This window comes from Anaerostipes rhamnosivorans (genome assembly GCF_005280655.1).
Taxonomy (GTDB): Bacteria; Bacillota; Clostridia; order Lachnospirales; family Lachnospiraceae; genus Anaerostipes; species Anaerostipes rhamnosivorans.
Genome location: NZ_CP040058.1, coordinates 2,776,821 through 2,892,163, shown reverse-complemented (window position 1 = coordinate 2,892,163; position 115,343 = coordinate 2,776,821). Strand labels below are relative to the sequence as shown.

Annotated in this window: 103 protein-coding genes and 1 other annotated feature (2 of these 104 cut by a window edge); of the genes, 91 read left to right on the top strand and 12 right to left on the bottom strand. The window is 44.1% G+C overall.

All coding sequences use genetic code 11. From position 1 onward, the window contains the following. The 34 genes from AR1Y2_RS14310 to AR1Y2_RS14150 all read left to right on the top strand — a co-directional run. On the top strand, positions 1-517 hold the 3' portion of the coding sequence (locus AR1Y2_RS14310) for an acetyltransferase (RefSeq protein WP_137329585.1). Its footprint begins 161 nt before the window's first position; only the last 517 of its 678 coding nucleotides appear in the window; its start codon lies off the left edge, out of view; the stop codon is at positions 515-517. Positions 518-961: 444 nt separating this feature from the next. Further along, on the top strand, positions 962-1,567 hold the full coding sequence (locus tag AR1Y2_RS14305; protein ID WP_175403671.1) for a YveK family protein: 606 nt from the start codon (positions 962-964) through the stop codon (positions 1,565-1,567). 369 nt (positions 1,568-1,936) lie between these two features. Further along, positions 1,937-2,113 carry a hypothetical protein gene (locus AR1Y2_RS17885; RefSeq protein ID WP_175403670.1) on the top strand — a complete coding sequence of 59 codons (177 nt, stop codon included), beginning with the start codon at positions 1,937-1,939 and terminating at the stop codon, positions 2,111-2,113. Then, positions 2,085-3,254 (top strand): O-antigen ligase family protein, encoded by a 1,170-nt coding sequence (locus AR1Y2_RS14300; RefSeq protein ID WP_137329583.1) that lies wholly within the window; start codon positions 2,085-2,087, stop codon positions 3,252-3,254. Before AR1Y2_RS17885 ends, AR1Y2_RS14300 begins: the two co-directional genes overlap by 29 nt. Positions 3,255-3,492: 238 nt before the next feature. After that, positions 3,493-4,692 (top strand): hypothetical protein, encoded by a 1,200-nt coding sequence (locus tag AR1Y2_RS14295; RefSeq protein WP_137329582.1) that lies wholly within the window; start codon positions 3,493-3,495, stop codon positions 4,690-4,692. Positions 4,693-4,822: 130 nt separating this feature from the next. Beyond that, positions 4,823-5,767 carry a glycosyltransferase family 2 protein gene (locus tag AR1Y2_RS14290; RefSeq protein WP_137329581.1) on the top strand — a complete coding sequence of 315 codons (945 nt, stop codon included), beginning with the start codon at positions 4,823-4,825 and terminating at the stop codon, positions 5,765-5,767. Positions 5,768-5,785: 18 nt separating this feature from the next. Then, positions 5,786-7,831 (top strand): glycosyltransferase family protein, encoded by a 2,046-nt coding sequence (locus AR1Y2_RS14285; RefSeq protein WP_137329580.1) that lies wholly within the window; start codon positions 5,786-5,788, stop codon positions 7,829-7,831. A gap of 178 nt (positions 7,832-8,009) precedes the next feature. Continuing rightward, on the top strand, positions 8,010-10,490 hold the full coding sequence (locus AR1Y2_RS14280) for a glycosyltransferase (protein ID WP_175403669.1): 2,481 nt from the start codon (positions 8,010-8,012) through the stop codon (positions 10,488-10,490). Positions 10,491-10,505: 15 nt separating this feature from the next. After that, positions 10,506-12,467 carry a glycosyltransferase gene (locus AR1Y2_RS14275; RefSeq protein WP_137329578.1) on the top strand — a complete coding sequence of 654 codons (1,962 nt, stop codon included), beginning with the start codon at positions 10,506-10,508 and terminating at the stop codon, positions 12,465-12,467. 217 nt (positions 12,468-12,684) lie between these two features. Continuing rightward, a complete protein-coding gene (locus tag AR1Y2_RS14270; protein ID WP_137329577.1) occupies positions 12,685-13,461 on the top strand; it encodes an ABC transporter permease in 777 nt (258 codons plus the stop codon). A 9-nt stretch (positions 13,462-13,470) separates the two neighbouring features. Beyond that, positions 13,471-14,214 (top strand): ABC transporter ATP-binding protein, encoded by a 744-nt coding sequence (locus AR1Y2_RS14265; protein ID WP_137329576.1) that lies wholly within the window; start codon positions 13,471-13,473, stop codon positions 14,212-14,214. An 18-nt stretch (positions 14,215-14,232) separates the two neighbouring features. Continuing rightward, positions 14,233-14,652, top strand: a complete 420-nt coding sequence (tagD, locus tag AR1Y2_RS14260) for a glycerol-3-phosphate cytidylyltransferase (RefSeq protein ID WP_137329575.1) — start codon at positions 14,233-14,235, stop codon at positions 14,650-14,652. A 26-nt stretch (positions 14,653-14,678) separates the two neighbouring features. Then, on the top strand, positions 14,679-15,572 hold the full coding sequence (galU, locus tag AR1Y2_RS14255) for a UTP--glucose-1-phosphate uridylyltransferase GalU (protein WP_137329574.1): 894 nt from the start codon (positions 14,679-14,681) through the stop codon (positions 15,570-15,572). Between the two features lie 13 nt (positions 15,573-15,585). Further along, complete coding sequence (locus AR1Y2_RS14250) at positions 15,586-16,752, top strand: CDP-glycerol glycerophosphotransferase family protein (protein ID WP_137329573.1); 1,167 nt, start codon at positions 15,586-15,588, stop codon at positions 16,750-16,752. A gap of 49 nt (positions 16,753-16,801) precedes the next feature. Then, positions 16,802-18,424, top strand: a complete 1,623-nt coding sequence (locus tag AR1Y2_RS14245) for an LTA synthase family protein (RefSeq protein ID WP_137329572.1) — start codon at positions 16,802-16,804, stop codon at positions 18,422-18,424. Beyond that, positions 18,409-19,152, top strand: coding sequence for an LTA synthase family protein (locus AR1Y2_RS14240; RefSeq protein WP_175403668.1), 744 nt, complete (start codon positions 18,409-18,411; stop codon positions 19,150-19,152). The genes AR1Y2_RS14245 and AR1Y2_RS14240 overlap by 16 nt, the downstream gene beginning before the upstream one ends. A 12-nt stretch (positions 19,153-19,164) precedes the next feature. Continuing rightward, on the top strand, positions 19,165-20,100 hold the full coding sequence (locus AR1Y2_RS14235; RefSeq protein WP_137329570.1) for a glycosyltransferase family 2 protein: 936 nt from the start codon (positions 19,165-19,167) through the stop codon (positions 20,098-20,100). Positions 20,101-20,106: 6 nt separating this feature from the next. Then, positions 20,107-21,273: a CDP-glycerol glycerophosphotransferase family protein gene (locus AR1Y2_RS14230; protein ID WP_137329569.1), complete on the top strand. Its 1,167-nt coding sequence runs from the start codon at positions 20,107-20,109 to the stop codon at positions 21,271-21,273. Positions 21,274-21,302: 29 nt separating this feature from the next. Next, positions 21,303-23,672 carry a bifunctional diguanylate cyclase/phosphodiesterase gene (locus tag AR1Y2_RS14225; protein ID WP_175403667.1) on the top strand — a complete coding sequence of 790 codons (2,370 nt, stop codon included), beginning with the start codon at positions 21,303-21,305 and terminating at the stop codon, positions 23,670-23,672. Positions 23,673-23,949: 277 nt separating this feature from the next. Continuing rightward, positions 23,950-24,984 carry a zinc-dependent alcohol dehydrogenase gene (locus AR1Y2_RS14220; RefSeq protein ID WP_207670568.1) on the top strand — a complete coding sequence of 345 codons (1,035 nt, stop codon included), beginning with the start codon at positions 23,950-23,952 and terminating at the stop codon, positions 24,982-24,984. A gap of 22 nt (positions 24,985-25,006) precedes the next feature. Beyond that, on the top strand, positions 25,007-25,654 hold the full coding sequence (locus tag AR1Y2_RS14215) for a class II aldolase/adducin family protein (protein WP_137329566.1): 648 nt from the start codon (positions 25,007-25,009) through the stop codon (positions 25,652-25,654). Between the two features lie 96 nt (positions 25,655-25,750). Then, positions 25,751-27,709, top strand: coding sequence for a BglG family transcription antiterminator (locus tag AR1Y2_RS14210; protein ID WP_243118764.1), 1,959 nt, complete (start codon positions 25,751-25,753; stop codon positions 27,707-27,709). Between the two features lie 18 nt (positions 27,710-27,727). Beyond that, on the top strand, positions 27,728-28,204 hold the full coding sequence (locus AR1Y2_RS14205) for a PTS sugar transporter subunit IIA (RefSeq protein WP_137329564.1): 477 nt from the start codon (positions 27,728-27,730) through the stop codon (positions 28,202-28,204). A gap of 26 nt (positions 28,205-28,230) precedes the next feature. After that, positions 28,231-28,539: a PTS sugar transporter subunit IIB gene (locus AR1Y2_RS14200; protein WP_137329563.1), complete on the top strand. Its 309-nt coding sequence runs from the start codon at positions 28,231-28,233 to the stop codon at positions 28,537-28,539. A gap of 22 nt (positions 28,540-28,561) precedes the next feature. After that, positions 28,562-29,827, top strand: a complete 1,266-nt coding sequence (locus tag AR1Y2_RS14195; RefSeq protein ID WP_137329562.1) for a PTS transporter subunit IIC — start codon at positions 28,562-28,564, stop codon at positions 29,825-29,827. Positions 29,828-30,003: 176 nt separating this feature from the next. Further along, on the top strand, positions 30,004-30,888 hold the full coding sequence (locus AR1Y2_RS14190) for a class II fructose-bisphosphate aldolase (RefSeq protein WP_175403666.1): 885 nt from the start codon (positions 30,004-30,006) through the stop codon (positions 30,886-30,888). A 16-nt stretch (positions 30,889-30,904) separates the two neighbouring features. Then, positions 30,905-31,954, top strand: a complete 1,050-nt coding sequence (locus AR1Y2_RS14185) for a 2-hydroxyacid dehydrogenase (RefSeq protein ID WP_137329561.1) — start codon at positions 30,905-30,907, stop codon at positions 31,952-31,954. 16 nt (positions 31,955-31,970) lie between these two features. After that, a complete protein-coding gene (locus AR1Y2_RS14180; RefSeq protein ID WP_137329560.1) occupies positions 31,971-32,885 on the top strand; it encodes a phosphotriesterase family protein in 915 nt (304 codons plus the stop codon). Positions 32,886-32,903: 18 nt separating this feature from the next. Next, complete coding sequence (locus AR1Y2_RS14175; protein WP_137329559.1) at positions 32,904-33,977, top strand: NADH:flavin oxidoreductase; 1,074 nt, start codon at positions 32,904-32,906, stop codon at positions 33,975-33,977. Continuing rightward, positions 33,970-35,058 carry a zinc-dependent alcohol dehydrogenase gene (locus AR1Y2_RS14170; protein WP_137329558.1) on the top strand — a complete coding sequence of 363 codons (1,089 nt, stop codon included), beginning with the start codon at positions 33,970-33,972 and terminating at the stop codon, positions 35,056-35,058. Before AR1Y2_RS14175 ends, AR1Y2_RS14170 begins: the two co-directional genes overlap by 8 nt. Next, positions 35,046-35,450, top strand: coding sequence for a MaoC family dehydratase (locus AR1Y2_RS14165; RefSeq protein WP_137329557.1), 405 nt, complete (start codon positions 35,046-35,048; stop codon positions 35,448-35,450). Before AR1Y2_RS14170 ends, AR1Y2_RS14165 begins: the two co-directional genes overlap by 13 nt. Positions 35,451-35,462: 12 nt before the next feature. Beyond that, entirely contained in the window at positions 35,463-36,587 is a 1,125-nt protein-coding gene (locus AR1Y2_RS14160) for a 4-hydroxybutyrate dehydrogenase (protein WP_137329556.1), read from the top strand. 15 nt (positions 36,588-36,602) lie between these two features. Further along, positions 36,603-38,057, top strand: coding sequence for a 4-hydroxyphenylacetate 3-hydroxylase family protein (locus AR1Y2_RS14155; protein WP_137329555.1), 1,455 nt, complete (start codon positions 36,603-36,605; stop codon positions 38,055-38,057). Between the two features lie 14 nt (positions 38,058-38,071). Then, positions 38,072-39,670 (top strand): acetyl-CoA hydrolase/transferase C-terminal domain-containing protein, encoded by a 1,599-nt coding sequence (locus AR1Y2_RS14150; RefSeq protein ID WP_137329554.1) that lies wholly within the window; start codon positions 38,072-38,074, stop codon positions 39,668-39,670. A 188-nt stretch (positions 39,671-39,858) separates the two neighbouring features. On the opposite strand, the gene AR1Y2_RS14145 is transcribed toward AR1Y2_RS14150, so the two are convergent. Then, positions 39,859-40,347, bottom strand: a complete 489-nt coding sequence (locus AR1Y2_RS14145) for a sporulation initiation factor Spo0A C-terminal domain-containing protein (protein ID WP_137329553.1) — start codon at positions 40,345-40,347, stop codon at positions 39,859-39,861. Positions 40,348-40,475: 128 nt separating this feature from the next. On the opposite strand from AR1Y2_RS14145, the gene AR1Y2_RS14140 reads away from it, so the two are divergent. Together AR1Y2_RS14140 and AR1Y2_RS14135 are read left to right on the top strand one after the other, a co-directional pair. Further along, entirely contained in the window at positions 40,476-41,204 is a 729-nt protein-coding gene (locus AR1Y2_RS14140) for a helix-turn-helix domain-containing protein (RefSeq protein ID WP_137329552.1), read from the top strand. Positions 41,205-41,267: 63 nt separating this feature from the next. Continuing rightward, a complete protein-coding gene (locus tag AR1Y2_RS14135; RefSeq protein ID WP_137330284.1) occupies positions 41,268-42,434 on the top strand; it encodes an SAM-dependent methyltransferase in 1,167 nt (388 codons plus the stop codon). A gap of 58 nt (positions 42,435-42,492) precedes the next feature. On the opposite strand, the gene AR1Y2_RS14130 is transcribed toward AR1Y2_RS14135, so the two are convergent. Both AR1Y2_RS14130 and AR1Y2_RS14125 read right to left on the bottom strand, forming a co-directional pair. Then, a complete protein-coding gene (locus tag AR1Y2_RS14130; RefSeq protein ID WP_137329551.1) occupies positions 42,493-43,515 on the bottom strand; it encodes an LCP family protein in 1,023 nt (340 codons plus the stop codon). 9 nt (positions 43,516-43,524) lie between these two features. After that, positions 43,525-44,952: an undecaprenyl-phosphate glucose phosphotransferase gene (locus AR1Y2_RS14125; RefSeq protein WP_137329550.1), complete on the bottom strand. Its 1,428-nt coding sequence runs from the start codon at positions 44,950-44,952 to the stop codon at positions 43,525-43,527. Positions 44,953-45,134: 182 nt separating this feature from the next. Here AR1Y2_RS14125 and AR1Y2_RS14120 point away from each other — a divergent pair, with 182 nt between their 5' ends. The 4 genes from AR1Y2_RS14120 (at position 45,135) to AR1Y2_RS14105 (ending at position 48,750) form a co-directional block, all read left to right on the top strand. Beyond that, complete coding sequence (locus AR1Y2_RS14120; protein ID WP_137329549.1) at positions 45,135-46,400, top strand: S1C family serine protease; 1,266 nt, start codon at positions 45,135-45,137, stop codon at positions 46,398-46,400. 92 nt (positions 46,401-46,492) lie between these two features. Then, positions 46,493-46,969, top strand: a complete 477-nt coding sequence (locus tag AR1Y2_RS14115; protein ID WP_137329548.1) for a DUF5721 family protein — start codon at positions 46,493-46,495, stop codon at positions 46,967-46,969. A 13-nt stretch (positions 46,970-46,982) separates the two neighbouring features. Beyond that, positions 46,983-47,837 carry a DUF368 domain-containing protein gene (locus AR1Y2_RS14110; protein ID WP_137329547.1) on the top strand — a complete coding sequence of 285 codons (855 nt, stop codon included), beginning with the start codon at positions 46,983-46,985 and terminating at the stop codon, positions 47,835-47,837. 76 nt (positions 47,838-47,913) lie between these two features. Then, positions 47,914-48,750: a DegV family protein gene (locus AR1Y2_RS14105; protein WP_137329546.1), complete on the top strand. Its 837-nt coding sequence runs from the start codon at positions 47,914-47,916 to the stop codon at positions 48,748-48,750. 51 nt (positions 48,751-48,801) lie between these two features. On the opposite strand, the gene AR1Y2_RS14100 is transcribed toward AR1Y2_RS14105, so the two are convergent. After that, on the bottom strand, positions 48,802-49,446 hold the full coding sequence (locus AR1Y2_RS14100; protein WP_137329545.1) for a chloramphenicol acetyltransferase: 645 nt from the start codon (positions 49,444-49,446) through the stop codon (positions 48,802-48,804). A gap of 296 nt (positions 49,447-49,742) precedes the next feature. On the opposite strand from AR1Y2_RS14100, the gene AR1Y2_RS14095 reads away from it, so the two are divergent. From AR1Y2_RS14095 to AR1Y2_RS14030, 13 genes are all read left to right on the top strand, one after another. After that, positions 49,743-51,575 carry an NAD(P)-binding protein gene (locus tag AR1Y2_RS14095; protein WP_137329544.1) on the top strand — a complete coding sequence of 611 codons (1,833 nt, stop codon included), beginning with the start codon at positions 49,743-49,745 and terminating at the stop codon, positions 51,573-51,575. Then, positions 51,569-53,287, top strand: coding sequence for a [FeFe] hydrogenase, group A (locus AR1Y2_RS14090; RefSeq protein ID WP_137329543.1), 1,719 nt, complete (start codon positions 51,569-51,571; stop codon positions 53,285-53,287). The genes AR1Y2_RS14095 and AR1Y2_RS14090 overlap by 7 nt, the downstream gene beginning before the upstream one ends. Positions 53,288-53,507: 220 nt before the next feature. Beyond that, on the top strand, positions 53,508-54,707 hold the full coding sequence (locus AR1Y2_RS14085; protein ID WP_137329542.1) for an NADP-dependent isocitrate dehydrogenase: 1,200 nt from the start codon (positions 53,508-53,510) through the stop codon (positions 54,705-54,707). Positions 54,708-55,219: 512 nt separating this feature from the next. Then, positions 55,220-55,476, top strand: a binding site (T-box leader). Positions 55,477-55,603: 127 nt separating this feature from the next. Beyond that, a complete protein-coding gene (trpE, locus tag AR1Y2_RS14075; RefSeq protein WP_137329541.1) occupies positions 55,604-57,061 on the top strand; it encodes an anthranilate synthase component I in 1,458 nt (485 codons plus the stop codon). Continuing rightward, positions 57,058-58,695 carry a bifunctional anthranilate synthase component II/anthranilate phosphoribosyltransferase gene (locus AR1Y2_RS14070; protein WP_137329540.1) on the top strand — a complete coding sequence of 546 codons (1,638 nt, stop codon included), beginning with the start codon at positions 57,058-57,060 and terminating at the stop codon, positions 58,693-58,695. The genes trpE and AR1Y2_RS14070 overlap by 4 nt, the downstream gene beginning before the upstream one ends. Positions 58,696-58,707: 12 nt before the next feature. Further along, positions 58,708-59,487, top strand: a complete 780-nt coding sequence (gene trpC / locus AR1Y2_RS14065) for an indole-3-glycerol phosphate synthase TrpC (protein ID WP_137329539.1) — start codon at positions 58,708-58,710, stop codon at positions 59,485-59,487. After that, the gene (locus AR1Y2_RS14060) at positions 59,484-60,107 is read left to right on the top strand and encodes a phosphoribosylanthranilate isomerase (protein ID WP_137329538.1); all 624 of its coding nucleotides are present in this window, start codon (positions 59,484-59,486) and stop codon (positions 60,105-60,107) included. Before trpC ends, AR1Y2_RS14060 begins: the two co-directional genes overlap by 4 nt. Continuing rightward, positions 60,100-61,290, top strand: a complete 1,191-nt coding sequence (gene trpB / locus AR1Y2_RS14055) for a tryptophan synthase subunit beta (protein WP_137329537.1) — start codon at positions 60,100-60,102, stop codon at positions 61,288-61,290. The genes AR1Y2_RS14060 and trpB overlap by 8 nt, the downstream gene beginning before the upstream one ends. Then, positions 61,280-62,065, top strand: coding sequence for a tryptophan synthase subunit alpha (gene trpA, locus AR1Y2_RS14050; protein WP_137329536.1), 786 nt, complete (start codon positions 61,280-61,282; stop codon positions 62,063-62,065). Before trpB ends, trpA begins: the two co-directional genes overlap by 11 nt. Before the next feature lie 218 nt (positions 62,066-62,283). Beyond that, positions 62,284-63,342: a sigma-70 family RNA polymerase sigma factor gene (locus tag AR1Y2_RS14045; RefSeq protein ID WP_137329535.1), complete on the top strand. Its 1,059-nt coding sequence runs from the start codon at positions 62,284-62,286 to the stop codon at positions 63,340-63,342. A gap of 117 nt (positions 63,343-63,459) precedes the next feature. Continuing rightward, positions 63,460-64,569, top strand: a complete 1,110-nt coding sequence (locus AR1Y2_RS14040; protein ID WP_137329534.1) for an RNA polymerase sigma factor — start codon at positions 63,460-63,462, stop codon at positions 64,567-64,569. 233 nt (positions 64,570-64,802) lie between these two features. Next, positions 64,803-65,054 (top strand): hypothetical protein, encoded by a 252-nt coding sequence (locus AR1Y2_RS14035; RefSeq protein WP_137329533.1) that lies wholly within the window; start codon positions 64,803-64,805, stop codon positions 65,052-65,054. 25 nt (positions 65,055-65,079) lie between these two features. Further along, complete coding sequence (locus AR1Y2_RS14030; protein WP_137329532.1) at positions 65,080-67,722, top strand: InlB B-repeat-containing protein; 2,643 nt, start codon at positions 65,080-65,082, stop codon at positions 67,720-67,722. 78 nt (positions 67,723-67,800) lie between these two features. On the opposite strand, the gene AR1Y2_RS14025 is transcribed toward AR1Y2_RS14030, so the two are convergent. Continuing rightward, on the bottom strand, positions 67,801-69,111 hold the full coding sequence (locus tag AR1Y2_RS14025; protein WP_137329531.1) for an N-acetylglucosaminidase: 1,311 nt from the start codon (positions 69,109-69,111) through the stop codon (positions 67,801-67,803). Positions 69,112-69,267: 156 nt separating this feature from the next. Then, positions 69,268-70,674: an N-acetylglucosaminidase gene (locus tag AR1Y2_RS14020; RefSeq protein ID WP_243118763.1), complete on the bottom strand. Its 1,407-nt coding sequence runs from the start codon at positions 70,672-70,674 to the stop codon at positions 69,268-69,270. A 201-nt stretch (positions 70,675-70,875) separates the two neighbouring features. Between AR1Y2_RS14020 and AR1Y2_RS14015 the strand changes: the two genes are divergently transcribed. From AR1Y2_RS14015 to AR1Y2_RS14000, 4 genes are all read left to right on the top strand, one after another. After that, positions 70,876-71,685 carry an amino acid ABC transporter substrate-binding protein gene (locus tag AR1Y2_RS14015; RefSeq protein ID WP_137329530.1) on the top strand — a complete coding sequence of 270 codons (810 nt, stop codon included), beginning with the start codon at positions 70,876-70,878 and terminating at the stop codon, positions 71,683-71,685. 111 nt (positions 71,686-71,796) lie between these two features. Continuing rightward, positions 71,797-72,468: an amino acid ABC transporter permease gene (locus AR1Y2_RS14010; RefSeq protein WP_137329529.1), complete on the top strand. Its 672-nt coding sequence runs from the start codon at positions 71,797-71,799 to the stop codon at positions 72,466-72,468. A gap of 13 nt (positions 72,469-72,481) precedes the next feature. Further along, positions 72,482-73,243, top strand: coding sequence for an amino acid ABC transporter ATP-binding protein (locus AR1Y2_RS14005; RefSeq protein WP_137329528.1), 762 nt, complete (start codon positions 72,482-72,484; stop codon positions 73,241-73,243). A gap of 58 nt (positions 73,244-73,301) precedes the next feature. Then, complete coding sequence (locus AR1Y2_RS14000; RefSeq protein WP_137330282.1) at positions 73,302-74,669, top strand: citrate/2-methylcitrate synthase; 1,368 nt, start codon at positions 73,302-73,304, stop codon at positions 74,667-74,669. A gap of 61 nt (positions 74,670-74,730) precedes the next feature. On the opposite strand, the gene AR1Y2_RS13995 is transcribed toward AR1Y2_RS14000, so the two are convergent. Further along, positions 74,731-75,543 (bottom strand): DUF6612 family protein, encoded by an 813-nt coding sequence (locus tag AR1Y2_RS13995; RefSeq protein ID WP_137329527.1) that lies wholly within the window; start codon positions 75,541-75,543, stop codon positions 74,731-74,733. Between the two features lie 133 nt (positions 75,544-75,676). Between AR1Y2_RS13995 and AR1Y2_RS13990 the strand changes: the two genes are divergently transcribed. From AR1Y2_RS13990 to AR1Y2_RS13980, 3 genes are read left to right on the top strand one after another with little or no spacing between them, the layout of a single operon-like run. Continuing rightward, positions 75,677-76,585, top strand: coding sequence for an alpha/beta hydrolase (locus AR1Y2_RS13990; protein ID WP_137329526.1), 909 nt, complete (start codon positions 75,677-75,679; stop codon positions 76,583-76,585). Between the two features lie 22 nt (positions 76,586-76,607). After that, positions 76,608-77,699, top strand: coding sequence for a fibronectin type III domain-containing protein (locus AR1Y2_RS13985; protein WP_137329525.1), 1,092 nt, complete (start codon positions 76,608-76,610; stop codon positions 77,697-77,699). An 18-nt stretch (positions 77,700-77,717) separates the two neighbouring features. Further along, positions 77,718-78,644, top strand: coding sequence for a TDT family transporter (locus tag AR1Y2_RS13980; protein ID WP_137329524.1), 927 nt, complete (start codon positions 77,718-77,720; stop codon positions 78,642-78,644). A gap of 124 nt (positions 78,645-78,768) precedes the next feature. Here AR1Y2_RS13980 and AR1Y2_RS13975 read toward each other — a convergent pair whose 3' ends face one another. Continuing rightward, complete coding sequence (locus tag AR1Y2_RS13975; RefSeq protein WP_137329523.1) at positions 78,769-79,857, bottom strand: pyridoxal phosphate-dependent aminotransferase; 1,089 nt, start codon at positions 79,855-79,857, stop codon at positions 78,769-78,771. Between the two features lie 165 nt (positions 79,858-80,022). Between AR1Y2_RS13975 and AR1Y2_RS13970 the strand changes: the two genes are divergently transcribed. The 30 genes from AR1Y2_RS13970 to AR1Y2_RS13830 all read left to right on the top strand — a co-directional run bounded on the left by AR1Y2_RS13970 (position 80,023) and on the right by AR1Y2_RS13830 (position 112,455). Then, positions 80,023-83,160: a DUF5717 family protein gene (locus AR1Y2_RS13970; RefSeq protein WP_137329522.1), complete on the top strand. Its 3,138-nt coding sequence runs from the start codon at positions 80,023-80,025 to the stop codon at positions 83,158-83,160. Beyond that, positions 83,157-84,209: a DUF5716 family protein gene (locus tag AR1Y2_RS13965; RefSeq protein ID WP_137329521.1), complete on the top strand. Its 1,053-nt coding sequence runs from the start codon at positions 83,157-83,159 to the stop codon at positions 84,207-84,209. The genes AR1Y2_RS13970 and AR1Y2_RS13965 overlap by 4 nt, the downstream gene beginning before the upstream one ends. Before the next feature lie 2 nt (positions 84,210-84,211). Further along, positions 84,212-85,006 carry a tetratricopeptide repeat protein gene (locus AR1Y2_RS13960; RefSeq protein WP_243118913.1) on the top strand — a complete coding sequence of 265 codons (795 nt, stop codon included), beginning with the start codon at positions 84,212-84,214 and terminating at the stop codon, positions 85,004-85,006. Then, complete coding sequence (locus AR1Y2_RS13955; protein ID WP_137329519.1) at positions 84,981-85,976, top strand: phage holin family protein; 996 nt, start codon at positions 84,981-84,983, stop codon at positions 85,974-85,976. Before AR1Y2_RS13960 ends, AR1Y2_RS13955 begins: the two co-directional genes overlap by 26 nt. Positions 85,977-86,012: 36 nt before the next feature. Beyond that, positions 86,013-88,652 carry a valine--tRNA ligase gene (locus tag AR1Y2_RS13950; RefSeq protein ID WP_137329518.1) on the top strand — a complete coding sequence of 880 codons (2,640 nt, stop codon included), beginning with the start codon at positions 86,013-86,015 and terminating at the stop codon, positions 88,650-88,652. Beyond that, positions 88,642-89,886, top strand: coding sequence for a bifunctional folylpolyglutamate synthase/dihydrofolate synthase (locus AR1Y2_RS13945; protein ID WP_243118762.1), 1,245 nt, complete (start codon positions 88,642-88,644; stop codon positions 89,884-89,886). Before AR1Y2_RS13950 ends, AR1Y2_RS13945 begins: the two co-directional genes overlap by 11 nt. Then, positions 89,883-90,026: a hypothetical protein gene (locus tag AR1Y2_RS17875; RefSeq protein WP_175403665.1), complete on the top strand. Its 144-nt coding sequence runs from the start codon at positions 89,883-89,885 to the stop codon at positions 90,024-90,026. The genes AR1Y2_RS13945 and AR1Y2_RS17875 overlap by 4 nt, the downstream gene beginning before the upstream one ends. A gap of 13 nt (positions 90,027-90,039) precedes the next feature. After that, positions 90,040-91,371, top strand: coding sequence for a tetratricopeptide repeat protein (locus AR1Y2_RS13940; protein ID WP_137329517.1), 1,332 nt, complete (start codon positions 90,040-90,042; stop codon positions 91,369-91,371). A 180-nt stretch (positions 91,372-91,551) separates the two neighbouring features. After that, positions 91,552-91,857 (top strand): anti-sigma F factor antagonist, encoded by a 306-nt coding sequence (spoIIAA, locus tag AR1Y2_RS13935; protein ID WP_137329516.1) that lies wholly within the window; start codon positions 91,552-91,554, stop codon positions 91,855-91,857. A 19-nt stretch (positions 91,858-91,876) separates the two neighbouring features. Continuing rightward, the gene (spoIIAB, locus tag AR1Y2_RS13930) at positions 91,877-92,290 is read left to right on the top strand and encodes an anti-sigma F factor (RefSeq protein WP_137329515.1); all 414 of its coding nucleotides are present in this window, start codon (positions 91,877-91,879) and stop codon (positions 92,288-92,290) included. A gap of 9 nt (positions 92,291-92,299) precedes the next feature. After that, positions 92,300-93,025 (top strand): SigB/SigF/SigG family RNA polymerase sigma factor, encoded by a 726-nt coding sequence (locus AR1Y2_RS13925; RefSeq protein WP_137329514.1) that lies wholly within the window; start codon positions 92,300-92,302, stop codon positions 93,023-93,025. A gap of 172 nt (positions 93,026-93,197) precedes the next feature. Beyond that, entirely contained in the window at positions 93,198-94,541 is a 1,344-nt protein-coding gene (gene rho, locus AR1Y2_RS13920) for a transcription termination factor Rho (RefSeq protein ID WP_137329513.1), read from the top strand. Positions 94,542-94,650: 109 nt separating this feature from the next. Then, the gene (rpmE, locus tag AR1Y2_RS13915; RefSeq protein ID WP_009290709.1) at positions 94,651-94,851 is read left to right on the top strand and encodes a 50S ribosomal protein L31; all 201 of its coding nucleotides are present in this window, start codon (positions 94,651-94,653) and stop codon (positions 94,849-94,851) included. A 94-nt stretch (positions 94,852-94,945) separates the two neighbouring features. After that, the gene (locus AR1Y2_RS13910; RefSeq protein WP_137329512.1) at positions 94,946-95,878 is read left to right on the top strand and encodes a DUF1385 domain-containing protein; all 933 of its coding nucleotides are present in this window, start codon (positions 94,946-94,948) and stop codon (positions 95,876-95,878) included. Further along, positions 95,871-96,725 carry a peptide chain release factor N(5)-glutamine methyltransferase gene (prmC, locus tag AR1Y2_RS13905; RefSeq protein WP_137329511.1) on the top strand — a complete coding sequence of 285 codons (855 nt, stop codon included), beginning with the start codon at positions 95,871-95,873 and terminating at the stop codon, positions 96,723-96,725. The genes AR1Y2_RS13910 and prmC overlap by 8 nt, the downstream gene beginning before the upstream one ends. Next, positions 96,718-97,791: a peptide chain release factor 1 gene (gene prfA, locus AR1Y2_RS13900; protein ID WP_137329510.1), complete on the top strand. Its 1,074-nt coding sequence runs from the start codon at positions 96,718-96,720 to the stop codon at positions 97,789-97,791. Before prmC ends, prfA begins: the two co-directional genes overlap by 8 nt. Positions 97,792-97,794: 3 nt before the next feature. Beyond that, on the top strand, positions 97,795-99,693 hold the full coding sequence (locus AR1Y2_RS13895; protein ID WP_137329509.1) for an NAD(+) synthase: 1,899 nt from the start codon (positions 97,795-97,797) through the stop codon (positions 99,691-99,693). 191 nt (positions 99,694-99,884) lie between these two features. After that, positions 99,885-100,334: a PTS sugar transporter subunit IIA gene (locus AR1Y2_RS13890; RefSeq protein ID WP_137329508.1), complete on the top strand. Its 450-nt coding sequence runs from the start codon at positions 99,885-99,887 to the stop codon at positions 100,332-100,334. Between the two features lie 14 nt (positions 100,335-100,348). After that, positions 100,349-101,785: a PTS ascorbate transporter subunit IIC gene (locus tag AR1Y2_RS13885; RefSeq protein WP_137329507.1), complete on the top strand. Its 1,437-nt coding sequence runs from the start codon at positions 100,349-100,351 to the stop codon at positions 101,783-101,785. A gap of 52 nt (positions 101,786-101,837) precedes the next feature. Then, the gene (locus tag AR1Y2_RS13880) at positions 101,838-102,134 is read left to right on the top strand and encodes a PTS sugar transporter subunit IIB (protein WP_137329506.1); all 297 of its coding nucleotides are present in this window, start codon (positions 101,838-101,840) and stop codon (positions 102,132-102,134) included. A gap of 15 nt (positions 102,135-102,149) precedes the next feature. After that, positions 102,150-103,022, top strand: coding sequence for an L-ribulose-5-phosphate 3-epimerase (locus AR1Y2_RS13875; protein ID WP_137329505.1), 873 nt, complete (start codon positions 102,150-102,152; stop codon positions 103,020-103,022). 11 nt (positions 103,023-103,033) lie between these two features. Beyond that, a complete protein-coding gene (locus AR1Y2_RS13870; protein ID WP_137329504.1) occupies positions 103,034-103,852 on the top strand; it encodes a Cof-type HAD-IIB family hydrolase in 819 nt (272 codons plus the stop codon). A gap of 16 nt (positions 103,853-103,868) precedes the next feature. Next, positions 103,869-104,555: an L-ribulose-5-phosphate 4-epimerase gene (locus tag AR1Y2_RS13865; RefSeq protein ID WP_137329503.1), complete on the top strand. Its 687-nt coding sequence runs from the start codon at positions 103,869-103,871 to the stop codon at positions 104,553-104,555. Positions 104,556-104,567: 12 nt separating this feature from the next. After that, positions 104,568-105,671 (top strand): L-ascorbate 6-phosphate lactonase, encoded by a 1,104-nt coding sequence (ulaG, locus tag AR1Y2_RS13860; RefSeq protein WP_137329502.1) that lies wholly within the window; start codon positions 104,568-104,570, stop codon positions 105,669-105,671. A 17-nt stretch (positions 105,672-105,688) separates the two neighbouring features. Then, positions 105,689-106,747 (top strand): hypothetical protein, encoded by a 1,059-nt coding sequence (locus AR1Y2_RS13855; RefSeq protein WP_137329501.1) that lies wholly within the window; start codon positions 105,689-105,691, stop codon positions 106,745-106,747. Positions 106,748-106,768: 21 nt separating this feature from the next. Continuing rightward, on the top strand, positions 106,769-107,731 hold the full coding sequence (locus tag AR1Y2_RS13850) for a sugar-binding transcriptional regulator (protein WP_137329500.1): 963 nt from the start codon (positions 106,769-106,771) through the stop codon (positions 107,729-107,731). 275 nt (positions 107,732-108,006) lie between these two features. Next, positions 108,007-108,684 carry a deoxyribose-phosphate aldolase gene (gene deoC / locus AR1Y2_RS13845; RefSeq protein ID WP_175403664.1) on the top strand — a complete coding sequence of 226 codons (678 nt, stop codon included), beginning with the start codon at positions 108,007-108,009 and terminating at the stop codon, positions 108,682-108,684. Between the two features lie 13 nt (positions 108,685-108,697). Continuing rightward, positions 108,698-109,711, top strand: coding sequence for a Gfo/Idh/MocA family oxidoreductase (locus AR1Y2_RS13840; RefSeq protein ID WP_137329498.1), 1,014 nt, complete (start codon positions 108,698-108,700; stop codon positions 109,709-109,711). Positions 109,712-109,726: 15 nt separating this feature from the next. Further along, complete coding sequence (locus AR1Y2_RS13835; RefSeq protein WP_137329497.1) at positions 109,727-111,571, top strand: PTS mannitol transporter subunit IICBA; 1,845 nt, start codon at positions 109,727-109,729, stop codon at positions 111,569-111,571. A 113-nt stretch (positions 111,572-111,684) separates the two neighbouring features. Continuing rightward, positions 111,685-112,455, top strand: a complete 771-nt coding sequence (locus AR1Y2_RS13830; RefSeq protein ID WP_137329496.1) for a DeoR/GlpR family DNA-binding transcription regulator — start codon at positions 111,685-111,687, stop codon at positions 112,453-112,455. An 80-nt stretch (positions 112,456-112,535) separates the two neighbouring features. Here the strand turns inward: AR1Y2_RS13830 and AR1Y2_RS13825 are convergent, their stop codons facing one another. Together AR1Y2_RS13825 and AR1Y2_RS13820 are read right to left on the bottom strand one after the other, a co-directional pair. Then, positions 112,536-112,739, bottom strand: coding sequence for a cold-shock protein (locus AR1Y2_RS13825; RefSeq protein ID WP_006565614.1), 204 nt, complete (start codon positions 112,737-112,739; stop codon positions 112,536-112,538). 164 nt (positions 112,740-112,903) lie between these two features. After that, the gene (locus AR1Y2_RS13820) at positions 112,904-113,329 is read right to left on the bottom strand and encodes an RNA helicase (RefSeq protein ID WP_243118761.1); all 426 of its coding nucleotides are present in this window, start codon (positions 113,327-113,329) and stop codon (positions 112,904-112,906) included. A 127-nt stretch (positions 113,330-113,456) separates the two neighbouring features. On the opposite strand from AR1Y2_RS13820, the gene AR1Y2_RS13815 reads away from it, so the two are divergent. Then, the gene (locus tag AR1Y2_RS13815; protein ID WP_137329494.1) at positions 113,457-113,909 is read left to right on the top strand and encodes a PaaI family thioesterase; all 453 of its coding nucleotides are present in this window, start codon (positions 113,457-113,459) and stop codon (positions 113,907-113,909) included. 86 nt (positions 113,910-113,995) lie between these two features. Here AR1Y2_RS13815 and xdhC read toward each other — a convergent pair whose 3' ends face one another. After that, a complete protein-coding gene (gene xdhC, locus AR1Y2_RS13810) occupies positions 113,996-114,481 on the bottom strand; it encodes a xanthine dehydrogenase subunit XdhC (protein ID WP_137329493.1) in 486 nt (161 codons plus the stop codon). Position 114,482: 1 nt separating this feature from the next. Beyond that, on the bottom strand, positions 114,483-115,343 hold the 3' portion of the coding sequence (gene xdhB / locus AR1Y2_RS13805) for a xanthine dehydrogenase subunit XdhB (RefSeq protein ID WP_137329492.1). The gene runs 15 nt beyond the window's last position; 861 of the gene's 876 nt are visible here — the last part of the coding sequence; its start codon lies beyond the right edge, outside the window; the stop codon is at positions 114,483-114,485.

The following is a 115,343-nucleotide window of genomic DNA, read 5'->3' as shown; positions in this document are numbered from 1 at the left end:
ATTACCACTTTTGTATCAAGAAGGTTTCCATCATGCATTTATTACTGTAGGAAGCATTGGCGATTGCTCGGTAAGAAAAAAGTTATTTCAGAAGATTGAAGATATAGGATTTTTTATTCCTAATATTATTGATAAAAGTGCCACAGTAAGCAAGTGGTCTAATCTAGGAAGAGGCATATATGTAGGAAAAATGGCTGTGATTAATTCGAAAGTAGAAATCGATAATTGTGCTATCATTAATACTGGTGCGATTCTAGAACATGATTGTAAAATAGGGGAGTTCGTCCATGTTTCTACAGGAGCTAAACTCTGTGGAGGCGTAGAAGTAGGGTGTGAAACACATGTTGGAGCGGGAACAGTAATTAAAGAATATACAAAGGTAGGGGCTCACTGTCTTATCGGAGCAGGAAGTGTTGTAATCAAAAGTGTAGATAATCATTTCATGCAATATGGTTGTCCAGCCCATAAATCAAGCTATAAAATACAGACAAAAATAGAGGATAGAAATGAAATTTGAAGTAATTATAAGAAAAATCCGGGGATTTTTCAAGTATGTTGTAGAAATGTTACTTCTGTGATAAAATAGAGAATCCAAAGTAGAACGTTCATAAAGTATATGACAAAGAAGAATGGAAATGCTTATATTGCCATCAGGGTTAAGTAAAAGAAATCTAATAAGGTTGCGTGCAAGATAATGGTAGAAACGAAAAAGGATTATAATGTATTATTTTGTTCAATGATAGCTGTTTTGCAACAGGGAAATCATATACAAGAAAGTGGAAAAGTTATAGATGGCAGGATGCAGGAGTTCTAGAAGATAAGCTAAAGAAATAATTGTCATAGTAGAAGTCAAATTGTTGATAATGAACAAAAGATCTATGGGTTTATGAGAAACTCTATATTATAAAAAGATAAATAACAAGTTTTGTAATAATTGAAAAGCATGAAGGAAGGAAAAAAGATGAGTCACAAGGAAATGGAGATTGATGTGAAGGAATTGGTGAAATATGTATTGTCAAAATGGGTAGTTATCTTACTTGCTGTTCTTATAGGAACAGGAGCCACAGCGGTTGTTTCAAAAACAAAAAATAATGTAGTATATACTGCCAAGACGAAATTATATATTACAATTCCTAAAACGTCTGATAAAGTTTTGATTAGAGATAATGCAACGGAACTTGTGCAGGATTATATAGAATTGATTCAATCTGATTTGATTCTGGAAAAGGCATCACAAAAGGCTCAAATACCACTTTCAGAAATTAAACAGTATATCTCAGTGGAGCGGGTGGAGTCGACGCATTTCATCATAATTAAAACACAGAGTGCTGACATTAATAAAACAAAAGAAATATCAGATGCAATTTTAACTTCTACTGATGAGGTAATAACAAAGATACTTGACAAAAACAGGCCTATTGTTGTGGAGAAAACAAAAAAGCCGGTGAGAGGAAATACAATTAACGTAAAGAAAAATATTCTTTTGGGGGCGGCAGGAGGATTAATTTTTGCAATTGGAATTCTTTTTACTATGTTTGCTATTGATGATAAAAAGAGAGTCAAGTAATTTAAGTTCTATAGAAGCTAGGGAAATAAATATTAAGAGGCCACAGATGCAAAAACTTACGATTTATTTTGACGGATATAGTAAAGAATAGTCTCTATTCTTTGGGGACTGGATTTAAAGCTAGAATCATTGGGGTTCATATTTTTCTCTCAGTAACGCGTGAGAAAGGAAAGAGTGCTTTTGTGTTATTTTGGATGAAGAAGATGCTCTGAGTATAATAAGAGGTAAGAAAATCTATCCTTGTTGTTTCCTAATTAATGAATATATTAAAATTTTCATATAATATTGATTTTTGTTTTTGGGAGAGTAGTTTTTGTTATACACGTAAATAATTTTTAAAATTAATTTGTAAAGGAAATTGAATCTACAATGTTAAGTAATTTACCTATCTATAATAAACAGGATTTAAAGAATGTAATAATAGAAAATAGAGTATTTATTAAAGACATTAAGTCACATACAGAGATAAAGAATGGAAAAGATTTTGAACATTTTCCGGAAATAAATGGGGGAATAAATGAAGGATTGTCAATATTATATATTTAAATATTTATGGGTTCTGATTTTAATACCAAAAGCTGTTCAACTGGGAGCATTGTTGATTCTTATATTCTTTATTCTTTTAAAATCAAAAGGGAAGGTTACTATTAATCTTGCTTTTGGGTTTATTTTTATATATTTTATGATCCATTTATTTTCTATTCTAATAAATACTCCAGGAGAAGAGACATCAAGGATATTTGCAGCTTTAAATACATGCATAATATGGTTTATAGCTATATTATTATATTGTATGTATAAATCTATGCAATTAGATTTTAATCGAATTATTAAATATCTTGCAGTAAATATGTATATTATGATTGCCTTAGCATTTTTAATGTTACTATTAAAATATACTGGAAGTGACTCACTTAAATTTATGGGGCGTATTATCTTTGGTTTAGATTGGATTAATGAAACACAAACGATAAGATTTTATGGTTTTATGGAGTATTCTAATTTGGTGGTAATGTTTTACTTCCTATTATTTCCTTTTGCGTATGTTAATTTCAAGGAAAAACATACAAAAAGGTTTACCATTGTTTTTGTGATACTTTCAGCGCTGCCAGTGATTTTAACAAATTCTAGAATGGGACTAGTGCTAGTAGCGTTTAATACAATCGTAAGTATTCTTTATACCATTAATTCTAAATATTTGGCAATTTTCTTTGTTTTGTTTTTATTATGTCTAGTTATAGTCCTCGAAATAAAATATGCTATAATATATCAACTGATAAATAAAATTTTAAATGCTAGAGTTGGAAGTAATACTATGAGAAGTCTAATTTATCGGGAGAGTATTCAAAAAGCATTGAATGATTCAATATTTTATGGAAGTGGTATTAAATCATCTTTTTATGGCTATCCATTAGGCTCACATTCAACATACATTGGATTATTTTATAAAGCAGGTATTTTAGGTTTTATTTTTGGATTATCGGGATTAATACAGGTAGTAATTTCTGTATTAAATAAATGGAGAAGAAAAAAGTATTTTATTATTGTTTTGTGTAGTATTATAGGAGTGTTTGGGTTACTAATTTTTGAGGACTTGGATGGTGCAAATTGGTGTATCGCTTTGTTTTTTATACTTGTTGGAGTATTGGAGAATGATATGTGTAATACACAGTTTTTAAAGGAATAGTATATGGAAGAAAATGGTTGAAGGATCTATTCTTCGACTGTTGAATAAAGAAAGAATCACTATATCTCTTGAATCATAGGGGGAACAGAGTTTTTTCTCGTTACGGACATTAGTAATCTATTCTTTGCCTTTACTTTGTTGGACTGTTCTCATCTGCCTCTTTGTTATGAACTATTAATAGGTATGGGAACCTCTGATAGCTTACAAAAACAACACCAATTATAGAAAGGAAAGGTATGTGTTTAAACTTTTAAAAAACATCATACAAAATAGAAAAGATATGCAACAAGATAGAATAAGCACATTTAATAAGAGTAAGATCCTTCAACTGATATATTTCGTTGGCGTTTCTTTATATTTTATATATTATTGGATGCATGTTTCGCAGTTGGATCAGAAATATGTTCCAAAATACTTATTAGGTATAGCAATAATTTGTTTTATTGTAAAGATAGTTTTTACCAGGTATGAATTATTTGAAGCAGTTTTTGGGGGCGGGTTGCTCTTATTAATGTTTTGCTGTTGGAAGATGTCCGGAAGTATTGATTATCCGTTGAATGCTATCTTATTGCTTGGATTAAAAAATGTGGACATAAAAGAGTTATTTAAATTATTATTTTATGTAGTTATAGTAAGTGTTAGCATTATTATGACATGGACACTTTTACATAATTTGCCTGGTATTATTCGAGTGCAGGATTATGGAAGAGGTGGGGTAGAAACACGATTTCAATTTGGTTGGTGGCATCCTAATAGAGGACATTCTGTATTTTTTACAATCATTGTACTTTTTTTGTCCTCATATTTTAAAAAGTGTAAATGGTGGATTTTTGTTTGTTTAATTATATTTAATTATGAATGTTTTTTATTGACTAAATCTAAAACAGGATTCATAGTTACTTTGATTTCCATTGTGTTTTTCTTCTTACTTAAGCTAATAAACAATGGATTTCATAGAAAAGTGTTATTTTTTTTGGCTCAGATGATTAATATTTTGTGTATTGTTTTTTCTATGATTGGTATTGGAATTGTACCTATCGCCTCAGGATTACTTGATAAATTAAACAAAATTACTACCGGAAGGGTTATGATTGCAAAAGCATTTTATGCTGAGTTTGGAATACACACTTTTGGAACAAGTTTGGGAGGGAAAATACCTGATCTAGGGATTGCAAGAACTCTCTTAGAGTATGGAATTGTAGTATTTATATTATTGTATAGCAGTGTGTTAGTAGCAACATGGATTCTATATAAAAAGAATAAGCTAGAGATAATGCTTTTACTGACTATTTATATGATATATTTTACGTTTGAAGCATATTTTCAAGCGGCATTTGATATTAAGCCGATCATTATTGGTTATGCTTTTTATCAGTTCAGTGATGTTTCTTTTTATAGAAAAACAAGGCGATCAGTGAGAAAAAGAGGATTTGACTAAAAATCCTCTTTTATTATATATTCTATGAAGGGAGAAATCGTGAAAGAATATATGTTTTATGCTGTTCCAATAATTATGGGCAGCGGATTCAAAATATAGTTTGAGATCGGTGCTAAAGGAGGTTTGTATTATGAAATTATATATTGTAATCCCATGTTATAATGAACAAGAAGTTCTACCGGAAACATCATTAAGATTAAAACAAAAGATGACAGATTTAATCTCTAAACAGATGATTTCTGATAATAGTAAAGTAGTATTTGTGGATGATGGATCGAAAGATCAGACTTGGGAGATGATAGCGCAGTTACATGATCAGGATCCTATGTTTTCAGGGGTTAAATTGTCTTGTAATAAGGGACACCAGAATGCTCTTTTGGCAGGTCTAACGTCAGTTGCTGATTTAGCCGATGCAGTGATCTCAATGGATGCGGACCTGCAGGATGATATAAATGCTATTGATGGATTTATAAGCAAGTATAAACAAGGCTGTGATGTAGTATATGGGGTAAGAAGCAGCAGAGAGAAAGACACCTTCTTTAAACGGTTTACTGCGGAGGGCTTTTATAAGTTGATGTCATTCCTTGGGGTCGATATAGTATTTAATCACGCGGACTATCGCCTGTTAAGTTCAAGAGCATTACAGGGACTGCTGGAATTCAAAGAGGTAAACTTATTTTTACGCGGTATCGTGCCGATGGTTGGATATAAAAGTGATATTGTCACATATGAGAGGGCTGAAAGGTTTGCAGGTGAAAGTAAGTATCCTTTAAAGAAAATGATGTCATTTGCCTTTGAAGGTATTACATCCCTTAGCATAAAGCCAATTAGATTAATCTTTTCACTAGGAGTAGGAATCTTTTTAATCAGTATTGCAGCATTAATTTATAGTTTTGTAAGATACGTATCCAACAACACGGTAAGCGGCTGGACAAGTTTGATCATGTCAATTTGGCTTTTAAGCGGCATACAGTTAATGGCAATTGGAATCATTGGGGAGTATATTGGTAAAGTGTATCTGGAAACAAAGGAACGGCCTAAATTTATTGTAGAAGAATTTTTGAATACAAAATAGAAATCAGCGGGGCAGAAAATGAATCAAATACGAAAAGGATTATATTATTTTATCACAGGAGCAATGTTTGTTTTTGCAGCATATTTATTAATTACTTTTATTGGAGGATTGATCACAGACAGAAATATTAAAGTTGATCATACAATAGCTGTGTTTACATTTATATTTCTGTTATGTCTTCTCGGATGTGTAATTTATTGTATATGGAGCAGCAAAACCATACTTGAATCAAGAAAGACAATATATATCATTCTATGTTTGGTCATATTACTACAGGCAGCGGTTGTTCTTGTGTTGAAGACACAGCCAGTGAAGGATCTGCTCTTTTTGCATGATCAGGCAGTGCATCTACTGACTAATAAAAAAGTATCATTGACATATCACTGGGATTATTTCGCGAGATATCCCAACAACAATGCCTATTTATTGATCCTATCATATTTCTATAAGATCTGTGTTTGGTTGGGGGTTCCTGTAAGCAAGCTTATAATTGCCGGGAATCTGTTGAATATGTTTTTTATTGATGGGGCCATATATTTCGGATATTTGATATTAAAAAGTATTGAATCAAATAAAATAGGTAGATTTTTTTTGATGATATGTTTTCTGAATCCGGAAATATATTTATGGGTGCCGTTTTATTACACTCATACTTGTTCATTATTTATAACAGTAGTATCAGTCTATTTATGTTTACAAATATATAAGTACAGAGATAAAAAGTCTTATCTTTGGTATTCAGGTATTATCGCACTGGGGATACTGATATATTTTGGATATAAGATAAGGGCAACAAACTTTATAACCTTTATAGCCTTTATGATTTTTTGTTTTGTTTTTAATACGCAAAAGCAAAAGATAAATAAAAAGGTGATTACAAATGCGGTGAAAATCATTTTTTTATTTTGTGTTGGAATTGGTTTCACAGTATTGATCTACGGAAATGTTCAGTCAAAGCATATTGGCAGAAATCAAGATAAAGAATTGCCAGTTACCCATTGGGTTATGATGGGATCCCATGGCAAGGGAATGTTTGATATGGATGACCTGGAATTTACGAATTCCTTTTCTACTAAAAAAGAAAAAGAGCAAGCAAATATAACCAGAACAATAGAGAATTATAAGGAACTTGGGGTTTGGGGAACTTTAGATCTGTATGGAAGAAAGCTGAGAACAACCTGGGCAGTTGGTCATGATGATTATCCGAACCGGCTGTCAGTGTCATCTGATTATGTAAAGGCACATGATTGGATTATCGGCAGGCAGAGCACATTGTTAATACTTTATTGTTATGCATATCGTTTTTTGATGCTGCTATTAATATGTATACTGTGTCTGCGAATGATGAAGTCATTAGCTAAAGAATATTTCTTTTTTATCCTTATTTTACTTGGGGCAATGATTTTTCATTGTATATGGGAGGCTAATTCAAAGTATTCGTTATGTTTTATGGTAATCAATATGATGTTAATGACAAAAGGGTTTACTGTTTTGAGTACAGCACCAAAACTTAAAAATGATAATAGAAGATTAAAAATTCGATGTTTTTTTGTATTCAGTTTGCTTACTTTAATCAGTTCTGTCATTGTTATAAATAGCTCCAAAAGCTTCTACAGCATTGCTGCGGATCAGCAGGAAAGTACCGGGCCTATTCAGGTAGGTAAAGTGTATGGTGATCGGATAACGCAATCATTTGTAACAAAGACCAACTTTAATATGCTGAGGTTTGCTACTTATGATGTATATCCATCTAGCATTTTAGGGATAAGACTGTTGAATGAGAATAGAGAAGTCTTGGATTATCAAGTTTTGAAAAAGGAAGAATTACCAGAACATGAAAATATAATTATTGAATTCAAACACACAATAAAAAATAGTTCCAGAACTAAATATTATATTGAATTTATAAAGTTGGACCATTTAAAGAAAAGCGTGGGTATTTCCAATTATTATTCAGGCAACATTGATATTTTTCAGAATGGAAAGTGTTATCGAAACGGCAGAGAACTCCATAAAAGGGATTTGCGCTTTAAAGTATTTGAGGCAAAGAGCGGAACATTGTAATTTCTCTAAGATATGATATAATTTGAATTGTCTATATTGAAAAAGAACATGATATTGAAGCTGGAACAAATAATAAAAGCATCTAGATGTGATATTATTTAAAATTATAGGAAAGGAAGAGAATGATATTTAGCTTGGCTAAATATCATAAAAGAAAAATATGTTTTGGAAAAAAATCTTGAAAAAAGAGCAGACATACCCAGAATTTGAAAGCTTTATGCGGACAAACAATGAAACCCAGACCAGAAGCTGGTTTGTAAAATATTATGAGAATGAAAGAGTAGTTGAAAATAGGATTTTTTATGAATCATTTCAGGGGGCTGGCATGACTGACAGCCCTTACGCGTTTTTTTTGTATGTGCTTAAAGATAAAAGATATTCAGAATTTCAGCATATTTGGGCAGTGAAAGACCTTGAACATCCGTTAGTAAAGAAATATGAAAAAGAACAAAATATAAAGTTTGTAGAATATAATTCTGAGGAATACATTAAAGCTTTATGCGGATCCAAGTATTTGATATCCAACAATACCTTTCTTGAGTATTTTATAAAAAAAGATGATCAGGTTTATGTGAACACATGGCATGGAACTCCGATCAAGACTTTGGGAAAGGATATAAAAGGATCACTGGGACAGCATAGAAATTTACAGAGAAACCTTCTACACTGTGATTACTTTATAAATCCGAATAAGTATACAGCAGATATCCTGCTGAAATCGTGTGATGTCGATGGAGCATTTCCAGGTAAGGTCGCAGACATAGGATATCCGAGGGAAGACTGGATATTTAATACAGAAAAAGAACAATTAAAAGACAGGCTGGGAATTGAAAAAGATAAGAGGGCTGTTTTATATGCTCCAACATGGAGAGGTGAATTGGGAAATGTATCAAATATGTCCATGGATGTCCTTAAAAGGGTAGGAGAGTTAAAGGCAGGACTTCCAGATGACTGTGTATTGTTGCTTAAGCTGCATCATATGATGAATCGCTATTTAACTGAGGATTTAAAAAAGTTATCTATACCGGAGGATGTTGAGATAAATCAGGCTCTATCTATTACAGACGTCCTGATTACTGACTACTCCAGCGTCTTTTTTGATTATATGGTTACTGGAAAACCAATTCTTTTTTATGCTTATGATCTAGAGACATATGAAAACGATAGAGGCTTATATGTAGATATGAATAAATTGCCGGGACCGGTCTGCAGATCCACAAAGGAACTGATCGACGCTCTAGCAGATTGTGAAAGTATCAAAGAAAAATATAACGATACATACAATGCCTATTTAAAAGAATATTCTTATAATGATGATGGGAGAGCGTGTGAAAGATTAGCGGATCTCTTATTTCATGACAAGTATGATAAGGAAAAAGTGTACTCTGAAATGGATCAATCCAAGGCTAGGATCTTATCCTATGCAGGTGCTTTCATTAACAATGGGATCACAAATTCGATCATAAATTTATCAAGAAATATTGATTATTCTAAGTATGATATTTATCTGATCTTAGATAAGTATGATGATGCAAAACGCCATAATATCGAAAGATTAGATCCCAGGGTGAAAGTTTTCTATAAAATTGGGAATTATGGATTCTTACCCGAAGAGTACATGCCTTATCTGAGATTAATTTCAGATGGAATAGGAAAACAAGGCTGCAAACCAGAGGAGATTCCGGTAAAAGTATTTGAGAGAGAGAAGAAAAGATTATTTGGAAACTTGAATTTTCAACATGGAATTGATTATAGTGGCTATACGATGTCATGGGTATGCTTTTTTGCTTACGCAGGATTCCCTGATAAAATCATTTACCAGCATAATGATATGAAGCAGGAAATGAACAGAGTAGTAAATGGAAGAAAGCCGTTGGAACAGAGGCTCAAAACTATATTTACTGCCTATGACTGCTTTGACAAATTGGTTTCGGTTTCTGAAAGTGTGGAAGCCGCTAATAAAATAAGTCTCGCAGAGACAACAAAGACAGGACAGGACAAAACATTTATTGTGGAAAATACATTAGATCCTGCCAATATTAAAAATATGGCTGAAACAGGTTTTGAATACACGTATTCTGGAAAGAACTATTTTAGTGAGAACTATAATATTACAAAGAACAGATTTGAATTTGAAGGTGTGGAGATGCCGAAACCTGAGGATATTAATTTTGTCTGTATTGCACGGCTGTCATGGGAAAAAGGACAGAAGAAACTGATTCAGGCTTTTGAGAAGGTGAACAGCAGATTTTCTAATGTCAAATTATATTTAATCGGGGATGGGCCTCTGAGAATTGACATACAGAATGAAATCAGAAGACTAAATTTAGAAGACAACGTTGTTATGACAGGTCATGTAGCAAATCCATTTTATTTGCTGAATCACATGGATTGTTTTGTATTATCTTCTAATCATGAGGGGCAGGGTTTGGCAGTTTTGGAAGCAATGGTAGTCGGAAAGTACTGCATTTCTACTGATATCGACGGACCAAGAAGCTTTTTAAAGCCTCAATATGGTGAGTTGGTTGAAAATAGTGTGGACGGTTTGGCAAACGCTATGATATCTTTTGCAGAACACAAGAAAGTGCCAGAAGTATTTGATTATGATAATTACAACTACCAGGCCTTAACAGCTTTTTACAAAATGATCGAGGCCTAGTGAGGAGGAAGTTTGATGGATGAAAATCTGATTTTGGAAAAAGATCTCAGAAATAAATATCAAGAGAATGTCAAAAGAAAAGAGCAGTTTTCATATGGTGCAATGTATTCAAAGTCTGTAAATGATTTTGATATTGATGAGAATATGATTTTTTATGAGTCTGGATTTGGAAAGAATACAACTGCAGGCCCATATTCCATGTTCAGAACATTGTATCAAGATAAGAAATACAAAAAATTTACACATGTATGGTCATTGGAAGCGTTATCGGGAGATGTGTATAATGCATTTAAGCGAAAGAAAAATGTCAAATTCGTGATTCGGAAATCAAAAGAATATTTTGAGTACTTAGCTAAGGCTAAGTATGTTATTAATAACAGGCAAATGCCCTTTTATTATAGCAGAAGAGATGGTCAGTATTACATCAGATTAGTGCAGAAGTTTGATGATTTTATGTTTAAGAGCAGGTATTTCAGCATAAAAGAAATGAACTTTATCCGTAATTTATATCAGGCTTCTCATCTGGTATTTGACAATGAAACTATAAAAGAAAAGGTGATGTCAATTGAACAGTTTAAGGATACTTATACAGGAAATATTTTAGTACATGAGATAAAAAAGTGGGATGCCGTTCATGAGAAGCCTTCAGAATTTGCCCAAATTATAGGGGAGTCTGTTATTTTATCAAAGTGTCCTTCTGTATTTATAAAAAATGATGTGAGAAATAAAAGTAACATTTTATTGTATCCTGGGAAAATGAAACCAGGAGGTCTGACGAATTCTTTGATCAGCTTCTTGAATATGATCGACTACGATAAGAACAGAGTTTATTTAGTTGCCGATAAGACAGGGGAGCAGGAAGAGCAGGAACAATTTGAAAGAATCAATCCAAATGTTGTTGTTTTCGTTCGGTATGGTTCTTCAGGTTATCAGGAAGAAGAGTTTGTCCAGGTACAGAAAATAGACAAAACCGGATTTGAAAAGGGTTCAGGCAAAGAGGAACTTTTTAGTTTTTACCGCAGAGAATTAAAGCGCATTTGTGGCAGAGATACTTTTGAATGTGCAATAGATTTCAGTGGTTTTGAATTATTCTGGAGTTCACTGGTTGCTTTTTCAGATGCAAAAATGAAGTCCATCTTTCTGCATACAGATATGAAAAAAGAGGCTGAACGAATCTTGGAGACGGATGAGATCAAGGGAACACGATTGTTAAATCTTTTTTCACTTTATCCGTTATTTGAGAGAATTCTTGCTGTTTCATCAGGATGTATGGAAGTAAACAGGAATATCATAGATGAGGACACACAACAAAGATTAAATTTTATTCCTGACGGAGCTGATGCGTCAGAAATATTAAGTATGGCGGAAAGCAGGACACATGAGATTACGCTGGATGGGAATAAATATTCTGTAGTAGAAGAAAAAAATTCTGACCATAAAATCCACTTAAACGGATATAAAACAGTAGATAAAGATAAATATAATTTTATCTGTTTAGGAAAGTTATCAGAAGAAAAAAATTATGGTGCGATCCTCGAAGCATTCGCAGAGGCGAAGAAAGAAAACAAGAATATTGCATTATATATTGTAGGTGAAGGTGACGAACAAAAAAGTATTGAATCACAGATATCCAATTTAGGCCTAGAAAATGATGTGACTATGACAGGATATTTAAATAATCCTTATGTTCTGCTGAAACAATGTGACTGCCTAGTGATATTTTCAAGATATGAAGGATTTGGACTGCCTGTCCTAGAGGCAGCCATTCTCAATAAGAAAATTATTGCTTCTGATATCCCTGGAGTGAGAGACATTGTGGAGACATGTAATGGGACTCTGATCGACAGTAAACAAGAAGCCTTGGCAGCCGAATTAGTTCGAGCGGCAGAGCATGAAAATTCAGATGATCGAAATTTTGATTATGAAAAATATCATCAGGCTGTTGAAGATAAAATTTCAGAATTAATATTAATGTAAGGTAAATTGCCCATAAAATAGTATTTAAGACCTCTTTTCATTTTATTTATTATATATATTGAGTATAATTTATTATAAAAGGAAAAGAGGTTTTTTATGTCAGTGAAAATAGGACAAGCCAGCCAGTTATATCTGGAAAGTTTCCTTGAACATTGTAAACAGGAATAGTATAATATAAACAATATGATTAGAAATATTATACTTATGGAGAAACAAAATGAAAACCTATATTGAAAATTTTAAGAAATACCGATTTTTGCTTTACGAACTAGTTAAAAAAGGAGTGAAGCTAAAGTATCGCCGATCATATCTCGGTATTCTGTGGACGTTGCTTGAGCCCCTGCTCACTATGATCGTATTGAGCATTGTTTTTGGAACTTTATTTGGAAATAAAGATCCCCAATTCCCAGTATATATACTGACAGGCCGTTTAATGTATAGTTTTTTTTCTTCGGCTACCAGCGGCGCTATGAAAGCCATACGGACGAACGCAGGGATGATCAAAAAAGTTTATGTACCGAAATATATCTATCCTCTATCCAGTGTGTTATTTAATTACATTATTTTTGCAATTTCACTGATTGTACTGGTGGCAGTTGCCGTTGTATTAAAAGTGTATCCCACTGTATATATGCTGCAGGCAGTTGTTCCGTTGTTTTTATTGTTAGTAACGGCGTTCGGTGTCGGAATGATTCTATCAACTATGGCTGTTTTTTTCAGGGATCTTGAATATTTATGGTCTGTTGGTCTAATGATCGTTATGTATGCATCAGCAATCTTTTATTATCCTGAAAAAATATTAACCTCAGGTTTTGGATGGATACTAAAGTTTAATCCATTGTATTTGCTGATCCATAATTTCAGACAGGCTGTTTTTGGTATGCCTATGAATATGAGATATCTGGCAGCATCGATAGGATTTGCCATTGTCAGCGTCATTGTAGGGTTGGTATTCTTCTACAAAAAACAAGATGAATTCATTCTGCATATATAGGAGGTTGTCATGGCAAAGAAAAAAGAAGTATTAAAAGTAGAAAACGTCGGCATGAAATTTAATCTGAGTCAGGAAAAAGTTGACGATCTGAAGGATTATGTGATCAAGTTGTTAAAAAGGCAGATTTCATATAATGAATTCTGGGCTTTGAAAGATATTAATTTCTCTTTAAATAAGGGAGACCGGCTGGGGATCCTAGGTTTGAACGGTGCGGGCAAAAGTACTCTGCTGAAGGTAATAGCGGGAGTACTGAAAGCCACAGAAGGAACTGTTATGACAAAAGGAAAGATAGCACCTCTTTTGGAATTGGGAGCTGGTTTTGACCTGCAGTATACCGGGCGGGAGAACATATATCTCTATGGGGCAGTTCTAGGCTTTTCAAAGAAGTTCCTTGATGATAAATTAGATGAGATCATTGAATTTTCTGAGCTTGGAAAGTTTATCGATGTACCGGTCAAAAACTATTCATCAGGCATGAAGTCAAGACTAGGATTCTCGGTTGCGACTTTAGTTGAACCAGATATCTTAATCTTAGATGAGGTCTTGTCAGTTGGGGATGCAAAATTCCGTAAAAAGAGTGAGGCCAAAATCATGAGTATGTTTGACAAAGGAGTAACAGTACTATTTGTCTCACATTCATTGGAACAGGTACAGCGGCTGTGCAACAAAGCAATTCTTTTGGAACAGGGAAGGATCATTGCGGAAGGCGGCATAGATGAAGTAAGTGCAATATATGATGAGAAAACAAAGTAAAACACATGGAGGTACACAATGAAAAAGGTTATAACTTATGGGACTTATGATTTGCTGCATGCGGGGCATATTAACTTATTAAGAAGAGCAAAAGAATTAGGAGACTATTTAATAGTAGTTCTTTCTACCGATGAGTTCAACTGGGATGAAAAACAGAAAAAATGCTATTTTAGCTATGAAGAAAGGAAGAAACTTCTGGAAGCGATCCGTTATGTGGATCTTGTGATTCCGGAAAACAATTGGGAGCAGAAAGTATCTGATGTCCAGGAATATCATGTGGATACTTTTGTCATGGGAAACGACTGGGAAGGTAAATTTGATTTCTTAAAGGAGTACTGTGATGTTGTATATCTTCCGAGAACTGAGGGAATCTCTACCACGAAAATTAAACAAGATTTAGGTTTAGGGGGAAAAAGCAAAGCAGAAGATACTGAGTAAATGAAAAGGTGCACAGGAGGTTTTGTATGAACACACAAAAGGTGAGAAAGGCTGTAATACCTGCAGCAGGACTGGGAACAAGGTTTTTGCCGGCAACCAAAGCGATTCCGAAAGAAATGTTGCCGATTGTCGATGTGCCTACGGTTCAATATATTGTTGAAGAGGCCGTAGCCAGCGGAATAGAGGAAATTTTGATCATTACAAACTCAAATAAACATTGCATGGAAAATCATTTTGATAAGGCATATGAGCTTGAGGAACGCCTGGCAGAATCAGGGAAAATGGAACAGGTGAAGATGATCAATGATATTTCAAATCTGGCTAACATTTATTATGTGCGTCAGAAGGAGCCAAAAGGCCTGGGACATGCCGTACTGTGTGCAAAATCATTTATTGGAAATGAACCATTCGCGGTTCTTCTCGGGGATGATGTGGTGATCAATAAAGGCGGACAGCCAGCTCTTGGGCAGCTTGTAGGAGCGTACAACAAACATCACGCATCAGTTGTAGGTGTGCAGACAGTGGCAGAGGATCAAGTGAGCAAGTATGGAATTGTGGCTCCAAATAAAAATGTTCCTGCAGACGGACGAGCTGTAAAGCTTGATAATATGGTGGAGAAACCAAAGCAGAAAGATGCCCCGAGCCGTATGGCTGTGCTTGGACGGTATGTCTTGACTCCAGAGATTTTTGAACTGCTGGAAAGCCAGGGAGCCGGTGCAGGCGGGGAGATCCAGTTGACAGATGCTATCTGCCGGCTGATCGATACACAGGCAGTTTATGCATATGACTTTGAGGGTATCCGTTATGATGTGGGTGATAAGTTTGGTTTTATTAAAGCAACAATAGACTTCGCCTTAGAACGCCCGGAATTACATGATCAGGTTGCCGCTTATCTCAAAGAGATCAGCGCAAATTTATAAGGATATAAGAACCATGAAACAAAAAATAAAGAAAATAATAACAAAGCTGTATAAAAAATTTACCTATGCAATACCTACGAGCAAAAAAATTATACTATTTCAAAGCAGCAACGGAAGAAATTATTCTGGAAATCCAAGATATATATATGAAGAGATGGTGCGTCAGGGGCTGGATAAAGAGTATACTCTAGTCTGGTTCTTGTTTGATACCACGATCGAGATCCCGGGCCGCTGCAAAAAAATAAGAAATAATTATGTTCCATATTTCTGGTATCTGATGAGGGCCGGAGTCTGGGTATTTGACAGCCGGCAGCCTATGTATATGAGGAAAAAAGATTCCTGTATGTATATTCAGACATGGCATGGAACACCCCTTAAAAAACTTGCTCTGGACATGGATAAGATGGATATGGGCGGAAGCCAGAATATCGAAGGCTACCATAATAAATTTCGCAGGGCCACGGCTCTTTGGGATTATCTCATCTCACAGAATCCGTTTTCCACGGAGATATTTAAAAGTTGTTTTGCTTTTGAAGATAAACCTATCCTGGAAATCGGATATCCAAGAAATGATATTTTGATCAACGATGACAATACGGAAGCCATTCAGAAAATGAGGCAGAAGCTGGGTCTTCCTCTGGATAAGAAGATTATCTTATATGCTCCTACATGGAGAGACAATGAGTTCCACTCTAAAGGTAAATATAAGTTTGCATCAAAGCTGGATTTTGATAAGGCCAGAGAAGCACTGGGAGATGAGTATGTATTTATCGTAAAATACCATTATCTCGTCTCAGAGTCCATTGACTGGAGCCCATACAAGGGATTTGTCTACACGTTTGATGAGACAAAGGATATTGCATGGCTTTATCTGGTGTCTGACCTTCTTATCACGGACTATTCTTCTGTAATGTTTGATTACAGTATTTTAAGACGTCCGATGTTTTTCTTTGCCTATGATCTGGAGGATTATAAAGATAATTTAAGAGGATTCTATTTTGATTTTGTCAATGAAGTACCGGGGCCTATTTCAAGGGATACGGACCAGCTGATCGAAGACATCCTCACTTATGATCCAGTACAGTGGAAAGACAAATACGATGCTTATCACGAGAAATTTAACTGCAGGGATGATGGAAAAGCGGCAGATAAGATCGTGAAAAAGATTACAGGACAATAAAAAAGAAGAGGAAACTCTTCTTTTTTATCTATATGAAAGGTTTAACAGCATGTTAACGAGAAAAAACGAGAAGAAGAAGCATATCTTCCAATGGATCGGATTGGCTGTCATTATACTATACTTTATTTTTGCGGCATTCCAGTACAAGATTTTTCAGGGAGATATATTTAAGGCGTACAAGATTGACTCGCCGGAGACGGAAGTAGTTTGTGACGGCTGGGAGAAGAAGCTAGAGTTTACGGCAGCACAGAGAGAACTGAAGTATTTTGAGATGACCTATCTGAACCCGAAAGGGGACACGGCTCAGGGACATGTCCAGGCTGAGATCAAAGATTCATCCGGGAAAAGTGTGTGGAAGAAAGATTTTCCAGCCTCTGAGATGAGAAAAGGGATCTATGCCAGAGGGATTCAGGGAACGGTCTACGATGTGAATAAAAAGCTTAAAAAGGGTGAGAGCTATAATCTCAGCTTAAAAGCCGTCGATATGCCAAAAGAACAGAACATCACAGCCAGGAGACCGGATCTCACTATGCATTATTATGGGTTTAATATCATCAAGTTTTGTATGCTCCTGGGAGCAATCTTGATGTTGGCGGTTCTTCTGTGGATCCCAAATAAGTTCAATGAAAAATGGAATCTTTACCTGAGCAGGGCTATGTTTGCTGTTACGCCGGTGCTGGCGTTTGTTCTGCTGGAACGGTTTAATCAGACCAGTATACGGAATCTTGGTGTTTTTAAGAGCAGCGTCAATCTGCTGGTCTATATTCTTTTGCTGGCATTTTTCTTTTTGATCACGAACCGGACAAAGATTGCTTCTTTTCTGACGATCATTACAGTGTCTTTGCTGGGGCTGGCTAATTACTTTGTAGTTTCTTTCCGGGGAATTGATCTCATGCCAATTGATTTTACTTCGATCCGGACAGCTGCCAATGTGGCAGCAGGTTATGAGTACAGCATCAACACGGCGATTCTGTGGAATGGAGTCCTGATCCTTGGATTTCTGATCGTTTTATTCCGGCTGAAGGCAGGAAAAGGGCTGAAAAAGAAACAGAGATTGATACCGGCAGCGGTATTTGCGGGAATGCTGCTGGTGAATATCAGTGTGTTCAGCAATACCCAGCGTCTGAGGGAATGGGGGATCAAGATCAAGCTGTTTAACCCATCTGTGAGCTGTAAGAGAAACGGCTATGCGGCGATTTTTACAGCCAGCCTTAAGTTCTTAGTGGCAGAAAAGCCGGAAGGCTACTCGGAGGAAAAAGTGGAGCAGATCATGAAGCCTTATGTGAAAAAGGCTGAGGAGGAGAACCGGAATATCAATGTATCCGGGAAAAAGACGACAAAACAGACTCCGAATGTCATTGCAGTCATGAATGAGTCCTTCTCTGATCTGTCGGTTCTCGGAGATTTTAAGACCAATCAGGATTATATGCCGTTCTATCACAGCCTGAAGAAAAATACAATCAAAGGAAACATGTACATGTCAAGCTTTGGAGGTCAGACAGCCAACTCTGAGTTTGAGTTTCTGACGGGCAGTTCCATGGCGTTTCTTCCGGGGGGATCTGTAGCATACCAGTATCAGGTAAAGGATGAGCTGGGAAGCCTTACCACCACTTTGAAGGAACAGCATATCTGGCCAGCGGCTATAACAGGGAGGTTGTGTATCCGCTGCTAGGATTCAGCGATTTCCTTTCCGATGTGGACTTTAAAGAACCGGAGATGCTGAGAAGATTTATCTCTGATAAAGAAAACTACAAAAAAGTGATTGAAGAGTATGAGAAGGCAAAAGAAAAGGACAGTACTCCTTATTATATGTTTAATGTGACTGTGCAGAATCATGGGGGATATGACAAAGGATATACGAATTTTAACCAAAAGATTCATATCACCGACGGAAAAGGCGATGAGATTGCAGACCGTTATCTCAGTCTTGTGAAAGAATCAGACTCTGCCTTTGAATACTTGGTCCGTTATTTTGAAAAGGTAAAAGAACCCACAGTGATCGTCATGTTCGGAGACCACCAGCCAAGCCTGGATGTTGAATTCTATAATAAAGTAAACAATGGCAGTGCACAGAGAAAACAAAAGGTACCGTTTGTCATTTGGGCTAACTACGACATTAAAGAACAGACAGTCAATGATATCAGCCCTAATTATCTGGGAGCCTTCCTTGTGAATACTTTGAACCTGGATGAGACACCATATGAAAAGTACTTGCTAAAACTGCACAAAAAGTATCCGGTCGTCACATCCCATGTGTATATGGATGCCAATAGGCAGCTGCACACAATTGACACTTTGGACGATCTGCCGGAGGATTTAAAACAGTACTGGATGGTTCAGTACTATCATTTATTTGCAAAGGATAAAAGAGATGATTCTTTATTTTTCCTGAAGGAGTAGGAGGGCAGGGCTATGGTTACAATTCTATTAGCAACTTATAATGGAGAGGATTATTTGAAGGCTCAATTAGAATCCATTGCTTCCCAGACATATGGAAACTGGAGACTTGTCACAGGCGATGACGGATCCTGTGACGGGACTCTGGGCATCTTGGAGGACTTTAAGACACGTTATCCGGACCAGGTGAAGATCTTAAAAAATGAACCGGCTGCCGGAGGCGCCAAAAACAACTTTATCAATCTTCTGAGAAATGCCCACGGTCCATATTTTATGTTCTGTGATCAGGATGATGTTTGGAAAAGAGATAAGATCTATGAGACATTAAAAAAAATGGAGGCTCTGGAGGAACGGTACGGAAAGGAAACACCGATCCTCGTGCATACGGACCTGTCTGTAGTGGACGAAAATCTGGAGATGATCGCTGAGTCCTTTTTCCAATATGCCAACATTCCCAAAAGAATTGCGTTAAATCAGCTGATCGTACAAAATTCTGTTACCGGCTGCACCGCTATGATCAACCGGGCTCTTCAGAAGTATTTTTTGCAGCCGCTGCCTATGGGAAAGATCCTGATGCATGACTACTGGGCGGCGCTGATCGCAAAAATTTTCGGAAGGATTGGTTTTGTCAATGAACCAACTATGTATTACAGGCAGCATGGTAATAATTCTGTAGGGGCAAAGAATTCCAAGAATCCGGTATTTTTGATGCAGAGGCTGAAAGAAGGTAAGGAGTCCTACCGGAAACAGATGATCAAGTCCATGGAACAGATCCAGGGATTTGTTGAAACCTATGGGGAAGAGATAAAAGGCCTGGATGACTATAATCTGTTGAATACTTACGGGAACCTGTATTATAAAGGGAAGATGCGCAGATTGTTTTTCTACAAGAATCACCAGGTACTCAAGGAAGGGAATATACGGAAACTGATGCAGTGGCTGTGGGGTTAAGATAAAATGAAAAGTGGCATAAAACTTATATTAAAATATATGGTCATGTACTTGTCATGCCTGGCACCCAGAAGCAGGAAGATCTGGGTGTTCGGGGCATGGCTGGGGCAGCAGTTTGCCGATAATCCAAAATATCTTTTTATTGAGGCAAACCAGATGAAAGGAATCCGTCCGGTCTGGATCACAAAAAATCCTGAGGTTGTCAGGGAAGTGAGAGGGCTTGGATATGAGGCATATCTGTTTTCCAGTGGAAAGGGTATCCTCTGCCAGCTGAGAGCAAAATATGCGGTGATGTGCAACGGGATCAGTGATCTGAATCACACGTTTTTGGGGAGAGCGATTTTCTTAAATGTATGGCATGGAGTTCCACTAAAAAAGATTGGCTATGATGATACAAAGGGGAAGAACTGGGACAGCAGGGGACAGAAGATTCGCAGGAGCATACAGCAGTTTCCCCTGGGAAGAGAATATGTGGTGGCTACCAGTGATACATTTGCCAAAATCTATAGAAGTGCTTTCCGCCGTCCGCCAGAGCAGATTTTGACCTATGGGCAGCCGAGGAATGATATATTTTATGACAGGGATCAGATTTTTCCGGTAAATAAAAAGCTGAAGGAACGTCTAGAGGGGCACAAAGTGGTTCTGTACGCTCCCACCCATCGTCTGGAGGGAAGGATACCTTTTCCTCTAAAGGAGAATTTTGATTTAAAAAGATTGGATGAATTCTGCCGTGACAATCATATACTGTTTATTATACGTAGGCATTTCTATCATTTCCAGGAAGAACTTGATCTGTCCGGCTATTCCAACATTTTGGATATGACGAGGGAATCCTTGGATATCCAAGAACTTTTGATGGGAACAGACTTGCTGGTCACGGATTATTCGAGCACTTACATTGATTATTTACTGTTGGACCGGCCTGTTATTTTCTATGATTTTGACTACGACAGTTATATTGAAAAAGACAGAGAGATGTATTTTCCATATGAGAAGGTGACGCCTGGAATCAAAGCCGAAACGTTTGATGAACTGATGGAAGGGATGAGGCAGGTTTTCTCCGGAACTGATATGTTTGCAGAAGACAGACAAAGGGTCAGGAACCTTTTTTATTGTGAAAAAGGACAAAAATCGGTAGGAGAAGAGCTTCTTGAAAAAATGAAGCTTCTGTAGATACAGCGAATTATATGGTGGGAGTACGAATGACGGAAATGAGAAAGAAAGTAAAAAATAAGGACCGCACGAGGGTTCAGAAGTACAACCGTTCAGCTATGGCTGTATGTGTTGTTGTTTTTGCTGTGATTCTTTTTGTGTCAGTGTATACCAGCTATACGGCCAATAAAAAAGCATACATAAACGGTTTGGAGCAGCAGATTGAGATGGTCAGCGGGGAGATTGAAAAGAGTATCAGGACCCGGGGAAAAAATGCTTTATTTATCAGTAAAGAGGAAAACATCTTAAGGCTGCTCAGCACAGGAGAGCAGGAGTACGGACAGAAGGCGGAGACTGACATATGGAAGTCCGTAGGCCAGGATCAGGACTTTTACGGGATCAGCCTGCAGGATACAAAAGGGAACTTTTATCTCTCAGGACAGAACATGAAATTATGCAACCAGCTGGTCAAAAAAGAAGTAGATACCAAGCAATTGAAAGAGAGCCGCAAGGCCTACCGGATCACCATCTGTGACGATGGAAATATGCCTTTGATCATCATATCGTCACAGGTGAAAGGAAAAGACGAAAAGCCAAGTGGATATCTGCATTTAATCTATACCTATAAAATGCTGGCGCTGCCTAATGATATGAAAGACAGGGAAGGGTATCTCGTGCGCCTGCCCTCCTGGGAGATGGTCTATTATAATGACAAAGAAGGAAAGATCAAAGTGGGTTCCCAGATTGATTCCAGGAAGAAATTTATCAAGACTGCGGAAGAAGTTTTGAAACGCAATAACCATATCTTCACTTACAAGAGCAGCGACGGGGAAAATATGCTGGCCAGTGTATATATAAATGAGGAGTTTCCGTTCGCATTTATCCTGTCCATCAGCGCAAATGACATGGTGGAGACGATCACTCCGTATACAGTGGCTCAAGGGATGATCTCTATCGGGCTGTTGCTCATATTGATTGCCATGCTGCTTTTATTTTCTCGAAGGCTTACAAAACCAGTCAGTGAAATGATCGATATATGCGGACGGATGGCGGAGGGGGATGAGACGGCTGCCTTCGAGCCTCAGGGAGACAAAGAGCTTGACCGCCTGGCCTCTGCATTTAACAATTACAGGGCTAAGATTGAGCAGGCAGCGTACATAGATCCGGTTCTTAAGGTTGGCAACCGGGCAAAAGCACTTGTGGACATGAATTTACGAATCTCAGATTTCCCTGATGAAAGGTTTTATGTATTTATGATCGACCTGAAAAATTTCAGCCGGTATAATGAAATCTTTTCTGTGGAGATCGGGGACAGGATTTTGATGTCTGTTGCCCAGAAACTATCAAAGATCTTTGGAAGGCATTTGTACCGCATTAGTGGAGATATATTTCTTGGCCTGATCCCTTGCCAGTATACCCTGGGTGTCACTGCTGAGAATATTTATAACAGAATCTGCGGAAGCTTTGTCCTTCATGGGATTGAGTTGGATGTGAATTATTATATGGGGGCCTGCAGCTATCCGGAGCACGGAAAAGAAGCAGCTGAACTGCTGGAAAAGGTACAGAGCGCAGCCAGGTACGCCAAGACATCGGTTCCGCAGAAGAATGTTGTCATATACAGCAAAAGGCTCACAGAGGAAGTGAGAGAAGAAGAGAAGATTGCAGCCATGCTCAGGAAGAGCCTAAGAGACGGAACATTGGAAATGTGGTATCAGCCGATCATTGATCCGTTTAAGGAGGAGATTCATTCAGCTGAAATGCTGCTGAGGCTTAAGAATGAACAGGGGAACTACTTTCCGCCACAGAGAGTTGTGGAGGTGGCAGAGCGTTTCAGTATGATGGATGAGATCGGAGATTATATTTTAAAAGAAGCGTGTGTCACATTAAAGATGTTGGAAGCAGTGCCGAACCATATTGGAAACCTGCATATCAATGCCTCCGTTCAGCAGCTGGCCGGAAAGGATTATGACAAAAAAATCCTCAGGTATCTGGAGGAGCAGCAGGTAGATCCCGGAAAGATCTCCATGGAGGTGACAGAGAGTATCCTGATACAAAATATTGATGAGACCGCGGCAGTGCTATCCAATCTGAAGAATGCAGGGATCAAGGTTGCACTGGATGACTTCGGTACTGGGTATAGCAGCATCCTTTATCTCTCCTCGCTGGCTCTCGATACACTGAAATTGGATATGAAGCTGGTCAACCAGGTAAATCAGGGCAGACAACAGATGGAATTTCTAAAGACCGTCATACAGCTGGCAAAGATTAAGCATCTGGTGGTGGTGGCCGAAGGGGTGGAAGATGAGAAGACCCTGGAGAAAATCAAGTGGTGTGGGGCAGATTATATACAGGGATACTATTATTCCAGACCTATTCCAAGAACAAAATTTATCGAATTTATAAAATTGTATGAAAATTAAAATGAGACAGTAAAGAACTGGTTCTCCCTTAGAAGATAAGGGGGGATTAGTTCTTTTTTTGTTCCATAGGAAAGTTCTCCGAACCTCCCTATGGAACAAAAAAGCCCTACGGGCACTATGCACACAAATGCGTGAAGAAACTATTTGACTACGTCAAATCGAACTTTATTCGTTTTCCTAACTGATGGGAAATAGTCCGGTTGAGGACATTTAAAGCCCCATGGTATTCTTGAGACAAGATAAGAGTAACAGTGAAGCCAAAAAGGAGGAGAAGCAGATGAGAGCGGCAGTTTATTATGCACCAAATGATCTGAGAATGGAAGACGTGGAGACCCCCAAGCCAGGGCCCGGGGAAATACTGATGAAGAATATTTCGGCGCTGACCTGCGGTACAGACTTAAAACAATATAAGCGGGGATATCCGAAGTTTAAGGAAGGGCAGAAGCTGATCTTTGGCCACGAGAGCGCTGGAATCGTTGCAAAAGTAGGAGAGGGAGTGACAGATTTTAAAGCAGGGGACCGAATCGCTCCTCATAATTCTGCTCCGTGCAACCATTGCTATTACTGTAAGATTGGAGAGCACAGCATGTGTGAAAACCTGACCATGGTAAAAAGTGCCTGGGCCGAGTACCGTCTCCTACCTGCACCTATTGTAAAAGAAAATGTGTTCCACATCCCAGATCAAATATCTTTTAGATCCGCTGCTTTACTGGAACCTCTTGGAAGTGCAGTTCACGGGATTACTGAGGCCGATATTCAGTTGACGGACACTGTGGTCATCAATGGGGCCGGCCCCCTGGGTCTTATGATGACAAAGCTTGCCAAGCTTCGGGGGGCCTATGTGATCAGCACGGATAAAAATCAAAAACGCCTTGCTGTGGCCAGAGAACTTGGAGCTGACGCAGTCATTGACATTTCTGAGACAGAGGATGTGGTGGACGCAGTCAAAGGGCTGACTCCTTATGGAAGAGGGGCAGACATTGCCATCGATGCCACGGGTGTTCCGGAAGTATGGGAGAAAAATCTTTATATGGTGAGAAAAGCGGGCACCGTGCTGGAGTTTGGCGGTTGCAAAGGAGGCAGCAGCATCAACATAGATACAACGCTGCTCCACTATTCTCAGCTGACGGTGAAAGGGGTCTACCACACGACACCAAAGCTGGAAGAACAGGCGTTTAGGCTTATTGAGAGAGGCGTAATTAATGAGGAGCTCTTTGTAAATCATACGTATCCTCTGGAACAGTGTCTGGAGGCACTTGAATCCCACGCAGGGGGAGATGTGATCAAAAATGAGATCCGCTGTGATTTATAACACTGATCAATAGGAGGAAGCTATGGAGAAAGAGAAAGCGAAGGTAGAGGTTATCAAAGCTGCCATTCAGTGCAGCGAAAAGAAATTGATTCACGGAACGTCGGGCAATGTTTCCATCGCCTGCAGGGAAGAGGGCGTTATGGTTATCACGCCCAGCGGGATACCGTATGAGGAGATCAGCCCGGACATGGTACCGGTGATCAATCTTTCTACTGGGGAATGGACAGAAGGGGAGTGCAAACCTTCCACGGAGGCTCCGATGCACCGGATGATCTATCAGCATAAAGAGAAAATGGAAGCGGTTGTCCATACTCATTCACCTTTTGCAACCGCCATGTCCATCCTGGTGGAGGAACTTCCGGCAGTTGCGGCGGCCTCCGCACCGTATTCGCCGGTGAAGGTAGCACCGTTTGAGATCCCGGGATCTGAAGAGATTGCCAAAGCGGCGGTAAAAGCCATGGGAGAACACAATGTGGTCTGCCTGTTAAAGAATCATGGACTGATCGCAGCAGGCAGAAATGTGTCTCAGGCTATGAGCATCGCGGAATACGTGGAGGAGAACTCACAGATCGCGTATTACACTTATACGGCAGGAAATATGGAGCCTATCCCAGAGGAAGGTTATAAAATCATGCATGACCGGGCTGTAAAAAAACTGGGCTTAGAATAAGCAGGACAATAGATAAGGCAATGGAAAAACATACCTGAAGGATGATCGGAACTGAGGTGATAAGATTAGAGAAATCATAATGAGAGGATGATAGGAATGATGGGATTGCCAATGAGACAAAAGAAGATCTTAAAAAAGCTTATGGCCTTGGACGGATGGGTAAAAGGCAGGAAGCTTGCAGAAGAGATGGAGGTAACTCCTAGGACAATCCGGACAGATATTGCAGCCATCAATGTGTGGCTGAAATCGGTCAGCTGTTATATTGAATCTTCCAGACAAGAGGGGTACCGGCTCCGGGGAGAGAGACTGGGAGAACTGGAGTCTTTGCTATGGGACGGCACGGACATTCCGTTAACACCGCAGGAACGTATGCGGATCCTTGGCATCAGACTCCTTCAGGCAGATGAAGAAAATCCAGAGGATGTGGACGAGCTGGAAGAGGAGATGTTTGTCAGCCGGACAACGCTGGAAAGCGGGATTTTTAAGATCAAAGCTATGCTTGAGAGCCGGACGACACCAATGTACATAAAAAGAACCGGAAGAAAGATATGGACGTCAGGTGAGGAAGAGACAAGGAGATTTCTCTTAAAAGAACTTGTAGTAGACCGCACAGATCCAGATTATCTAATGATCGAGAATTATAATGATTATTTTGGGACCAATGTGCCGGAAAAAATGATGAACTGTGTTTTGAAATCATTGACAGACAAGGAGATTTCTATGACAGCGGAGGATATTCTGCACTTGGTCATTTATCTGTCGATCAAGCTTTCCAGGATCCATATGGGTTATGAATTCCAAAATAAGACCAAGGATCTTATGGCTCCTGAGGACATTAACTGGGCATTGTCTGAAACGATTGCCGAGAAAGTACGAATCGAATTTTCAACTGTATTCAATGAGGAAGAACTAGTAGATCTGGCTGTCCAGCTTTCTCTTTTCCGCCTGATCGGAAATGAATCAGAAGCCAGGCCTATTCCCAAACCGGAGCAGTCTCATTATGAATATGTGGTAAATGAACTGTTAAAAGATATCAAAAATAAATTTCATCTGGACTTAACTGACGACCAGGAGTTGAAAGATGGACTGGTGACCCATATCAGATATACCCTGAAACGGATCAATATGGAGCCAGAGAGCACCAATCCAGTGCTCATGCTGCTGAAGACAGAGTATCCTTTTGTTTTTGATATGTCCTTGTTCTTATATGAACGTTTTTACGACGTATTCGGTGTGAGGCTGAATGAGAATGAGCTGGGATATGTGGCCACGTATCTGGGAAGTGCTGTGGAGCGTTTGGAACGGAAAAAATCTCCTAAGGATTTCACGATCGCGGTGGTGACCGGGATGAATTATGGGACAAGCAGGCTTATGACAACAAGGATGAAAGCAATCTATGGGGATAACTGCAACATTGAAGGCCCGTTTTCCATCTATGCAGTCCATGAGATAGAGAAACTCAAGCCGACCTTTGTGATAACAACAGAGTCAAAGCAGGTACTCAAAAATATTCATGTGCCGAAAATACAAATTTCACCGCTGCTGAATGAAAAGGACCAGAGGGAGATCAACAAATGGCTGCAGCATATGAGAAAAGAAATGATGTACGACCAGCTGCCAAAAAGTATCAAGGATTATTTTCACGAGGAGTTATTTTTTTATCATATGAGGACGGAAACACCGGGAGAAGTCATCAAAGCTATGTCTGAAAGTCTTATAAAGCTGGGATTTGCCGAGAGAGATTTTGCTGTAAAAACAATGGAACGGGAGCAGGTGGCTTCTACGATCTTTGGAAATAAGATCGCAATGCCTCATCCGATCGAAGCATGCGCAAAAAAAACGGTCATCAGCGTGGGGATTCTGGACCGCCCCATTCCATGGGGCAGCGGTGAGGCACAGTTGATCTTCATGCTGGCGGTTAAAAAGGAAGATATGAAATATCTGAACAGCTTTTTTGATTTGACTGTGCGTCTGGTGGATGATGAAGGACTGGTAAAGCGGCTGCTGGATTCCAAAAATTTGGCCCAATTTAAAGACAGGCTGCCGATTTTGTAGAGAAAGGAAAGAAAGCATATGGATTTAAAAGAGTTGATTTGCCCAAAGCTGATTCTATGTAATGTGGACGCGGAGGACTCCCAGGATGCCTTGAGACAGCTGGCAGGACATTTAGAAAAAGAAGGATATGTGGAAGAAGGATATCTGGATATGCTTTTGGAAAGGGAACGGAAATTTCCCACCGGACTTTGTACGAAACCGTTTGCGGTGGCGCTGCCTCATACGGAGCCGGATCATGTGATAAAACCGTGTATCGCGGTGGCTAAGCTTCAGAAACCGGTAGAATTTCATGAGATGGTCAATGATCGGAACACTGTGCCTGTGCGCTTCATTTTTAATCTGGTACTACAGAAGACAGAGCAGCAGCTGGAACTGCTGCAGAAGATCATATCAATATTTTCTGATAAGGAGGCGATGGAGAGGCTGGAAAAAGAAGAGAAGCCCGAAAAAATAGCAGAGATCTTAGAGTATACGGAAATAAGCAAAAGCTGTTAACCGTTGAAAGAAAGGAGAAATAAATTATGGCAAGAGCATTTAAGATTTTGTCTGCCTGCGGCAGCGGTATTGCAACTTCTTCTCACGTGGCAACATCCATCCGGCAGGGAATGGCAGACCGGGGGGTAAATGTTGAGGTCAGGACCTGCGGAGTAAATGAGATGTCCGGGCTGATCGACAACGTCAAACCGACGATCATTGTTTCCACTACTTCTTTGGAATCCGTGAGAAACGTAGGGGATATTAAAGTCATGTCCGGAGTGCCTTTGTTGACAGGCATAGGGAAAAATCAATTTTTTGATGAGATGGAAGGATATTTAAAAAGTATTTCATAACAAATGAAAAGGAGGATGGAATATGGGTGTCATAAATACAATTTTAGGGCTTGGCGCTTCAGTCATTATGCCGATCGTGATCTTTCTTCTGGGAGTAGTCTTTAGGATGAAGGTAAAAAATGCTCTCAGGGCGGGACTTACGGTTGGAATCGGGTTTAGCGGCATCAGTCTGGCGATCAGTCTGGTAAGTGATAATCTGGGAGGTCTGGTAAAAGCCATGCAGGCTAACTGGGGGCTGACGCTGGATATCACAGATGTAGGATGGCCGGCAGCTTCGGGCATAGCCTTCGGAAGCGGAACTTTTGTGCTAGCTTCCATTGTCACATTTCTTGTTGTCAATGTGATTTGTCTGGTCATTAAAATCACGCACACGTTAAACGTAGATATTTTCAACTACTGGCATTTCATCTTGATCGGGACTGTTTCTTACTTTGTCACAGGGAACTTTATACTGGGAGTGATCGTGGGAACTCTTTTTATGATGATCAATACAATCTTAGGGGAGCGGCAGGAACAGGTTGTAACAGATTTTGCCGGTGAGCAGATGGCCGGACTGACTTTCTCTACCCAAGGATTCCCTTTACAGCTTTTGTTTGCCAGAGGCGTGGACTGGGTGATTGGAAAGATCCCGGGGCTGAATAAGATTTCTTTCAACCTTGGAAATCTTCCGTCCAGCATCTCCTTTTTCGGAGAGCCGATGATCTTAGGTTTTCTGCTCGGAGGTATTATGAGCTTTCTGGCCGGATATAAGTGGGATGCGGCACTTGTGGTCGCAGTGGGACTGTCCGCTGCTATGTTCCTGCTCCCAAGAATGGTTTCGATCATGATGGAAGGCCTGGCACCGCTCACCGATGCAGCCAGGGACTTTATGAACACCAGATTCCCCGGGCGGAAGTTCAACATTGCTATGGATTATTGTATGCTCCTGGGAGACCGGGATGTCATTACCATGGGAATCATCACTGTACCAATAGTACTTGGACTTGCAGTCATCCTTCCGGGAAACAGATTCCTTCCATTTACAGACCTTACCGCGTTTCCTTACTGGATGATCGGTGTGGTTATCGGTACAAAACGAAATTCTTTCCGGGCGCTGATCGCTGCAGTGCTGACACTCTGTATCGGACTTTGGATCGCAACGGATCTTGCACCGTTGATCACGCAGATGGCTACAGGCGTCGGATTTAAATTCGAGGCAGGAACGACCATCTCTGGATTCTGTGTAGGGCAGGAATGGCCGGGCTATATCATCCATAAGATCATTTCCTTCTTCTATGGAATGTTCTAGCATGATTATTTTTAGATACCAAAATATTTATATATAGGGGGATGTTAGAAGGGGATTGTCCGGCAGGCCGGACGGTCCCATTCCTTTCATTCCATAGGAAAGTTCTCCGAACCTCCCTATGGAACAAAAAAGCTCTACGGGCACTATGCACACAAATGAGAAAGGGAGGATGTTTTATGTTAGTGACAATGAAGGAACTGCTCTGCCGGGCAAAAGAAGGAGGATATGCGGTGGCGGCAGCCAATGTTTTTACGGGAAGGACTGTGGAAGCATGCTTTAAGGCTGCGGCGGAGAGAAAGGCTCCGGTGATCATTGCCTGTACACCTTATGTGCAGATGGAAGAACTGGCTCTTGCCGCCCGGATGTACGAACGGAAATATCCGCAGGTCCCGGCGGCGTTGCATCTGGACCATGGAAAAGAATATGAGGATGTCCAGCGTGCTTTAAGATGTGGATTCACCTCTGTGATGCTTGACAAGTCTACACTTCCCTACAAAGAGAATGTAAAAGCTGTCAGGGAGGCCGTCCGTGCCGCTCATGCAGTGGGAGTCACTGTGGAGGCGGAACTTGGGCATGTGGGAAAAGGAGCAGAGTATGAAGAAACCAGGGACAGCGGCCTTACAAGGAAAGAGGAAGCAAAAGGCTTTGTAGAAGAAACCGGGGTGGACGCTCTGGCAGTGGCTGTGGGTACGTCCCATGGGGTTTACAAGGGCAGGCCCCATTTGAATTTTGAGCTTCTTAACGAACTGAGCCGGGAAGTGCCTGTACCGCTTGTCCTGCACGGCGGTTCCAATACCGGTGAGGATAAACTGAAAAAAGCGGTTGATCTCGGAATACAGAAGATCAATCTTTCCACAGACCTTTCTACTGAGTACCTGAAAGGTGTGAAAAAATTTGAGGAAACAAATGATCCACTGTTTGATGAGAGCGGTGCACTGGTTTACACCGGGAATCGGACAGTATATGCCAACCAGGCGTTGTCTAAAGGAGCAGAAGCTTATCAGGAAATTTTAGAAAAATATATCAGGGTATTTGGAAGTGAAGGCAAAGCACTGGGTTGAGAAAGGATGAAGAAAGATGGAAAAAATCAAGGTAGCCGCAAGTATGGAGCTCTGGCCTGATCATTTAAAGAAACTGGAGCCTTACTGTGAAATCAAAAGGCTTCCGTGGACAGCGACGGATATCCTGCCCACAGAGGAAGAGATTATAGAGGAGTGTGGGGGCTGTGAGGCTGTGTTGTTTTATACAGATCCTGTGACAGAAAGAGTGATCAGGGAGCTGAGAGAAAAGGGCCTTAGGCTGATCGGCTGCGGAAGGGCCACACCAAATAATATTGACACCAGGGCTGCCGGGGAAATGGGGATTCCGGTGATCCATGCTCCAGGAAGGAATGCGCATTCTGTGGCGGAATATACTGTGGGTATGATGCTGGACATCTGCAAAAGAATTTCCTTTACTTATCATGGGCTCTGGTCCGGAAGATTTTTGGCAGATGAAAAGGATATTTATGATGTGCCGGACAAAAAGGATGTGATCTGGAGGTTTAAAGACCGGGAAAATCCAAGATCCTCCTACCCATGGGGCATCGACCTGTACGGCAGGACGATTGGGATCGTGGGACTTGGACATATTGGGCAGAATGTGGCAAAGATATGCGCAGGGATGGGGATGGAAGTGCTTGCGTATGATCCGTTTCAGCCGGAGGAAACCTTTGAAAGCGTTTGTGCAAAGAGATACGAAGATCCGGTTCAAATGCTGCCGGAATGTGATATTGTGAGCGTCCATCTGAGTGTGACGCCAGAGACAAAAGCTATGATCGATGAGGAGTGGTTTGATGCCATGAGGCAGGATGCCTATTTTATCAATACCTCCAGAGCGGCAGTGGTGGACCAGAAGTCATTGATTGAGGCACTTTCCAAGAAAAAGATCGCTTTTGGGGCGGTAGATGTTATGTGGGATGAACCGGCGCCAAAGAACCACCCGTTTTTTTCCATGGACAATGTTTTGCTGACACCCCACATGGCCGGTATCAGTACAGACTCCAAGAAGTGGGCTTCGGAGATGATTGCGGAGGACTTGCTCAATTACATATTGGAACAGCCCCTTTTACGAGTATGGGACAGGTAGAAAGGGGGAAGGGCATATGAATTGCATCAGGACTGTTTTGGGAGATGTGGATGTGCAGGAGATGGGAATGTCCTATACTCACGAACATATTTACTGTGATCCGTATACTGCCCAAAGGGACCCGACACTGGCGATCACAGATATCGAAGGTTCCATAAGAGAGCTCCGGCTGTTTTTTAAGGCTGGGGGATCCACACTGGTGGAGGGAACGGCGGCTGATTACGGCAGGAATCCAAAGAAACTTGTATATGCCAGCAGGCAGAGCAGGGTTCACCTGATCGCCACCACAGGGTTTTATCTGTATGACCACAATCCAGAGTTTATGGATTATATCAGCACAGAAGAACTTTCGGAGCTGTTTGTCAGAGAAATTGAGGAGGGGATGGACGGAACCCACATACGTGCAGGGCAGATAAAATGTGCGGTCTCTCCGAGATTTATCCATCCAAGGGAGAAAAAATGCCTGAAGGCTGCAGCCAGGGCGCAGAAGAAGACCAATGCCCCGATCTGGATCCACCACGGAGGGATGATGGGAGAAGAGATCCTTCAGTGTCTGGACAGTCAGGGAGCGGACCTTTCTAAGGTAGTGCTGGGGCATATGGACAGGAACCCGGATCCTTACGAATATAAAAGAATTGCAGCCATGGGCAGTTTTCTGTCTGTGGACAATATTGCCAGAGTTTACCGCTATCCGGTACAGACGAATATAGATATGATCTTGGATCTAATAGAGGAAGGGTATCTTGACCGGCTTCTCATCAGTGCGGATTTTGGACGAAGTAATTATTTTAAGGCCAACAATGGAGGTCCGGGGCTTGAGTACATCATCAGGAAGTTTATCCCCAGACTGAAAGAAACAGCGGGTATTACGGAAAAAGAAATCAGTACGATATTTGTTGAAAACCCGAAAAAAGTATATGGCTGCTTTTAACCGGGACGGAGGGATTTGATGTATGAGAAAGAGACAGTGATAAAAGAAAAATGCATAAGATCTCCATTTCTTATGGCCCCAATGGTGACGTTTGGATATGGAGTGGAGGACGGAATGATCACAGAGGAGCTCATTTCCCACTATGAGGAGCGGGCCAGAGGCGGAGTAGGGATGATCATTGTGGAGGCTGCATGCGTGGCAGAGGACGGACGGCTTTCCAAACATCAGATAGGAATCTGGAAAAAAGAGCAGTTGGAAGGACATAAAAAACTCGTTCAGGCAGTTCATGACTGCAAAGTACCGATACTTTCTCAACTCCATCACGCAGGCATCCGGACAGTATCGGGAAGGCCTGCGGCTCCGTCCAAGTTCCATGGGGTGCTCAGAGGGAAAGGGTATACGGCAGAGGAAATGACCACAGAGGAGATCCTTGAGAGAGAGCAGCAGTTTATACAGGCAGCTGTCAGGGCGCAGGATGCCGGGTATGACGGGGTAGAGATCCACTGTGCCCATTCTTATCTGCTGAGTTCATTTTTATCCCCCACAGTCAACCACAGGACCGACAGGTTTGGAGGAGATTTAAGGGGCAGGATGCAGATGGCACTGGATATATTATCGGGGATCAGAAGAAGCTGTGGAGATCATTTTATCCTGTCTGTCCGGCTTGGATTTGACGAACCAGATCTTGAAGCCTCAGCCCATATGGCAAAGGCATTTGTAAAGGCGGGCATGGATCTTCTGCATGTGTCTACAGGCTTTGGGTCCACCGGTTCTATGGATGAGAGAGCGATGGAGCCGTCTCCTGACGGTTTTCCGTTTAATATCCGAATTTGGGCAGCCATGCAGATGAAGCAGAGAGTGAAGTGTCCGGTGATTGCTGTGGGCGGGATCCGCCAGGTACAGCAGGGGATGTTTCTTTTGGAACAGGAATGTGCAGATTTTGTGGCGTTGGGAAGAGCGTTGCTCTGCGATCCCCAGTGGGTTAAGAAAATAAAGCAGGGGCGTGAGATCGTTTCCTGCAGAAACTGCCGGAAATGTCTTTGGAGTACGGACTACCATAAATGTCCGGGATGGAGGGAATATCATGGATGAGAAACAGATCGAAAAATTCAGATTCGGTGTACTGACATCAAAGGGGCACGCTGAAGTACATGAGATGAGGCTGCCAAAGCTTTCAGAACACCAGGTGCTGGTAAAGCAGCTGGCCTGCAACATCTGCACTGCGGATTACGGGCAGTGGCTGGGCCTGAGGGAACACCAGGGTTATCCTATGGCGGGAGGCCATGAAGGTGCTGGTATCATCATCGAGACCGGGGATAAAGTGGTAGAACTTCTGCCAGGCGATTTTGTGGCCATTTCCAATAACTACTGCGGGGAATGTGAATACTGCAGGCGGGGAGAGGAAAGCCAGTGTGTGATCCGAAGCTCCTATGACCTGCATGAGGGAGGTTACAAGGGCAGAATGGGATTTGCGGAATATCAGGTGAGAAATGCAACAGCAGTGGTGAAGATGAATCCAAAGCTCAGCCCAAGTGAGGCTGCATTCTTAGAGCCACTGGCAACCGTGGCAAAGGGGATCGGGAAGCTGAATGTCCGGCCGCAGGATACTGTAGCCGTCATCGGAGCCGGCACTATGGGGCTTTTAAACGCCCAGGCCGCCAGGGCATGCGGCGCCAGGGTCATTGTAACCGAGATGATGGAAAAGAAGATAACAACTGCCAGAGATATGGGCTTTGAAGTGGTCGATGTGAGGAAGAATGACCCTGTGAAAATAGCAAAGCAGTTCACAGACGGGAGGGGTGTTGACGCGGTCATTGTGGCTGCCGGAGCGACGAAGGCCAATGAACAGGCAGCCGCCATGCTGAAACATTTTGACGGCAGGATTTTAATGTTTGCGGCTGCTTATCCGCCGCCCAAACTGGGCATCACCTCCAATGACATTCATTACCGCAGGATGGAGATCCTGGGGACTTATCTGGGGGATACCAAGGATTTCTTAGAAGCGGCAAGAATGCTCAATCAGGCAGTGGTGGACGTAAAACCGTTGATTGAGAAAAGCCACCCCCTGGATGAGATACAAAAAGCTTTTGAGGAAGCGGCGAAACCGGGAAATTACCGGGTCAGTGTTTTGCTTCACGATCAAGGCGGAGGGGAGGGAACATGCTCAGAATAGGGCAGGAAGGGTTTTTTTATAAATATATATCGGAACAGGATGTGGAACTATTTGCGGAAGTATCCGGAGATAAAAATCCTCTGCATCTGGACGAAGAATATGCCCAAACCACCAGGTTCCGCGGGCGCATCGTCCATGGCATGATCGGGGCGGGGATCATCTCGGCAGCTATCGCAGGAGTTCTTCCCGGACCGGGAACCATTTATCTGAACCAGACATTAAACTTTGAACGGCCCGTTAGGATTGGCGACCGGGTGACTGCCAGGGTAAAGGTGCTGAAAATTGAGATGAAAAAAACATTCAATCTTGCCACATTGGAGACAACCTGTGTCAATCAGGACAATGAAGTTGTCATCAGCGGGAGAGCATTGGTGATTCCGCCAGAGGAATAGGAAGGAGGAGAAATGCAGTTATTGAGAGTAGTACCGTCCGTATATTATTTTGACACTATGAAGCAGTTCCAGGAAGAATTCCAGATCGGACCAGAAGATCTGGTGGTCACAAACCGGTATTTATATGAACCGCTGCTGAAACCACTTGATGTGCAGGCAAATTATATTTTTCAGGAGGCGTTTGGAGACGGGGAGCCTTCTGATGAGATGATCGACCATATTAAAAAAGCAGCGTCGGACTGTCATTATGACAGAATCTTCGCCCTTGGAGGAGGAACCATCCTGGATATCTGCAAGGTGCTGGCACTAGATATGCCGGATGGATGTACCCCGCTGCTTGAGGGAGAGAGGGAGCCAGTGAAGAAAAAACATCTGATCGCTGTTCCTACCACCTGCGGCACTGGAAGCGAGGTTACAAACGTGGCAATAGCGGAGATCAAATCCAGACATACAAAAAAGGGACTGGCATCAGACGCATGTTATGCAGACTGTGCTGTGCTTGTGCCGGAAGCGTTAGAGGGGCTGCCCTATCAGGTGTTTCTCACAAGCTCCATAGATGCTTTGATCCATGCAGTGGAATCCTTTTTGTCTCCGAAAGCCACTCCTGCTACAGAAATGTTTTCAAGGAAAGCAATAGAGATGATTCTGACCGGATACCACCATATGGCGGAGCATGGAAAGGATGCAAGAAGGAAGGAACTAAACAAGTTTATGCTGGCATCCAACTATGCAGGTATTGCATTTGGAAATGCGGGGTGTGCGGCTGTCCATGCGCTGTCCTATTCCATCGGGGGTGCCTTCCATGTTCCCCATGGGGAGGCAAATTATCAGTTTTTCATGGATGTAATGCAGCTTTATGAGACAAAGAGGCCGGAGGGCAGGATCCAGAACCTGAAACAGACGATCGCAGACATTTTCGGCTGGGACAGGGACTCTGTTTTTCTGCGGCTTCGGGAACTTTTATCCAATTTTATGGAAACCAGACCATTAAAGGATTATGGGATGGTACATTCTCAGATTGAGGAGTTTACCAGGAGTACAGTGGAGAATCAGCAGAGACTTTTACAGAATAATTATGTGGAACTGACGAAAGAGGAGATCAGGGAAATATTTAAGAGGAGATATGAGAGCCAGTAGCCGGGAGGGATGGATATGGCATTAATGACAGGGAAAGAATATATCGAGAGTATCAGGAAACTGGACCAGAAGGTCTATATGTTTGGAGAAAGGGTGGAAGATCCCACAAGGAACCCGATCCTGCGTCCATCGCTGAATTCAGTGAGGATGACGTATGATCTTGCGTTTCAGGAGGAATACCGGGATTTGATGACGGTCATCTCGCCGGAGACAGGACAGCGGATCAACAGGTTCACACACATTCACAGGAGCAGTGAGGATCTGGTAAATAAAGTGAAGATGCAGAGGCTTCTGGGACAGAAAACAGCCTCATGTTTTCAGCGGTGTGTGGGAATGGACGCATTTAATGCCGTTTACAGCACAACATATGAAACAGATCAAGTACACGGGACCGGATATTTTAAGAATTTTCAAAATTTTATGCTTTACGTGCAGGAAAATGACCTGACGGTGGACGGAGCCATGACGGACCCGAAAGGTGACCGGTCCCTTCCTCCTCATGCCCAGGAAGACCCGGATTTATTTTTACGTGTAGTGGTGAGACGGCCGGACGGAATTGTAGTAAGAGGCGCCAAGGTCCATCAGACCGGAGCAGTCAACTCCCATGAGATTCTCGTAATGCCCACGATTGCGTTAGGGCCGGAGGATCAGGATTATGCTGTCTCCTTTGCAGTGCCAAGCGATGAGAAAGGCATCTTCATGGTGGTGGGCCGCCAGAGCTGTGATACAAGAAAAACAGAGAATGCGCCAATGGATGTGGGCAACCAGAAGTTCGGCGGAATGGAGGCATTGATCGTATTTGACAATGTATTTATTCCGAATGAGCGTATTTTCTTAAACGGAGAGACGGATTTCTCAGGAATGATGGTGGAAAGATTTGCTGGATATCACAGGCAGAGTTACGGCGGATGCAAAGTAGGGGTGGGCGACGTGCTGATCGGAGCGGCAGCTCTGGCCGCAGACTATAACAGCATTCCCAAGGCTTCCCATATCAAGGATAAGCTGATCGAGATGACTCATTTAAATGAAACTCTGTACTGCTGCGGCATTGCCTGTTCCAGTGAGGGAGTTCCCACGAAATCTGGGAATTATATGATCGACCTTCTTTTGGCAAATGTATGCAAACAGAATGTGACCAGATTCCCTTATGAGATCACCCGGCTGGCAGAGGACATTGCAGGAGGACTTATGGTGACGGCTCCTTCCCAGGCAGATATAAGAAATCCTGAGCTTAAGCCTTATATTGAAAAATATCTGAAAGGAAATAAAAATGTGCCCACAGAGAACCGGTTAAAGATCTTACGGCTGCTTGAAAATCTAACCCTTGGGACTGCCGCGGTGGGATACCGCACAGAATCCCTGCACGGAGCCGGATCGCCGCAGGCTCAGAGGATCATGATCGCAAGACAGGGAAATCTTTTAGAGAAAAAGGAACTGGCAAAACAGATTGCAGGCATATCAGAAGAATAAAGGCGGGATAAGTTATGGAGCTGTCAGAAAAAATAGAGAAAATACTGGAGCAAAACGTAAGACCAAGGCTAAGGGAACATGGAGGGGATATCCGCGTATCAGAGCTGAAAGATGGTATCCTCACAGTGGAGTTTTCAGGGGCCTGCAGCGGATGCCCGTCTGGGCGTATTACCCTGGAGGAACTGGTAAAAACAGCGATACAGGGAGAATGTCCGGAGATAAAGGATGTCAGAACTGAACAGACTGTCAGCGGCGAACTGATCCGGCAGGCTAAAGATCTGATGGGCAGAAACAAAAAAAGGTCATGGAAAGAATTATACAGAGAAAAGGTGGTCAGTGCGGATGAGGCCGTATCCCATATCAAGCCAGGCCATAGGGTGGTACTTTCCCATGCAGCCGGAGAATCCCTGGTACTTTCCGATGCTCTGGTAAGAAACAAAGATCTCTATGAGAATGTAGAGATCGTCCATATGGTGGCTATGGGGGAGGCCAGATATTGTGAACCGGGGATGGAACAGCATTTCAGGCACAACAGTTTCTTTCTCGGAGCTTCCACAAGAAAGGCAGCCCGTGAGGGAAGAGCAGATGTGACCCCTGTCTATTTTTCAGAAATACCGGAGCTTTTCAGAACATCTCTTCCTGTGAATGTGGCGCTGTTAAATCTGTCGCCTCCAGATGAACACGGCTATTTAAGTTTTGGAATTTCGGTCGACTACTCTAAGCCTGCGGCCATGGCGGCGGATCTGGTGATCGCACAGATCAACCCTTCCATGCCAAGGACTCTGGGTGATAGTTTTATCCATGTGAAAGATATTGATTATATTGTGGAGGCGGATACGCCCCTGATCGAGCTTCCGCCCGCAAAGGTAACGGAGACCGAAAGGGCAATAGGGAAAAATTGCGCATCTTTGATCGAGGATGGTGACACCCTGCAGCTGGGCATCGGAGCGATCCCAGATGCAGTACTCGGCTTTTTGATGGACAAAAAGGATCTGGGAATACACTCAGAAATGATCTCGGATGGTGTTGTGGACTTGGCAGAAGCAGGGGTCATAACCAATAGGAGAAAAAATCTGCATCCTGGAAAGAGTATCGTGACGTTTCTCATGGGAACAAAGAAACTGTATGACTATGTGGACGATAATCCGGAGGTAGAACTTCATCCGGTGGACTATGTCAACGATCCTTATGTGATCGCAAAAAATGATCATCTGGTATCAATTAATTCCTGTGTGCAGGTGGATTTGATGGGACAGGTTGTGTCCGCATCCGTTGGCAGGAATCAGATCAGCGGAGTAGGCGGACAGGTAGATTTTGTTCGGGGCGCCAATATGAGCCGAGGGGGAAAAAGTATCATGGCTATGCCCTCTACGGCGGCAAATGGGAAAATCTCCAAGATCGTACCGGTAATCGATGAGGGGGCATCAGTTACAACTTCCAGATATGATGTGGACTATGTGGTAACAGAATATGGGGCAGTAAGATTAAAGGGTGAGACCCTGAGAAACCGGGCGAAAAAACTGATCGGGATCGCACATCCAGACTTTCGTCAGATGCTGGAAGAAGAATATAAAAAGAGATTTCATAGATGCCGGAATATGAATGAATCATAGTGATAAAAGAGATGACGGCCTTTATCCAGACATACCCGGGTAAAGGTCGTTTTTAAATGTTTATTTATGCCCATGGGGCATCCCGTAATTCGTACGCTTCGGGCAGGCGTGCTGCGAACAGCAAAGGATAGCACACTGCTTATGATTAATGAATGGACATTCCGGCAGGAATGAAAAAAGAAAATAGTTTAATTCTCAGAAAAGTATTCTGCCAGCTGAATGATGAACTGGCTGTTTGTCGGACGTTCTAACATGCAGGTCTGTGTAATACTCCAGAATAATTCTTTGTTGCCTTTGCTCCATACGGAGTCAATCGCATGACGGATGGTCCGTTCAACACTGGTCGGCGTTGCATGATTCTTTTCTGCGATATAAGGATATAGACGTTTTGTGATCCCGTCAAAAACAGATGGGTCCTTTACACCCAATTCGATTGCCTGTCTCAGATAGAGATAGCCTTTTAAATTCGGAGTGATGCCCAATTGTTTTAAAAGTTTGCTGATTCGGCTTGAGAGATCTAAATGCGCAGTAGAAGATGCCGCCTGATTTAAGAGCTGGTTGATGTGAATAACATGTGAGGTGCTGTCAGGTACGGATGTATGGTTTTTTGAGTGTATTACAGAAATTTGTAAAATAGTATCGTCTGACAGTACCAATTGAAGATTTTCGTTTTGCATGATATACTCCCCTCATAAAGATAAATTTACTCCTTAGATTATGTAATCATGTTCATTATAGAAAATAAAGAGGAATATTGTCAACTTGTCGAGGGGTGAATTTATTCCATATTTGGAAGGTGGAACGAATGAATTATAAAAAACTTAAGGAAATTATGCAAACAAAAAAGTTTACAGTGGAAGATTTGTCAAAAAGCAGCAGGATCCCCATCGGCACTTTATCAAAAATTGTATGCGGGATCACTCCGAATCCAAGATTTAACACGATGGAAGAAGTGGCAGCTTCCCTAAATTGTTCTCTGGATGAGTTCTCAAATCGGGAGCCCATGATCCCATATGATTATGAAAACTACATCCGTAAGTTTAAACGTCTGCCGGCGCACCAGAAAGAATATATCAAATATGTGATTAATTTAGAGTATGACAGAATGGTATCCTTAAAATCTTCTGGAAAAAAATCAATGAAGTGTTTTGAGTTTACCAGTGTGGAGGACGGCTTGGCTGACTATGGAAGCCAGAAGGTGCATGATGTATGGGTGGAACAGAATCCTATTACAAAGGAATGTACCTTTTTCGTCTGGGTGCGCACCAATATGCTGGAACCGAAGTTTTGCAGAAACTCTATTCTAGGATTCCAGTACATGGACGGGCGCTTTCCAAAACATGGAGAGATATGGATGTTCCTAAGGTCAGGATATTTGTATATAGGCCGTTATTTTAAGAGACACGGTGTTCCGCTGCTCAGGTCACTGAACGGAACGATAGACGATGAGGAGATCACAAGCGTGATGGATTATAAAAGAGTCGGAAGGTTCGTGGGGACCGTAGATATCCCCGAGTTGACATCGATAGTTTAAAAGATGGAATTCTGTCAATACTCCAAGTATATAACTTACGTTGGAAAGGGTGTGGCAGAACAAATGAAGCTGGAAGAAAAAGCAATCCTTCATTTTTTGGACAGGTTTGACCAGACTCCGTTTCTTGTCAAAATAAAAGAAGAGGAGTATTCGATTGGGGACGGGGAGCCAAGATTCTCGATTATCTTCAAAAAGGAACCGGATTTAAAGGAAATGATGACAAGTACATCCCTGGCATTGGGTGAGGCCTATATGCGGGGTGATCTGGAGATTGATGGGGATTTGTACCAGGCATTGTATTATTTTCTCGGACAGATGGGCAACTTCTCGGTGGATACAAGAGTGCTGAGAAAACTGATGTTTCCTTCACTGGGAAGAAGAAAACAGAAAGAGGATGTCTCCTCCCACTATGATCTGGGAAATGATTTTTACAGTCTTTGGCTGGATGAGACTTTAAACTATTCCTGTGGGTTCTTTGAGTCTGAGAGTGATACACTTTACGAAGCACAGAAGCATAAGACAGAGAGAATCCTTGCCAAGCTTAATTTGAAAGAAGGGATGGAGCTTCTGGACATTGGATGTGGTTGGGGTTACCTTTTGATCGAGGCTGCCAAAAAATATAAGATCCGCGGAACCGGCATCACTCTGAGCAGGGAGCAGCAGCAGGGGTTTCAAAAGCGGATTGAGCAGGAAGGTCTGACAGATTATCTGCAGGTTGAGTTGATGGACTACAGGGATCTGCCGGGATATAAAAAGAAGTTTGACAGGGTGGTCAGTGTGGGAATGCTGGAGCATGTGGGAAGGGATCATTATGAGCTTTTTTTCCAATGCATCAAGAGGGCGATGAAGCCAGGAGGAGTTTTTCTTCTGCACTTTATCAGCGCCCTGGAGGAACATCCGGGAGATCCATGGATGAAGAAATATATTTTCCCAGGAGGTGTCATTCCAAGTCTCCGTGAGATTGTGGACCTTGGCTCTAAATACCGTTTTTATCTACTGGACGCAGAAAGCCTGAGAAGGCATTACAACAGAACTCTGCTGTGCTGGGATAAGAATTTTAATGAACACAGGGCGGAGATTGAAGAGAAATTTGGTGAAACATTTGCAAGGATGTGGGATTTGTATCTGTGTGCATGTGCATCTACATTTCAGAATGGAATCATTGATCTGCATCAGCTCCTGTTTACGAACGGAATTAATAATGATCTGCCTATGACGAGATGGTATTGATCGGGGGACCTTGTCTTCCATAGAAAAAAGTCCAGGACAATGATTGCCCTGGACTTTGTTAATATCCAATCACATTGATGATTTTCTGGTTAATCCGTCCCAACTCATCGCTGACCTGATAGTTTTCTGTATCAAACAGGTATTTATGTACCTGAACAGCATTTTCCTTCAGTGTGGTAGGAAATCCATACCAGACACCAAGATATTTGTATTCCTTCTGGTCAAACGGAAATCCCTTCTGGCTTTTAATATCATAGCGAAAGATTGAAAGCAGCATGGAAAATAGTTCTTTCTGATCCATATTGGTCTTGATCTGCGGCAGAATCTTATCCATGGCACCCATCAAGCCAAAAGGATTCTTTTTCCCTTTGGCAAAGATTTTCTGAAGAACCTCTCTCTGGCGTCCGGCGCGGGCCAGATCACCGCCTGCTGTGTAGCGAATCCTTGAATAAGCCACCGCCTGGTTTCCATCTAATGTCTGAAGACCGGCAGTCTTGATCTTGGGTGAATCTCCACCGTTTAATCGATTCATATCGCCGATGTAGCTGTTTAGATTTTTAAGGATTGAAGAGTCCACCTTTACTTCTATACCGCCGATGGCATCCACGATATCTGCCAGGATCTTAAAGTTTACGGTCGCATATTGTTTGATATTTAAGTCCAGGTTTCTGTTGATGGTGCTGACAGCCAATTCTGGGCCGCCCAGGGAATATGCTGCGTTGATTTTTGTGTAGTGGCCGTTTACGCTGACATAGGTATCCCGGTAGATGGACAGCATTTTAATGTCCTTTGTGCTGTTGTTGATGCTGACTACAATAATAGAGTCCGAACGGTTCCCACGGTCTGACATACTTCCGGTCTGGGAGTCTATGCCAAACAGGGCGATGTTGGTGTAATCCTTCATATTGGCGTCTTCGTGGACTGTGACCAGCTTGCTTTGATTCATGGGTGTTGACTTGATTTTGCCAAGCTTTGAGTAAGATAACCCTAAAATGACTCCAATCAAGATAACGATCAGCAGCAACAGTATGAAAATCCACCGGATATGGGAATGCCGGCGTTTGGTAGCTTTTACGCTCATATAAACCTCCTAGTAAGCGTTCTTATTAATAAATCCTTTGAAAACTGTCAGAAACAGTATTTTAAAATCCAGAGATAATTTCCAGTTTTCAATATAATACAGATCGTGTTCGATTCTGCCGCGGATGGATGTATCACCGCGGAAGCCGTTGACCTGTGCCCATCCGGTAATGCCTGGGCGCACCTGATGTTTGATCATATAGCGGGGAATCTCTTCTTTAAACTTTTCTACGAACAGAGGACGTTCCGGACGCGGCCCCACAAGACTCATATCTCCCCGGAGTACATTATAAAACTGTGGAAGTTCGTCCAGACTTGTGTGGCGTATAAATTTTCCGAAGGGAGTGACTCTTGGATCGTTGGGTTTTGTCCACTGGGTTGCTTCCTTTTTTGGATCCTGGACCCCCATGGAACGGAACTTGTACATCTTAAATGGTTTGTTTCCGAGACCAACTCTTTCCTGGGCAAATAATACAGGGCCTGGAGAGCTGCGTTTCACCAAAAGCGCGATGACCAGCATGACAGGGGATAATATAACCAGCGCGCAGGCAGATCCGATGATGTCAATGGTGCGCTTGACAACCCGGTTTACAATGTTGGTCAGAGGGACATTCCGGATATTGATGACCGGAAGCCCGTCCAGATCCTCGGTGTATGGGTTTGTGGAAATAAAGTTATAATAGTCCGGCACGAACTTCGTATGGACACCTGATTTCTCACAGATGGCAACCAACTTTTCCAGCTTCTCGTATTCGTCCAGATTCAGTGTGATAGCGACTTCGTCCAACGGGGTCTGTCCCAGATAATTTTCCAATTCATTTAAAAGTCCGATCTTTTTTATACCTCTGTATTCAAAGTTATCGCTGATGGTATCGTCAAAAATGCCGTGGATATAAAGGCCCCAGTGGGGATTGGCTTTGATACGGTCAATATAGGCGGCAGCAGATGTGCTGAAGCCGACCAGGACCACATGTTTTAAATTCCGGCCGTTTTCCCTTGTGCTGTTTAATACTTTCCTTATAGTATAACGGGAGATGACGCCGACTACAAAGTTCATGGAAAAGAACAAAAGCAGAAGGCTCCGGGGGAAGTTTTGAAGTCTGGTCAGGACAATGGCAACGGATCCGATACCGAGACCAATCAGGTTTGCTTTAAACAGATTGATGATCTCACGGCTTCCGCGCTGATACCTCTTGGGAGTATAAAGGCCGAAGAAGGCATATAATAAAAGAAGGATAATGATTGAAATAAAAACCGTCTTCTGGTAATAAGAAAATCTTAACTCATATTTTCCAACAAAGAAAAATAGTTTAGAAATCCACGATTCTTTTCCCCATTCAAATCGGATCTTATGTGATAAAAAAGCCGATAGATAAATACAGACTGCATCAATGACGATATGCAGGCGGTTTAAATAGGCTTGATTTTGCTTAATCATTTGTTTTCTCCTCTATACAATATATTGCACCATACTTATGAACTTATTATAAGTGAAAAAGGACAAAGGCACAATGGGATTATTTCTTATGTTTTTCTTAGTTTTATAACATTTAAAACACAGTTTTTACACATTTATTTTGTACTATTTAAGCAAGATAAATACGAAAGGAGATATAGGTTATGTACGAAGATATGAATTTTAATAATACGGGATATACAGAACCAGATCAAAATCAAAATAAAGGAACTGCAAAAAAGACAGGAAAGAGGATCGCAAAGATCGCAGCGGCAGCGGTGGCCTTCGGACTGATTGCCGGGGTAACCATGCAAGGAGTACAGTATGGATTTTCAGCAGCAGGCATAGGAAACGGAGGAACCCAGCTTGCAACGACCAATACGACAAAAACATCTTCAAAAGGAACCACATCCGGAAACGAAGATTTGTCAACCGTAGCATCCAACGTTATGCCTTCCATCGTCTCTATCACAAGCAAATATACCACAAGCTCCGGAAATTTCTTCGGACAGCAGCAGAATAACGAAAGTGAGGGAGCCGGTTCCGGCATCATCGTCGGAAAGAAGGACGGATACCTTTTAGTTGTCACCAATAACCATGTCATCGCTGACGCACAGTCTATTTCTGTAGGATTTACAGACGGTACCAGTGCTTCCGGAACAATCAAGGGAACTGACAGCGACGCAGACTTGGCAGTGGTTGCGGTCAAACTAAAGGATATCAAGTCTGCTACAATGAAAAAGATCAAGGTCATCACATTGGGAGATTCTGATAATTTGAAAGTAGGAGAGCAGGCCATCGCCATCGGAAATGCACTCGGATACGGACAGTCTGTGACCGGAGGATATATCAGTGCCCTGAACAGGGAAGTACAGCTCACAGATAAAACCATGACTCTTCTTCAGACAGATGCCGCCATCAATCCGGGAAACAGCGGAGGTGCTCTGTTAAACAGTAAGGGAGAACTTGTAGGAATCAACACCGTCAAATATTCCTCAGAGGATGTAGAGGGAATGGGATATGCGATTCCGATCAATACGGCAAAACCAATCATTGACAGGTTGATCAAACAGAAAACCGTATCCAAATCCGAGCAGGCCTATTTAGGAATCTCAGGGCAGACCATCTCAAGCGATATGGCTGCACAGATGGATATGCCTCAGGGTGCACTGGTACGCCAGGTTGTTCAAAATTCACCGGCGCAGAAGGCAGGTATCAGCGCAGGGGATGTGATCGTAAGCTTCGATGGATCCACAGTGTCTACAATGGAAGGATTAAAGAGCAAGATCGAGGGCAAAAAAGCCGGCGATACAGTAAAAGTTGTCGTGAAACGCCAGAACCAGATGGGCACCTATGAAAAGAAAACCATAAGCGTCAAGCTGGAGAAAAAAACAGATGACAGTTCTTCTAGCAGCACGCAGAATAACTAATTGGAAACAGTTGAATTCTTAAATGATACAAGTTACAATAAAACGGGCGGCAAAGGCCGCTCGTTTTTAACGTATGGAATTAAGGAGCCGATATGATTTCAATTGAGATAGAACAAGTAAAGACCTTTATGGCAGGACTTTTGACCGGGGCGATGTGTGATGATTTTATGCTGTATGAAGGGAAACTTTCCATGGAGATCACTTACGAATTTGATGGAAAAATGCAGAAAGATTTTTACGATACGGATGAATGGGAAATACTGAAAGAGTATCCTTATATCCCGTGGAAGATGGAAAAGCAAAAGATATTTGCACTGATCAAAGGAAAAAAGACACCTCTGTCTTTTCAATTTGTGCTGATGCTCGATCCGAAACGAATGGCAGGCTTCCTTTCTAAATATAATATACCTGAGAGATCAGAAAACATTGGAGGATTATTTTTAAACATATATTTTGACCGGGAAAGCCTAAAATGTACGACCGGAGTTTCAAGAAAAACATTTGTGCTGGATAAAACCCTGGAATTAGCGTGGGACGAAGAAATGAAAATGTTTTTAAAAGGGAAGTAGGAGGAGTGAACCTATGAAATTATTGAAAGAGATATGCCGGGGGATTTTGATCGGGGTAGCCAATATCATACCGGGAGTCAGCGGAGGAACGCTGGCAGTTTCTATGGGGATTTATGACAAAATCATATACGCACTGACACATATACGCAAGGAATTTAAGCAGAGTCTTAAGATACTTGTGCCAGTAGGAATTGGGGCTGTCATCGGACTTGTGGGCCTTTCCTTTGTGATCAAATGGCTGTTTGAATATTATCCGATCCAGACTAATTTTTTGTTTATAGGACTGATCATCGGGGGACTGCCGGCGATTTTTAAGAGAATGGAAGGTGAAAAAAAGGGACTCTCACATGGGATTGCTTTTCTCCTTATGTTTGCACTGGTGGTCCTGCTCCCGCTTTTGGGCAGCCAGACAGCGTCAGATGTGATATTGACTGCAGATCCGGTCATGATGGGAAAGATGTTCCTGATCGGTATTATTGCCGCGGCCACCATGGTCGTACCTGGAGTCAGCGGATCTATGGTGCTGTTAGTTTTGGGATTTTACCAGCCGATTCTTCAAGAGATCACACAGTTTATGGTAAATGTGGCTACGCTGAATCTATCCGGCTTGACACACGGCATTCTCTTGCTGACACCGATGGCATTGGGTATTGCAGCGGGAGTCGTGATCATCGCAAAGATCATTGAATATCTTTTTGAACATTTTGAAGCAGTCACATTTGCCGGTATCGGCGGTCTGATCCTTGGATCCCCCATCGCCATACTCTATGAGGCCAATTTTGACCATTTTAATCTGTTCTCGGGAGTGACGGGACTGATCGCATTGGCGGCAGGATGTATCTGTGCTTATTACCTGGGCGAGGATTAAAGGGTTTTCATTTATAGAAATATATGATATGTAGTAATGAATACTATATCGGAAAGTTTTAAAAAGGAGACGCCATATGAGTTTTAATATTGTCTGTGACAGCTGCACGGATTTAACAAAAGAAGATTTTGAGAAAGGATGTTATACCTGGATCCCGTTGACATTGCTGATCGGCGATGAGGAGATCGTTGACGATGATACTTTTGACCAGCGTTCTTTTTTAGACAAAGTGGCGAACAGCAAAGGCGCCTGTAAATCTGCATGTCCGGCGCCTGAAGCTTATATGGAAGCATATAAAAAGGCAGATGATATATATGTTGTGACATTGTCAGCAGAACTGAGCGGATCTTACAACAGCGCGGAGCTTGGCAAGAAGTTATACAAGGAAGAACTGGGAGACAAGAACATCTATGTGTTTAATTCCAGGGGAGCTTCAAGCACACAGCTTTTGATTGCCAGAAAGATCTATGAGTATGCGTCCACAGGTATGCCGTTTGAGCAGGTCGTGGAACATGTGGAGGATTATATTAAGGGGCAGAGAACCTTTTTTGTATTAGAAACCTTGGATGTCCTGCAGAGAAACGGGCGGCTGTCCAAAGTCAACGCAGTGCTTGCCACAGCCCTGAACATCAAACCAGTGATGGAAGGGACAAAGGAAGGTGTCATCCAGAAACTGGCACAGGCCAGAGGGACCAAAAAGGCGTTGGCAAAGATGACAGAATGCATCGTAAAAGAAGGACAGGATCTTACGGAGAGGGTCCTTGCCATCGCTCACTGCAATTGCTACGAAAGAGCTGTTTATCTCAAGAATATGTTGGAAGAGAAGGTAAACGTGAAGGATATCGTCATAGTAGATACCAAGGGAGTCAGCAGCCTGTACGCATGTGACGGCGGCGTAGTGGTAGCTTATTAGACAACATAAGAAGAAAGAAACAGGGAGACGGTAAGAAACCGTTTCCCTGTTTTAGATTGTAAAATCTTTTGTTATGAATTCCTGGATTTGATTTATAAGGAGACTGGTATGGTAGCCGTCCGCCGCCGCATGGGAGATCGTGATGGTCAGCGGCATTTTGTAACGGCCGGCAGTTCCCTGGTATTTACCGTATGTGATGATAGGAAATAGATTGGGACTGGCATCTGCGGACATGGTGCTGAGTCCGGTATAAGAAAGCCAGGGGACACACGAGATACAGAAAAAGTTCTGAGGCTGTCCGGGTTTGCCTTTTATGCCTTTATGATCCCTATACGTTTTCATATCATCCGTCATAGCATGGTAGAAGGATAGAAAATCATCCGAGTAATACGTCCACAGATCAGAAAAAGTATGGTCATCATTATGGAAGACAGTGTAGGAAGGGTGCACAGTGTCCCAGATACCGGGCAGCCCTTCTTTTGAAAGTCCCATCTTAAATTCGTTTAAGCTGTTGACGGCCGATGAAACACAGTAGACAAAGCTTGGATAAAATTTAAGACTTTTTTGCCGGATCAGTTTCAGAAAATCAGTCACATCCAACTCAGCTGTCAGGCTGTAGCCGCACTTGATCATCTCAGTGTAATATTGAAAATGTTCCCTGCGTTCCCACGTATCTAAATCAATCAGATGAAACATAAATTACCTCCATTTTTTCTTTCTTATCTCTATTATAGAGCAAATGAAAAAAAGTGCAAAAAAAAGATTGTTAAAAATATATACAACTTATTTTGTAAAGCCTAAATTTATTTTGCGCGTAAACACCGCATTTAGCAGCGGAAACAGGGTAAAAAGTAGAACAATAAAGGCATAAGAACCGCGGTTTTATGCGGTTTTTCGTTATTATATTAACGGTGTTTTTAGACAAAATCTATTGTTTGTACAGGAGTTATTGTATATAATTAGATACAATATCAAAAAGAAAGGGTGATGGAATGAGTCGCTTAGAAATTGTGACGCCGGACCGGGCGCAGATTGTGATGGAAGGGCTTTATAAGGATCTGGAGAGAAGGATGGAATCCAGTCCTCCGGGTATCTGTCCGGTCGATATGTCCAGGGCATTTTTGGAACTGTGCCATGCACAGACATGCGGAAAATGTGTGCCGTGCAGGATTGGGCTCGGACAGTTAAAGAATCTGATCAACGATGTATTGGACGGGAGGGCCACCATAGAGACCCTGGGACTGATCCGGGATACAGCGCAGTCAATCATGGATTCTGCGGACTGTGCCATCGGTTACGAGGCAGCCAATATGGTCTATAAGGGAGTGATCGGTTTCAGGGATGATTATCTGGAACACATCATGTACAATCGATGTCTCATGTCCCTGAAGCTACCAGTGCCTTGCGTATCCCTATGTCCAGCACGGGTTGATATACCGGGATACATAGCTTTGGTCAGGGAGGAGAGGTATGCAGACGCTGTGCGCCTGATACGCAAAGACAATCCTCTGCCTACTACATGCGGATTTATATGTGAGCATCCGTGTGAAGCCAAATGCCGTAGGAATATGATCGATGATTCTGTAAATATCCGCGGACTGAAACGGGTTGCCGCTGACTTTGCGGGCAAGGTCCCGCCTCCTCCGTGTGGTGAGCCAACGGGCAAAAAGGTTGCCATCGTAGGAGGCGGACCGGGAGGCTTAAGTGCCGCTTATTATTTACGGCTGATGGGCCATGATGTCACAATTTTTGAAATGCTGCCGAAACTGGGCGGTATGCTCCGATATGGTATTCCAAACTACCGCCTTCCAAAGGAACGTCTGGATGAAGACATCGAGGCGATCCTTGCAACGGGAGTCAAGGTGCAGTACGGGACAGTGATCGGAAAAAACTGTTCTGTCAGCCAGTTGAGGGAGCAGCATGATGCAGTGCTGATCTCCATCGGTGCCAGTACAGACAAAAAGCTGGGGCTTGAGGGAGAAGATGCTGAGGGTGTGATCTCAGCGGTACAGTTCCTACGGGATGTAGGACACGGCAGGTGTGAGTGCCTTAACGGACAGGAGGTTGCGGTAATCGGCGGAGGCAATGTCTCAATGGATGCCGTCCGCACAGCTGTCCGTCTGGGAGCAAAGAAGGTAAGCATTGTTTACCGGAGGAGAGTTGCCGATATGACCGCTCTGGCTGAAGAGATCGAGGGTGCCATAGCTGAGGGCGTGGAAGTGAAGACTTTAATGGCACCGTCCAGGATTGAGACCGGGGAAGACGGAAAGATCAAAGGCATCTGGGTCACTCCGCAGATGATCAGCAAGATACAGAACGGAAGAGCCAGTGTGCGTCCAACCGGGGAGGAGGATGTATTTATTCCGTGTGAAACTCTGGTGGTAGCCATCGGCCAGGATATCCTGTATGAACATTTTGAAGAAAATGGAGTTCCGGTGCAGAGAGGAAAGATCAAGACAGAAAAGTACGGCGGATTTGACGAGATACCAGGCGTATTTGCCGGAGGGGATTGTGCAACAGGACCGTCCACTGTTATTTCTGCCATCGCCGCAGGTAAGGTGATCGCCGCGAACATTGACGAGTATCTTGGCTTCCGCCACGAGATCACCTGTGATGTGGAGATTCCGGAGCCGCGTCTGGATGACCGCCCTCCTTGCGGAAGGGTCAACATGACAGAGAGAGAGGCAGGAGAACGTGTCAATGACTTTGAAGGCGTAGAAAATTGTATGTCCAAGGCAGAGGCCCATCAGGAATCCGGCCGGTGCCTGCGCTGTGACCACTTTGGATTCGGCGTATTTAAAGGGGGGAGGGATATTAAATGGTAACACTGACAATTGACCGTATGGAAGTAACGGTGCCGGAAGGCACGACGATCATGGAGGCGGCGGCTTCTGTTCATATCGATATCCCAAGACTCTGTTATTTAAAGGGGATCAACGAGATCAGCGCCTGCCGTGTCTGTGTGGTAGAGATGGAGGGCAAGGACAAATTGATCACCTCCTGCAACAATGTAGTGGAAGAGGGCATGGTCATCTATACGAACAGCCCCAAGGTAAGGTTAAACCGCAGAAAGACGGTGTCTATGCTGCTGTCACAGCATGACGGACAGTGCGTTAACTGCAGCAGAAGTATGAACTGCAGTCTGCAGACCATAGCAAATGATCTTAATATTTTGGAAAATCCGTTTAAACAGGAACTGGTGCATAAAGAATGGGATAAAACATTTCCTCTGATCAGGGATGCCAACAAGTGCATTAAATGTATGCGCTGCGTACAGATCTGTGATAAGGTTCAGGGACTAAATGTCTGGGATGTATCCGGGACCGGAGCGAGGACCAATGTGGATGTATCCAGAAACCGGGATATCCGCGTGGCGGATTGTTCTTTATGCGGGCAATGTATCACCCACTGTCCGGTGGGGGCATTGAGAGAGCGGGATGACACATCCATGCTGTTCCAAGCGCTGGAAGATGAAGACAAGATCGTGGTTGCCCAGATCGCGCCGGCTGTCCGGGCTGCTTGGGCGGAACAGCTGGGTCTGTCCAGAGAAGAAGCCCCGGTAGAAAAGATCGTGACAGCCTTCAGGCGGATGGGAATCGACTATGTATTTGATACAACATTTTCTGCTGACCTGACGATCATGGAAGAAGGAAGTGAGTTTGTAAAACGTCTGCAGGACGGGGATTTAAATGAGTATCCAATGTTTACTTCCTGCTGCCCTGGATGGGTGAGATTCATAAAGACCCAGTACCCGGACATGGTCGGCAGGCTTTCCACCGCAAAATCTCCACAGCAGATGTTCGGTGCCGTGATGAAGTCTTATTTTGCGAAGAAACTCCAAGTGGATCCGGAGCGGATCTTCACACTTTCTATCATGCCTTGTCTGGCTAAAAAAGCAGAGAGGGAAATGGAACTGTTCTATGAAGAATACGCGGGCCACGATATTGACTGTGTGCTTACGACCAGAGAGCTGGACAGGATGCTTAGGGCGGAACATCTGAACCCAAGATATCTGGAGCCGGGTGAATTTGATTCTCCGTTTGAAGTGGGAACAGGAGCCGGTGTAATCTTTGGAGCTACCGGCGGTGTTATGGAAGCTGCACTGAGATCTGCCTATTACCTTGTGACCGGAGAAAATCCGGATGCGGATGCTTTCCGCGAAATACGCGGCGTAAAACGGGAGGGATGGACGGAAGCAGAGTTTGATGTTGCGGGAACTGTGATACATATCGCAGTTGTCAGCGGCCTGGGAAATACTAGAAAGCTCATGGAAGCAATCCGAAATAAAGAAGTGAAATATGAATTTGTGGAGGTCATGGCCTGTCCGGGAGGCTGCGCCGGAGGCGGGGGACAGCCGATCCATGACGGTTTTGAACTGGCAGAGGAGAGAGGGTCCAGTCTCTATTTCCTGGACCAGAATACCGAGGTCCGGTTCTCCCATGACAATCCGGATATACAGAGTCTTTATAAGGAGTTCTTTGAGCAGCCGTTGTCCCATAGGGCACATCAGCTGCTGCACACAGAACACGAAGTTTGAGTTTTTCTTCATTGTCTCCAGTCGGCTCTGGAAAGGCCTCCTTCCAACAATGAAGAAAAACTCTCCAAAGTATGAATTATGAAAGTGCTGCGCCAATGTCGGAGGATCGTGTTTTAAGCAGGCCGGAGACATTGGCGTGGCACTTTACTCTTTGACAGGGTTTTCTTTTTTCGCTATAATAGTAACAATTTACGGAGAATGCAAGAAAAGGAGAACCAGTATGAGCAAAATTGAGATGACGACACCGTTGGTTGAGATGGATGGGGATGAAATGACCAGGATCCTCTGGAAGATGATCAAGGATGAGCTTTTGATCCCGTATATCGACTTGAAGACGGAATATTATGATCTTGGACTGGAACACAGGAACGCCACCAATGACCAGGTGACCTTTGATGCGGCGGAAGCTACCAAAAAGTACGGAGTAGCTGTTAAATGTGCTACGATTACACCAAATGCTGCAAGAATGGATGAGTATGACCTCAAAGAAATGTGGAAAAGCCCAAACGGGACCATCCGTGCCATCTTAGACGGAACTGTGTTCAGAACTCCGATCACAGTAAAAGGGATTGAACCGACTGTCCGCACATGGAAAAAACCGATCACCATCGCAAGACATGCTTACGGGGATGTGTACAAAGGTGTGGAGATCAAAGTACCGGGTGCTGGAAAAGCAGAATTGGTCTATACAGCAGAAGACGGAACACAGATCAAAGAGCTGATTCATGAGTTTGACGGTGCCGGAATCCTTCAGGGAATGCACAACACAGAAAAGTCCATCCGCAGTTTTGCAAAGAGCTGTTTTACATATGCATTGGATACAAAACAGGATTTATGGTTTGCCACGAAGGACACAATTTCCAAGAAATATGATCATACATTTAAGGATATTTTCCAGGAAATCTACGACGCAGAGTACAAAGACCAGTTTGAGGCAGCCGGGATCGAGTATTTCTATACATTGATCGATGATGCAGTCGCACGTGTCATGAAATCAGAGGGAGGCTATATCTGGGCCTGCAAAAACTATGATGGAGACGTAATGAGTGACATGGTGTCATCCGCATTTGGATCACTGGCTATGATGACCTCTGTCTTAGTATCCCCGGACGGATACTATGAGTATGAGGCAGCACACGGGACCGTACAGCGCCATTACTATAAGCACCTGAAAGGGGAAGAGACCTCTACCAACTCCGTGGCGACTATTTTCGCCTGGACGGGAGCGCTGAGAAAACGCGGTGAGATGGATTCCAATGAAGCTTTGGCCAGGTTTGCTGACAAGCTTGAAAAAGCCACCATCGATACCATCGAGGAAGGTACAATGACAAAGGATCTTGCACTGATCACTACATTGGAAAATGTCAATGTGGTCAACAGCCAGAACTTTATCAAAGCCATCGCTGAAAAGCTTTCATAACTTATAGACTGATCAAAGCCCTGAAAGAGATTTCGGGGCTTTTTTCTTTTGAGACAGCAAAAAATATCAAGCCTGCTTCACTGTTCCAGATTATAATCATTTTATCAACGAAAGGAACGGTAGATACTCTCATACAAACGTATCAGTATATCTGGGGTGCCTGGTTTCAAAAAAGTGGATAGGGGCTTGCAAACTGAAATTTATTTCCCGATCACTGATAAGAATGTAAAAAAAGTAAAATAATGGTTGAAACTAAAAGAAAATTGTATTATAATGTAAATCAAGGATGAGGAATCATTCTCACACAATCTTGTACGAATATATCATTCATCTCTTTTCAAATATAAACTACTAAGACCTACGCAGAATCAGGCGTACGAATCTCATTCCAACCGAATCTATATCTATTTCAAATACTTCCAATCATTGAAGTGAGAGTGGTTTCCATCCTTAAATTTAATAAAAAATACTTGACAGAATTTGGTTTCCTGGAATATAATGATAAAAAATTACGAAATCCTTTGAGCAAAAGTAAGTAGCTTGACAAACGGTATTACAGAGAGCGGCCGGTCGGTGTAAGGCAGCATACACGTGTCATGTGAATGGGTTTGTGAGGAGCGCAGAGAACACATTTTGTCAGTATCTGCCGCCGTGATCCCGCGTTATGGGAACGGAGTATAAAAGCATAAGCGGAGTACTCTAAGAGGAGAGTCTATGATTTCGGAAGGACTCTTGAATTTGGGTGGCACCACGGTCTATCGTCCCTTGTAGAGGGATGATAGGCCTTTTTTTGTTTTCATAGGAGAGTTCTCTTAACTTCTCTATGTAAACAAAATGCGTAAGGAAATTATTTGCCCCTGGAGCGAAGTGAACAGCGAAGAAGATAGGAGGATTATATGTTAAGTCCAACATTAGAACAGGTAAAGAATTTATTGACAATTTATCCGACAGTGCCGGTATTTTATGAGGTTTTGGGTGACCATGTGACGCCGATCCAGGTGTTTATGGCGCTGAGAAAATCAGGGACTCCATCTTTTATGCTGGAGAGTGTGGAGAACAGAGACCAGTGGGGGAGATATTCTTTTATCGGAGTAAATCCCAAGAAAGAGATTAAGATCAATGGCACAGAGATAGAGCTTGACGGAAAGAAGCAGACGGTGGAAAACCACATTGCCTATTTAATAGACATGGTTAATGCATACCAGTCACCGGTGCTGGTAGATAAACCAAAGCTTACAGGCGGGTTTATCGGATATTTTGGCTATGACACCATCCGGTTTGTGGAAAAGAAGCTGACCAATGTACCGGAGGATGATTTGCATATGCCGGAATGCCATTTGTGCATGTACGATGAGATCGTTGCTTTTGACCATCTTACAAACCGGGTGATCGTCATTCAAAATGTCCATGAAGACGATGATCTGGAAACAAAATATGCAAGTCTGGAGCCGAAGGCAAAACAGATGATCGAACAGATCGACAACTTCCGCATGGTCAGAAAAGAACATACAGCAAAAAGTGAGACCAGGGTCCTATCAAATCTAACCAAGGAAGAGTATATGTCAAATGTGGAGAAGGCTAAGGAATACATTAAAGACGGAGACATCTTCCAGGTAGTCCTGTCACAGAGGTTTGAGGTTGAGAGTGAGGCTGATCCATTTGACGTATACCGGTGTTTAAGGACAACAAATCCTTCCCCGTATTTATACTTCTTTGATTTTGTAGACTACCAGATCGCAGGGGCCTCTCCGGAGATGCTGGTGAGCGTCACAAACGGAATCGTGACAACAAAACCTATCGCGGGCACAGTGCCGAGAGGAACTACAAAGAAGGAAGATGACATATTCGTCAGACAGCTTATGCACGATCCGAAGGAACAGGCAGAACATACCATGCTTGTGGATCTTGGAAGAAACGATGTGGGAAAAGTGTGCCGGTTTGGCACGGTCCGTGTGGATAACTTTATGTCGGTAGAGAAATATTCAAAAGTAACCCATCTGGTAAGCGATGTGCAGGGGGAGCTTAGAGAAGATAAGACAGCTCTGGATGCCCTCATGAGCATACTGCCTGCGGGAACATTATCCGGGGCACCGAAGGTCAGAGCCATGGAGATCATTGATGAGCTGGAAAATAAAAAGCGGGGGCTTTACGGAGGAACCGTCGGGTATCTGGCATTTGACGGCAACATCGATACCTGTATCGCCATCCGCACGGTTTTATTCAAAGACGGAAAAGGATACGTGCAGGCCGGGGCCGGTATCGTCGCGGATTCTGAACCGGAAAAGGAATATAAAGAGACTGAAAACAAGGCTCTTGCAGTCATCAATGCGATTAAGGAGGCGGCCAAATTATGATTTTATTAATAGATAACTACGATTCTTTTACTTATAACGTCTATCAGGGAATCGGTGAATTATACGAAAATATTGAAGTCGTAAGAAACGACGAGATCACAGTGGAAGAGATGAAAAAGAAAGATATAGAGGCATTGGTTATCTCTCCGGGGCCGGGATATCCGGATACGGCGGGAATTTCCAAGGAGGCTGTCCGTTACTTTGCAGGCAGGATTCCAATCCTCGGCATCTGCCTTGGGCATCAGGCCATAGGGGAAGTGTTTGGGGCAAAGACGGTTCATGCACAGCAGCTGATGCACGGAAAACAGAGTAAAATAACAGTTGACAGTAGTGTGTCTCTCTTTCATGGACTTCCAGAAACGCTTCCAGTGGCCAGATACCATTCCCTGATCGTAGACAGGGAGGGAATGCCGGATGAACTCTTAATTGTGGGCACCGACGATGAAGGGCAGGTCATGGCAGTAAAGCATAAAGACTATGATGTTTACGGCATACAGTTCCATCCAGAATCCATTTTGACCGAGTCCGGGAAGACCATTTTTGAAAACTTTTTAAAGCTTGCTGGAATCGAAATCAAGACAGAAAAGAAGGAGGAAGAGATGGAGGCAGCTAAGAAGATCGTCATGAAACCATACCTGGAAAAGATCGTAGAGGGGAAACATCTGACAGCGGACGAAGCGTATGAGGCCATGGACTGTATCATGTCCGGAGGAGCGACCCAGGCACAGATCGCAAGCTTTGTCACAGGGCTTAGGATGAACCACGAGACGGTGGACGAAATCACTGGATTTGCAAAAGTCATGCGGGCAAAAGCGGCAGTTGTAAAAGGCGAGACGGAGGCCATTGATATCGTGGGAACCGGCGGGGATCTGGCAAGCAGTTTCAACATCTCCACAACGTCTGCATTTGTGATCGCAGGGGCAGGGCAGAAAGTGGCAAAGCACGGCAACCGCAGTGTGTCTTCTAAAAGCGGGGCAGCGGATGTGCTGGAGGCATTGGGGGCTAAGATTGGACTTTCACCGGAGCAAAACCAGAAATGCCTGGAGGAGATCGGAGTAGCGTTCCTGTTTGCGCAGACACATCACGGATCTATGAAATATGCCGGTCCAGTGAGAGCCCAGCTGGGGGTCCGGTCGGTATTTAATATTTTAGGGCCGCTGGCAAACCCGGCCATGACAAATTATATCGTACTTGGGGTTTACGAGGAGGATCTTTTAAGACCGATGGCGGAAGTTATGCAGAATCTGGGCGTTAAGCAGGCGATGATTGTATATGGGGATGACTGTCTGGATGAGATCTCCATCTCTGATACTACCAGCATCTGCGAGATCCGGGATGGAAAGTTGATCTCATATAAGATCAGTCCGGAAGAATTCGGCATGGCTATGGCACCAAAGGATTCCATCAAGGGCGGAACATCAGATGAAAACGCAGTGATCACCCGGGAGATCCTTACTGGGAAAGAACAGGGGCCAAAGCGGGATATTGTCCTTATGAATGCAGGCAGCGCACTCTATACTATAGGGGCTGCAAAGGATATGCAGGAAGGAATTGAAATAGCAAGGAAGTCCATCGATTCCGGAAAAGCCCTGGAAAAACTCAACCAGTTTATTGAATTTACCAACCGCTATTAGGAGAGAGAACCAATGATATTAGATGAGATCGTAGAAAAAAGAAAAGAACAGCTTCAGAGAGAAAAAGAAAAATTCCCTTTGGAGGAGATCAGGGAGATGGCTCTGAATTCCAAAAGAATTCCACTGGATTTTAAGTCGGCGCTTCAGGCTGACGGGATCTCCATCATTTCGGAGGTAAAAAAGGCATCACCGTCCAAGGGAATCATCTCAGAGGATTTTCATCCCACAGATCAGGCGAAAGCCTACGAAAAAGCCGGGGCCAATGCCATTTCCTGTCTCACGGAGGAACATTATTTTAAAGGGGCGGCCAAATATCTGGCAGATATCAGGGCCAGTGTAAGCCTGCCAATCCTGAGGAAGGATTTTATCATTGATGAGTATCAGATCTACGAGGCAAAGGTTTTGGGAGCCGACGCGGTCCTTCTGATTGCGGCCATCCTGGAGGAAGGGGAGATTCTTAAATTCTATCAGCTGGCAAAATCCCTTGGACTTTATTGTCTTACCGAAGTACACAATGAGGAAGAGCTACAGAAGGTCACACGCTGCAAATGCGATATCATCGGGATCAACAACCGGGATCTGAAGACCTTTGAGGTAGACTTGAACACAACAAAGAATCTGGCCACAAAGGTTCCCTATGAGGCGGTTCTTGTATCTGAGAGCGGTATGAAGGACGGATCAGATATAAAAACCGTGAAGGAATATGGGGCCGATGCGGTGCTCATCGGGGAAACCCTGATGCGTTCAGGAAATATAAAAAAGACGATTGAGGAATTAAGGGGAAGCCTATGAAAATCAAAATGTGCGGGCTTCGAAGACCGGAGGATATCATCTATGCAAATGAGTGTATTCCGGACTATATCGGCTTTGTTTTTGCCGAGAGCAAAAGAAAAGTCAGTGCCCAAAAAGCACAGGAGCTGGGGAAGCAGTTAGACCCCTCCATTAAGAAGGTGGGCGTCTTTGTAAATGAAGCAGCAGAGAATTTGATCTCTGAAGCCTGGCAGTCGGGCATTGATATCATTCAGCTGCACGGGGACGAAGACAGAGAGTACATCGAAAAAGTGAAATGGCAGACAGGAAAAGAGATCTGGAAAGCCGTCCGTGTGAGGACGGCAGAGGACATCCAAAAAGCCATGGAGCTTCCGGCAGATAAGCTTCTGCTGGACAGCTTTTCAGAAGATTCCTATGGGGGCACCGGAAAGGTCATGGACTTTGACGTTCTCCGGCAGGCAGACATCCATAAGCCTTACTTTATAGCAGGTGGTCTGACTATAGATATTCTTCCTGGGATTTTAGAGGATACAGAGCCATACGGAATTGACATTTCCAGCGGGATTGAAACCGGGGGAGTCAAAGACAGAGATAAAATGATACGGGTAATCCAGTTTGTAAGAGGAGGAAACAATGAGTAAAATCGGAAGATTCGGCGATTTCGGAGGGCAGTATGTGCCGGAGATCGTGATGAATGCAGTGAATGAGTTAAATGAAGCTTATGAAACCTATAAAAATGATCCTGACTTTTTAGAGGAACTCCACAAGTATTACAGAGATTATGCAAACAGGCCGTCCATGCTGTATGAGGCTAAGCATATGACGAAGGATTTAGGAGGCGCCAAAGTCTTTTTAAAACGGGAGGATTTAAACCACACCGGAGCCCATAAGATCAACAATGTCCTGGGTCAGATCCTGCTGGCAAAACGTATGGGAAAGAAACGGATCATCGCAGAGACAGGGGCAGGACAGCACGGAGTGGCAACAGCAACAGTTGCGGCGCTGTTTGACATGGAATGTGTGGTTTACATGGGGGCGGAGGACGTGGAACGCCAGAGCCTGAACGCGTACCGCATGGAGCTTTTGGGAGCAAAGGTGGTTGCCGTTAAGAGCGGGACACAGACATTAAAGGACGCCATCAACGAAGCCATGAGAGACTGGGCTACGAATATTGAGACAACTTTTTATTGTATCGGATCGGTTATGGGGCCTCATCCTTACCCGACCATGGTCAGGGATTTCCAGAAGATCATCAGCGAGGAGACAAAAAAACAGATGCGGGAAAAGGAAGGAAAGCTTCCGGACTGTGTCATCGCCTGTGTTGGCGGAGGAAGCAATGCCATGGGGGCATTCTATGACTTTGTAAAGGATGAGGATGTCCGCCTGGTCGGCGCCGAGGCAGCGGGAAGAGGAGTCCATACGATAGAGCACGCCGCTACCATCGCCAGAGGAAGCAAAGGAATTTTCCACGGAATGAAAAGTCTGTTTCTGCAAAATGAGGAAGGTCAAATTGACGAGGTTTACTCCATTTCCGCAGGGCTTGACTATCCCGGAATCGGGCCGGAGCATGCCCACCTGCATGACATTGGCCGGGCTGAGTATGTGAGCATTACAGATGAACAGGCGGTATGCGCATTTGAGTATTTGACAAAGATGGAAGGGATCATCCCTGCGATTGAATCTGCCCATGCAGTGGCAGCGGCCATGGAGATTGTTCCTAAAATGGAAAAGGATCAAAGTGTTGTCATCTGTCTGTCAGGACGGGGAGATAAGGATGTATTCCAGGTAGCCAGATATAGAGGAGTGAAATTAGATGAGAATTAGAAAAGCGTTTGAAAAGAGGGGAAAAAATGGCCAGAAGGCATTGATCACCTATATTGTATCCGGAGATTATGGATATGAGACCACTAAGAAAAACATTATGAGCATGGTAAATGCAGGCGCGGACATCATTGAGATCGGAATCCCGTTTTCCGATCCTATCGCAGAGGGCATTGTCATCCAGGAAGCCAGCCAGCATTCCCTTAATGGGGGAACCACCCTGGCAGGAATTTTTGAGATGGTAAAGGAGCTTCGGAAGGAGACAGACACCCCGTTTGTGATGATGATGTATCTGAATACCATCTACCGGTTTGGTACGGAACGGTTTTTTGATCTATGCAATGAATGCGGCATTGACGGTGTCATTGTGCCGGATATGCCGTATGAAGAAAAAGAAGAAATCCAGGGAACGGCAGCAGCGCACGGGGTAGACAATATCAGCCTGGTGACCCCGGCATCCCACGACCGGATCGAAGCCATCGCCAAAGATGCGGAAGGGTTCTTATACTGTGTCTCATCTATCGGGGTCACTGGTACAAGGAACGAATTTACCACAGACTTTGACGCATTCTTTGATGTGATTAAACAAAATGCTAAGATTCCATGTGCGGTGGGATTCGGGATCTCAGGACCAAAACAGGCGAAAAAGATGAGCCAGTACTGCGACGGCGTCATTGTGGGCAGCGCCATCGTAAAGATCATCAGCCAATATGGGGAAGACAGCCCCGAAAAGGTATATGAATTCACCAAAAGCCTCCGGGATGCATTGGATGAGTAAACAATCTGTTGTACAATTTGTACAATAAGGGATGGAAGATTATTGATGAATTGTAATAAAATAAAGCTTTTTCGCCAAAAGCCTTATGAAAACTAAGAGAATGTGGTAAAATAAAAGAAAATATGCGGAAAAACAGTGAGAGAGGCCGGAATTTATTCCGGCCTTGTTCTTTCGGATTATCTTGTTGCCGATCATGAATAGAAAGGAGGCAGACAGCTGTGGAGATTGAAGAGCAGATTACAGAACTGATAAGGACAGCCAGACAGAATCATAATGTCATTGATTTGAATGAGGTTGATAAGGTATTTGACAAAAACCTGAGTGAACAGGAGTTTGATTATATTATTAGCCGGCTGAAGGACCAAAGCATAGAGTTCTCGGATTTCACAGCAAAAGATGATGACAGGCAGCATACGGAAGAATCTGTAGAGACAGATCAAGATATTCTGGAGGATTCTGTAAAGACTTATCTGCGCAGGATAGGTTCCATTCCTCTACTGTCCAGGGAGCAGGAGGAGAAGCTGGCAAAGGAGATCGAGGCGGGCAGCCAGACTGCGAAAGACAAAATGATCAACTCGAATCTGCGGCTGGTGGTCAGCGTGGCCAAACGGTATGTGGCTGGCAGCAATATGGCTCTACTGGATCTAATCCAGGAGGGAAATATCGGTCTTATGAAAGCAGTGGACAAGTTTGATTACCGGAGAGGATTCAAATTCAGCACTTATGCTATGTGGTGGATCCGCCAGTCCATTACGCGCGCCATCGCAGACCAGGCAAGAACGATCCGCATCCCGGTCCATATGAAAGAAAAGATGGGAAAGGTAAACAGTGCTGCCCGGAAGTTCCTGGCGGAAAATGGGCGGGAACCCAATACTGACGAGCTTTCTAAGGCTATGGGACTGACCAGAGACCAGATGGAAGAGATCATGAGACTGTACAGTGATACGGTATCGCTGGATACCCCTGTGGGCGAGGAAGAGGATACGATGCTGATCAATTTTGTGGCAGATGAGAGTATGCCGGAACAGTTTGAGTCAGCAAAACATGAGATACTGTCAGAGCAGATTGACCAGATCTTATCAGAACTCACAGAACGGGAGCAGACCATTTTAAGGCTCAGATTTGGTTTTGTGGGAGACCGTATCTGGACCCTGGAGGAAGTGGGAAAAGAATATCATGTGACAAGAGAGCGCATCCGCCAGATCGAGGGAAAGGCTTTAAGAAAGCTGAAAATGAAGAAAGAAACAAAACGTCTGAAAGCTTATATCGAAGATTGAATTTTATAGGTCCCAGGAAGGATGAACCGGTGGAAAGAAATTTCCTCCGGTTGATTTTTTTGATTTTCTCCTATATACTTTGTTTCAAAACATGGTGCAGCAAATAAAGGGAGAAGGATGAGAGAGAAAAGATATGAGGAACTGGTTCCCTATGTGGAACAGGCAAAACAGGGAGACGGGCAGGCTTTTGCCTATTTGTACGAGGCGACGATCGAACCGACTCGGTTTTTTGTATACAATTTTTGTAAGAACCGGAACAAGGTCGATGACCTTCTTCAGGAAATCTATCTGGAGGTCTACCGGTCTCTGCCGTCTTTAAAGGACAGCATGGCTTTCTGTGCATGGCAGAGGCAGATTACATATCACTGCTGCGTGAAATCCATTAAAGAACATGAAGAGGCCTTTATCGGTGACGAAAATGTAGAGTTTATCAAGAGCCTTACTGATGACAGCGAAACTCCCCAGGATGTGGTATTGGAGAACGAAAAGACGGAACTGCTGCATAAGTGTATCCAGAGACTTCCAGAAAAGCAGAGGGCGGCTCTTTTGCTGTACTCTTTCCAGCAGATGAAAATGAAGGAGATCGGGGAGGCACTGGGCTGTAAAGAAAATGCGGTCAAAAATCTACTGTTTAACGCCAGGAAGAATTTAAAAAAACAGATTGAAATGCTTCCCGCGGAAGATCGTGAAGTGCTGAACATCAGAAGTTTTGGATTGTTTACGCTGTATCCGATTCTCCGTGAATCGTTGGCTTATTCTTCAAAAAAAGGTGCAAAGCAGGGAATCCTTGCCCTGAAAAAGCTTGCCATCGGAGCAACGGTTGCCATCGGGGCCGGTACGGCAGGAGTCCTTCTTTTTGGCGGGGAAGAACTGCCGGAACAGTCTTTCCGTAAAATGTCCTTGGAAGCTCCGCAGTGGGAAACGAAAGAATTATCAGGGATCAGGATTCCGAAAAAGGAAGAAAAGAAAAAGCAGGTGTATGTGCCTGTGAATGTTCGGGATATGAAAGTCAGCAAAAGCAAAGAGCAGATCGCAATATATGTGTCAGGGGATGTGGACTATCAAAGTACCTTTGCGGAAACGGCAGGGGGAAAAAAGCTAAAGCCAAGTAAATATGACCCGAAAAAGCAAGTCTTTTATTTTTCTATTTATGTAAAGGACTTTGCTTTTCACCTGAAATCCAAAGACGGAACAGAAGAAATATTTGATTTCCGGAAGAAAGCCTGAGAAGCATTAAAAGCTTTTTAGGTTTTTTTATTTCATAGGAAAGCGTCCTATGAAATAAAAAACGCTCCGCGAGGATCGCACTACAGCGGTAAGGAATTATGTCGCCAAAGTGACCCGCCGCAGACATAAAATCCCGCTTGCGGGATTCTTTTTTGTTTTTCTGTCTAACTTTTTCAAAGCGGTGCAGTACCTGGAAAGAAATTGACGAAAGAAACAGAAAGGGAGACAGGATTATGAAAAGAAAATGGTTCGTTTTTTTGCTGGCATTTGTGATGTGTACCGGGCAGACAATGATTTTTGCAGAGTCCGATACCGGTCAGGAAGAAAAAGTGACTGGAAAAGTAGAATCGATAGAGCAAACAGACTTGGAGAATGAGGCACAGATAGAGCCGCAGAAACTGAAAAAGGAAGAAATTGGGGGGGGGGGTAGAAAAAACAGAAATATCTGCTCCGCAAGAAAAGAAAAGGAAAAAGAAGACAGCTAAAGTATTAAAAAGAGAAGGACAGACTATGTTGGATGTCAGTTTGGGAAATATCAGGATCAATCAGACTGGAGCTTCCGGAGGGGGCCTTTTGGAGGCTGAGACAGAGCTGAACCCAAATGGATATTATATCACGGGCAAGACGAACAAATATAATGTGATGGTGGCAAAAGGGGTCAAGACGGACCTGACATTTGACAGTGTCGAGATTCAAAGTAACAGTACGACACGGAGCTGTGTGATTGTCTCCCACGCTGAGGTGACGATTACGTTGAAGGGTATCAATAAATGGGAGTGCAATTATGGACAAAGTACAGGATATAATGGAGGAGCTGCTCTGGCAAAAGACGGAATGGATGGATTTCTTACGCTGCAGTGTGAGTATGCAGACCAGGAAGGACATCAATGCGATGACAGCTGTGGAACGCTGATTGCCAACGGAAATACGGATCATGCAGGAGCTATCGGAAGCACGATGAGTAATGTCCAGAATGCAGGGGAGTCAGGATTTTGTAATTTTAAGATAAGAGGAGGAAACATTCAAGTCAGAGGAGGTACCCACGTGGCAGGAATTGGATCGGCGTGTGGTGCTCAACATCAGGTTTCCTCAGCATGTACAAAAAACATTTATATTTCAGGAGGAAATATAAAAGCAACTGGAACCGCCTATGGACCGGGAATCGGAGGAGGATATGGCAGTGATTTAGATGGACTGTATATCACCGGAGGCAGGGTTGAGGCGCGAGGAGGTCAATATGCACCAGGGATTGGGGCAAGCAATGGATATAATTCTAACTATAAGCTGAAAAATGTACAGATCAGCGGTGGAGATACGGTTGTCATTGCCATAGGGGACGCAGCTACTAACATGCCGGGGATTGGAGCGTATGGAGGTGCAACATGTGTTACTAATGTAACGGCAGAGCCAGACCCAGGATATCAGGGTTATATCCAGGATGGAACAAGCCTGGACAATTTCACCTTTATGGCAGGGACTCCGTTCCACGACAAAGTTAATATCCAGGTAGGAAAGTTTTGCACTAAGGTCTATTTTGGCCCATTCCGGGATGTGAATGGAATCGAGGATGATACAAAAGAACAGATCGGAGCCAACCATGTGATCAGTAAAAGCGGTGGAGATCCGTTTACAGAAGATTTACTGCACCATCTTACAAAAGTAACAGGAAAGCAGCAGGACGGGACAAACTTTCCGCCAGAACAGTTAACGCTGGCAGACCCGGAAGAATTGAAAGCCATCAATGCTGCGAAGATAAAAGGAGAGATTGGAGATTTTCCACTGACCTATACGACTCCTAACGGTACCACTGCCACAGTAACAGTATTCCTAAGAAATGATGGGGAGGATGCGGCTGAATTTGAAAAAGAAAATGGGAAGGAACAGATCGGAGCCAACGATTTTACAAAGGAAACAGGAGGCAGCCCGTTTACAGAGGAGGATCTTAAGAATCTGGGAGAGGTAAAAGGCAAAGATAAAGACGGCAATAATATTTCACTGGATAACTTTACGGTGGATCAGGAGCAGTTTAAGAAGATCAATGAACATAAAACGCAGGGAAAAGCAGGAGAGTTTGAACTGACGTACTCAGACGAGAAGGGAAATCAGGTGACAGTGACGGTCACACTGGTTGGAGAATTTGACGCTATCACAGAAGATCCGGACACAAAGGAACTGATAAAGGGAAAAAATATCATCAGCAAAACAGGCGGGGATGGCTTTACGAAGGATCAGCTGAAACAATTATCCATGGTAAAGGCGGTGGACAAAGACGGAGCGGACATTCCGTCAGAGGACATCGGTTTTACGGACGAGGAACAGATCGCTGCGATCAATGCGGCAAAGACGGCGGGGCAGATTGGAGATTTCCCTTTGACTTTTCGTACACCGGAAAATACTGTAGTCACGATCACGGTATTTTTGAGGGATGAGGGTACAGATGCAGAGAAAGCAGGAGGAGACGGAGGATTTTCAGTGATCGGAGCGAACCATATAACACAGCCCACCAAAGGGGACCCATTTACAGAAGAACAGATCATCGAACTCTGTCAGGCCAAAGGAAAAGATAAAAATGCAGATAATACAAGGATTTTAGTTGATGCAAACCAGTTTGGCGTCATCAATCAGGCAAAGACACAAGGAAAAACAGGAGTCTTTGATCTGACATTTTCACTGCCTGACGGGAATCAAGCATCAGTCAAGGTAACACTCACAGGAAACCATAGTGTTTCTTTTGATTCAGATGGAGGAGATGCTACCCCTGAGACGCAGACAGTGAAGGGCGGGGAATGTGCAGTGCCGCCACAGGATCCTAAAAAAGAGGGGTATGTATTTGAGGGCTGGTATTATACTGATGAGAACGGAAAAGAGGTAAAATGGGATTTTAACACCCCGGTTCACGAAGATGTAGCTTTAAAGGCCCGGTGGAAAAAAGAAACCACGGTCACAGCCACAGCTACAAGTTCCGTCCCAACGCCAACGGAAATTAAGAAGGAAAGCAACAAGAAGTCTGTGCCTGAATGGGAATACAGTAAACGGGTGCGGAGAGTCCGTGCAGCTAAAACAGGAGATGAAAAACAACTTTTATATCTGATCCTGATATTTGGTACGGCTTTGACCGGAGTAACAGCGGGGATAAAGAAAAAGAAAAGTTAAAAGAAACAGCCGGGAGCATCGCAATGCTTCCGGCTGTCTTTATAGTATAAATAAATTTTTCTAATCACCGTACCAAATTTATTTGAACTTCGGACGGTCAAAGGTCAGTGTATTTCCTGTTGCATAGGCACTTCTGAACTGGCTGTACATCAGTTTTCCGATCTTCTGAGCATACCCTGGATCAGTGGCATACTGATGCCAGATGTAGGAGGTGTTTGGATTATAGCGGAATTTATACAGAGTGTTCTGTTTGTATGTACTATTATTTATATACTCCTGGCTGACGTATTTTGCAGCGCCTTTTATCGCTTTATCAACGCTTGTCCATCCCTGATAATAAGCATAACTAAAGCCGCAGAGCTGTGGATCTGAGTCATATGCTTTAATACCGTATAGGTTGTAAACTTTTTTTGAAGATATTTTTTTTGTTTTATATTTTCCTTTTACCTTTTGAAAACCTGTCACGTTTCCTTTCTTATCCCGCACTACAGAATCTCCAGTAATGACTTTTGTAATAGCTTTTCCCTGGGAGAGAGTACTTTTTCCATAGCCTGTCTCTAAAATTGTCTGACATAAAAAGTATACGGGATCGATCTTATAGGATTTTGCGGCACTGTTTAAAGCGGATCCTTTATTTTTTAACACACTTTTTGAACTGACCTTGCTGTTGAGAAGGCTGTTATATTTTGAACTGTTGACTGTGCGGTATGTATTTAGGCGGAGATACTGATATCCATGTGTCGGGTCGGTGCTTGTTGGAACGTAACTGTTATAGTTAATTTTTTTTCCGCCGTAAGATTTCACAGTCTGGGCTTTGATATAATCGGAAGTCTTCTTATTATAATTGGTCGTAGTATTTGATGTGTATAAATAGCTGTAACCAGGCTGGTTGATGTGGATCCTTTTTGCTGAAGAAATATAGGAGTAATCTAAGCCTAGATTCTTGATCGTAAAATTAGCCGGCAGCAGAATGTTATATTTCTTTGTCGTATAATATTTGACGGAAACAGGTGCCACAGATAAAGTTTTTTTCTTGCCGTTTACATAACAGGTCTTTTTATTTTTATAGAAGGTAAGGGTTTTGCTCTTATATTTTAATACCAGTTTTCCTGTCTTTTTGTTATAACTGCGTTTTACCTTCGGTCCGTGCTTCACAAGAATGTCATAGTAAGGGATCATGTTAATACTGTTCATTTGTATACCCGGAGTTTTTGTTGAGATTCCCTTTTTTGCATAAGTAAAATTCAGTTGCTTTCCGGTATAATATCTGGTTTTGCCCTTGTATCTTATCTTTAGGGAAGCCGCTGAGATGTTCGACTGAGGCAGGCCTGAAAATATGGATGTGAAAGCGAAAAGCATTGAAAATGCCGCAATCGTTCGTTTCTTCATAACTTATTTATCCTCCTTATGTAATTAAAATGTAATATGATTATAGCATTATTTTAAGAAATATACAATATTATTGTAATATTAATGTAATATTCGCGGGAAGAGATAAAAAATGGCACAGAACGAAATTCTGTGCCATTTGGCTTTGCTTTTTCTTTAATTAAATACTGGTGTGTCATAGACAAAACCGTTTGTACTGGAGTAAACGTCTTTATAAGTGTTCATTAATTTGCCAATAGATTGGGCGTAGGCTGGATCAGAGGCATATTGATGGCCTAGGTCCGCCAGGTAAGGACTGTAGCGGATTTTATACAGGGTGTTTTGTTTATAGGAAGCATGATGGATATAATTATTACTGACATATTTTGCAGCTCCCTGAATGGCTTTGTCTACGCTTGTCCAGCCTTGATAATAAGCGTAACTGAATCCTCCCAACTGTGGTGCATTGTCATAGGCTTTGATGCCGTATAAATTGTAAACTTTTTTGGATGGGATATCTTTTACTTCATAATAAGCATTATCATTTATTTTATAGTATTTTTTCCCATTTTTTTCTCCAGCTTTTTTTTCAGCTTTCGTTACAGGCTTAAAAGCAGTTACTTTGGTGCTGTCCTCACCTTTTTTTAGTTTTGGATAAAGCGAATCGCCGGTGATAACCTGTGTCACTGCTTTTCCTTTGGCAAGGGTACTTGTACCATAACCGCTCTCGTGGATCGTCTGGCAGAGGAAATACAGCGGGTCAATCTTATATGTACTGGCAGAACTTGTAATCACAGAGGCTTTGCCTGATAAAACACTGCCGGATTTTTTGGAGAGCATTGTCTGGAGTGTTGATGAAAACTTGGAAGCATTCACCGGGTGATAAGTATCAAGCCGGAGAAACTGGAAGCTGTTTGTATTATCCGTAGTTACTGGAATATATTTTTTGTAGTCGATGGTCTTTCCACCGTATGTTTTCCATTCTGCCTGCTGTTTTTTTATATAATTCGTAAGAGTCGTATTATATTTTGTTGTTGTGTTGGACTTGACCGTAGATGAAGAGTTATTGGAAGCTGCCGGTTTTGCATAATCGATCCGCTTTGCAGAGCTTGAATATGTATAACTGATCCCCAGGTACTTGGCCGTAAACTTGGCAGGAACTAAAATATAGTTTTTGTTAATACTGCGGTATTTGACTGTCAACGGTGCAGTGGTAAAGGTCCGTTTTACACCGTTGGTGTAAGCATACTTTTTATTCTTGTAGAATGTAATGGTCTTGCTTCCGTTGGTGAGCACAAGTTTTCCGGTCTTGCTGTTGTAGCTTCTCTTGACTTTCGGTCCATTTTTTACGATTGCATTATAATATGGCAGCATATTGACCTTGTTGATCTGGATGCCGGGAGCTTTTCCGAGGTCTATTTTTTTCCCTTTATAGTAAAAGGATAGTTGTTTTCCTGTGTATGTACGATTTTTGCCGGAATAGCGGAGAGCCAGGCTTCCCGCAAAGACAGAAGCTGTCATGGAGAGACTCAGAACCGTAGAGACGGCGAGTATTTTTAGTCCTTTTATTTTCATGGTATTCATTTCCCTTCCTTTCTTTACCAAAGATAAATCTAATATAACATGGATAGGCGGCTGAAAACAAGGATTTTCCAGGAAAAGAGACAGGAAATACTATCCATAGAGATTGACAAAAAGGGTGTAGTTTGATAGTATATTAACGTATGAATTTAGTACGCTAATGTGCTATCATAATAAGGAATGGAAAAACGGAGGAGTTTTAGGATGAGAGTGAAAAAATTATTAGTGCTTTGCGTAAGCGCCGTGCTGGCAGGTTCTATGCTTTTGGCAGGATGTTCTAAGAAAGAGGAGAGCAAGACAGACGACTCCCTTCAGTATGTAAAAGACAACAAGGAATTGATCCTTGGATTGGATGCGTCCTTCCCGCCGATGGGATTTACGGATAAGGACCAGAACATTGTAGGCTTCGACATCGACGCCGCAAAAGAAGTCACAAAGAGAATGGGTGTGAAGCTGAAATTACAGCCGATTAACTGGGATTCCAAGGACCAGGAGTTAGAGGGCAAGACCATTGACTGTATCTGGAACGGACTTACTTACAGTGAGGACAGGGCAAAAGAGATGTTGTGTTCCAAGTCTTATATGGACAATCATCAGGTACTGCTTGTTCCGGTAAAGAGCAAGATTAAGAGCCTAAAAGATGTGAAGAAACAGCAGGTGGGTGTCCAGAAGGGATCTACCGCGGCAGACGCAGTTGACAAGACGGATGAATTAAAGAATGCAAAGATTGTATACTTCGGCAATAACGTTGAGATCTTAAATGACCTTGGAAACGGCTGTGACGCGGCTGTTATGGATGAGGTAGTTGCAAAATATTACGCGAAAAAAGATCCAGGAAAGTTCAAGATCTTAAACGATAACTTAAGTACCGAGAAATATGTCATTGGTTTCCGCTCTGGCGATAAGAAATTATGCGCAGAAGTAGAGAAACAGCTGAAAGAAATGAAAAAAGACGGAACCTTGGCTAAGATCAGTAAAAAATGGTTCGGAGATGATTTGACAACAATCAAATAAAAGACAAGAAGCAAGAGGCTTTTTTGAAAGCCTCTTGATTTTTTCACTGGCACAGAAATTAATTTCTGACTTTTAAAATTCCGGAAAAATATATACTATAGGAGCAAAAAAATGTTTGATGGTATCATACAATGGTTTGAAAAATTGCCTGGCATTGCAAATATGCTGTTACATAACGGATTGGATCAGACACTGATCATCTTTTTCCTGACGCTGGTTTTCGGCCTAACACTTGGTCTGGTCCTGGCACTGGGAAGGATGACAAAGTTTAAGATCATTCAGCTGCCGATTCGTTTTTATCTGCTGATCATGAGGGGAACTCCTCTGATTCTTCAGTTATATGGATTCTACTTCGGGCTGAATCTTTTGCTGGGGATTCGGATCGAGCGCACTATGGCCGCAGTCGTGGCATTTTCACTAAACTATGCGGCATATTTTGCAGAGATCTACCGAAGCGGTATCCAGGCCATACCGAATGGGCAGTATGAGGCGGCCAAGGTATTGGGATTCGGAAAGGCTCAGACCTTTTTTAAGATCATTCTTCCACAGGTGGTGAAGATCATCCTGCCGCCGATGGGAAGCGAATGTATGACACTTGTGAAAGATACTTCCCTTGCGCATGTCATCGGTGTTATGGAGATTTATGTAGTGGCAGCAAACAACATGTCGCGCAGCCGGGGAATGGAATATTTGATCGTAGCAGGTATTTTTTACTTGATTATGAATATGATTGTATCTAAAGTCTTTGGCATCCTGGAAAAACGGATGAGCTATTATCGTTAGAGGAGGAAAGAAAATGAGTGTTTTATCTGTGGCTAATCTCCAGAAGAATTTTGGAAAGCTGAATGTTCTTAAAGATATTTCTTTCCAGATCAATGACGGAGAGATCGTGACGATCATCGGATCCTCCGGTTCCGGGAAATCAACACTGCTGCGGTGTATGAACCAGCTGGAGAAAGTGACCAAGGGGACCATTGAGATCAATGGGCATACTCTGGTTTCTATGAATGGGGATTCACCTGAATATGCATCCAAAGAAATACAAAAGAAAATATTGATGGAGACAGGGTTTGTATTTCAGAACTTTAATCTGTTTCCACATTACAGTGTCCTAAGAAATGTAATGGAGGCTCCTGTGCAGGTAGCGGGAGTTCCGAAGGATCAGGCAAAGGAGAAAGCCATGCAGCTTCTGAAAAAGCTCGGTCTGGAGGAGAAAGCGGATTCCTATCCGTGTGAACTGTCGGGAGGGCAGTCTCAGAGGGTTTCGATTGCGAGGGCTCTGGCTCTGGAGCCGAAGATCCTGTTTTTTGACGAGCCAACCTCAGCACTGGACCCGGAACTGACAGGAGAGGTTCTGAAAGTTATAAAATCTCTGGCGGATCTGAATATGACCATGGTGATCGTCACCCATGAGATGGCATTTGCCAAGGAGATTTCAGACAGGGTCATCTTCATGGATCAAGGGGTCATCGTAGAAGATGCGTCGCCGGAGGATGTATTTAACTCAGCCAATGAACGTACGAGGGAGTTCCTCGGAAAGTACCACGATATTGCATAGAGGGGCGGTACGGCGGAGGTTAAAAATGTAGAATCATAGTAGGAAAGGAGCAATGAAGATGATAAAAAATGTGCCGAATAAATTTTCTGAAATCACACCGGAAATAGAAGAACTGGCAAAGAAGTGCGAAACTAAATTTGACCCGTCTCTTTTTGAAAAGTACGATGTAAAACGAGGTCTGCGGAAACAGAGCGGCGAAGGTGTCCTGGCAGGATTGACGGATATTTCAACAATCGTATCTTACAAGGTAGAGGACAGAGAGATTGTTCCATGCGACGGAAAGCTGTATTATCATGGGATTGATATTGAAGAGATTGTTCAGGGATTCATAAAAGAGGAACGGTATGGATTTGAAGAAACAGTCTACCTTCTTTTATTCGGAGAACTTCCCAACGGAGAACAACTTTTGGACTTAAAGCAGCTGCTGGCAACGTACCGTCAGCTTCCTACTAACTTTGTGCGGGATATTATCATGAAGGCTCCGAGCCGTGACATGATGAATACCCTGGCCAGGAGTGTGCTCACATTGTTTTCTTACGATGACAATGCCAGTGATACCTCTATCCCAAACGTGCTCCGGCAGTCTCTGCAGCTGATCGCGCTGTTTCCTGTGCTGGCGGTCTACGGTTATCAGGCGTACAGCCACTATGAAAAAGGAGAGAGTCTGGTCATTCACCCGCCGCAAGAGGATCTGTCTACAGCGGAAAACATTCTGTACCTTCTAAGGTCTGACAGCAAATACACAAAGCTGGAAGCAAAGATCCTGGATCTGGCCCTGGTGCTTCACGCAGAGCACGGCGGAGGTAACAACTCTACGTTTACGACCCATGTGGTTTCTTCATCTGGGACAGATACATATTCTTCTGTGGCTGCGGCGCTGTGTTCATTAAAAGGGCCGAAGCACGGAGGCGCAAATATCAAAGTTGTACAGATGTTTGCTGATATTAAGGCGAACGTAAAGAACTGGAATGATGAAGATGAACTGAGAGAATATCTGACGAAGATGGTCCGCAAAGAAGCGTTTGACAAATCGGGCCTGATTTATGGGATGGGTCATGCGGTTTATTCCATCTCTGACCCAAGATCAAAGGTGTTAAGTTACTTCGTGGAAGGGCTTTCCAAGGAAAAAGGAAAAGAAGAAGAATATGCTCTATACACCAATGTAGAGAAACTGGCCAAAGAAGTCATTGCAAAAGAGCGCAAGATTTATAAAGGTGTCAGTGCTAATATTGATTTTTACAGCGGCTTTATCTACAGTATGCTGGATCTTCCATATGAATTGTACACTCCGCTGTTTGCTATCGCAAGGATCGCAGGATGGAGCGCGCATAGAATGGAAGAGCTGGTGAACGGAGGAAGGATCATCCGCCCGGCATATAAAGGAGTCGCAGGACACAAAGAATATACGCCGATCAAAGACCGGTAATAGTCAAGAAAAAGGCCGCAGGAGAAATCCGGCGGCCCTTTTGTTGACTAGAAAAATTAAGTTATTCTGCGGTTGTGCCTGTGGTGGCAGCAGGCGCTTCCTTATAGGTATTCAGGTCAGAAGGAAGTGTTACCTTAACCTCTTTGCCCGGGTTGTTGTACTTAAAGTTTGCTGACATCTTGATGGAAAGCTTAGGTTCCTGCTTGCTTGAGACAACCATATTGATCTTTTGTGCAACGATCTCTGAGTCTTTATTGACCGTCATGGTACCGGACATAGAGTCGAATTTCACCTGATCTGCATAGTTGGTTGTGGAGCCTGCAGCCCCTGATGAATTCAGCTGACCCATCATTTTGTTTACATAGTCATTTAAAGCTTTTTCATTAAACTTGAAGGATATAACGTAATTTCCGTCTTTCTTTGACATTTTCAGATCTTTGTAATTCTCAACGGAAGTGTTGAACTGTCCAGTGGAGTTTTCTAACTGTTTCTGCATGGCATCCACGTCCATTTTTTGTTTTGTTTTCTGACCGTTGGCATTCATATAGTAGTAACCGTCGGTGTAATAAGCCTTTACGCTTACATCCTGACCAGCAATGGCGGTGGTGATGTCCATATCCATCTTCATATCTTTTGCTGTCATACCGGTGGCTTTCACCTTCATTCCCATCTGTAGTTCAAAGCTGGAACTGTTGTTTGAGGCACTGCTCATTTTCATTTTGATGGTGCCGTCCATGTCAGCGGAATCCATCTTATTCATCTTGGCTGCGGCAGCTTTCAGTACTTCTTCCGGTGATTTCTTTTTACACCCTCCCAAGGTAAAAAGCATTGCACAAGCCAGAGTGAGTGCCAGAACCTTTTTAAACATTTTCATAGTTTGCCCTCCTGTGTTCTTTAAATTAGAATACATTACAATATAATTATATCTGTTATTCTTTCCAAGGTAAAGCAAAACGAGTATAATACATTATAATAGGCAGAATACAAATTGATCGGAGGGCGGAGGTATGAAAAAAGAATTGTTTTTGAAGTCTGACGTTGACGGAAACCGTCTCCACGTCCTGTTGCTGGCACCTGAAAAAAAGCCGAAAGCAGTCATTCAGATCTGCCACGGCATGAGTGAACATAAGGAACGCTATCTCAGTTTTATGGAATATTTGGTGGACTGCGGTTACGCTGCGGTGATCCATGACCACAGGGGGCACGGGAAAAGTATAGAAAGGGAAGATGATCTGGGATATTTTTATGACACTACGGGAGAAGCCATTGTAGAAGATGCCCATCAGATTACAAAGTGGGCCAAAGAGCAATTTCCGGATCAGGAACTTCATTTGTTCGGACACAGCATGGGTTCTTTGATCGTGCGCTGCTATCTTAAGAAATATGACTGGGAACTGACAACTCTTACCGTATGCGGCAGCCCAAGCCGGAATACCTTTGCAAAGCCTGCGGCAGTGATGGCACAGATTGCCTGCAGGATCAGCGGTGACCGGAAAAAGGGGATGCTGTTTCAGAAATTAGCATTCGGCATGTTTCAAAAATCATTGCAGGCAGACGAGTCTGAAAATGGCTGGATCAGCTATGACCGGGAGAATGTCAGAAAGTACGACGAGGATCCCCTGGATGGCTTTATTTTCACAAACAATGGATTTTTGAATCTGTTTCATCTGATGGATGAGACATACAATAAAAAGGGCTGGGGAAAGAAACATGTGGAACTGCCGGTTCTTTTTATCGCAGGGCAGGATGATCCCTGTATTGTTTCACAGAAACAGTTTTGGAACGCGGTTTCGTTTTTAAAGGAAATAGGTTATACAAATACGACAGGAAAGTTATATGAAGGCTGCAGGCATGAGATTTTAAATGAGGAATGTTCCGGCCGGATTTATAAGGAAATACTAGAATTTATCGAATAATTGAAAAAAGGAATACATAATTATGAAAGCAAAGAGGATACTGCTTGCAGCACTTTGTCTTATGCTGGTGTCAGCAGGAGGAGAGAGAACCATTCAGGGAGCAATGAAAAAACCAGGGAAGCCGTCAGGAGTTATGGCGACTGCCGTAAAGCGGACGGTGGTCCTGTCATGGATCAAGGGCAAAAAAGCGTCGGGGACAGAGATTTATCTGTACGACCGGCAGAAGAAAAGGTATATAAAAAAGGCGGACTCCAAAGCGTCCAGATATGTGGTCAAGGGGTTAAAGCCCGGCGTCAGCTATGGTTTTAAAGTCCGTTCCTACCGGATTTATAAAAAGAAAAAGTATTACAGCGGATATTCCAAAGTGGTGCGGGCATCTATGGCCGCCAAAGGAGAATCAACCATCAAGAATTTTTTAAAGACAGCGGTGGCTCCCGTAGGTTCCACTTTGTATATATGGGGAGGCGGATGGAACAAGGCCGATACAGGAACTGGTAAAGATGGAAAACGAATCGGGTTAAACGGAGAGTGGAACCGGTTTTTCTTATCCCAGAACTCCAGATACAATTACAAAAAGCATCGCTACCGGCATGGGAAAGGGTTGGATTGTTCCGGCTTTGTTGGGTGGACCGTGTACAATATCAGAAATACGGTTCCCGGCAAAGGCGGTTATGTGAGAAAGGCAAAAGACCAGCCTAAGTTGTTCGCGGAAAAAGGATGGGGCAGCTACAAAAGCAAGAAGAAGGTGGCAGATTATAAGGCAGGTGACGTCATGGGTTCCTCAAGCTGTGGTCATGTGTGGATTGTCATCGGTGCCTGCAGGGATGGAAGTGTGGTATTGGTTCATTCCAGTCCCAAGGGGGTGCAGCTTTCTGGAAGCCCGACAAAGAAAGGCAGAAAAAAAAGCCAGGCCTTGGCACTTGCAAAGAAATATATGAAAAAGTATCATAGAACATGGTACCGGAGATATCCGGACTGTTCCAGGGGCAAAAGCTATCTCACCCAGTATGGGCAGATGAGATGGGATGTATCAGGAAACCACGTTATGGAAGATCCGGAAGGATACCAGCACAAATATGCTGATGCGATTTTAAAGGACATTTACAGAAACTAGAATACTAGGAGGATAAATATGAGAAAAACGATCGAAAGGATCCCTCTCCCGCTGGCTGGGCCGATGCTTGGATTTGCAGCTATGGGAGGAGTGATCGAGAATTATTCTGAGACAGCGAAACTAATCTGTGTGGCCATCTCCGTCTGCCTGCTGATCTTGTTGCTTTTTAAGATTGGCACCTGTCTGGATATGGTAAAAGAAGAACTGGAAGATCCGGTGAACTGTAGTATTTCCGCAGCTTTTTCCATGGGGCTTCTCGTGCTGACTGCCTATCTAAAGCCTTATGTTGGGGATTCAGTTTCCATCATTTGGATTCTTGCGCTGGCGGTCCATGTGTATCTTCTGGTCTTTTTTAACGGACATTTTATATACTACAAATTTAACATCAAAAATGTATATGCCAGCTTTTTTATTTTTTATGCGGGCCTGGCAATGAGCAGCATGACAGCTCCCAACAGCGATATGAGGGAGATTGGACGCTGGTTTTTTTGGGCAGGATTCCTGTTTACGGTGATCATCGCCGTTCCGATCATAAAGCGTTATGTAAAAGTAAAGGAGATCCCGGAACAGTATCTGCCGTTGATCTGTATTTTTGCGGCTCCTGTAAGCCTTCTGTTAGCCGGCTATCTCCACTGCTTTGAGAATCCCATGGTCTGGCTTGTGATTGGGCTCACGGTCCTATCGCTTGTTTTGTATGTGTTTGTACTTGCGGCAGGATTAAAGTATATTGTCATGCCGTTTAACCCTTCGTTTGCTGCGTATACATTTCCATTTGTGATCAGCGCAGCCGCATTGAAGGAGGCGTTTATCACGCTCAACCGTTGGGGGTATCCGGTCACCTATTTAAAATGGATCGTGGATTTCCAGACGGTACTGGCGACGGCGCTGCTCATCTATGTGACCCTGCTGTTTTTAAAATATATCTTTTACGTGAAAAGCGAGTAAAGCAGGTTTTTTAGAGAAGAGGATCTGGCATGAAATTAAAATAGAATGGATCTTTGAAAAAGGCTTGCCCAGCATTTGTTTGATGAGCAAGCCTTTTTCATTAATAACGTTAATGATATCGTTTTTAAAGATTCAAAAGAGTATCGAGAAGTTTATCATTCTCTTCTGATCTGCGGAAACAGAACCGCACATATTCCCCGTCCAGCCCTTCAAAGCTTGAGCAGTCACGGATCATAAGTCCTTTTTTGATACACCGTTCAAACATCTCGGATGAAGTTGTGCCGTCCATAAGACGCACCAGCAGGAAGTTTGCGTAGGAAGGATAGATTTTGAAAGCAGAAGAGAAGGACAGCCTGTCTATGCATTTTTGCCGTTCCTTTGCGATATACGCCTTTGTCTCTGTAATGTAGTCGGTATCCATAAACATGGCCTCCCCTGCCAGTGCCGCCAGGGTATTGATGCTCCACGGATTCTTGCGGTCCTCCATCTCTTTCAGAAACTCTGTGTTTCCGCTGATGCCATATCCCAGACGGATGCCGGGGGCTGCGAAGTACTTGGAAGTGCCCCTTAGGATCAATACATTGTCAAAATCCTTTGCCAAAGGCACTGTGGTGATCTTCTCCATATCCGGAGCGAACTCTACGTAGGTCTCATCTACCAGAACAAAAATATCATGTTTTTTACAGTGGGAGAGGAGTTCCTCGGTTTCGTCTTGGAAAAGAGCGCTGGATGTGGGATTGTTGGGATTGCAGAAGGCAAACAGGTCCACATCGTCTGTGAGATACGACTTCAGGTCTTCAAGGTCCAGCTTAAAGTCTGAGGCCTCGGAGAGGTCATATTCCTGGCAGGTGCCGCCGACCATGGAGATCTCCCGCATATACTCAGAATAGGTGGGGGAGAGCAGCAGGGCTTTTTTGGGGCGGACAAGGTGCATAGTAAGGCTTATCAGCTCCGTGACCCCATTGCCCACAATAATGTGCTCTAAAGGTGCCTTCGCATAAAGGCTCAGGGCAGAACGCAGGGACTTGTAATCCCGGTCCGGGTAGGTGCAGACAGCGTCCACGTGGTCTATGAGACTTTTTCTAAACAGCGGGGAGATACCAAGAGGATTGACATTACCTCCGAAGGGGATGATTTCTTCTTTTTTGATTCCATATATTTCTTCTATTTTCTCTAAGTCGCTTCCGTGGAAGACTTGTTTCTTTTCCGGCATAGTTTCACCTTTCTTTATCTTTTCTATTTTGTCGAAGTTTGCTATAATATTACGGTGTAGGGTCCGACCCTGCAGTCAGATTACAACGTTTAATAACAATGATCAGATTATAGTCCATTATAGACCAAATACCCTGAGACCACCAGTGGAAAATCGGAGGAACCCATGACGGAGAAGATGAAGCAGTTCATACAAATCGTACAGGAAGATGAACAGCGGGCAAAGGCCCTCTTTTTTTCTGAGGCCTTCAAAAATGATTATCTGGAGGAAGGATCCAGGGAAAAGGAAATATATCACCAGCTGCTTCTCGGCAGAAACCGTGGCCAGATCTTAGAGGAATTCCTTATCTGTGCCGGGGGAAAGGAGCCTGCTGTACTCCGACCGGAAAAAGAGGTATATGAGATCCGCAGACTGAATGCCGTTGAGCCTATGAATGTGAGGATACGAAAAGAAGGGCAAGGATATGTCCATGGCAGGATCCATCTGGACTCCACCTTTTTATCCATAGAAAAGACAGAATTTACAGAGGAAGATTTTCAGGACGGGATCTTGACAGTCCCTGTGATGTTCTTGGACGCGCAAGAAGAGAGCAGGAGCATTCTTACCGTTTATACTCCGTATAGCAGCTGTCAGGCAGATATCCTGTTTGACGCAGAAGGAGACAAGGAGGTAGAACTTGCCGGCCTCTCAGACAAGATTTTTGAAGCCTACATGAATTTTTGTCTAGGAAAATGCAATGTCATGGAGTTTGTGGAAAATGAGAAAAGGCTGATCAGCCAGATGGAGGGAAGAGCATCCTGTGAGATATTGAGAACCATGTTGCCTCTTCACTGTCATATCATTCAGGGGGCCGAGGAAGCCATTGAGAGAGGGTTTGTGCGGCTTGAGCCGAATATGAGTGAGATTCATTCCGATCCTTTTTATTTTGGATACTTTTTGTACCTGAAGGCCCTGTATTTAAAGACACCGGATCAGATCGCACATGCAAGGGACCGGATCCACGGGATTTATCCCGAGGCAGGTGAGAAGAAGGGATATCTGCTCTGGATGCTCATCTATCTGGATGAGGATCTGACGTACGATTCAGGGCTGCAGCTTCAGAAGATGAGAGAGCTATATGAGACAGGGCAGTGCAACAGTTTTTTGTGGTTTGAGGCAGCCAGCATCTGGAACCAGGATCACAGCAGGATCAAGTCTATCGGGGCTTTTGAGCAGGAGGGCATCCATTTTGGCATCTGCCATGATTTATTCAGCAAAAGTATGCAGAAGCACATCTATAGTCTTGTGCTGAAGGAAAAAGGGTTTTCTGAGTTCCTTCTGGCGGACCTGATTGCGTCGTTTCAAAAAGAAGAGACACAGGAAGGTCTACAGGCGGTCTGTTCTATGCTGATCCGGGGAAACTGTATGGACGAGTGCTACCATATCTACTATAAAAAAGCAGTACAGGCAGGTATCCAGATGATCGGACTACAGGAATCTTATCTGCGCACTATCGCAAAAGACAGATATCCGTATCTGGAAAAGAATGTCCTTTTATATTTCTCATACAGCAACAGCTTAAGCAGCAGAGAACGGGCATATCTATATGCGAACCTAGTAAAAAACCGGAGAAAATACGAATCTGTATTTCCGTCCTTTGAGCCGCAGATTGAGGAGTTTCTGTTGGAACAGCTGGCCCAGAGTAAGATTAATACCAACTTATTTATCCTTTATCAGGCATTTTTTGACCGTCTGCTGGAAGGGATGAAGGGCAGAGCCGGCATTGCCAATATCATGGCCAAGCAGAAGCTGATCTGTAAAAACCCGGCTATGGAGAGAGCAGTCATATACCAGAAGGAATTAAAAGAGGTGCAGAATGTCTCCTTGGAAAGCGGGGAGGTGTATGTTACGGTTTACAGTGAGCCTTTGGTCGTTTTTCTGGATCAGGAGGATAACCGTTATCTCTCATTGGAATATACATTTTCAAGGCTGTGGACCAGGGAGCAGGAGGAAGCCGTATTTGCAGGGCTGGGCAGAAGAAATGAGGCGTATCTGATCCGGCAAAGTCTTGTATTTAAAGAAAAAGCTGAATTTAGCGCCGGGGACATCCAGGACGTGGAGGCAGTGCTGGAATGTCAGAGCCTGAAAGAGGAATACCGGCACAAGATTTTTGAAAAGCTGTTGGATTACTACTGGAAGCACGGCAGGCAGGAGGAATTGGAGCAGGCACTGTCCATGGTGCAGTGGAAATACTTGTCCAGTGAGAATTGTAAGCAGATGTTGGAATATTTTATCGCAGGACGGCACTATAAAGAAGCCATGAAGGGCATAGAGATCTTTGGGTTTGATTTTATGGATCCAGAGCCCTTAAAAGAAGTCGTGCTCCATGAACTTACATCGCTGAGCAGGAAGAGAGTGCAGACACTTCTTGACATGAGCCTGGATGTTTTTCAGGGAAAGGTCTATAACAGCGAGATCCTGGCCTATCTGGAACGGTTTTATAGAGGTGATCTACAACAGATGCTAAAGATCTGGGAGCAGGGGGAAAAGCATAAGATCTATGATCAGGAATTCACGGAGGATATTCTAAAGAAATCAGCTGAGCAAGGTGCCGGATGGGAAGAGGTCCCGGTCTTCTTGGCTTATGCCGGGCAGGACGCAAAGGACAGGAAACTGCTGAAGAGACTGACGGACCAGTTTGTCTGCCTGTCTTATGAAGGCAAAAGACAGCTTTCAGATGACTTTTATCCTCTGCTTGGAAGACTTTTAGATCAGGGGAACCAAAAGCTCATCTGGCAGTGGGCTTATCTGGATTATTATAAGGATAAAGACTTAACAAAGGAACAGAAAACAAGGATCACAAAGATTATTGAATCCCAGGAGGACCGCCATTCCATCCTGCCGGTGCTGCTGCAGTTTAAGGAAGAGATCCCACTTCCGTATGAGTGTTTTACCTACACTTATGTGGTCTACCAGGGAGAAAAGGATAGCAGCATGGTGTTTCACTATGCGGAGAATAAATCGGACCCGGCCAGGGAGATCCCCATGCGGGAGCTGCTTCCGGGATACTATGCAGCCCAGGTGCTGATTTTTGCCGATGAGACGGCAGATTATTATGTGACCGCTCCCGGGGAGGAGAGACGCAGGAGAAAAGATATTGTCTTTCTTGACCACTCCGGGGAGAACCAGAAAGGCAGATTTTATCAGCTGAACCATATGCTGAGGGAAAAACAGAGAGAGAGCGTGGCCATGGAAATGGAGATCTACGCATATGAAAAAGCAATGACGGATCTGATCCGTCCTATGACAGAGGATCAAGGATGAAAATAGGAATACAGATAGAACAAGGAATGATATATCAGTGCTCCGTTGTGGATGGGCAGGTCGTGGAGGAGGAGCCGGCAAGGCTTTCCGGTGACTGGACAGACTATGTGAGGACAGAGGCGGGAAGGCATCCGGATACGGCCAATCTGTACCTGGGTATTATTCTGGAGACAGCAGAGGAAGATATAACCTCCAAGGCCGCAGAGCTGCGAAAGGAATTGGGGGTAACAGAGGATCAGCTGAAGCTGTTTACAAAAGAGGAAGCCTTCCTGGGTCTGGCCAGAGAACGGCAAGAGCAGCTGAAACAGGGAGCTGTGGGACTGTTTGACTATTCATTGCAGGGACAGTTGTATTACTATATGGTAAAAAAACAGGACGGGCAGATGCTGGTAGAGAGGGAGGACTACTCTGCCTTTATGAGAAATACGCGCCTGCCGCACCAGAAGGATATGGCATTTGAGAATGCTGCCATGCAGGCCATGGCTGCGGAAGTCACATCTCTTGTTTATCTGTGCGGCCAGGGTTTTGACAGCGGATGGCTTAAAAATGCCGCCACAAAGCTGTGCGCCGGGCGGCGTGTGTTCATGGGAAACCATGTTTATGCCACAGGAGCCATTTATCTCTTAGGAAGAAAAAATGTTGCGGACATTGATTCGGCTGTGATTCTCACGGACACGGTCATGATGTACCAGGTCGGCATCATGGCATGGAACCATGGAAAAGAAGAATTTTTACCGCTGGTAAAAGGAGGGCGCCCGTGGTTTGAGAGCCGTGGCAGTGTGACCGTACTGATCGATGCAGCGGCTTCTGTCCCAGTGGAGATCAAGCCGCTGTTCCCCGGGAAAGGTGACAGGATGCGCTTTTTGGTGCCGCTGAAAGGACTGGTCAAAAGGGAGGGACGAGCGACAAAGCTTAAGATCGAAGCTGAGTGTATCGGGGAGACAAAGTGCAGGGTCAAGATCACGGATCTTGGTTTCGGAACCTTATTTCCTCCCACCTATCAGGTGTTTCAACAGGTGTTATCATGGGAAAGGAGGGGACAGCCGTGAGAATGGTATTGTGTGAGACGGATGAGATCAGAAGGCCTTATACGCTAAATTCCTTTGGGCAGACCATTTCCTCCTATGAAGAATTGTGCTATATTATTTCCGGACAGTATTTATATTTTTTGGTGGAGGGAATCCCAAAAGGGATGAAACTATGGATAGAGGAGGAGCTTGGGCTGACCCTCTCTGAGCAGGAAGAGACAAAAAAGCAGCTGGAGCAGATCATCGGTTATCGGAATTATTTCACGGAGCCGGAGCAGAGGATGCTCATTCAGCAGATGCGGACGGCCTATCTTTACTCCTCCGTGCGCAAACAAAAGATGCTTGGCGATTTGTATCTTAAACATTGCAAATATCTGAGTGCGTACCATGCATATCATAAGACACTATCAGGACTGCTGCAGCTGAAGCAGAAAGAACAGCAGGAGGTTCTGTATCATATAGGACTCTGCCTGACCCGGATGTTCCGGTTTCAGGAGGCCAAAGAATTTTTTCAAAAAAGCTGCCGCCTTGGGGATCATAAAAAGTGCCAGGAAGCATATTTTATTGTTTCCTATATGCAGGGGGACCACCAAAAGTTTTTAGAAGACGGAAGAGCGCTGTCGTTTACGGAGGAACAATTAAAAGAGATTTATGAAAATATCTCCGGTATGGAAGAGAAACTGAACGGTGGCGAAGAATCCCACGCATTAAAAAAGATTGATTATCACAGAAAGAAACCCGATGACCTGATGACCAGAAGACTGACCTGGTCCATGCTGGAACGGTGGAAAAATGAGTACAGAAGAGAGATTGTCTGAAATTGAATATCAGAAAAAACGGATGGAATTAAACCAGCGTTTTGTGGAAATGTATGAAGATGAGATATCTTATATTCTGGAGCAGAAGGAAGATATCGAGGCCATGGAGAGACTTTCAGATGAGGAAGCGAGACTTCTGGAGGAAGAGTCCAGGAAATACAACCGGATCTTTGCCAGGATATTTTATGATTCCGCAGGCGGACGAGTCTCCGATGAGGAGTTCTTCCCTCTTTGGGAAAGGGAGGAAGAGATCAGGCAGGGCCTATCCCGTATCCATTCCTTGGAAGGGGAAAAAAAGCAGATAGAAAAAGAAATTTCGGCTCAGGGAGAGGAAGAAGTGGAACTTAAAAAGAAAGAGAAGGAGTTTCACGGAAAGTTCATCAACCGGAGAGCGTATTTCATTTCTATGCTGGTCATGGCACTGACCGGGGCAGGTCTCTGTGCGGCAGCGGTTTTGTATTTTGAGATTGCGCTGACGGTTTCCCTGTGGCCTGTGGCTGTGGCAGTGTTGGGTGCTGTGATGATTCTTCTCATACTGAGGGCCAGGCAGCACAAAGCGGCGGACAGAAAGAAGATGTACCAGATGGTCAGAAGCCATAAAGAGACTTCCGTCCGGCGCCTTCAGTCGGAATATGATACAATTGTCAATGACCTGGAGTTCTGCCAGGAAAAATATCAGGTGCTGTTTGGATATATTTCAGAAGAACAGTGGAAATTATTTGAATTTTGTGCTAAAGTTGCAGCGGAATTAAATTGCAGTGAAGAACTCATGGTCCAGAGGGCATCCTTTGTTTCGGCCATGGAAAAGTGCGGGATGCGCGCGCCCAAGGCGTGGTGTTATTACCCGAAAGCGATTTATGATATACCAAAAAGGATCAACCGTATGGAATGGCTGTCACGCAGGCAGATCATCTGTGAGCAGGCAATGGTACAGCATGAGCGGGCCATCCGCAACAATCTATTAGCTTAGAGGATCATAAGATTAAAATAGAGTAGGAGATATAAGATGAGTAAAGAATTGGAAAAGACATATAACCCGTCTGAGATTGAAGACAGGCTATATCAAAAGTGGCTGGACAACAAATATTTTCACGCGAAAGTCGATCACAGCAAGAAACCGTTTACGATCGTGATCCCGCCTCCAAATATAACAGGAAAACTGCATATGGGACACGCTCTGGATGAGACTATGCAGGATATTTTGATCCGCTTTAAAAAAATGCAGGGATACAATACACTTTGGCAGCCGGGAACCGATCACGCCAGCATCGCCACGGAAGTGAAGATTATCGAGGCCCTGAAAGAGGAAGGCATTGAAAAAGAAGATCTGGGCCGGGAAAAGTTCCTTGAGAGAGCCTGGGAGTGGAAGGAAGAATACGGCGGCACCATTGTCAGCCAGTTAAAGAAGCTGGGTTCTGCCTGTGACTGGGAGAGAGAACGTTTTACCATGGATGAGGGCTGTTCCAAAGCGGTGGAAGAGGTCTTTATCAAGTTATATGAAAAAGGATATATTTACAAGGGATCCAGGATCATCAACTGGTGTCCGGTGTGCCATACTTCCATCTCTGATGCGGAAGTAGAGCATATAGATCAGGCAGGCCATTTCTGGCATATCAAATATCCGGTGGCAGGAACTGATGATTATTTGGAGATTGCCACCACCCGTCCTGAGACAATGCTGGGGGATACGGCTGTGGCTGTCCACCCGGATGATGACAGATATGCAGGTCTGGTCGGAAAAATGCTGGAACTTCCGCTGTGCGGGCGCCAGATTCCAGTCGTGGCAGATGAATATGTAGACAAAGAGTTCGGCACCGGGGCTGTAAAGATCACACCGGCCCATGATCCCAATGACTTTGAAGTAGGGAAACGCCATGATCTTCCTGTGATTAACGTGATGAACGACGATGCCACTATCAATGAAAGCGGCGGCAGATATGAGGGAATGGAGCGCTACGAGGCGAGAAAAGCCATTGTAAAAGATCTGGAAGAACAGGGATACTTGGTAAAGATCAAAGACCATGAACACAACGTGGGTACACATGACCGCTGTAAATCTACTATTGAACCTATGGTAAAACCACAGTGGTTTGTAAAGATGGACGAACTTGCAAAACCAGCCATTGAAGCTGTGAAAAACGGAGATGTCAAGTTTGTGCCGGAGCGCTACACAAAGACCTATCTTCATTGGCTGGAGAACATCCGTGACTGGTGTATTTCCAGGCAGCTTTGGTGGGGACACCGGATTCCGGCTTATTACTGTGACGAGTGCGGTGAGACCGTGGTGGCAAAAGAGAAACCGTCGGTATGCCCAAAATGCGGATGTACCCATTTTACTCAGGATGAGGATACCCTGGATACATGGTTCAGCTCCGCTCTGTGGCCTTTCTCTGTTCTCGGATGGCCGGAGCAGACGGAAGAACTTGACTACTTTTATCCGACCAATGTACTTGTGACCGGATACGATATCATTTTCTTCTGGGTTGTGCGTATGGTATTCTCAGGATATGAACACACAGGAAAAGCGCCGTTTGACACAGTGCTGATCCACGGACTAGTAAGAGACGACAAAGGACGCAAGATGAGCAAATCCCTGGGCAACGGCATCGATCCTCTTGAGGTCATCGGACAGTATGGTGCAGATGCGCTGAGATTTACTCTAGTTACCGGAAATGCCCCTGGAAATGACATGCGGTTCTATATGGAGAGGGTAGAAGCCAGCCGTAATTTTGCAAATAAGGTATGGAATGCCTCTCGTTTCATGATGATGAACTTCGAGCAGGCAGATTTCTCCCATGTGGAGCTTTGTGACCTGACCCAGGCGGACCGCTGGATCTTATCCAAATTTAATACGCTGGCAAAAGATGTGACCGACAATATGGACAAATATGAGCTTGGAATTGCTGTTCAAAAGCTCAACGACTTTATATGGGAAGAATTCTGTGACTGGTATATTGAGATGGTAAAACCGCGTCTCTATAATGACGAAGATACCACCAAAGCGGCAGCATTGTGGACTTTGAAAAAAGTTCTTTCAGAATCTCTGAAGCTGCTCCATCCGTTCATGCCGTTTATCACGGAGGAGATCTACTGCAACCTGACAGGGGAAGAATCCATTATGCTGGCAGCCTGGCCGGAATACAGGGAAGAATACAGCTTTGCCCAGGAAGAGGCAGCAGTGGAGTTGATGAAGGAAGCAGTGAGAGGCATCAGAAACATCCGCGCTGAGATGAATGTTTCTCCAAAGAAGAAAGCAAAAGTATTTGTTGTTTCTGAGAAACAGGAAGTAAGGGATATTTTTGAACAGGGCAGGGTTTTCTTCGGAACACTTGGCTATGCCAGTGAGGTCCTGGTTCAGGCAGATAAAGAAGGAATTTCAGAGGATGCGGTGTCCACAGTTGTACCGGACGCAGAGATCTACATGCCGTTTGCGGAGCTTGTGGATATTGACAAAGAAATTGAACGCCTGAAAAAGGAACAGAAGAAATTAGGCGGAGAGATTAAGAGATGTGAAGGAATGTTGGGGAATGAAAGATTCTTAAGCAAAGCTCCGGCCCAGAAGGTGGAAGAAGAAAAAGAAAAACTCTCAAAATACCGCCAGATGCTGGATAAGGTAGAGGAGAGGCTTGATCAGCTTGCGCAATAACATGGCGGATTATGAAGAAGCAAGAAATTATTTGGATCATGTGACGGGTTTCGCTAAAAAAACAGCCTTATCCAATGTACAATGGATTCTGGATGTTTTGGGAAACCCGGAGAAGGAGCTGTCCTTTATTCATGTGGCAGGGACAAACGGTAAGGGTTCTGTCTGTGCCTTCCTGGATTCCATTCTCACAAGTGCAGGGATCAAAACCGGACGGTTTACTTCCCCGCATTTAGTCCGCATAGAAGAGAGAATACAGCTCGGCGGCAGAGAGATTTCCAAAATAAGATTTGCAGAAGTCTTTACGGCAGTAAAAGAAGCCGTCAGCCAGGCCGTGAAGAAAGGGGCAGCACATCCCTCTTTCTTTGAATTCCTGTTTTTGATGTCCATGGTCTTTTTCCGGGAAGAAAAAGCCGAAATGTGCATTATAGAGACAGGCATGGGTGGAAGACACGATGCAACCAATATAATTACGCCTGAAGTTTCGATTCTCACTGCGGTGAGCCTTGACCACCAGGAGTTCCTGGGAGACACTCTGGAATTGATCGCCGGAGAAAAAGCAGGGATCATAAAACCGGGAGTGCCGGTGGTCTTTCTAGAGCAGAGAACGGAAGTTATGGAAATCTTCCGGGCAGAGGCAGAGCGGCAGAAATCGGAATCCATAACAATTTCGAAAGATAATCTTATTTTTTCCGAAAAAAGCAGTGATTATATTGATTTTTTTAAAAAGAGTGCGTATGATAAAAAGAGTAAATGCCTGAAATTAGGCCTTTTGGGAGATTTTCAGTATGATAATGCCGCGCTTGCGGCAGCGGCAGTCCGTCGGCTGTTTCCAGAGATAAAAAAGCAGGATGTATTCCAGGGGCTTGCCACGGTTTCTCTGGCAGGCAGGATGGAGGAAGTAGGTCCTGGGATCTACATTGACGGAGGACATAATCTCCAAGCGGCCGAGGCATTCTGCCGTACGTTAAACGATTACTTTCCCCAGAGGAAGTTCATTGTATTCGCCCCTTCCCACAGACAGGAAGAGGAGGGGATCTTAAAGCTTCTCAGGGAAGTTAACAATCTGGAAGGAATTCTTAAGGTCCCGGTCAAGAACCGGGAAGTGCCGGATGGCGATTTCTTAAAGGCATATAAAACGATGATCCAAAAGACGGAGGAGGGAATTCTCTGCTTTTGCATCGGCTCTTTTTATTTAGCTGGTAAGGTAAAAAATTTATATGGAGGAAGAAAATGATCAATTATAGAGAAGAATTAAAGAAGTTTGAACCTTGCTTAGATGTGGACCAGGCAGAAGATGCGATTTACAGTGATGATTTAAAAGATGTGGAAGATCTGATCAAAGAAATCAAAGAAGACATTGAAGAAGAGAAATAGTAAGGTGGCGGATATGAAGAGTAAGGAAAAGATTAAAAACAGTTCCAAATACTACTACAACCTTGGACTGGAAAAAGCGGGCGCCAACGATCTGACCGGGGCTGTAAAAAACCTGAAAGCTGCATTATTTTATGATAAGAATGACATGAACGCCAGGAATCTTCTGGGGTTGGTCTATTATCAGATGGGGGACATCGTCCCTGCGCTGAGCCAGTGGGTCATCAGCAGCAATCTGAAAAAGGAAGACAACGCGGCCATTGACTATCTGAAGGATGTACAGGAGAACCCGGTCCAGCTGGATACGGTCAATCAGGTGATCAAGAAGTACAATCAGGCACTTGTATATGCAAAGCAGGAAAACGAAGATCTTGCGATGATTCAGCTGAAAAATGTAGTGTCAATGATGCCGAACTTCATCAATGCCCAGCTTCTGATCGCCCTGCTTTCTATTAAAGATGAGAACTATAAGGATGCCCAGAAGGCATTAAAAAGGGTATTGGAAATCGACTGCAAGAATCCCAGGGCGCTTGAGTATCTTCAGGAGACAGAGTCTCTCATGAAGCCTGCGGACATCAAAGCGGAAGACAGCAGTACAGAAAACACAGAAGGACAAAAGAAAAAAGGTCTGAGCAGTGTCGTCAGCAAATACGAGGAACTGCCGTCCAACCGCCACCGGATGGTTTACATGGTGGGAGGGATTGTGATCGGAGTCCTTGTGTCTTTGGTGCTCTTATATCCGAGTATCAAAAAGGCGTCCAGCTACAAGTATACATCTAAGATCGAAAATTATAAGGAACAGCTGCTGGCAAAGGAAACCCAGTTAAAGAGCAACGAAAAAGATATCAAAGAGGCAAAGGCAGCTGAGGCGAAGGCTAAAAAGGAATTAAAAGAGTTTGTAGGGGACAGCAAGACGGAAGGGATCTATGATTCCCTGCTGACAGCTATGCAATATTACGGAGACCGTAAGTATACGGAGTCAGCGGATGCTCTGCTGGATATCGACCGGGCCAAATTAGGTTCCAAGAAGATGAAGGAGATCTATGACGATCTGGAACAGAAGGTGTATCCGTATGCGGCGACAGGCCTCTATAATAAGGGGATCAGCGCATACAACCAGGGCAATTACAAAGATGCCATCAGCACTTTAAAGAAGGCGATCAAAGTCAAAGACACCAACGTGGGCTCTTACTTCTATCTGGCAAGATCTTACGAGAAGAACGGCGACAAAGAGAAAGCCATCAAGGCATACGAGGATGTCATCAAGAAGTTCCCGGGTACGAACAGTGCAAGGAATTCACAGACTTATCTAGATCAATTACAGAACAAAAAAGCGAAAAATCTTTAGAACAGCGGAAAAAGAAACTTATAAGACACGAAAGAGAAATATATCCGGAAGACAGCAGATCTTCCGGTGTATTTCTCTTTCGTTTTTTTATTCCATAGGAAAGTTCTACGAACCGACCTATGTTATTACAAGGAACTCGAAGCGGGATGCCCGTTTTGTTTTAGAAGGAGTGAAAAATTTATGGCAACAGAATATCAGGTTGAAAACAGGACATTGTATGTAAGGCTTGACGGTGAGCTGGATCACCATTTGGCAGAACGGGTCAGGCATAAATGCGATGTGATCCTGAAATCATATCCTATCAAGGATATTGAGTTCGACTTTAAAAATACCGGATTCATGGACAGTTCAGGAGTAGGAATGATTCTTGGGCGGTACAAGCAACTGAAGCCTTTAGGGGGTACAGTAAGCGTGGTGAATGTCAACGATGTAGTGAAACGGATTGTACACATGGCGGGTCTGCATAAGATCATCAATGAACGATAGGCGATAGGGAGGATAAGGAATGATACATTTAGAATTCAACAGCGAATCAGAAAACGAAGGGATCGCAAGGGTACTGGCTGCAACCTATATGATGAAATTTGATCCTACAATGGAAGAGATGGCAGATGTGAAGACAGCGGTTTCTGAGGCAGTGACCAATTGTATTGTCCACGGATACAACGATGACCAGGGAAAGATCAGTATGGATATTTCAAATGAAGGAAATGTACTGAAGATCACCATTGAAGACTATGGTGTGGGAATTCCAGACGTGAAGCAGGCCATGGAGCCTATGTACACTACAAAGGCAGATGAGGAACGGACAGGCATGGGATTTTCTTTTATGGAGGCGTTTATGGATAAGATTGAAGTCAGCTCCCAATCCGGAAAAGGGACGAAAGTCACCATGGAAAAGAAAGTGACTGGGAAATAGGTCTTTTCTATGGACGAGACTAGAGAGTTATTAAAGCTTACGAAAGAAGGAGATCAGGATGCAAGAGAGAAAATAGTGCTCGACAACATGGGCCTGATCTGGAGCGTGGTAAAACGTTTTACCGGGCGGGGCCATGAGCCTGAGGATCTGTTCCAGATTGGCAGCATCGGGCTTTTAAAAGCTGTGGACAAGTTTGACCTGTCCTATGATGTGAAATTTTCGACTTACGCGGTGCCTATGATTACAGGAGAGATTAAACGTTTTTTAAGGGATGACGGGATGATTAAAGTCAGCCGGTCATTAAAAGAGATCGCATACCAAGTCCGGCAGGCAGGAGAGGCCTTTGCCATGAAGTACAACAGGGAGGCAACCATCGATGAGCTTTCTAAGGAGACTAAGATCGCCAGGGATGAGATCGTGGTAGCGCTGGAGGCAAATAAGGATGTGGAATCCATTTATCAGGCTTCTTATCAGAGTGATGACAGCCAGGTGCTTTTAGTGGACAAGCTGCCTGGAGAAGAAAATGAGTCAGAGACGGTGATCAACCATGTAATTCTGGAAGAACTTATGGACGCTCTGTCCGGGGATGAGCGAGAATTGATCACAATGCGGTATTTCCATGGAAAGACACAGCAGGAGATCGCAAAGAAGCTTTCTATATCCCAGGTGCAGGTTTCAAGAATGGAGAAGAAAATTTTACTGCGTATGAGAAAACAAATTCTTGGACATAGTTGAAAAATGTGTTAATATAATCTAAGAGGGAAATTTCCCTCTTATGATTACAATTCTGTAGGGACCGGTCAGATCACAGGTCATCGGATACATCATCCATTTTCCCGAACTGAAAATTGCAATTTGAATCAATCTAATTTATAGTATTGTGCTTTTAAACAAAGGAGAATATTCTATGGTATATGAATCTATGTCTTTGCTCGAGCTTAGAAAGGCGGCAAAAGAAAAGAATCTAAAAGGTATCAGCGGTCTAAAAAAGCAGGAGCTGATTGAATATTTAAAAAATAATGACAATGAACATAAGCAAAACGAGGCAGACCTCGATAAAAAAACGGAACAGCCAAGAGAGGCAAAGCAGGAGCGCGTACCCAGAGACATCAAAAGCCTGGACAGCGGCAGAAAAGCCAATGGTATTCTGGAAGTACTCCCGGACGGATATGGATTTATCCGCTGTGAGAACTATCTCCCTGGGGAGAATGACATCTATGTATCTCCGACGCAGATTCGCAGATTTAATTTAAAGTCAGGGGATATTTTATGCGGTGCGATCCGAGTCAAAAGCCAGAATGAAAAGTTTGGTGCTCTGCTGTTTGTGGAATCTGTCAACGGATACCATCCGGAGGCGGCAGCCAGAAGGAAGCATTTTGAAGACTTAACCCCAATTTTTCCGAATCAGAGATTAAAACTGGAGACAGAGCGGGCAACTATTCCCATGCGTATGGTGGATCTCCTGTCGCCGGTGGGAAAAGGGCAGAGGGGGATGATTGTATCGCCCCCAAAGACAGGTAAGACAACACTGTTAAAGCAGATGGCCCAGAGTATCAGCCAGAACTATGAGGATATCAAGCTGATCGTCCTGCTCATTGACGAGCGCCCGGAAGAGGTGACAGATTTCAAGGAGTCCGTGGAGGGCCAGAATGTAGAAGTCATTTACTCTACATTTGATGAACTTCCTGACCACCATAAACGGGTGTCAGAGATGGTGCTGGAGAGAGCCAAACGCCTAGTGGAGCATAAAGAAGACGTGGTGATTCTCTTAGATAGTATCACAAGGCTGGCAAGAGCCTATAATCTCACGGTGCCGCCCAGCGGAAGAACGCTGACCGGAGGGCTTGATCCAGCTGCTCTTCATATGCCGAAGAAGTTTTTTGGGGCTGCCAGAAATATGCGGGAGGGGGGGAGTCTTACGATTCTCGCCACGGCCCTGGTAGAGACGGGAAGTAAGATGGACGACGTGATCTTTGAGGAATTCAAGGGTACCGGAAATATGGAACTGGTGTTAAGCCGCCATCTTTCAGAGCGCAGGATCTTTCCGGCGGTGGATATTGCCAAGTCCGGCACAAGGCGGGATGATCTTTTGCTATCCAAGGATGAGCAGTCTGTGGTCAGCGCTCTTCACAAAGAATTATCCGGAGGCCGTTCGGATGAGTTTTTTGAACAGGCTTTGAATATGTTCAAGAGAACAAAAAATAACCGTGAATTTGTAGATTTCGCAAAGAAATCCCTGTTGCGAAAATAAGCGAAAAAATATTTGCATTGTAAGAGATGCTGTGATATAATGAGAAAGCTGTTTAAGAATAAACAAAAGGAATGTTTAAGATAAACTAAGATCAAAGAGGTGAAGAAACATGCGCGAAGGAATCCATCCAGAATACCATCAGGCAAAGGTAGTTTGCAACTGCGGTAACGAATTTGTAACAGGTTCTACAAAGGAAGATATCCACGTTGAAATCTGTTCTAAGTGTCATTCTTTTTACACTGGACAACAGAAAGCTACTCAAGCTCGCGGACGTATTGACAAGTTCAATCGTAAGTATGGTACTAAGTAGAAAACGGGAAATGATAGGTTGAGGTTGAGAAATCTCAGCCTATTTTGTTGTATAAGCAATTGCATTGCAGTGAAACAGGAAGGACGGACAGAATATGAATGTAAGGATTGGCGGACAGGCGGTCATGGAAGGTGTCATGATGAAGAATGAGGACCGTTACGCAGTATCCGTGAGAAAGCCGGATGGAGAGATCGAGACAAAGATCGACCATTATACGAGTATTTCCGACCGATATCCGGTTTTAAAGCTTCCGATCCTGCGGGGAGTCGTAAACTTTGTGGAGTCCATGGTCGTCGGTATGAAAACATTGACCTACTCCGCAGATTTTATAGAAGATGAAGAAGAGGAACCGTCCCGGCTGGAACAGTGGCTGAACAGGCACTTCTCCGAAAAGTGGGAAGGGGTTCTCATGGGATGTATCGTGGCTCTGTCTTTCGCTATCGCTATCGGGCTGTTTATGGTGCTGCCGTATTTTCTTTCCAATATATTTGAACAATGGGGAATGAGCCGTCCGGCGGTTCTTCTGCTGGAAGGATTGATCCGGGTGGGTATCTTTTTAGGCTACATCATTCTCATATCCAGGATGCAGGATATCCGGCGGGTCTTTATGTATCACGGGGCAGAGCACAAAACCATCAACTGCCTGGAGGCAGGGCAGGATCTGACACCGGAAAACATTAAAAAGTATTCCAGATTGCACAAGCGGTGCGGAACCAGTTTTTTGTTTGTTGTCATGATCATCAGCATCCTGTTTTTCTTTTTCATCCGGGTAGACACAGTCTGGATGAAGGTGGTTTTAAGGCTGCTTCTGGTTCCAGTCATCGCCGGAGTCTCCTATGAATTCATCCGGCTGGCGGGTAATTCAGACAATCCGGTGATCACAGCGTTGAGTAAACCAGGACTTTGTCTGCAGCTTTTGACCACAAAGGAGCCGGATGAGAGTATGATCGAGGTGGCGATCAAGTCAGTGGAAGGTGTTTTTGACTGGAAGGCTTATCTGGAAAAGGAAAGGAACAGACGTGAATAGGAAGATTTGGGTCACTTACGGTGCACAAAAGCTTCGGGAGGCAGGGATCGACAACCCGGATGGGGAAGCCTGGTATCTGTTTTCCCACAGTTTTTCGCTTAGCAGGGAAGATTATTTGTTTTCCATGACTGCACCGGTGGAAGATGGGGAAGAATTAGAGAGATACAAAGCATTGCTGGAGAGAAGAGTTACAGAGAGGATTCCTCTCCAGTATCTGACCGGGACCCAGGATTTTATGGGGTATACATTCCGGGTAACACCGGATGTGCTCATACCGAGACAGGATACAGAATGTGTCATAGAGGCAGTTGTCCAAGGAGGATACTCTCATGAGAGTATCCTTGACGTATGTACAGGGTCCGGCTGTATCGCCATCAGCTTGTGTCTGATGCTAGAGCCGAAGATCTGTGTCGGCACGGACATTGATGAAAAGGCTTTGGAAATTGCAAAAGAGAATGGAAGAAGACTGGCTCCTATGGTAAAATTTAAAAAGAGTGACCTCTTTTCCGGGGTGGAGGGATCCTATGACCTGATCATCTCCAATCCCCCATATATTCCTACGAAAGACTGTATGGAACTGATGCCGGAGGTGAAGGATCACGAGCCGATGCTGGCTCTTGACGGCAAAGAGGACGGGCTTTATTTTTACCGGAAGCTTGTAAGAGAGGCCCCGGACTACTTAAACGCAGGCGGCACGCTTGTGTTTGAGATCGGCTATGACCAGGGGCCGGCGGTAAAAACGATGATGGAGGAAGCTGGTTTTTCCTCTGTGAAGATAAAGAAAGACTTGGCGGGCCTTGACCGGATGGTCATCGGAACGCTGACAGAAGGAGAAGAAGATGTTTGATAAATTAGAAAGTTTAGTGGAGCGCTTAGATACTGTGCTCCAGCAGCTCAACGACCCGGATGTGGCCGGAGACCAGAACCGTTTCAGGGATTTGATGAAGGAGCAGAGTGACCTGTCTCCCATTGTAGAAAAGTACAAGGAATATGTTCAGGAAAAACAGAACATCGAGGAAAGCCTGGAGCTTTTGGAAGAGGAATCTGACGAAGAGATGAGGGAACTGGCTAAGGAAGAGCTCTCTGAGTCCAAGGCTAATGTGGAGCGGCTGGAAGAAGAGCTTAAAATCCTCCTGATCCCCAAGGATCCCAATGACGATAAGAATATTATCGTGGAGATCCGCGCAGGGGCCGGCGGTGACGAGGCAGCCCTGTTTGCCGCTGACGTAGCGCGCATGTACAGAAGCTATGCGGAAGGCCGCCGCTGGAAGGTTGAGACACTGAGCTTTAATGAAAGCGGAATCGGAGGCTTTAAGGAGCTTGTGTTCATGATCTCAGGCCAGGGCGCTTATTCCAGGTTCAAATATGAAAGCGGTGTCCACCGTGTCCAGAGAATCCCTGCCACAGAATCCGGCGGAAGGATCCATACATCCACCATCACGGTTGCCATCATGCCGGAGGTTGAGGACGTGGAGGTGGAAGTTGATTTAAATGACTGTAAGTTTGACGTGTTCCGTGCATCCGGAAACGGAGGACAGTGCGTCAATACAACAGATTCCGCTGTCCGCCTGACCCATCTTCCAACCGGGATTGTAGTGTCCTGCCAGGATGAGAAGTCACAGCTTAAGAATAAAGATAAAGCGTTAAAGGTGCTGCGTTCCCGTCTGTATGAACTGGAACAGCAGAAAGCCCACGACGCGGAGGCAGAAAAGAGAAAAAGCCAGGTGGGAACCGGTGACCGTTCCGAGAAGATCAGGACCTATAACTATCCGCAGGGCCGCGTGACGGACCACAGGATCAAACTGACCCTTCACAAACTGGATTCTATCATGAACGGAGACCTGGATGAGCTGATCGACAGTTTAACTGCTGCGGACCAGGCAGCCAAATTAAGTAATATGGAAGAAGAGTAGATTATGAAAGATGGTTTTATCAAAGCAGCTGCGGCTACGCCAAAGGTAAAAGTCGCAGATCCTGAATATAACACAAAAGAGATCATAAAGATCATAGGACAGGTAAAAGATCAGGGAGCAAGTCTTCTGGTCTTTTCTGAGCTGGTGGTTTCCGGATATACGTGCGGTGACCTGTTTCTTCAGGAGCCTTTGCTGGAGGCTTCTCAAAAAGGGCTGTTTGAGATCAAAAGAGCCACGGAAGGTCTGGATATGATGGTTGCCGTGGGTTGTCCTTTGACTGTGGAACACAAGCTTTACAACTGCGGCGTCTTTTTGTTCAACGGACGCATTCTAGGTGTCGTGCCTAAAATTCATCTGCCCAACTACGGAGAGTTTTATGAGGCCAGACACTTTGCCAAGGGTGAAAGAAAAGTGAAGGATATCGTGCTGGATGGAGAGACAGTACCATTTGGAGCCAATATTCTGCTGGCCTGCGAAAATATTCCGGAACTGACCATTGCCATGGAAATCTGTGAAGATCTGTGGGTGCCGCTTCCGCCGAGTACGTTCCATGCTTTAGCCGGGGCGACCGTGATCTGTAATCCGTCTGCCAGTGTGGAGACAACAACGAAGGAAGTTTACAGGAGTAACCTGGTATCCAATCAGTCTGGAAGGCTTCTTTCCGGTTATGTATATGCCAACGCAGGGGAAGGGGAATCTACAACCGATGTAGTTTACAGCGCACATCACCTGATCTGCGAAAACGGAACGGTGCTGGCCGAGGCAAAAAGGTTTACCAATGAGATTATTTATGCGGATCTGGATTTAAAGCGTCTTGAGGCAGAGCGGAGAAAGATGACCACCTTCTTTGAGGAGGAGACAGAAGATTATCGGAGAGTGCCGTTTATCCTTCCGGTGAGGGAGAACCAGCTTTCCAGAACATTTCCGAAAAATCCGTTTGTGCCGTCTAATCGGCAGGAACGGGAGAAACGCTGTGACGAGATCTTATCCATTCAGTCTATGGGGCTTAAAAAACGTCTGGAGCATACTAACTGCAGGCATGCCGTGGTGGGGATTTCCGGCGGATTGGATTCCACCCTGGCTGTTTTAGTGACAGTGCGTGCCTTCGATATGCTGGATATCCCAAGGGAAAACATCATCTGCGTGACGATGCCGTGTTTTGGGACTACAGACCGGACTTATCAAAATGCAGTGTCCCTGATCCATGAGCTGGGAGCCACGTTCAAGGAAGTGAACATTGAGAAGGCAGTAAGACAGCATTTTCTTGATATTGAACATGAGGAAGACAATCATGACGTGACCTATGAGAATTCCCAGGCCAGGGAGAGGACACAGATTCTCATGGACATCGCCAACAAATATAATGGTATGGTCATAGGAACCGGAGATATGTCAGAACTCGCCCTTGGCTGGGCCACCTATAACGGAGACCACATGTCCATGTATGCAGTGAACTGTTCTGTGCCAAAGACCCTGGTTCGCTATCTTGTGCTTTATTATGCCGAGACCGTGGAAAATGAGAAACTGTCCAAGGTGCTGATGGATGTGCTGGATACGCCGGTGAGTCCTGAACTGCTCCCACCAGTGGACGGTGTGATCTCACAAAAGACGGAAGATTTAGTGGGACCGTATGAACTGCATGACTTCTTCCTGTATTATATGCTGAGATTTGGATTCCCGAAGGAAAAGCTTTACCGGATGGCGAAGCTTACGTTTGCAGGGGACTATGACGATGAAACCATACAAAAATGGCTGGATAAGTTCTACTGGCGGTTTTTCAGCCAGCAGTTTAAGCGCTCCTGCCTGCCGGACGGACCGAAGGTGGGAAGTGTGGCGGTATCTCCTAGAGGCGACTTGAGAATGCCGAGTGATGCCAGCGTGAATATCTGGCAGAAATCATAAAAAGAGAAATAGAGATTGTTCTAGTTTTAGAACAATCTCTATTTTTTTGTCAAGATAAAGAATTGAAGTTGCACGTTTGTGCGGAAACTGAGAATTTGTTGTAAGCGATATTTGAAAATGCTAAGATATAACCAACTTAAGTGAGAGAAGTTAGAGGAAAACATACAAGTTGCATAAAAAAGGAGGTAATTATGAAAAACATAATCAATGCAGAGAATATCCAGCTGAACGCGGAAGCTACAGATTGGAAAGATGCCATGGAAAGGTCAGGGAAGCTCCTGGTGGACAGCGGTTACATTACACCGGACTATATTGATCTGACCATCCGGTGTGTGGAGGAAAACGGCCCATATATCGTCATCACCCCAGGGCTTGCGTTGTCACATTCCAGACCTGATGCCAGTGTACATAAAACAGGGCTCAGCCTTTTGACCTTAAAGGAACCGATCAGCTTCGGAAGCGAAAATGATCCGGTAGATATTGTACTTACTCTGGCTGCCACAGATGATACTTCCCATTTAGAGATGCTGCAGGGAATGGCCGAATATATTTCGGAGGAAGAAAATCTTGAGGCGATAAGGACAGCAAGAGATTCAGAGACGGCAGCCAAAGCAATCAATGAATTTGAAGCTGATCTTTAGGGAGGAGTAAAAGGATGGAAGTATTAAACACATTTTTCACATTTATCTCCAACAACATTCTCACAAGAGCTGAGTTATTTGTAGGGCTGATCGTATTGATAGGGTACATATTACTGGGGAGAAAATGGTACGAGACCATGGCTGGTTTTATAAAGGCGGTGGTAGGATATATGATCTTAAATGTAGGATCTGCAGGGCTGGTCACAGCTTTCCGGCCGATTCTTGCGGGGCTGAACCAAAAGTTTCATTTGAACGCAGTGGTGATTGATCCGTATTTTGGGTTAAATGCAGTCAATGCAGCATTGGAAAACATCGGTCTCTCAGCCGCATGGACTATGACATCTCTGCTTCTTGCTTTCCTGTGGAATATTCTCTTACTGATGTTCCGGAAGGTGACAAAGCTTCGGACCTTACTGTTGACAGGACACATCATGGTACAGCAGGCGACAACCGTCACATGGATTGTATTTTTGTTTGTGCCGGGTCTCAGGAATATCTGGGGAGCCGTGGCAGTGGGGATTCTTGTGGGAACCTACCAGGCTGTATTTTCTAATCTCACTGTAGAGCCCACTGATCACCTGACGGACGGAGAAGGCGGGTTCGCTATCGGGCATCAACAGATGTTTGCAGTATGGCTCACAGATAAGATCGCACCAAAGATCGGAAAAAAAGAGGACTCCATCGAGAATATAAAGCTTCCCGGGTTTTTACAGATATTCAGTGACAATGTTGTATCCACGTCCGTTTTGATGTTTCTGTTTTTCGGAGTGATCATGGCGGTTCTGGGAGAAGATTTTCTGCGGGGAATCGATGACAGCTTTTCAAAGGATACGGCTTTCATCATCTATATCTTTTCCAAGGCATTGAGCTTTACAGTTTATCTGAATGTACTTCAGGCAGGCGTCCGCATGTTTGTGGCAGAACTCACGGAATCCTTTAAGGGTATTTCAGACAAACTTCTGCCCGGGGCAATCCCAGCAGTAGACTGCGCGGTAGCTTACGGATTTGGCCCGGCAAACGCTGTCACCATCGGATTTTTCTTCGGAGCCATCGGACAGTTTTTGGCCATTGCAGGACTTCTGCTCTTTCATTCCCCGGTCATGATCATTGCGGGATTCGTTCCCTTGTTTTTTGACAATGCAACCATCGCAGTCTACGCCAATAAAAGGGGCGGCGTGAAAGCGGCAATGATCCTTCCATTTGTATGCGGAGTGGTCCAGGTAATGGGCGGCGCAGTCTGTGCCCTGCTGCTTCAGCTGGTGGCGTTTGGGGGATGGCACGGAAACATTGACTTTTCGACCATTTTCCTCGGCGTATCCTATATAGTAAAGTATCTGAAGGTACCGGGAATTATCCTTTGTGTAATTGCAATGCTGGTGATTCCGCAGATTCAGTACGCAAGATCCGATAAAGAAAAGTATTTTAAGATCGGACAGGAAGAAGAATATTAATCAGGCAGATTTAGAAACTAAAAATTAAGAAGAAATAAATGGAGGTAGCATTATGAAAATCAAAGCACTTGCAGCATGTGGAAATGGTATGGGATCCAGCCAGATGATCAAAATGAAGATCAACAAGGTATTTAAACGGCTGGGAATCGACGCAGAGATCGGGCATATGAGTGTCGGGGAAGCAAAAGGCGTGGCAAACAATTATGATATGATCTTTGTCTCCGAGACTTTTACATCCCAGTTCCGTCCGGGGAAAGATACAAAAGTCATAGGACTGAAAAATCTTCTGTCCGAAAAAGAGATCGAGGAAAAGATCAGAACCGCATTGGATATGCCGAAAGAAGCATAGAGGAGAAAAAGGGATATGTATGACATTAAAAGAAATCCTTTAGGAATTTATGAGAAGGCTCTGCCTGATTCCTTTTCATGGAAGGAAAAGTTCCAGGCGGCGAAGGCGGCAGGATATGATTATATAGAAATCTCAATTGATGAATCAGAAGAGAGGCTCTCAAGGCTTGACTGGACGGACAGCCAGATAGAAGAAATCCGTGAATATATGAGGCAGGAAGATATCGTGATCCCTACTATGTGCTTAAGCGGCCACAGAAAATATCCGTTTGGAAGCAAAAACATGGAGACGAGGAAAAAGGCATTTGAAATCATGGAAAAAGCGATCCTTCTGGCCCAAAAACTTGGTATCCGGTGCATCCAGCTGGCTACATATGATGTCTACTATGAGGAATCGGATGAACAGACTGAAAAGCTTTTTTTGGAGGGAATGAAAAAGTCCGTGGAGATGGCCAGCAGAGCGGGAGTCATCCTGGCAATGGAAATCATGGATACGAAATTTGTAGGTACGATCTTGAGGGCAGTGCATTATCTGAGACAAATTCCGTCCCCGTATTTTAAGATTTATCCGGATATGGGAAATCTGACTCAATTCAGCAGCGATGTGGGAAGCGAGCTGGAACTTGGTATAGCCGAAACCGTGGCCATCCACGTAAAGGAGACAAAACCGGGAGTATTTAAGAATGTTCCGTTTGGAGAGGGAACGGTTCCGTTTACGGAGATTTTCGGGAAACTGAAGGAATTAAATTATACGGGCATGTTTTTGATCGAAATGTGGGCAGACAATACAAAAGGGCAGTCCATGGAGGAGGCGGTTGAGACAATACGCAAAGCCAGAGATTTTGTAGAGGACAAGATGCGCAGGGCTGGAATAAATTCTGCGGCGTAATGGAGGAAAACATGTATCAGATGGTGGTTACTGACCTGGATGGAACTTTACTAAACTCAAAAAATCAGATATCTGATAGAAACGAAACAGCCATTAGAAACCTTCAGAGAAAGGGTGTTATGGTGGCAGCTGCCACAGGGCGTTTGGATGTCATGACGAAGCCCTATTTAAAGCAGTTAAAGGTGATCGATGTGGTCATCGGATGTGACGGAGCGGTTACCCGGGATGTCAGCACAGGAACGAGGATCAGCGGTATCCCTCTTGCGGAGTCCATTTGTCTCCAGGCGTTTGAAGTTTTAAAACACCACGGGCTTCCGTATTATGTTTTTTCCGAGGACGAACTTGTTGGGGATGATCCAGAGAACGAGAGACTGGTCATACACAGGAAGTTTAACCGGAGACTTGATGCAGAGGACAGAATTCCAATCCGCATCGTAAAGGATCTGGAGGAGTATGTAAAGCATGCGCAGGTTTATAAAATTGTGGCCAGCCATGAGGACAAAAGATTTCTGGATGATGCGGCGAAGGAACTGAACATGATAGAAGGGCTGAGTGCGGTGCGTTCAGGCCCGAGGGTGCTGGCACTGAAGGCAGAAGGGGTCTCCAAAGCGTCTGCGCTAAAGCAGTTAGTGAACGAATTGGGTATCCCGCTTGAGAAAGTGGCCGCATTCGGAGATGAAGTAAACGATATTGATATGCTGAAGGCCGCAGGGCTTGGCATCGCCATGGGAAATGCAGACCCAGAGGTAAAAAGATATGCGGACTGTGTCACGTTGTCAAACGACGAGGACGGCGTGGCTGTAAAAATAGAAGAATTATTCGGAGAATAAAAGAAAGGAGATTTTTATGCTGGAGGATTTAAAGCAGCAGGTATATGAGGCAAATATGGAACTGCCCAGAGAGGGCCTGGTAACTTATACATGGGGCAATGTCAGCGGGATTGACCGGAGCAGGGAGTTGTTTGTAATTAAGCCAAGCGGTGTGGATTATGAAAGTCTTACTCCAGAGCAGCTTGTCGTGGTGGACTTAAATGGGGAGAAAGTGGAGGGGGATCTTAATCCTTCATCGGACACCCCTACCCACCTGGAACTTTACAGGGCATTTCCGGAAGTGGGAGGAATCGTCCATACACATTCCCCATGGGCCACATCATGGGCACAGGCAGCCAAGGGAATTCCGTGCTATGGGACCACACACGCCGATTACTTTTACGGGGAGATTCCATGTGCCAGATCTTTGACACCGGAAGAGATCGACCAGAACTATGAAACGAACACAGGGCTTGTTATTGCGGAAACTTTTATGGGAAAGAATCCTATGTATGTGCCGGGGGTGCTCTGTGCAAACCACGGGCCGTTTTCCTGGGGAAGGAATGCAGGGGAGGCGGTACATAACGCAGTCGTTTTAGAAGAGGTTGCCAAGATGGCATACCGTACGGAGCATCTGAAAAAAAGTGTGGAGGCCGCTTCCCAGGATCTTCAGGATAAACATTTTTTCAGGAAACATGGGGAACATGCATATTACGGCCAATAAAGGAGGATTAAGATGAGTAAAATAGAAGAGATTACGAGAGAAAGCTGGATCATGGGTACTTTTCCGGAGTGGGGGACCTGGCTGAATGAAGAGATTGAGCGCGAGGAAGTGAAACCGGGGACCGTTGCCATGTGGTGGCTTGGATGCACCGGGATGTGGTTTAAGACGCCGGGTGGCTGCAATATTACGGTAGATCTATGGTGCGGCAACGGGAAAAGAACCCACGGAGACGGAAAAATGAAGGTGGGACACCAGATGGCAAATATGTGCGGAGCCCGCGCTATGCAGCCAAATCTCCGGGCAGTTCCGTTTGTGCTGGATCCTTTTGCGGTGAAACAGGTAGATGCAGTGTTGGCGACCCATTATCATCAGGATCATATGAGTGCAGAATATGCGGCACATGTGATACAGAGCAATATGACAACTGTAGATGAGAACGGAAAAGAGATCCCGGTGCCGTTTATCGGTCCTAAGAAATCAGTGGAGCTCTGGCAGAAGTGGGGAGTGCCTGAGGACCGCTGCATCACCGTAAGGCCGGGGGATTCAATTAAAATAAAGGATCTTGAGATCATAGCCCTGGATTCTTTTGACCGCACCTGTCTTGTGACCACGGATTCCACAGGGGCCGACAGGGAAGAACTGACCGGGATCTGCCCGACTGACATGGATGACAAAGCGGTGAATTATCTGATTAAGACACCGGGCGGAAATATTTATCACAGCGGGGATTCCCATTACTCTATCTATTTTGCTAAACATGGGAAAGATTATGATGTGGATGTGGCGTTTGGTTCTTACGGGGAAAATCCAGTCGGCATGGCTGATAAGATGACATCCTGCGATATCCTCAGAATGGCAGAGGCTCTTCAATGTAAGGTTGTGATTCCGATCCATTACGATGTGTGGACTAACTTTATGGCAGACGTGAATGAGATCAGAGTACTGTACGATATGAAAAAAGACCGGCTGGATTATAAGTTCCATCCATTCTTCTGGGAAGTAGGAGGAAAATATATTTATCCGGCAGATAAGGACAAAAAGGCATATCATCACCAGAGAGGTTTTGAAGACTGTTTCGAGGCACCGCAGAATATCCCATTCCGCTCCTGTTTATAAGAAAGAGAGGAGAACGAATGAAAGTAAAGAAAAAAGTGATCGGAAATCTAGAAAAGTGTTACTCCATTGCCCCTCTTTCTTATCAGGGGAAAGACTATATGCTGGTGGCAGCGGAAAAGGTGAACCAGTGCCGTCTGTATGGCTTGGATGGAAAACTGGCCGATGTGATCTGGGAAGGACCGGGGGGAACCATGTCTATGGTCCAGATCCCCAACACTGACGGAATCTTTCTGGCCACCCAGCGGTTTTATTCTCCAAATGACTCCAAAGATGCCAAGATCGTAATGGTTTCTCCCGGAGAAAGTGGATGGAGTGTAAGAACAGCCGCAATACTTCCGTTTGTCCACAGGTTTGATATCATCACCAGAGACGGCATCAGTTATGTGATCGCATGTACTTTAAAATCCGGACACGAATATAAAGAGGACTGGAGAAGCCCGGGAAAAGTGTATGTGTGCAGGCTGCCGGAAAATATGGACGCAATTGATGAAAACCATTCTCTGAAATTTACTGTTTTAAAGGAAGGGATGTTTAAAAACCATGGATACTGTAAAGCAGTGATGGAAGGAATAGAATGTGCGTTTACGGCATCCAATGAAGGAGTTTTTCAGTTTATCCCCCCGGCAGCAGGGGAAGATGCATGGAAAATCAGGCAGCTGACAGACCAGCCTTCCAGTGATATGGCATTTGCAGATATGGACGGGGATGGGGAGCCGGAAATGCTGACGATTTCACCGTTCCACGGAGATACAGTCCGTATTCTGAAGAAGCAGAACGGTCAATATAGAACCGTTTATACTTATGAAAAGCCGGCGGAATTCGCTCACGGAATCTGGGGCGGGGACATCCTGGGAAAACAGGGAGTCCTGGTCGGCCACCGCAAAGGCGAACGGAATCTTATGTTTTTTACCTGCGGGGAGGAAGGCTATGAAGCAGAAATCATTGACCGGAATGTGGGACCTGCCAATGTCCTGTCTTACCAGACTGAGGAAAAATCCTATATTCTTTCTGCCAACCGGGAAATTGATGAAATTGCTCTGTACGAGGTGGAAGAAGGGGAAACAACTGTGATATAATGACGGCAGTGAGGTGAGGAAATGAAAGAGTATGATTCTTTAAATGACAGTGAAAAACGAAATATGCTGGCAAGTGTTGCAAACCTATATTATAATGCGGAGATGACACAGAATCAGATCGCTGAGCGCTTTTTTACCTCTCGTTCCAAAATTTCCAGGATGCTGAAAGAGGCCAGACAGCTTGGGATCGTGGAGATTACCATCAAAGAACCATGGGACCGGAATACAGTGCTGGAACAGAAACTGATGAAGCAGTTCTGCCTAAAGGATATCCGCGTGATCATACCGAAGGAGTCCAATGATACTCTAATCCTGCAGAAGCTGGGCGAAGTGGCCGCCTATTATCTGGACAGCCAGATAGATGAAGACACAGTGCTCGGAATGTCATGGGGAAACACCATGTACCACACAGTGAAAGCTGTAAAGACAAGTAAAAATATATCTCTGACGGTCGTTCCGATCATGGGAGCTGCCAGTGTGGGGAAACCCGAGAGGGATGCGCTGGATCTTTCCAAAGAACTTGCCCATGCCTACGGAGGAGATTACCATTACATCTATGCTCCCCTGTTTGTGAATTCAAGTGATATCAGGGATAGCCTTGAAGAAGACCCAAACATAAAAGAGACCCTGACGATAGCAAAGAGAGCCAACATTATTCTGACCAGTGTAGGATCGATTGTGTATAAGAGCTGGAAGTCTTACTTAAGCACAAAAGATTTATATTACTTAGAAAAAAACGGGGCGATCGGCCATATCGGCGGCCATTTTTACAATCAGGATGGAATAGAGGTTGAGACACCGTTTGTAAAGAGGATGATCGGCCTCAGTCTTGAGGATATTAAAAAGGCGGAAAATGTGATCTGCGTGGCCGGACTCGAGATGAAAGCCGAAGCAATCCTTGGGGCTGTCAGAGGCGGATATATTGACACGTTGATTACGGATGAAAATGCCGCCAGAAAAATGATAGAACTGATTCAGCAATAGCAGATAAAACAGGTCCTTACCACCTTCTTTTTTGTGGTTTCCCAACTTTCTTCATCAGATAGAACAAATTAAAAGTTATGATAGTCGTGTTAAGACACCCTTTTGCGGGGTGTCTTTTTTGTCATAGGAGATTCGTAAGAATATCATGTGGCTTCGCTGAATTGTATTAACTTTCATTTTCTTTTATTTATGCTTGCAAAATGAAAGTTAATATGATAATATACAAGTACAAAGTAAAAGATAATAAAAGTAAACAAAATGGAGGAGTCAAAAAGATGAAGTTAAGTGCAGAGCTAATAGCAGGTATGGTAGACCACACAAATTTAAAAGCATTCGCAGACGAGGCAATGTTTGAAAAACTGTGCGGGGAAGCGAGAGAATACGGTTTTAAGATGGTGGCCATCAATCCCGCACAGACAGTACGGTGCAAGCGTCTCTTAGAGGGATCCCCGGTACACGTAGGTGCGGCAATAGGTTTCCCGTTAGGACAGACAACATTGGAGTGCAAAGTATTTGAGACAAAAGATGCCATTGAAAAAGGCGCGGATGAGATCGACTATGTCATCAACATCGCAGAGTTAAAAAACAAGAACTATGACTACATAAAAAAAGAGATGGAAGACATCGTTGCAGAGTGCAGAAAAGCCGGAGTGATCAGCAAAGTGATCTTTGAAAACTGTTATCTTACAGATGATGAAAAGGTAAAGGTTGCCGAGATCGCAAAAGAAGTGAAGCCTGACTTCATCAAAACGTCCACTGGATTTGGTACAGGAGGAGCTACACCAGAAGACGTAAAACTGATGAAAACTACAGTGGGTGATGAGGTGAAAGTCAAAGCTGCCGGAGGCATCAGAGATTTAAAGACAGCGCTTCAAATGATCGAAGCGGGGGCAGAACGTCTGGGAACCAGTGCAGGTGTGGAAATTGTGGAAGAATTAAAAAAACAGGACTAAAGAGGTGGACAAAATGAAGAAAGTAAAAGTATGTTTGATCGGTTCCGGAAGAGCGGGAATGATTCATGCAAGAAATATGGCTGGAAGCGTTCCTGGGGGAGAAATCTATGCAGCCTGTGATCCCGATGTCAAGGCAGCCAAAGCCGCGGCAGAGGAACTTGGGATCGATACCTATTATCAGGACTACAAGGAAGCCATCGGCGATGAATCCATCGATGCGGTCATCATAGCCTGCCCGACAAAATATCACAGGGAGATCGCAGTGGCAGCGGCAAACGCGGGAAAGCATATCTTCTGTGAAAAGCCTATGGCTATGAATGAAGAAGAATGTGATGAGATGATCAAGGCAGCCAAGAGTAATAACGTAAAGCTCCAGATCGGATTTATGAGACGGTTTGACGACAGCTTCCGGGAAGCAAAAAAAATGATCGAGGAAGGTGAGATCGGGGACGTGGTCTTGGTGAAATCCCACACAAGAGGGCCGAGCAAGCCGCGTGAGTGGATGTATGACATTGAAAAGAGCAACGGTCCATTGGCAGAAGTCTGTAGCCATGATATTGACACTGTGCGGTGGTTTGCGGGAAGTGAGTTGAAAAGTGTATATGCACTGGGAGGCAACTTCCGAAATAAGGAGATCGCAGAACAGTATCCGGATTTCTATGACAATGTGATCGTGAATGCAGAGTTCGAAAACGGAGTGCATGCCAGCATCGAGGGCGCCCAGTATGTGCAGTATGGATATGATGCAAGAGTTGAGATCCTTGGAACCAAAGGAGTCATCTGCATCGGGGATATGCATGAGAAGAAGATCACCAGCGCCAACGAAAGCCACCAGTTAAAGAGGCCTTCCATGCACAGCTGGACCCATCTGTTTAAGGATGCGTATCTTTTGGAGGACAGAAGTTTTATTGAGGCAATTTTAAATGACAGCGAAGTGGAGTGCAGCGGTTACGACGGAAAAATGGCAGTGAAGATCGTGAAGGCGGGGAATGAATCAATTGTACAGAAGAAAATAGTCATGTTATAAGGATAGGAGGGTATTATGGGAAATGAAGCGACAGGATTCCGTGCCAGGATCCAGAAGTTCGGAGGTGTTTTAAGCGGCATGGTAATGCCGAATATCGGAGCGTTTATCACTTGGGGACTGATCACGGCGATGTTCTTAAAAACCGGATGGTTTCCAAATGAGAAGATCGCAGTATTAATCGATCCAATGCTGAAGTATCTGCTCCCGACATTGATCGGTTATACAGGAGGAAAGAATTTTTACGGCGACCGGGGCGGCGTCATCGGTGCAGCCGCTACCATGGGTGTTATCGTAGGATCTGACATTCCCATGTTTATGGGAGCGATGATCATGGGGCCGTTGGCAGCTATTTGTATGAAGCGGGTAGACCGTCTGTTTGAGGGGCGGATCAAACCGGGCTTTGAGATGATCGTCAACAACTTTTCCTGCGGGATCTTAGGAATCTTTTTAGTACTGGCGGCGTTTTTTGCCATCGGGCCGTTTGTGCAGGTATTAAACCATGTGATGTCCTCCGGGGTCAATGTGATCATCGACCATGGACTGACACCATTTGCCAGCGTATTTATCGAACCTGCAAAAGTATTGTTTTTAAACAATGCCATCAACCATGGAATTTTAGGGCCGCTGGGCATCACTCAGGCAGCGGAGGCAGGGAAGTCTATCTTATTTATCCTGGAACCGAACCCGGGGCCTGGAGTGGGAGTTCTGCTGGCCTATACATTCTTCGGAACAGGAACAGCCAAAAAGACCGCTCCTGGTGTAGCGATCATCCATGCATTCGGCGGAATCCATGAACCTTATTTTCCATATATTCTTATGAAGCCTCAGATGATCCTAGCTTCCATCTGCGGAGCAGTGTCAGGAAACTTTATTTTCCAGATGTTTGGATGCGGCCTGGTAGCTACTGCTTCTCCGGGAAGTTACTTTTCAGTGCTGGCGGTGGCACCAAAATCTGACTATCTCCCGATCATAGCAGGAATGCTTGTGTCCACAGCCGTGTCATTTGCTGTCGGTGCCTTTATCTTAAGGCTCTGCCACGATTCCGATGAAGAAGCACTCCAGAAGGCAGTGGCAAAGAAGGATTCAATGAAAGCAGAAGGAACAGGAGGAGGCCTTATAGGTGCACAGGAAGTCATTGATTTCACAGGAAAAGTAATCAAGAAGGTGTACGTGGCATGTGATGCGGGAATGGGATCCAGCGCCATGGGAGCCTCCATATTGAAGGACAAAGCAAAACAGGCAGGTCTGGACATTGAGGTGAAAAATGTGGCGATCCCGAATCTCCCGGAAGACGTGGATGTGGTGGTCACCCATGAATCCTTGACAGAAAGGGCCATGAGAGAGCGGCCGGAGGCGATCCATATCTCCGTGGACAATTTCCTCTCCAGTCCAAAATATGATGAGATTGTGTCAAAATTAAAACAGGCATCCAGTCCACTGCCGGTTTTAAAAAAAGAAAATATTAAAGTGATCCATAAGCTTAATTCTAAGGAAGATGCCATCCACATGATCGCTCAGATGCTCTTAAAAGACGGTTATGTCACAGAGGGATATGAAGAGGGTATGCTGCTAAGAGAAAAAGAAACTCCAACCAACTTAGGCAACGGAATGGCGATTCCTCACGGTGTCCTGGAAGCCAAGAAAGAGATCAAATCCTCCGGGATCGCAGCACTAATCGTACCGGACGGGGTACTGTGGAACGATGAGACTGTCAGACTAATCATCGGAATCGCAGGGGCTGACCAGGAACATCTATCCATTCTTTCCAATGTGGCGCTGACCTTAAATCAGGAAGAAGCGGTGCAGAAGATCGTGGATGATCAGGATGTGGAAGAGCTTTATCACATCCTCACCAAATAATCAGATCACAGTTGAAAAGCTGCAGGGGCAGGAACTCCCGCAGCTTTTCCTTTTGGGCCCGCTGTGCTATAATTTAGCTTGAAAGCAGATAAGACAAAGCATGGAGGAATCGTATGTTTGCAGAAGAACGGAAAGAAAAGATCATGGAGCTTTTGAGGCAGAATAAGAGGACAAGCATCGGGGAACTTACTGAACTGTTTCAGGTCAGCGGGACAACGATCCGTACCTACCTCACAGAGCTTGAAAAGGCAGGAAAGCTGATCCGGACACACGGAGGAGCCATGCTGAATGAGGATGTGCTGGATATGGAGGAGTCCATATCAACAAGGAAAGACAAGCGGACAGTCGAAAAACAGAACATCGCTAAAGCAGCCAGGGCAATGATCGATGACGGTGACATGATCCTTCTGGACAGCGGGACCACAACCCTAGAGCTGGCAAAGCTTCTAAAGGATGCCAATAATCTCACGGTAGTGACCAATGATCTGCAGATCGCGCTGGAGTTACAGAAGCACCAGGGCATCTATCTGATTTTCTTAGGCGGCCATGTGAGGAACCACTTCGAATGTACCGTGGGTAATATGGGACTTAAATTTTTGGAGGACTTGTCTGCGGACAAGGCCTTTATGTCTGCCAATGCCCTGTCCATGGCAAAGGGCGCCACAACGCCGAACCTGGAACAGGCGGAGATCAAGAGGGGGATGATGGGAATCGCAGAGAGGAAGTACCTGATCTGTGACAGTTCCAAGATCGGAAAACGTACCATCTGCTCTTATGCAAAGGCGGAGGAGTTTCACCGGCTGATCACAGATACCCAAATACCGGACCATGCAAAAGAAATGCTGGAAAAGCAGGGGATCGAAGTAGTCTGCTGTGAAGAATAAGAAATTTAAAAATCCCGCAGACAGTGCATGCACCGTCTGTGGGATTCTTGCAAAATCTATTTAATTCAAAAAGAAAAAGATTAAGCTAATTTGGATACGTTCTCAGCCTGTTTTCCGCGAGGTCCTTCTGCGATTTCAAAGCTGACCTGCTGTCCTTCTTCTAAAGTTTTGAATCCATCACCAGAGATTGCTGAGAAGTGTACGAATACATCGTCTCCGCCTTCCTGAGAAATAAATCCGTAACCTTTTTCTGAGTTAAACCATTTTACTGTACCAGTGTTCATTTGGGTACCTCCATTAAAAATAAAAAATTAACATTACTTTCATTACCAGTGAATCATAGAAAAAGACCACGTTCTTGTAGGATACATAGCAATGTAATATCTACCCGGACGTGATCTATACATTCACTAATAACAGTAATTATCATACCACAACCATTGTTTTTTTACAAATACTTTTTTAAACTATCAATACTTTCCTCGTAGAGTTTTACAAGATCAGATGACATCGACAAATTGTCCTTGGAAGCGTCACAATTCTTGTGGGAACTCTGGATCAGCTGGATCATTCCCATGGTATATCCCTGGATGGACATCTCAGCCAGATGGCTTGTAGATTTATCCGCCATGGCTTTCATTTTGGTCATCCACTCCGCGTATTTTTTCTGAATTTCGCCGATTTCTTCCGGCTGTTGCATGTCTTTTGTCATGGCCTGTTTGACCCTTGAAAAGAAGTCTTGGAACTGCTGTTCCTGCTGTTCTAGACATCCTTTGAGATCGCAGTCTGTGCTCGCCTGGGTAAGTTCCGGCATGGTATTTAACACCATCTGCAGATTTTGGTACATTTCATTTAATAAGTTCTGATTATCCATAATGAATCTCCTTTCAAATACATCTGTTACAGGTAGCATTTACACAAAAGAGAAATATTATGCAAAAAAGGATCATGTGTGTTAAAATAGGCAGTAACGAAAAACTAGAAGAAGGGAAGTGAGTCTTATGGGGAACAGAGAGAGTTTCGAGGCAAATATGAGGAGGAGGATCGAAGCCATCCGTCATATGAGCGACCACAGTATCTTTAATGAACTGAGAGGTACGATTATAGATTATAACTATGATAAGAAGAGTCTGACTATGGAGTTTTATGCCGGAGATTTTCATAGAAATGGTTTTAATATCATGTTCGGAGGTTCCCTGGTAGGGATGTTTGACATAACGTTCGGAACGCTGACAAGCGGTCTGGGTGATTATGATATTGCGCCTACGGTCCAGCTGTCCACCTCTTTCCTAAAGGGGATTCCAATTGGATCCACGGTTACGGTCAAAGTGGAGGCAGTATCTACAGGAAAAACAATCATGAATTTTATGGGTAAAGCGTTTGTTGGGGAGGAACTGGTAGGCAGTGCCACCGGGATCTTTAAAACTCCGAGACCGTTTAAGTCGTATCATTAAGCAGAAGGGATTTGGTTCGGAAAATTATTTTTATTCGTATAGAAAAAGCTGATCATTTGCGGGAAAGTTCGCAAATGATCAGCTTTTTAAGAGTGACGTTCCTTATCAGCTTTCTGTACAGCGTTAATAATATTTTCATAACCGGTGCAGCGGCACAGGTTTCCGGCCATATATTTCCGGATCATGTCCCGGGTCAGTTCCTGTTCCCCGCGTTCCAGAAGTACCGTGGCAGACATGATAAACCCCGGGGTACAGAAACCGCACTGGATGGCGCCTTCCTCAATAAATGCCTCCTGGATTTTTGTGAGTTCACCGTTGGGTCCCATAAGACCCTCCAGGGTGCGGATCTGTTTTCCCTGTGCCCAGACGGCAAGATAAATACAGGAATCAATGGTCTCACCGTCCACGATGACTGTGCAGGCACCGCATTCTCCCACCTCACATCCCTTTTTCACAGATGTGAGCCCGAGGTGATTTCTCAGCAGTTCCAGCAGGGATTCTCTGACATCCACGTATTCTGCAACTTCACGGCCGTTGACCGTAAGGGTTACAAGCTTTTTTTGCGGTTCCATCCTATCTCACCTCCTGTAATTCTATGGCTCTTTTTAAAGCGCGCCGGGCGATCTCGCCTCCGATTTGAAGCCGGAAATCCCGTGAAGCGCGCCAGGAATCCCTTGGATGGATCTCTTCCCTGACAGACTGCTCTATGGTGTCGTAGAGTTTATCTCCCAAGGGCATCCCGCCCAGCCGTTGCTGAGTTTTTTCACAGCAGAAGGGGACCGGAGCCGCCACTCCAAAGGTGATTTTTACGTCCTCAAGGATCTGTGACTGATCGGTTTTGCACAGCACACAGCAGCTTAGTGTGGCGATGTCCATGGCATTTCTCATGGCGTATTTGATATAGCAGCCGGTGTACCCCTCATAATTTTCCCTGGGGATCAGAATGTGGGTCAGCAGCTCGCCATGTTCTAGGGCAACCCGTCCCGGCCCCAGATAAAAGTCCTGGATGGGTACAGTCCTTACCCCGTTTTCACCGAGGATCCTTAAGCGGACGTTCAGGCAGAAACAGGCAGGAGCACTGTCCGCACTGACTGCGCCGTTGCAAAGATTCCCGCCGATGGTCCCCATGTTGCGGATCTGGGGGCCTCCGGCCTGATCGACAGCCTCCCCGAGCACGGGGACATGTTTTTTGATGACCGGGTCCTCTGTCAGCTGGCGGAAGGTAGATGCCGCCCCGATGGAGATGGTCCCGTCCGAATCTAAGGTGATTCCGTGCAGTTCTTTGATGTCCCTGATGCTCACAAGGCTGCATCCGGAAAGCTTTCCTTCCCGGATACGGATCAGTACATCACTGCCGCCGCAGACGGGGACTGCATTCGGATGTTCCTGTAAAAGTCTTACGGCATCGGATATAGATTCTGCTTCATAATAGCT

What these genes read in the sequence shown, in the direction of transcription:
- AR1Y2_RS14305 (WP_175403671.1), top strand. Translation starts at nt 962, where the DNA reads ATGAGTCACAAGGAAATGGAGATTGATGTGAAGGAATTGGTGAAATAT.
- AR1Y2_RS17885 (WP_175403670.1), top strand. Translation starts at nt 1,937, where the DNA reads ATGTTAAGTAATTTACCTATCTATAATAAACAGGATTTAAAGAATGTA.
- AR1Y2_RS14300 (WP_137329583.1), top strand. Translation starts at nt 2,085, where the DNA reads ATGAAGGATTGTCAATATTATATATTTAAATATTTATGGGTTCTGATT.
- AR1Y2_RS14290 (WP_137329581.1), top strand. Translation starts at nt 4,823, where the DNA reads ATGAAATTATATATTGTAATCCCATGTTATAATGAACAAGAAGTTCTA.
- AR1Y2_RS14285 (WP_137329580.1), top strand. Translation starts at nt 5,786, where the DNA reads ATGAATCAAATACGAAAAGGATTATATTATTTTATCACAGGAGCAATG.
- AR1Y2_RS14275 (WP_137329578.1), top strand. Translation starts at nt 10,506, where the DNA reads ATGGATGAAAATCTGATTTTGGAAAAAGATCTCAGAAATAAATATCAA.
- AR1Y2_RS14270 (WP_137329577.1), top strand. Translation starts at nt 12,685, where the DNA reads ATGAAAACCTATATTGAAAATTTTAAGAAATACCGATTTTTGCTTTAC.
- AR1Y2_RS14265 (WP_137329576.1), top strand. Translation starts at nt 13,471, where the DNA reads ATGGCAAAGAAAAAAGAAGTATTAAAAGTAGAAAACGTCGGCATGAAA.
- tagD (WP_137329575.1), top strand. Translation starts at nt 14,233, where the DNA reads ATGAAAAAGGTTATAACTTATGGGACTTATGATTTGCTGCATGCGGGG.
- galU (WP_137329574.1), top strand. Translation starts at nt 14,679, where the DNA reads ATGAACACACAAAAGGTGAGAAAGGCTGTAATACCTGCAGCAGGACTG.
- AR1Y2_RS14250 (WP_137329573.1), top strand. Translation starts at nt 15,586, where the DNA reads ATGAAACAAAAAATAAAGAAAATAATAACAAAGCTGTATAAAAAATTT.
- AR1Y2_RS14245 (WP_137329572.1), top strand. Translation starts at nt 16,802, where the DNA reads ATGTTAACGAGAAAAAACGAGAAGAAGAAGCATATCTTCCAATGGATC.
- AR1Y2_RS14235 (WP_137329570.1), top strand. Translation starts at nt 19,165, where the DNA reads ATGGTTACAATTCTATTAGCAACTTATAATGGAGAGGATTATTTGAAG.
- AR1Y2_RS14230 (WP_137329569.1), top strand. Translation starts at nt 20,107, where the DNA reads ATGAAAAGTGGCATAAAACTTATATTAAAATATATGGTCATGTACTTG.
- AR1Y2_RS14225 (WP_175403667.1), top strand. Translation starts at nt 21,303, where the DNA reads ATGACGGAAATGAGAAAGAAAGTAAAAAATAAGGACCGCACGAGGGTT.
- AR1Y2_RS14220 (WP_207670568.1), top strand. Translation starts at nt 23,950, where the DNA reads ATGAGAGCGGCAGTTTATTATGCACCAAATGATCTGAGAATGGAAGAC.
- AR1Y2_RS14215 (WP_137329566.1), top strand. Translation starts at nt 25,007, where the DNA reads ATGGAGAAAGAGAAAGCGAAGGTAGAGGTTATCAAAGCTGCCATTCAG.
- AR1Y2_RS14210 (WP_243118764.1), top strand. Translation starts at nt 25,751, where the DNA reads ATGATGGGATTGCCAATGAGACAAAAGAAGATCTTAAAAAAGCTTATG.
- AR1Y2_RS14205 (WP_137329564.1), top strand. Translation starts at nt 27,728, where the DNA reads ATGGATTTAAAAGAGTTGATTTGCCCAAAGCTGATTCTATGTAATGTG.
- AR1Y2_RS14200 (WP_137329563.1), top strand. Translation starts at nt 28,231, where the DNA reads ATGGCAAGAGCATTTAAGATTTTGTCTGCCTGCGGCAGCGGTATTGCA.
- AR1Y2_RS14195 (WP_137329562.1), top strand. Translation starts at nt 28,562, where the DNA reads ATGGGTGTCATAAATACAATTTTAGGGCTTGGCGCTTCAGTCATTATG.
- AR1Y2_RS14190 (WP_175403666.1), top strand. Translation starts at nt 30,004, where the DNA reads ATGTTAGTGACAATGAAGGAACTGCTCTGCCGGGCAAAAGAAGGAGGA.
- AR1Y2_RS14185 (WP_137329561.1), top strand. Translation starts at nt 30,905, where the DNA reads ATGGAAAAAATCAAGGTAGCCGCAAGTATGGAGCTCTGGCCTGATCAT.
- AR1Y2_RS14180 (WP_137329560.1), top strand. Translation starts at nt 31,971, where the DNA reads ATGAATTGCATCAGGACTGTTTTGGGAGATGTGGATGTGCAGGAGATG.
- AR1Y2_RS14175 (WP_137329559.1), top strand. Translation starts at nt 32,904, where the DNA reads ATGTATGAGAAAGAGACAGTGATAAAAGAAAAATGCATAAGATCTCCA.
- AR1Y2_RS14170 (WP_137329558.1), top strand. Translation starts at nt 33,970, where the DNA reads ATGGATGAGAAACAGATCGAAAAATTCAGATTCGGTGTACTGACATCA.
- AR1Y2_RS14165 (WP_137329557.1), top strand. Translation starts at nt 35,046, where the DNA reads ATGCTCAGAATAGGGCAGGAAGGGTTTTTTTATAAATATATATCGGAA.
- AR1Y2_RS14160 (WP_137329556.1), top strand. Translation starts at nt 35,463, where the DNA reads ATGCAGTTATTGAGAGTAGTACCGTCCGTATATTATTTTGACACTATG.
- AR1Y2_RS14155 (WP_137329555.1), top strand. Translation starts at nt 36,603, where the DNA reads ATGGCATTAATGACAGGGAAAGAATATATCGAGAGTATCAGGAAACTG.
- AR1Y2_RS14150 (WP_137329554.1), top strand. Translation starts at nt 38,072, where the DNA reads ATGGAGCTGTCAGAAAAAATAGAGAAAATACTGGAGCAAAACGTAAGA.
- AR1Y2_RS14145 (WP_137329553.1), bottom strand. Translation starts at nt 40,347, where the DNA reads ATGCAAAACGAAAATCTTCAATTGGTACTGTCAGACGATACTATTTTA.
- AR1Y2_RS14140 (WP_137329552.1), top strand. Translation starts at nt 40,476, where the DNA reads ATGAATTATAAAAAACTTAAGGAAATTATGCAAACAAAAAAGTTTACA.
- AR1Y2_RS14135 (WP_137330284.1), top strand. Translation starts at nt 41,268, where the DNA reads ATGAAGCTGGAAGAAAAAGCAATCCTTCATTTTTTGGACAGGTTTGAC.
- AR1Y2_RS14130 (WP_137329551.1), bottom strand. Translation starts at nt 43,515, where the DNA reads ATGAGCGTAAAAGCTACCAAACGCCGGCATTCCCATATCCGGTGGATT.
- AR1Y2_RS14125 (WP_137329550.1), bottom strand. Translation starts at nt 44,952, where the DNA reads ATGATTAAGCAAAATCAAGCCTATTTAAACCGCCTGCATATCGTCATT.
- AR1Y2_RS14120 (WP_137329549.1), top strand. Translation starts at nt 45,135, where the DNA reads ATGTACGAAGATATGAATTTTAATAATACGGGATATACAGAACCAGAT.
- AR1Y2_RS14115 (WP_137329548.1), top strand. Translation starts at nt 46,493, where the DNA reads ATGATTTCAATTGAGATAGAACAAGTAAAGACCTTTATGGCAGGACTT.
- AR1Y2_RS14110 (WP_137329547.1), top strand. Translation starts at nt 46,983, where the DNA reads ATGAAATTATTGAAAGAGATATGCCGGGGGATTTTGATCGGGGTAGCC.
- AR1Y2_RS14105 (WP_137329546.1), top strand. Translation starts at nt 47,914, where the DNA reads ATGAGTTTTAATATTGTCTGTGACAGCTGCACGGATTTAACAAAAGAA.
- AR1Y2_RS14100 (WP_137329545.1), bottom strand. Translation starts at nt 49,446, where the DNA reads ATGTTTCATCTGATTGATTTAGATACGTGGGAACGCAGGGAACATTTT.
- AR1Y2_RS14095 (WP_137329544.1), top strand. Translation starts at nt 49,743, where the DNA reads ATGAGTCGCTTAGAAATTGTGACGCCGGACCGGGCGCAGATTGTGATG.
- AR1Y2_RS14090 (WP_137329543.1), top strand. Translation starts at nt 51,569, where the DNA reads ATGGTAACACTGACAATTGACCGTATGGAAGTAACGGTGCCGGAAGGC.
- AR1Y2_RS14085 (WP_137329542.1), top strand. Translation starts at nt 53,508, where the DNA reads ATGAGCAAAATTGAGATGACGACACCGTTGGTTGAGATGGATGGGGAT.
- trpE (WP_137329541.1), top strand. Translation starts at nt 55,604, where the DNA reads ATGTTAAGTCCAACATTAGAACAGGTAAAGAATTTATTGACAATTTAT.
- AR1Y2_RS14070 (WP_137329540.1), top strand. Translation starts at nt 57,058, where the DNA reads ATGATTTTATTAATAGATAACTACGATTCTTTTACTTATAACGTCTAT.
- trpC (WP_137329539.1), top strand. Translation starts at nt 58,708, where the DNA reads ATGATATTAGATGAGATCGTAGAAAAAAGAAAAGAACAGCTTCAGAGA.
- AR1Y2_RS14060 (WP_137329538.1), top strand. Translation starts at nt 59,484, where the DNA reads ATGAAAATCAAAATGTGCGGGCTTCGAAGACCGGAGGATATCATCTAT.
- trpB (WP_137329537.1), top strand. Translation starts at nt 60,100, where the DNA reads ATGAGTAAAATCGGAAGATTCGGCGATTTCGGAGGGCAGTATGTGCCG.
- trpA (WP_137329536.1), top strand. Translation starts at nt 61,280, where the DNA reads ATGAGAATTAGAAAAGCGTTTGAAAAGAGGGGAAAAAATGGCCAGAAG.
- AR1Y2_RS14040 (WP_137329534.1), top strand. Translation starts at nt 63,460, where the DNA reads ATGAGAGAGAAAAGATATGAGGAACTGGTTCCCTATGTGGAACAGGCA.
- AR1Y2_RS14035 (WP_137329533.1), top strand. Translation starts at nt 64,803, where the DNA reads ATGAAAAGAAAATGGTTCGTTTTTTTGCTGGCATTTGTGATGTGTACC.
- AR1Y2_RS14030 (WP_137329532.1), top strand. Translation starts at nt 65,080, where the DNA reads ATGTTGGATGTCAGTTTGGGAAATATCAGGATCAATCAGACTGGAGCT.
- AR1Y2_RS14025 (WP_137329531.1), bottom strand. Translation starts at nt 69,111, where the DNA reads ATGAAGAAACGAACGATTGCGGCATTTTCAATGCTTTTCGCTTTCACA.
- AR1Y2_RS14020 (WP_243118763.1), bottom strand. Translation starts at nt 70,674, where the DNA reads ATGAATACCATGAAAATAAAAGGACTAAAAATACTCGCCGTCTCTACG.
- AR1Y2_RS14015 (WP_137329530.1), top strand. Translation starts at nt 70,876, where the DNA reads ATGAGAGTGAAAAAATTATTAGTGCTTTGCGTAAGCGCCGTGCTGGCA.
- AR1Y2_RS14010 (WP_137329529.1), top strand. Translation starts at nt 71,797, where the DNA reads ATGTTTGATGGTATCATACAATGGTTTGAAAAATTGCCTGGCATTGCA.
- AR1Y2_RS14005 (WP_137329528.1), top strand. Translation starts at nt 72,482, where the DNA reads ATGAGTGTTTTATCTGTGGCTAATCTCCAGAAGAATTTTGGAAAGCTG.
- AR1Y2_RS14000 (WP_137330282.1), top strand. Translation starts at nt 73,302, where the DNA reads ATGATAAAAAATGTGCCGAATAAATTTTCTGAAATCACACCGGAAATA.
- AR1Y2_RS13995 (WP_137329527.1), bottom strand. Translation starts at nt 75,543, where the DNA reads ATGAAAATGTTTAAAAAGGTTCTGGCACTCACTCTGGCTTGTGCAATG.
- AR1Y2_RS13990 (WP_137329526.1), top strand. Translation starts at nt 75,677, where the DNA reads ATGAAAAAAGAATTGTTTTTGAAGTCTGACGTTGACGGAAACCGTCTC.
- AR1Y2_RS13985 (WP_137329525.1), top strand. Translation starts at nt 76,608, where the DNA reads ATGAAAGCAAAGAGGATACTGCTTGCAGCACTTTGTCTTATGCTGGTG.
- AR1Y2_RS13980 (WP_137329524.1), top strand. Translation starts at nt 77,718, where the DNA reads ATGAGAAAAACGATCGAAAGGATCCCTCTCCCGCTGGCTGGGCCGATG.
- AR1Y2_RS13975 (WP_137329523.1), bottom strand. Translation starts at nt 79,857, where the DNA reads ATGCCGGAAAAGAAACAAGTCTTCCACGGAAGCGACTTAGAGAAAATA.
- AR1Y2_RS13970 (WP_137329522.1), top strand. Translation starts at nt 80,023, where the DNA reads ATGACGGAGAAGATGAAGCAGTTCATACAAATCGTACAGGAAGATGAA.
- AR1Y2_RS13965 (WP_137329521.1), top strand. Translation starts at nt 83,157, where the DNA reads ATGAAAATAGGAATACAGATAGAACAAGGAATGATATATCAGTGCTCC.
- AR1Y2_RS13960 (WP_243118913.1), top strand. Translation starts at nt 84,212, where the DNA reads ATGGTATTGTGTGAGACGGATGAGATCAGAAGGCCTTATACGCTAAAT.
- AR1Y2_RS13955 (WP_137329519.1), top strand. Translation starts at nt 84,981, where the DNA reads ATGAGTACAGAAGAGAGATTGTCTGAAATTGAATATCAGAAAAAACGG.
- AR1Y2_RS13950 (WP_137329518.1), top strand. Translation starts at nt 86,013, where the DNA reads ATGAGTAAAGAATTGGAAAAGACATATAACCCGTCTGAGATTGAAGAC.
- AR1Y2_RS17875 (WP_175403665.1), top strand. Translation starts at nt 89,883, where the DNA reads ATGATCAATTATAGAGAAGAATTAAAGAAGTTTGAACCTTGCTTAGAT.
- AR1Y2_RS13940 (WP_137329517.1), top strand. Translation starts at nt 90,040, where the DNA reads ATGAAGAGTAAGGAAAAGATTAAAAACAGTTCCAAATACTACTACAAC.
- spoIIAA (WP_137329516.1), top strand. Translation starts at nt 91,552, where the DNA reads ATGGCAACAGAATATCAGGTTGAAAACAGGACATTGTATGTAAGGCTT.
- spoIIAB (WP_137329515.1), top strand. Translation starts at nt 91,877, where the DNA reads ATGATACATTTAGAATTCAACAGCGAATCAGAAAACGAAGGGATCGCA.
- AR1Y2_RS13925 (WP_137329514.1), top strand. Translation starts at nt 92,300, where the DNA reads ATGGACGAGACTAGAGAGTTATTAAAGCTTACGAAAGAAGGAGATCAG.
- rho (WP_137329513.1), top strand. Translation starts at nt 93,198, where the DNA reads ATGGTATATGAATCTATGTCTTTGCTCGAGCTTAGAAAGGCGGCAAAA.
- rpmE (WP_009290709.1), top strand. Translation starts at nt 94,651, where the DNA reads ATGCGCGAAGGAATCCATCCAGAATACCATCAGGCAAAGGTAGTTTGC.
- AR1Y2_RS13910 (WP_137329512.1), top strand. Translation starts at nt 94,946, where the DNA reads ATGAATGTAAGGATTGGCGGACAGGCGGTCATGGAAGGTGTCATGATG.
- prfA (WP_137329510.1), top strand. Translation starts at nt 96,718, where the DNA reads ATGTTTGATAAATTAGAAAGTTTAGTGGAGCGCTTAGATACTGTGCTC.
- AR1Y2_RS13895 (WP_137329509.1), top strand. Translation starts at nt 97,795, where the DNA reads ATGAAAGATGGTTTTATCAAAGCAGCTGCGGCTACGCCAAAGGTAAAA.
- AR1Y2_RS13890 (WP_137329508.1), top strand. Translation starts at nt 99,885, where the DNA reads ATGAAAAACATAATCAATGCAGAGAATATCCAGCTGAACGCGGAAGCT.
- AR1Y2_RS13885 (WP_137329507.1), top strand. Translation starts at nt 100,349, where the DNA reads ATGGAAGTATTAAACACATTTTTCACATTTATCTCCAACAACATTCTC.
- AR1Y2_RS13880 (WP_137329506.1), top strand. Translation starts at nt 101,838, where the DNA reads ATGAAAATCAAAGCACTTGCAGCATGTGGAAATGGTATGGGATCCAGC.
- AR1Y2_RS13875 (WP_137329505.1), top strand. Translation starts at nt 102,150, where the DNA reads ATGTATGACATTAAAAGAAATCCTTTAGGAATTTATGAGAAGGCTCTG.
- AR1Y2_RS13870 (WP_137329504.1), top strand. Translation starts at nt 103,034, where the DNA reads ATGTATCAGATGGTGGTTACTGACCTGGATGGAACTTTACTAAACTCA.
- AR1Y2_RS13865 (WP_137329503.1), top strand. Translation starts at nt 103,869, where the DNA reads ATGCTGGAGGATTTAAAGCAGCAGGTATATGAGGCAAATATGGAACTG.
- ulaG (WP_137329502.1), top strand. Translation starts at nt 104,568, where the DNA reads ATGAGTAAAATAGAAGAGATTACGAGAGAAAGCTGGATCATGGGTACT.
- AR1Y2_RS13855 (WP_137329501.1), top strand. Translation starts at nt 105,689, where the DNA reads ATGAAAGTAAAGAAAAAAGTGATCGGAAATCTAGAAAAGTGTTACTCC.
- AR1Y2_RS13850 (WP_137329500.1), top strand. Translation starts at nt 106,769, where the DNA reads ATGAAAGAGTATGATTCTTTAAATGACAGTGAAAAACGAAATATGCTG.
- deoC (WP_175403664.1), top strand. Translation starts at nt 108,007, where the DNA reads ATGAAGTTAAGTGCAGAGCTAATAGCAGGTATGGTAGACCACACAAAT.
- AR1Y2_RS13840 (WP_137329498.1), top strand. Translation starts at nt 108,698, where the DNA reads ATGAAGAAAGTAAAAGTATGTTTGATCGGTTCCGGAAGAGCGGGAATG.
- AR1Y2_RS13835 (WP_137329497.1), top strand. Translation starts at nt 109,727, where the DNA reads ATGGGAAATGAAGCGACAGGATTCCGTGCCAGGATCCAGAAGTTCGGA.
- AR1Y2_RS13830 (WP_137329496.1), top strand. Translation starts at nt 111,685, where the DNA reads ATGTTTGCAGAAGAACGGAAAGAAAAGATCATGGAGCTTTTGAGGCAG.
- AR1Y2_RS13825 (WP_006565614.1), bottom strand. Translation starts at nt 112,739, where the DNA reads ATGAACACTGGTACAGTAAAATGGTTTAACTCAGAAAAAGGTTACGGA.
- AR1Y2_RS13820 (WP_243118761.1), bottom strand. Translation starts at nt 113,329, where the DNA reads ATGGATAATCAGAACTTATTAAATGAAATGTACCAAAATCTGCAGATG.
- AR1Y2_RS13815 (WP_137329494.1), top strand. Translation starts at nt 113,457, where the DNA reads ATGGGGAACAGAGAGAGTTTCGAGGCAAATATGAGGAGGAGGATCGAA.
- xdhC (WP_137329493.1), bottom strand. Translation starts at nt 114,481, where the DNA reads ATGGAACCGCAAAAAAAGCTTGTAACCCTTACGGTCAACGGCCGTGAA.